Raw genomic sequence first — 115343 nt, 5'->3', positions numbered from 1 at the left:
GTTCATCCGCACCTTCACCATCAGGCTCGGCATTTGCAAAGCGATTTGCCCATAACATGCCTGCCAAAGCGGCAACTGCAGCAACAAAAACACCTACTAAGATAACCAAACCCAAATTTGACTCTAAGCCTAGATTCCCAGCCGCGGCAATAGGACCTGGTGTTGGAGGAACAAAAGTATGAGTAGCATAAAGACCCGTTGCCAACGCCACACTCATGGACACACTGGAAACCTTCATGCGATTTGCCATCGACTGCTTCAATGAGTTCAAGATGACAAAACCAGAATCACAAAATACTGGGATAGAGACGAGATAACCAATCAAAGACATGGTTAAAGTAGGGAAACGCTTACCTAAAAGCTTAATAACGCAATTAGCCATCGTAATGGCAGCACCACTTTTTTCTAAAATAGTACCGATAATGGTACCCAAAACAATCACCAAACCAATATAACCAAGAATACCGCCAAAACCCGACGTGATGGTTTTTGCAATAGTACTACTGGGTAAACCATAGGCAAAAGCAGCGATAAAGGCGGCTAATATCAAGGTTAAAAATGGGTGAAGTTTAAATCTAGATGTAGCTAAGACGATAAAGGTAATAACCCCTATCAGGATAAGTACTAAGTTCATCGAGGAATGTCCTTTTTAATTTTAATTATTGGAGCCAATGACACCAGCGTTCAAGACTTTTCATTATTCAATAAATGGACATCAGAAGCTTTAGCCACTTGGCTGGATATTAGGCTATTAACTCGCTATTTTTTGGTCGTTTGCACAAAAAAACTAATATTAAGGCCATAGAATAGCTATTTTTCTGTCATTGATCGGTTATTAGCTGACCTAGGTACAAACTAAAAAGACCGTCTAAGCTATGAATATCAACTTGAGTAATCGCTTGGATCTTGTCTAAACGATATCGCAATGTATTACGATGGATATGAAGCGCATTTGCACAGTGCTGTAAATCACCAAAGTGGGTGATGTAAGTAGCGAGGGTTTTTCTTAACAAGCCTTTGTTATCGACGGATTGAAGTTGCTGGTAATGACTGGATAAAACATCACCTCGCCAATTATGCTTTAGTCCTGATAGCAAAACCTGCAAGGAATAATCTTCAAAAAGGTACTTTTTGTCTTCGCTTTTCATCTTTTTACCAATTAGCAAGGTTTCTTGTGCTGTTTGATAAGAGTGTGCTATTCCCTCAATGCTTGGAAAATAATGCCCTAAGGAAATTTTTGTGCACTCCTTAAGATGAGTAGGCAAACGATTTAGTAACGAGTCGATCCGTGTACTTTCTAAAATAGGATCCCAGTGTTTACCATCAAGAAAAGCAGGTTTTAAAATAACCAATTGATTTAACGAGGTCATAGCAACCAAGTTATCGCGCTCTGGACTCTGTAAAAGGTGTAATATTTCTTTGAGGTTATTAGCGCCATTGCTGTCATGTTGCGAGCGTGAGCTCAGACCGCTGACTTCAATAATGGCAGCAACTCGCGGGGTATCGAGAGAAATACCTAGCTGCGAGGCCCACTCGATAAGCTGAGATTTATGCGGAAACTCCCCCTTAATGAGCTGTAGTATGAATTCTTCTTTCTGGCGGTTTTCCCATTGTAGATTGTCCTGTAGATTAGCTTGCTCAACAATCATCTCAGCGGTCATCTTGAGCAACTGACCATACGGCGTTATTTCTTTAAATTCGCCAGTAATACCAATCACGCCAATGATTTTTCCTTGGTAATGCAGAGGTAAATTAATACCTGGCTTAACACCAATGAGACCAGAAGCCACTTCAGGAGTAATTTCTACTACTCTATTTTGGGTGATAGCTAATAAAGCCCCTTCATGGACAGCACCAATACGCAAATTATCGCCGGAACCAAGAATCACACCCCGACTGTTCATCACATTAACATTGTGACCCAAAATACTCATGGTACGAGTAACGATTTGCATAGCAATAGCAGGGTCTAATACGTCCATTGGGGCTCCAATCAATAACAAAGGCGGCATCATGTTACTGAAAACTAACTAGGGAAAACAACTTGATAGACATCAATCAGACACAGAGTACAAAAACGCTCTGTGACTGATCAAAGTAAAGAAATGATTTTGCTTAAGACCTTTTCACTACGGCTTTAATAATGAAACAATAACTCGACCACGTACCTTTCCATCAAGCAATTTATAGGCCGTTTCTACTACGTCTTCCAAACCGATTTCTTCACTGATGCTATCAAAGTCTTCTGGTTGCAGCAGTTCACTCAAGCGTTGCCATGCTTCAATACGATCGGCTAAAGGTCGCATAACGCTGTCGATGCCGATTAGCTTGACACCGCGCAAAATGAACGGCGCAACAGAAGCAGGGAAGTCCATACCTTGAGCTAGGCCACAAGCGGTTACCACGCCACCGTATTTTGTACTTGCACAGGCGTTGGCTAAAGTGTGACTACCGACACAATCGATGACGCCAGCCCAACGCTCTTTCTGCAAAGGTTTACCGGGCTCGGAAAGTGACTTTCGGTCAATGATGTCGCTCGCGCCAAGACTTTTCAAATAGTCGCTTTCTTCCATTCGTCCAGTTGAGGCAACCACGTGATAACCAAGACGATTCAGTAGACGAATGGCAAAACTACCAACACCACCATTGGCGCCAGTGACTAGAATTTCACCAGAATCAGGTGTAACACCTTGTTTTTCAAGAGCAAGTACCGACAACATGGCAGTATAACCTCCTGTACCTATTGCCATAGATTGTTTAGCGTCTATACCTTTTGGCAGTGAAATGAGCCAATCGCTTTTGAGTCGAGCTTTTTGTGCAAGCCCACCCCAATGCATTTCACCCACACCAAAACCATTCAGTATGACGAAATCGCCTTCAGAGAAGCGATCAGAGTCGCTTTGTAAAACTTTACCGACTAAATCGATTCCCGGCACCATAGGAAAAGAACGCACAACAGGAGACTTACCAGTGATGGCTAAGCCGTCTTTGTAATTTAAGGTGCTGTAATGCACTTCAATCAACACATCACCTTCTGGCAGCAGATCTTCCTGAAGTTCAACCACAGATGCTGTACTTTTTTTATCTTCTTGGGTGATCAATAAACCTTTAAACATAAATTCTCCACTTTAGACCGTTCGTCTAGTTAAATAGCTAAAAACCCAGGCTTTGCAGCCTGGTTTATTGTTAATGGGTTTTGCTTTGAATCGCTTGGGTAAAAAATGTCATAAACAAGCTTAATGGCTGAGTGCTTTTTACTAATCTAGCTCGATGAACCGCGCCTTCCCAGCCAATCCAAAATGCCTGAGAAGTCTCTTCAATACTGCCTTGTATATCAATTTCACCTTGTTTTTGGCTTTCTAATAAACAGGTCGCAACGCGTGACTGCCAACTTTGGTAGGTCGCTTGTAATTGATCTCGAAATGCTTCTGATAACAAGGTAGATTCTTGCTCCAAGTTGCCGACTAAACAGCCACGCTTAAACTCATGATGGACAATGCCGTCTTGAGCGTCTTGGGCAAAACGCTTTAATCGCTCTAAGGGAGAAAATGCCTCATCGAGCAAAAAACCATCTAACTTAGCTTCGAAATAACGGCGATAGCGCTCTAAAACGGCCAAACCAAAGGCTTCTTTACTGGAAAAGTAATGATAGAAAGACCCTTTTGGCACACCAATCGATTTTAAAATCGGATCAATGCCACTGCGGGTAAAACCAGATTCTGTCAATATCAGCATACCAGCGCGTAACAAAGCTTCTCGAGTATCCAAAGCATCTATTGACGGCTTTTTTGGCCGCCCGCGACGAGGTTTATTGGGCTGATTGACGGCGATATCTGGTTTATCAAGGATAGAAAGCAAATGTTTATACCTAGGCAATAAAATACGATAGGCATTAATTTAGACCACTCGTCTATTAAATTCAATGACGTTAATTCATGTAAGTTAATTTAAGAACGTAAAGTCTTATATTACGGTATCTTCTCTTAGCTTGTCTTTTGTCGGTGGCGCGCCGAAGTAGCGTTTATAGTCTCGACTAAATTGATGCACACTTTTATAGCCAACTTCTAAAGAAATCTGACTGACATTTAGGTTACCTTGGCTTAACAGCATTTGTGCTTTTAAAAGACGCAAACGTTTCAAATACTGTAGAGGAGAAGACCCTGCGATATTTTTAAAATGATGGTGAAAACTGGAAACACTCATGTTGGCATCTTCAGCGAGTTGTTCAACACGAACTTCTTGATCCAACTGCTGATGTAATTGCTTAAGAGAGTTCACTATCAACGAAAAGCGACCTTGGTTTAACACTAAGGTACGTAAAGCATCACCCTGTGGGCTTTGTAAGGCTTCAAAAACGACTTCCCTAACTCGACTTTGTCCCATTATTTTTGCGGTATACGGATCATGTAACGCTTTAATTAAGCGAGAAACAGATTCAATCATGTCATCACTCATTGGGACGGATGACATAGGAAAATGAGATACAGATGGTTTTAATGTCTCTTCAGAAGAAACAGAAACTAATTCAGATAATAAAACAGGGTCTATATCGATAGAGACGCCTAAAAGAGGTTCTTGTTGGCTTGCAAAGGTTTCGCATTCGAAAGGCAGAGGCAGCGTTTGAACCAAGTAATGACCAGAATTGTAGTGAATTTCGCGGTCGCCTAGATAACCTATTTTTTGACCTTGAACAATGATAGTGAGTCCTGGACGATAAATAAGAGGGCTTCTAGGTAATGATTTCGCGCACTTCATTAGGCGAACATTGGCAATTAAGGTATCGCAGAAACCATCTTCGCTCACTAGAGGTTTGATCAAATCTACTAAATTTATATCGCTCATCTTTGATCCATCCATCTATTAAAATCAATGGGGTTATTATCCATACAAGATTGTGTAGGAAAAGTTAAGTTTTACAAATTTAGAGAAATAGGCAAAACAATAGCAAGAATGCACAACACAAAACGAAGAAGTTTACTCTACACTAGGTGTCACGTATTTCATGTTCAAACACTGGAGTAACAATTTATGAGCCAAGCAAAATCCTATGCAGCACTCTCTGCAACGACCCCTTTAGCACCATTTTCATTTGAACGTCGCGCCCTTCGCGAAGACGATGTAAACATTGATATTCTTTATTGTGGTGTATGTCACTCAGACATTCACGTTGCTGAGAGTGATTGGGGACCAAGTAATTACCCAATCGTCCCAGGCCATGAAATTGTCGGTAAAGTCACCGAAATTGGCAGTAAAGTCTCTAAATACAAGGTTGGCGACATTGTTGGTGTTGGCTGTATGGTCGACTCTTGCCAGCACTGTTCACACTGCGCATCAGATTTAGAGCAATACTGCGATAATGGCTTTGTTGGAACTTACGGCTTTAACGATTTAATTGATGGCACTTTAACTTACGGCGGCTATTCTGATCACATCGTTGTGCGTGAAAAATTTGTCCTATCCATTCCAGAAACCTTAGACCTAAGTAAAGCAGCTCCTTTATTGTGTGCAGGCATCACGACGTATTCTCCGCTTCGTCATTACGGTGTGAAAGCTGGCGATAAGGTCGGTGTGTTAGGCATGGGTGGCCTTGGACACATGGGCGTAAAATTCGCCAAAGCTTTTGGTGCCGAAGTGACTATTTTTACACGCTCAGAAAGCAAAATTGCGGAAGCAAAAAAACAAGGCGCGGATCATGTGATTGTTTCAACCGACGACGCACAAATGCAAGCCGCAGCAATGACATTTGACTACTTGTTAGACACCATTCCTGTTCAACATGATTTGAACCCCTATCTAAATTGTTTGAAAGTGGATGGCACACACATTTTAGTTGGTCTTATTGAACCTTTGGAACCAGCCGTTCACACCGCTAATTTGGTGATGAAACGTCGCGTTCTTACTGGTTCTTTGATCGGTGGTATCGCAGAAACACAAGAAATGTTGGAATTCTGTGCGGAACACAATATTGAGTGTGATGCTGAGATGATCAATATTCAAGATATCAACCAAGCTTATCAACGTATGAAAAAAGGCGATGTGAAATACCGCTTCATCATTGATATGAAAAGCTTGAAAGAAGAAGCTTAATCGAGCTTTATAGCTCTTTTGTGTTGTCTTAAAATAAGTTAATAGTTAAAAAGCGCCTTTGATAGGCGCTTTTTTTGCTCTATTTCTATTGCCCTCTATTATTTAGAGAGTGAGAGAGCGATGACGTTATTTTTTTGCTAATAACTTATTCGCTAAACGCAGCGCATGAGCAGAATGCTCTGCCATTAACTGTTTGGTATCAATTCCGACGGCATGACCGTTTTCTACTGTCCACTTACCCGCGATCATTACTCGGTCGGCTTTTTGTGCGCCACACAATAAAAGCGCCGCTAAAGGATCATGACTGCCTGAAAAGCGTAATTCATCCAATTTAAAAAGCGCCAGATCAGCTTGCTTCCCAACAGCGATTTCACCAATGTCTTCACGCCCCAGTACGGCAGCTGAACCTTTAGTCGCCCAACGATAAGCATCGAAGTGAGAAACATTGGCGGAACCATAACGTAATCGTTGGATATATAAGGCTTGGCGAACTTCCATAATCATATTAGAACCGTCATTAGACGCGGATCCATCAACACCTAATCCAACCAAGGCGCCAGCCGCTTCTAGTTCATTATTTCGTGCAATGCCCGAACCCAACATCATGTTTGAGGTTGGACAGTGACAAATTCCCACTTTAGCTTTACCTAGACGACTTATTTCATCCTCATCAAAGTGAATGCCATGGGCTAACCACGTTCTATCATGTAACCAACCGACACTTTCTAAATAGTCGACAGTACGCATACCAAAACGTTTTAGACAAAAATCTTCTTCATCTAAGGTTTCGGCAAGATGAGTGTGTAAACGTATATTTTCAGCTTTTGCTAATTCCGCGCTGCTTTTCATAATATCTGTGGTGACTGAAAAAGGCGAACAGGGTGCTAAGGCGATTTGAATCATCGCGCCTTCACCTCGTTGATGATGAGCTTTAATCAATCGCGCGCTGTCATCAATAATGGTTTTTTCATCCTGAACAGTAGATTGAGGCGGCAAACCGCCATCTTTTTCCCCCAAACTCATGGAACCACGAGTAAACATAGCCCGCATACCAAGAGACTTAGCAACATCAACTTGCACATCAATGGCATTTTCCATACCGGCGGGGAATAAGTAATGATGATCTGCAGCAAGCGTACAACCGGATTCCATTAATTCCACCATGGCAAGCTTAGTAGCGCTGGCAAGCATCTCCGGTTCTAATTCAGCCCAAAGCGGATAAAGAGTCTGTAACCAAGGAAATAACGCTTTATTAAGGGCGTCAGGAAAAGCCCGTGTTAGCGTTTGATAAAAATGGTGATGCGTGTTGATTAAGCCTGGCAAGACAACATGATTAGATGCATCAAAAATAACATCATAGTGGTTAATTGGCATTTTTCCAGCAGCAACCAATTCACAAATTTTCCCATCACGAATCACCACACCACCATCCGCGTTGGATGCCAATATAGCTTTAGGTGATTGAATCCAAGTCGCTCGCTCAATCATAGTAATCCTCATCTTTGTCGTTTGATCTGATAAAGATTACTACAAAAGCAAAATAGTTACTCACAGGTGGATATTTTATGAATTGTCTTTCTTTCTCCACAATGACTCACACAGCAGAAAAAAGCAGGGTCTAGCGTAATTATTCACATTAGTGATGTAGAAAAAATACGCCTAAATGGATTTTTTTAATTTATTTTCTTGTGGATTAAATTTAAAAAAAAAATGGTGAATTTTGTGTTAAAAAAATTATAAATCTTTTTAAAACAACACTTTAACGTATTTAAAACACAAAAAAACGCCTGTTGATAAGTATGGTGATAGGTTGATAAGAAGTTTTGCACAGTTTTTAACAACTTTGGCTTTAAAAATCGACTCTGTATAAGTAGCTATTTTATACACAGGTTCAGGTTATCCACACCACAAGATAACCCGCCCTGTCTTAACAAGATGTTATCTATGTAAATATTTAATAAATATAGTTTTTTTTATTTTATACACAGATATTTGCTTGCTATATAAACATAACAAACATAAAAGAACTTATATACTTACTTAAATATATTAATATTGATGACCGGGATAAGAGGGTTTCGATCTCTTTCTTTTTGGAAATTTGCCTATATACTAAGCGGCCTCAATCGATGGTTGATCGTTTTTTATTCATTTTTCTATTTATTAGTAATACCGAGGTTCCTGTGGATTTCCCAAGTCGCTTTGATGTGATTGTGGTTGGTGGCGGACATGCCGGTACAGAAGCGGCTTTAGCTGCAGCACGTATGGGCGTTAAAACTTTGTTACTTTCTCACAACATTGAAACTTTAGGACAAATGTCCTGTAACCCTGCCATTGGTGGTATTGGGAAGTCCCATCTTGTAAAAGAAATAGATGCTTTAGACGGCGCTATGGCATTAGCAACAGATCAAGCTGGTATTCAATTTCGTACTTTGAATTCCCGCAAAGGTCCTGCTGTTCGAGCAACTCGTGCTCAAGCAGACCGTATATTATATAAAGCAGCTATTCGTCATAAGTTAGAAAACCAAGAAAATCTATGGCTTTTCCAACAATCTGCAGAAGATCTTATTGTTGAAGATGGCGCTGCTCGCGGTGTTATTACTCAAACGGGTATACGTTTTAATAGTAAAACCGTTGTTTTAACAGCCGGTACTTTTTTAGGTGGTGTTATTCACATTGGCTTACAAAACCACTCAGGTGGTCGAGCTGGAGATCCACCATCCATTGGCCTGGCACAAAAACTACGTGCTTTGCCATTTCGTGTTGATCGCTTAAAAACCGGTACACCACCACGAATTGATGCTCGCTCTGTTGACTTCTCACAAATGCAAGCACAACCGGGTGATGATATTGATCCAGTTATGTCTTACATGGGCAATCGCGCAATGCACCCTCGTCAAATTGAGTGCTTTATTACTCATACCAACGAACGCACCCATGATATTATTCGTGCGGGCATGGACAGATCACCTATGTACACAGGTGTGATTGAAGGTGTTGGCCCACGTTATTGTCCTTCTATTGAAGATAAAATTGTACGTTTTGCCGATAAAAACTCACATCAGATTTTTATCGAGCCAGAAGGTTTAACGACGCACGAACTTTATCCAAATGGTATTTCGACCTCCTTGCCATTTGATGTGCAAATTGAGCTCGTTCGCTCGATGAAAGGCATGGAAAATGCTCATATTATTCGTCCAGGCTATGCGATTGAATACGATTATTTTAATCCGCAAGATTTGAAATATTCCTTAGAAACCAAACACATGCCTGGTTTGTTCTTTGCTGGACAAATCAATGGTACAACAGGCTACGAAGAAGCGGGCGCTCAAGGCTTACTTGCTGGTTTAAACGCGGCGTTGCTTGCACAAGACAAAGACGCCTGGACACCTAGACGTGATGAAGCATATCTAGGTGTATTGGTTGATGATCTTATTAGCATGGGTACGAAAGAACCATACCGTATGTTCACTAGTCGTGCGGAATATCGCTTGATTTTGCGTGAAGACAACGCCGATATGCGTTTAACAGAGAAGGGTCGTGAACTTGGCTTGGTTTCTGATGAACGTTGGGCTGCCTTCTGCAAAAAACGCGAAGCCATTGAGTTAGAAACACAGCGGCTTAAATCTAGTTGGATTGTGCCAAATACTCCAGAAGCAGAAAGCATTAATCCAAAACTAGAAACGCCGATTACTCATGAGTACAGCTTGTTAGATTTGCTTAAGCGTCCGAATATAGTTTATTCCGATATTGCGAATTTAAAAAATGCTCTTGATGAACCTGTTGATGAACAGGTTTCTGAACAAGTCCAAATTGCGGTGAAATACGCGGGTTATATCACTCGTCAAGCAGAAGACATTGAGCGTTTACGCCGTCAGGAAAATACTGTATTACCTGATGATTTGGATTATTCCAAGATGGAAGGTTTGTCAAATGAGATCAAGCAAAAGCTGACTCAGTTGCGTCCTGCCACGCTTGCTGCGGCTTCTCGAATCCAAGGTGTGACGCCTGCTGCAGTATCCTTACTATTAATTCACTTGAAAAAACGTGCGATTGCGCGCAAAAGTGCCTAGAATCATCAGCCGATAATCCCTAATTGCTATCTTTATAGAAATGGATCGACTGTGACACACTTTGACACTATTCAAAAAGGCGCCCAACAAATGGGCGCTGCTTTATCTGATGAAACGATTCAGACTCTTGTAAAATACCTAGCCATGCTAGAAAAGTGGAACAAGGCTTACAACCTGACTGCTATTCGAGATGTTGAGCAAATGATCTCTTTGCACTTATTAGACAGTTTGGCGACTTTACCTTTTATAACAGGGGACAATATTATAGATGTTGGTACTGGACCTGGCTTACCTGGTATGGTGCTTGCTATATGTTATCCTGAAAAACGTTTCACCTTACTTGATAGTAACGGCAAAAAAACACGTTTCCTTACGCAAGTTAAGATGGAATTGGGTATTCATAACGCCACGGTAGCAAATGAACGTGTTGAAAAACACCCTCACCAAGGGGAATACGATCATGTCATTTCTCGAGCTTTTGCTTCATTACAAGATATGATTAATTGGACTTTACCTCTCCCCAAAGAGACGGGTAATTTTCTAGCCATGAAAGGGGTTTACCCTAGTGAAGAAATAGCGGCGCTACCGAAAGAGGTTGGTTTAGTATCTGTAGAGCCTCTTAATGTGCCAAATGTTCAGGCGGAGCGTCACATGGTAGTGATGACGCGTAAAGGATAAAGCATGGCAAGAATTATCGCAGTTACCAACCAAAAAGGTGGTGTTGGCAAAACCACTACCTGTGTCAATTTAGCGGCGTCACTGGCGGCAATGAAGCGCCGAGTATTATTAATCGATTTAGATCCGCAAGGTAATGCGACCACTGGAAGTGGCTTTACCAAAGAAGAATTAGACACGAGCGTCTACGACGTATTGATTGGTTCTCATGGCGTAAAAGAAGTCATGAGAAAAAGCATGCCTGGAGACTACTGGGTATTGCCTGCAAACGGTGATTTAACGGGTGCGGAAGTTGTTTTACTTGATTTACCAAGCAAAGAAACTCGTCTGCGCGCAGGTTTGTACGAAGTCGACAATGACTTCGATTACATACTGTTAGACTGCCCGCCTGCATTGAATATGTTGACGGTAAATGCCTTAGCCGCTTCTCAAGGCGTATTGATTCCTGTGCAGTGTGAATACTACGCTTTGGAAGGATTAACGGCGTTATTACAAACGATCAATCGTATTACTCAAGCGTTAAATCCATCTCTAGAGGTCGAAGGTATTTTACGAACCATGTATGATCCTCGTCCCAGCTTAACGCATGATGTATCTAGCCAACTTCATAAACATTTTGGCAGTAAAGTTTATGATACCGTGATCCCTAGAAATATTCGTTTGGCGGAATCTCCAAGTTACGGTTTACCTGTCTTGCATTATGAAAAACAGTCTCGTGGCGCTATCGCTTACCTCGCATTAGCAGGTGAGTTTATTCGAAAATCTGTTGCATAATTACTGTTTTATAAGCGTAGTTTAATACCAATTAGGGTTAATGAAATGACGATGAAAAAAAGAGGTCTAGGTCGTGGCTTAGATGCATTATTGGCACCACAAGCGACGCCAACCAATGAGGCTGAAAGTGGCTCTAATAATGAACAAATAAAAGGCCTGACTTACTTACCTGTGGAATGGCTTTCTAAAGGCAAATTCCAACCTCGTCGTGACATGAATCCTGCGCAATTAGAAGATCTAGCGGCTTCAATTCGTAATCAAGGTATTATGCAGCCTATCGTTGTGCGACCAAGTGGTCATAATCAATACGAAATCATCGCCGGTGAGCGCCGTTGGCGTGCTGCAAAATTGGCAGATTTAACGCAAGTTCCTGTTATCGTTCGTCATGTAGAAGATGCTGATGCTGTGGTTCTTGCTTTGATTGAAAATATTCAACGTGAAGATCTTAACCCAGTCGAAGAAGCACTGGCGTTACAGCGTTTGGTCGAAGATTTTCACCTTACCCAACAAGAAGTTGCGGATACTGTTGGTAAATCTCGTTCGACCGTAGCGAATTTATTGCGCTTGTTAGGTTTGACGCCGGAAGTTCGTCGTTTGTTAGAGCATGGCGATATTGAAATGGGTCATGCGCGAGCTTTATTGCCTTTAGAGCACGACAAACAAATTCAAGCTGCATCACAAGTTGTTACTAAATCCTTATCTGTCCGTGAAACAGAAAGATTAGTGAAAAACTTTCAAGTTGTTGAAACAAATGAAGATAACAAGCCTTCCCTGCCTGATTTAAGTGCAGAAGCAGAACGCATTAGTCAAAAAATTAATGCTGCGGTAAAAATACAGCCTTCAGCCAAAGGAAAGGGCAAGTTGGTTATTGAGTATCGTAACCCTGAACACCTAGAACTCTTGATCAGCGAACTGCTTGCAGGGAAATGAAGCAATTCGTGACAAGTGCTTTTTTCTATCTAGACAAGATGGCTAGAAAGTGATCGTGAGAATCAGTTTAAGTTGAACACAGCAGCTATTACCCATATAATGCCTCGAATTTTGTAAATCATCACATTGATTGCACTTTTATAGTGCGAAAAGAGAGTTGGGTAATGGAGACAAAAAAGCCACTAAGCGCGAGTGCAATTATAAGCGCTAAAAAGAAGGCTATATTTCGTTTCCTTTTATTGCAATTTTTACTCACTTTTTTAGTTTCTTTGGGAATTTTTTACATTGCTGGTGGTCTGTATGGGTACTCGTTTATATTAGGTGCTTTAACCAGCATATTGCCGAGTGTTTATATGGCTTGGCGAATCTTTGGTTACAAAGGGACGCGCCCAGCAAAAGATGTCGTTAGATCATTCTATCGAGGAGAAGCTGGTAAATTAGCTATGACAGTTGTTTTATTGTCGCTGGTTTTTCTTCTGATAAAACCATTAGCTGCAGGGGCTTTCTTTGCAGGTTTTGGCGGTGCCATTTTGAGTCATTGGCTCAGTCCTATCGTACTAAGAAATACCTAGAACGATAGGTAATAGGATTTTAATCATTGAGAGAGCGTGGATATAAGTATGGGTATTGAAAGTCCAACAGCTTCTTCATATATAAAGCATCACCTTCAGAATTTGACCTACGGTCAACATCCTGATGGAACATGGGGTCTTGCCCATGATGCTAAAGAAGCAGCAGATATGGGATTCTGGGCAATTCATGTAGACACTATGGCAGTTTCGATTGCTTTAGGCTTATTGTTTCTATGGTTGTTCCGTAAGGCCGCAAAGAAAATTTCAACAGATACACCTTCAGGGCTACAAAACTTTGTAGAGCTTATGGTTGAATTTGTTGATGGCAGTGTCAAAGAAACCTTTCATGGTAAGAGCAAGGTCATTGCACCTTTAGCACTTACTATTTTTGTTTGGGTTTTCTTGATGAACTTCATGGATTTAATCCCTGTTGATTTCTTGCCTGCTGTCGCTCAAATGATTGGTACTTCAGTGTTTGGCGCTGATCCTAATCATGTCTATTTCAAATTTGTTCCAACAACAGACATTAATGCCACATTGGGTATGTCACTTTCCGTTTTCGCTTTGATTGTTTTCTACAGCATCAAAGTGAAAGGCATAAGTGGTTTTGTTGGTGAACTGACGTTACAGCCATTTGGCAAATGGATGATCCCTTTCAACTTATTACTTGAAGGTGTTGGTCTACTTGCGAAACCTGTTTCATTAGCATTGCGATTGTTCGGTAACTTGTATGCTGGTGAATTGATCTTTATTTTGATTGCTATATTGCCTTGGGGTCTACAATGGGCTCTGTCTGTGCCATGGGCAATCTTCCATATTTTGATCATCGTGCTTCAAGCCTTCATCTTTATGATGTTGACTATCGTCTACTTAAGTATGGCGCACGAAGATCACTAAGTGTGTGTTCTTTAAAGTAATAATTTTTTAAACCTTATCTAAAACTGTGAAAATGTAGGAGTTAAAATGGAAACTGTAGTTGGTCTTACTGCGATCGCTGTAGCCCTTCTAATCGGTCTAGGTGCCCTAGGTACTGCGATTGGTTTTGGTATTTTGGGTGGAAAATTCTTGGAAGGCGCTGCGCGTCAACCAGAAATGGTTCCAATGCTGCAAGTTAAAATGTTCATCGTAGCGGGTCTTCTAGATGCCGTAACTATGATCGGTGTAGGTATCGCATTGTTCTTCACTTTTGCGAATCCTTTTGTTGCTTTGGTCGCTGGTTAATATTCTGCAAAACTTTGCGGGAATGATTTTTAAACGACTAAAAGCGAGGGTATTAGCGTGAACTTAAATCTCACACTTCTAGGCCAAGCTATCTCGTTTGCTATTTTTGTCTGGTTCTGCATGAAATACGTGTGGCCACCAGTAATTGCTGCGCTCGAAGAGCGCAGTAAAAAAATTGCAGACGGTTTGGAAGCAGCGAACCGTGCTTCACGTGACCTTGAGTTGGCACAAGAACAAGCCACTCAAATCCTACGTGAAAGCAAAGAGAACGCGGCCGAGATTATTGAACAAGCCAACAAACGTGCGAACCAAATGGTCGACGAGGCAAAAGAGCAGGTGATTGCCGATGGCAAGCGTCTGCGCGAAGCAGCTCAAGCAGAGATCGAACAAGACGTTATGCGTGCTAAAGAAGCATTGCGTGCTCAAGTTTCCGTTCTTGCATTTGCTGGTGCCGAGAAGATTTTGGGAGCCACCATTGACGAAAAAGCACATAGCGAGATCGTTGAACAGCTCGCCAAAGAGCTTTAAGCGAGGGTCTAATGGCTGAATTAAAAACAGTCGCGCGACCGTACGCTAAAGCGGTTTTCGAAGTTGCTAGAGAGCAAGGTCACATTGTTGAGTGGGCTGATATGTTAAACGTATTAGCTGCTGTAACGGTTGAACCTAAGCTTAAAAAAGCACTTGGGAATCCAGCTTTTAGTGCGGAAGAGAAGGCAAACGCTCTAGCGGACGTTTGTGCAGAAGTAACGACAGAACAAGGTAAAGCATTTTTGCTTGCTCTTGCTGTGAATAAGCGTTTATCGCTTCTTCCTGCTATTTCTGAGTTATTTTTACAGTTCAAACTGAATTTTGAAAAAGCCGTAAATGTTCAATTTACGTCTGCATTTGAATTAACAGCAGAACAAACACAAGCATTAGCCGCTTCACTGGCTAAAAAGTTGGATCGTACGGTCAACTTAACCAGTGAAACAGACGCAAGCCTAATCGGTGGCGTGGTTATTCGTACAGGTGACTTAATCATCGACGGTTCAGTACGCGGTAAATTAGCGAAACTGGCCGAGGCGATAAACTCCTAGTGTTTCGTTAAATCGAAACCAGGGTTGAGGAATTTAGCATGCAGCAACTGAATCCATCTGAGATCAGCGAGATTATCAAGAAGCGCATCGAGAACCTCGATGTATCTTCTGATGCCCAAAATGAGGGCACAATTGTCAGCGTGGCAGACGGTATCGTTCTGATCCACGGCTTGGCAGATGTTATGTACGGGGAAATGATTGAATTCCCTGGTGGTGTTTATGGTATTGCTTTGAACCTAGAGCGTGACTCTGTAGGTGCAGTAGTACTTGGTAAATACCAAGACCTTGTAGAAGGTCAAAAAGTTAAATGTACAGGTCGTATATTGGAAGTTCCAATCGGACCTGAATTGCTTGGTCGTGTTGTTGACGCATTGGGTAACCCAATCGACGGCAAAGGCGCTATCAATGCAAAACTAACTGATAAAGTTGAAAAAGTGGCGCCAGGCGTAATCGAACGTCAGTCAGTTGATCAACCGATTCAAACAGGTTACAAAGCAATTGACGCTATGGTGCCAATTGGTCGTGGACAACGTGAGTTGATCATCGGTGACCGTCAGATTGGTAAGACTGCATTAGCAATCGACACCATTATTGCTCAGAAAGATTCTGGCATTAAGTGTGTGTACGTAGCGATCGGTCAGAAACAATCTACTATTGCTAACGTTGTGCGTAAGCTTGAAGAAGCTGGCGCAATGGAATACACCACAGTAGTAGCCGCTGGCGCATCTGATCCAGCAGCAATGCTTTACATAGCGCCATACACTGGCTGTACTATGGGTGAATATTTCCGTGACCGCGGTGAAGACGCATTGATCATTTATGATGATTTGACCAAGCAAGCTTGGGCTTACCGTCAGATCTCTTTGCTTTTACGTCGTCCGCCAGGTCGTGAAGCCTACCCAGGTGACGTATTCTATCTTCACTCTCGTCTTCTTGAGCGTGCATCACGTGTAAACGTTGATTACGTAGAGAAATTCACCAATGGTGAAGTGAAAGGCAAAACTGGTTCTTTGACCGCATTGCCAATCATCGAGACTCAAGGTGGTGACGTATCTGCATTCGTACCAACCAACGTTATCTCCATCACAGATGGTCAGATATTTTTGGAAACGAGCTCGTTTAACGCCGGTATTCGTCCAGCAATGAACGCAGGTATTTCGGTATCTCGTGTAGGTGGTGCAGCACAAACTAAGATCGTCAAGAAACTTGGCGGTGGTATTCGTCTTGCATTGGCTCAGTACCGTGAATTGGCGGCTTTCGCTCAGTTCGCATCTGACCTAGACGAAGCGACTCGTAAGCAGTTAGAGCACGGTAAACAGGTTACTGAACTGATGAAACAAAAGCAGTTCTCACCTATGTCTGTAGCTGATATGGGCGTAGTTCTTTACGCTGCTAATGATGGCTTCCTTGAAGATGTTGAAACAAGCAAAATTGGTAGTTTTGAAACTGCTTTGTTGAGCTACATGAACAGTGAACACACTGATCTTATGGCTGACATTAACAAAACTGGTAATTTTAACGGCGAGATTGAAGCGACATTTAAAGCGGCAATCGAGAAGTTTAAAGCGACGCAAACTTGGTAATGAGTTTGGTGACAAGCGATTAAAGCTTGTCACCACTTTCTTGCAGTTTGTGAAATAACATTCTCACAAGGGCAGTTCTATTATGGCAGTCGGAAAAGAGATACGTACTCAGATTTCGAGCATTAACAATACGCGTAAAATTACTCGTGCTATGGAAAAAGTAGCGGCAAGTAAAACGCGTAAAGCTCAGGATCGTATGGCCGCTTCTCGTCCGTATGCGGAACGAATTCGCCAAGTAGTTGGTCATTTGGCCAACGCGAATCCTGAGTATAAACACCGTTACCTTACCGAACGTGAGGCGAAGCGTGTTGGTTATATCGTAATCTCTTCTGATCGTGGTTTATGTGGTGGTTTGAACGTTAACGTGTTCAAAAAAGCCATTAGAGATATGAAACAATTTGCTGATACTGGTGTTGAAATCGACATCTGTGCAATCGGCAGCAAAGCCGTTTCATTCTTTCGTAACTACGGCGGAAATGTAACAGCAGCCTTCACCGGTTTAGGTGATGCACCAAAAGCTGACGATTTAGTCGGTAGCGTAAAGGTGATGCTAGACGCATTTGACGAAGGTCGTATCGATCGTCTTTATGTGGTTTCAAATGAGTTCGTGAATACCATGACTCAAAACCCGACGGTTGAACAACTTTTGCCATTAAAAGCGGAAGAGAATACAGAGTTAAAGCACCACTGGGATTACATTTATGAACCAGAAGCCGTTGAAATTTTGAACGAATTATTGGTTCGCTATATTGAATCTCAAGTATATCAGTCAGTGGTTGAGAATATTGCGTGTGAACAAGCAGCTCGTATGCTTGCTATGAAAAACGCAACAGACAACGCCGGCGATATCATTGATGAATTGCAGTTGGTGTACAACAAGGCTCGTCAAGCAGCGATTACTCAGGAAATTTCTGAGATAGTCAGCGGCGCGGCAGCGGTTTAAGGTATTTAGGTATTTAAGAGGATCCGAACATGAGTAGCGGACACATCGTACAGGTTATTGGCGCGGTAATGGACGTGGAATTCCCACGTGATAGCGTGCCAAAAGTATATGATGCCCTGACCATTGAGGGTAAACAGTTGGTGTTGGAAGTTCAACAACAACTAGGCGACGGTATTGTTCGTACCATCGCAATGGGTTCCACTGACGGTATTAAACGTGGCTTGGTTGTAGAAAATACAAACAAACCAGTTTCTGTGCCAGTTGGTACTAAAACACTAGGACGTATTATGGACGTTCTAGGTAATCCGATTGACGAAAAAGGCCCAATCGGCGAAGAAGAGCGTTGGTCAATTCACCGTTCAGCTCCTTCTTATGCTGAGCAGTCTTCTAGCAACGAATTGCTAGAAACGGGTATCAAGGTTATTGACCTTGTTTGTCCTTTCGCGAAAGGTGGTAAAGTTGGTCTGTTTGGTGGTGCCGGTGTAGGTAAAACCGTAAACATGATGGAACTTATCCGTAACATCGCAATCGAGCACAGCGGTTACTCTGTATTCGCTGGTGTTGGTGAGCGTACTCGTGAAGGTAACGACTTCTACCACGAGATGACTGACTCGAACGTAATCGATAAAGTATCTCTAGTATACGGCCAAATGAACGAGCCACCAGGTAACCGTCTACGTGTTGCTTTGACTGGTTTGACAATGGCTGAGAAGTTCCGTGACGAAGGTCGTGACGTACTTTTCTTCGTAGATAACATCTACCGTTACACGCTTGCGGGTACAGAAGTATCTGCATTGCTAGGTCGTATGCCATCTGCGGTAGGTTACCAGCCTACACTTGCTGAAGAGATGGGTGTTCTTCAAGAACGTATCACCTCTACTAAGACTGGTTCTATCACGTCTGTTCAAGCGGTATACGTACCTGCGGATGACTTGACTGACCCGTCTCCAGCAACAACGTTCTCTCACTTGGACGCAACCGTTGTATTGTCTCGTGACATCGCATCTTTGGGTATCTACCCAGCGATCGATCCTCTTGATTCTACTTCACGTCAGCTTGACCCATTAGTTATCGGTCAAGAGCATTACGACGTAGCACGTGGCGTTCAAATGGTATTGCAGCGTTACAAAGAATTGAAAGACATCATCGCAATCTTGGGTATGGACGAGTTATCTGAAGAAGATAAACAAACGGTTAACCGTTCTCGTAAAATCCAGCGTTTCTTGTCTCAGCCTTTCTTCGTAGCAGAAGTATTCACTGGCTCTCCAGGTAAGTATGTTTCTTTGAAAGACACGATTCGTGGCTTTAAAGGCATCTTGGATGGTGAGTTCGATGATCTTCCAGAGCAAGCGTTCTACATGATTGGTAGCATCGACGAAGCTGTCGAGAAAGCTAAGAAACTTTAACCATCACGCGTAGCAAAAGCGTTGTAAAACGCTTTTGCTAAGTATGACTAAGAGAGGCAACTTATGGCTATCACAGTACACTGCGATATCGTAAGCGCTGAACAAGAGATTTTTTCCGGTACGGTACAATCTCTTGTGGCTGCAGGCAGCTATGGCGATTTGGGCATTATGCCTGGTCACGCGCCATTGTTGACTACTCTGCAACCAGGTCCTGTTCGTGTGGTTAAAGAAAATGGTGACGAAGAGATAATCTTCGTGTCCGGTGGCTTCCTAGAAGTTCAACCGCACCGCGTCACCGTCTTGGCTAACACAGCCACTCGTGCAAGAGATCTGGACGAAGAGGCGGCACTAAAAGCTCAGGAACATGCTAAAGAGCTTTTGGCTAACCAAAAACCTGACGTCGACTACACTCGTGCGACAGTGGAACTAGCAGAAGCTATGGCCCGCTTGCGTACTATTCAGCAGTTCCGCGATCACAAATAAGCGGTAATGTTGAGTTTGAAGTCAAAAAAAGCAGCTTTCGAGCTGCTTTTTTATTGTCTGCTATTTAGGGTATGTTATTTAAGGGCCTGTTATTTAATAGAAAAGTCGCCTCTTTAAAGCATCTTCCACAGTGTATCGAAGATGATCTGTTGTGCTTTGGCGATGTCTTTAGATTCCAATACCACGGCAGAAGGGAAGTTGTTACTTGCTAAAGAAATAATCGCACACTTTGGTGGATAGATAGCGATATAGCTAGCGTCGACCGAACCTTCCGTTTTAATCCACTTACGTTCCGACAACTGTGCTTCCTCACCACCATCCCCAAGGGCTATAACTTTTACGTTAATACCAAGCTTTACACGTTGTTTTGTGTAGTTTGGAAAAGGGCGATACAAGAATGGACGAATCGGCTTGGATGAAAACACACAGTATTCTTTGTGGTCTTGTTGCGATACCACGTTTAAAATATCGCGCAAAACCCACTCTATGCCATCATCGCCTTCGTAATAGCGAACATGAGTTTGATGATAATCTGGTTGCTGCTGATGTAAGTTAGGAATGATAGTGTTCTTCAGATTTTCGATGGTTTTGTCTAGGCGGTTGCGTTTTTCTTCCGCTAGGTTTAACAGAATGTCTGGGTTTTCAGCGGTAAATAATCGGCGTTTTCCTTTTGGAAAGTAGCTAACGATGCCTTTGCTTTGTAACTGTTTTAGCGACTCATAGGCCGTACCGCGATTGATGCCGCTGTGTTCGGCAATATCTCGAATGGAAGAAGGTCCTAGCTTTAATAGTGTTTGGTAAAGTTGTGTTTCTCTTGGTGTTAAACCAAGCATTTCAAAAGCTTGCTGAATCATACGGCTCACAGTACATGGTAATTATTTATAGAATGTAATCTGTATTTTCTAAGTTCACAGAATACACTCATTGACATAAAAAGCGCAGGGTAGAACCTTCTGCGAGGAGAGAAAAGTGACAAACGATCAACGATTTGGTGGTATTCGCCGTTTATATGGAGATGCCGCGTATGAGTTTTTTAATCAAGCTCACGTTTGTGTCATCGGTATTGGTGGCGTTGGTTCTTGGGCAGCAGAAGCACTGGCACGTTCAGGTATTGGATACATTACCCTTATTGATATGGACGATGTTTGCATTACTAATACCAACCGCCAGATTCATGCTCTAGATGGCAATATAGGTCAGTCAAAAGTGGATGTGATGGCGGAACGTATTAAGTTGATTAACCCTGATTGCCAAGTAACCTGCATAGAAGACTTTATTACCCCTGAAAACATCTCTGAGCTGCTCTCTACGCCGTTTGATTACATTATTGATTGCATTGATAGCATCAAGCCAAAAGCCGCTCTGATGGCGTGGAGTAAGAGTAACAAGCGTAAAGTCATCACAGTCGGTGGTGCGGGCGGTCAAATGGACCCAACCAAAATACTCATCGGCGATCTCTCTAAAACCGAAAAAGATCCACTTGCTGCCAAACTACGCAACTTCCTGCGACGTTATTACAACTTTACCCGCAATCCGAAACGCCGCTTTGACATTGAATGCGTGTATTCCACCGAGCAATTACGCTACCCGCAAGGCGACGGCACGGTTTCCCATCAGCGCTTAAAAGGCGATACAGAAACCAAAATGAACTGCGATACCGGCTTTGGCGCCAGCACCGCAGTGACCGCTTCCTTCGCGTTTGTCGCGGTGTCGAGAGTGTTGGAAAAACTGGCGCAAAAGGCGAATTAACGCATGACACCAAACATAATGACCTTCTTTGAACGCTTTGAGGCCGATATTCTATCGGGCAAGAAGACCATTACTTTGCGCGATGAAGCGGAAAAACACTATGTTCCCGGTTCGGTTGTAACCGTATCTACCTTTGAAGACGGTCGTGAATTTTGTCGATTAAAAATATTGTCTGTCGAGCCGGTCTTGTTTGACGCTCTAACGGATTATCATGCCGAGCAAGAAAACATGACCTTGGATGAATTGAGGGAAGTGATTCAGGTCATTTACCCAGGGATTCAACATTTGTATTTGATCTCTTATCAGCTGGTTGATGCATGACAGACAAACAGATTCTGCTTATTTATGACAAAGAATGTCCAGCTTGCCATTTTTATTGCCAGATCGTTCGCATACGTCAAAGCGTTGGCGAATTAGTACTGATTGATGCGAGAGAGAATCCTCAAGTGTTACAAGAGATTACCGCGCAGGGCTTGGACATAGATCAAGGCATGGTATTGAAAATGGATGGACAGCTCTATTATGGCGCGGATGCTATCCAGCTTTTAGCCTTGCTTAGCAGCCGATCTGGCGTGTTTAATCGTCTAAATTATTGGCTGTTTAGCTCCAAAAAAGTCGCTGCTATTTTGTACCCAATACTAAGATCTTGCCGTAATGTGTTGTTGAAAATCTTGGGCAAGACGAAGATTAACAACCTAAAGAAAGATGATAACGAACGGTTTTAGTTCGTTGCTACCTTGCTCAAAATCGCCAACACACCATTGGTTCTAGAGCTGGTTAGATAACTTGATAAGTTAAGTTCCGCCAGCTCTGCTTTTAGGTCCATTTGTTGAATATCCGCTAGTGTTTTTCCTTCTACCAAGCTGAGTAGGGCGACAAGTACGCCGCGCATGAGCTTGGCGTCGCTGTCGGCTTTGAAGTGACGTAGTCCATCGTTTTCTTCCATGATGAGCCAAACGGCGCTTTCACAACCTTTTACCTTGTTGTCTTCGGTTTTTTCTTCAACGGACAGTCGCGGTAAGGTTTTGCTTAACGTCACTAAAGCCTTAAAGGTTTCTTCTTTGCTTCGGCAAGCTTGTAGCTGGGCTTTTATGTTTACTGGCTTTTGTTGTCCTAAAGAGTCCGTCATAGTGTTACTCATCGTTTAATAGGTCTATAGCTTCGAGCAGTACATCGCAGAAGCGGTTAGCTTCTTCCATGGTGTTGTAACAAGCAAAAGAAGCGCGCAAGGTACCAGCAACACCAAGTTGTGCCATTAACGGATGGGCACAGTGACTGCCAGCTCGAACCGCGACACCTTGGCTGTCTAGATAAGCATTCAAATCTAAGATATGAATATTGGGTACACTTATGGACACTAACGTGGTGTTTTTCTCGGGCGAATAAATCTCGATTCCACCTTCTTTATGAAGACGAGAATATACGTGCGTGGCGAGGGATTGTTCCCAAGCTAATAATGAAAGACGATCCTGAGAGTTAAGGAAATCACAGGCTGCCGCCAAGCCAATAACGCCTTCGATGTGAGGTGTTCCTGCTTCTAAGCGATAAGGAAGCACATTGAATTCAGTGGCTTGATACGAAACATGGCGCACCATTTCGCCGCCCGTTTGGTACGGCAGCAGAACTTCCAAAGCGTGACTTTTACCATATAACACGCCAATACCTGTTGGAGCATACATCTTGTGGCCAGAGAAGACATAAAAGTCACAGTCTAATACTTGCACATCAATAGGATAATGCGCCACGGCTTGAGCACCATCGACAAGGGTAAAGGCGCCTTGTTGCTTGGCATGATCGAGCATTGTTTGCAAAGGCGTGCTTGCGCCGATGGCATTGGAAATTTGAGTTGCTGCAAAAATACGTGTTCTATCGGTGAAATAGTGGCTGAATTCGGGCTCCCATTCGCCATTGGATGTTAATGGCAGAATACGTAATCGAGCACCAGTACGAAAGGCTAATTGCTGCCAAGGCACCAGATTGGCGTGATGCTCTAAACTGGTGATGAGGATTTCATCGCCTTTTTCGAGCAAATGCTCTAAACCCAAAGCAACCGTATTGATGGCTTCTGTTGCACCTTTTGTCCAAATCACATGACTTTGTTCGGGTGCATTGATAAAGCTTGCCACTGTGTCTCGGGCTTGCTCAAAACGATTGGTTGCTCGATCACTAAGAAAGTGCGCGCCACGATGAACATTAGCGTTGAAGTTTCGGTAATAGTCCTGAATGGTATCTAAAACCGGTAATGGCTTTTGTGTCGTCGCCGCATTATCTAAATAGGTTAACGGATAATCATAGGCTGGCTGCGCCAAAATTGGGAATAGGTGACGAAGCGAGGAAGGGTCAAAAGCCATGGATACTCTACTTTGGGGTTGTCTACTTTGGTTTTGAACAATGGGCGGATTTTAATTGGTGATGCTAGTGGCTTAAAAGTCTGAACCAAAAGTCATGAAATCTGCGCTAAATTGGTGAAATTGTACCTTAACTTCCATCAAAATCGTGAATTATTGGGCTTTTACTTGCGTTTTTTTAAGACAACTATAATGATTGATAACAGATACTAGATGACAAACTAGAAAAGGTACAAAACGGTGGCAGATTTTTTATATAAAGGTGTGGTGGATTGGTTCTTGGATCAGATGTCACAAGAGGCCATTGTGCCTGGTGATAAAATGCCGTCCTTACGAGCTTTATCGAAACAATTGGGCCTAAGCTTAAATACGGTCATACATGGTTATGAGTTGTTAAGCGAAGATGGTTGGATCGAGTCTCGCCCCAAATCTGGCTACTTTGTTTGTCACCGTAGTGAGACAAAACCTGCACTGTTATTGGCTGGCGACGAATTACGTGAACTCGCCAAAGACGGTACTAAACCGGCTTGGGCATGTCTTGCTCATCGAGCGGCCTTGGTTGATCAAAGCGACGCTTTTTTAAGCCCAGCAACACGTCAGGAAGAAGTAAGCCTTCCTGTCTTAGGCAAAGGCCATTTGGCAGCCCGTGAAGCGGTTAGTGAGCATTTAAAAGGGCTGGGTATCAAAGCTCATGCATCACATCTTTGGTTAGGGCGCTCTCCTTTAGCAATCTTCACCCAAACCGTACAAACACTGACTCAACGTGGCGATAGTGTATTGGTGTTAACGCCTTGCGATCCTAGAATTACCACCACCTTGCAGAGCTTAGGGCGACAAGTGATTGCCCTGACGGCTGGCGAGCGTGGTGTTGATTTAGACTTAGCGATTCGTTGTTTACGTGATAAATCCATTCGTCTGGTTGTCTTGCCGGGGCAGTTCTCGTTTCCTGCTGGCCAGTTGGTGAGTAATTTAAGTTTGCGTCGTTGGTTGGCGATTATCGAAGAAACCAAATTGCCAGTGATCGAGTGGGACTTATGCTCGCATTTGGCATATCGAGCGGGATCCATGATGACCTACAAGTCACTGGATTCGTCTGATCAGATTGTTTATATCGGCGGAGTGGAATCAAAAGGCGTAGATCGCTCTGCAAGCTGGTGTTTGCCTGGTAAGCATCAAGCCTTGTTGGAAGGCGCTTTCTTAGGCGCAGATATGGCGTTGAGTGATGCTCAACAAATGGCCTTGAGTGATGCATTACAGCCTAATAGTAAGCGCTCATTAACGAAACGTGCTCGAGAGGTTTGGGCGAATTCGGAGCGTGTTAAAGCGCATCTTGAAACACGTCTTGGTGAGCATGTCAGTTTTGCTGCCAGCAAAGGCGGAATGTCGCTTTGGATGCGTCTGTCCAAGCCATTAGAAGTCGCTAGCATGACCGCCTTGCTAGCCAGCTTTCGCCACGCGATTGTGCCCGGTGCCTTGGTTAGCCATGAAACAGATGCCAATCATTGGTTGGCAGTGAATGTAACCTTGGATGATGTGGAGCCTCTAGCAAAAGCCTTGGCTGAGCATTTGGTTGTTGATGAAGTTAAGCCGATTATTGAGCCGGAAGAACCAAGCATTGAAAAGGCCGATGAGCAAGCTGTAGAGACTCTTGAGCCAGTGGAAGAAAACGAGCAAGCTGAAGAGCTTGTCGAAGCGATAGAAAGTGATTTAGCGCAGCCTGAGAAGGAAGCTAAAAAGTCTCGTAATGCCACTACTGAACCGCTTTATAACCCGATGTTGGATCTCATCAATCACGATTTTGGTTAAAAACTGAAGGGTTTAACTTTTAATTTAAATTAAATAATAAAGGCCAGTTTTGCTGGCCTTTATTATTTGTCAGATCGGTTGTTGTTTGTCAGCGAGGCTATGGTTGGCTCGCGGCCCTGAACATATCTAGGTCTTTATCATAGATCTCGCTGTCCATATCAAAGGCGCCCATGACACTGTGGAAAATATTGGCTTGAGTGCTTTGTTCTCGGGCCTTTAATTTATCGACAGAAATATGTTTCTGCTTAATAAACGATGGCGACATCCACACTAAGAACGGCACTTTTAATTGTTGTTCTGGCGCAATGGAATAGGGCGTTCCGTGTAAATAAATACCACCTTCGCCAAGTGACTCGCCATGGTCAGATACATAAAGATAAGCGCTAGACGTATTATCTAAATCTGCGAGTGTCAGACGTAATTGATCCAGAAAATGGTCGTTGTACAAGATAGTATTGTCATAGGCATTGATCAATTCCTCTTGTGTGCAGTTGCTTAGTTCAACGGAGCGACAGACAGGTTTGAAAACCTCAAACTCTTTTGGATATTTCGTGTAATAAGATGGCCCATGACTGCCTGTTTGATGCAGAACCACAAAGACTTTTTGTTTATCCGATGCCTGAATTTGCTCGGCTAGATGGCTTAGCAACAAACCATCGAAATCACACTCCTCACCTTCACAGTTGTTTTTAAGATCACCACTGCTGAGGTAACTAGACACCTTAATCGGCGGTTCTCCCCAGTTTTTGGTGCGCCAAAAAACGTCAATGCCTTGTCTTTGCAGGTAACTTGGCAAAGGTTCGAAGTTCTCCGAAAACACACCGCTTGGATTGGTATGGGAAAGAATACATTTCACCGATGCTGTGGTGTAGCTGGCACAAGAGGTCGCATTTTTTAAGGTGACGACATTTTCAGATGCGGTTAGCAAAGGATTGGTTGGTTTGTTATAGCCGTATAGGGAAAAATTCTCCGCTCGTGCTGATTCACCAATAACTAAGACAACGACGGTTTTTTCATTTGAACCAAATGTCGCGTCTGGTAAGAGGGTTTGTTCGACGTTTTCTTTTGCTTGCTGGCTTTGAAAGCGTATCGCATTTCCCACATATGACCATGGCATGATAATACCGCCTAGATGTTTGGCGTGTTTATCAATCCAAAGCCAGTTGCTTTGTGACTGCCAAATCCAAGTAGAGGTGGCTATGACAGTGATAATGAGATGCACGAACAACCGCACTCTCGATGTTTTTTGAATCGACGCACGAATGATTAACCAAGCTGGTAGGACACCAAGCAGAATAAAATAGAGAGCCAGCTTCGGGCTTAAAAATTGCTCAGACTCAGAATATTGGGTATTAAAAATATTGCCCATCATGGTTCTGTCTAAGATGACGTTATAAGTCACCACGAAATACACGGCTAATGAGTTTGCCAATGCAAACACCACACACACAGCTTTACCTAAGCGTCTAGATAAAATAAACAATACATAAAGCACAAGAGTGGTGACTAGATAAATAGCGGCAAAAACAGTCAGGAGTGTTTGCAGACTATTCAGCGTAAAGCCATCTAGATTTTTTATCGAAAAAGAAAACAAAGGCCAGTTGTAGAGCGACGCATTCAATAGCGCTAGCCAAATAATAAAGCTTGATGTGCTCGGTTTTGTTTTAAAACCCTGTTTGAAAAAAGTGCCTAGGCGTGTCGTGAATCGAGATAAAACGGTTTGATTACGCTTCATGTGTTCCTGTTGACCTTGTTGTTTCTAGATTAAGAAAAATCTAGATAGAAAAGAGTGTCTAATTATTTACCTATTAACGAGGATTTCATTCTTTTCATCAATCTTTCTTTTGCATTTTGTTTGCGAACTTTACACAAAATCACAAACAAAAACATAACTATTCATTTTTGGTTATATCAAAGATTTCTAATTCACTTATTTTTCACCCACTATGCATAAAATGTGAGCATCGAAGTTATATCTCTTTTTGCCAAAAGGTATGGGGGTTTTATGCGTTGCCACTTAACTAAAATGTCGACTAATTATAAATTGCTGCTAGATCAAGCAAGATCAAGCAAGGCTGTCGTTCCCCAATCTAGTATTCAAATTCTACTTTTGGTTGCCGTTTTATTGGCAAGCACGGCTATGATTGGCGATTTACTTGGTGGTTACCATTTTGGCTTTATGGAAATAAACCGTCTAAGCGTTTATATACCTTCTTTTCTATTAGAAAATATGACGGTATTTGGCGATGGTGTATTTTTATTGGCTTTAGTGTTGTTGTTTTCTTGCCGTAATATCCGTTTTCATTGGACAGTGTTATTCACCACATTACTTGGTGCCATCGTAGTTAACTTACTTAAGGATTATTTTGTGATGCCGCGTCCACCGGCAGTGCTTGATCCTGAAGCCTTTAATCTTTTGGGCAGAGCCTATAAAGCACGTAGCTTTCCTTCTGGCCATAGTTTAACGGCATTCTTATTAGCAAGTGTGTGTTTTTGCTACGTGCAAAATGCTTATGCTAAAGCGACGTTTATCCTGTTGGCGGTATTGGTTGCCTTGAGTCGAGTATTGATCGGTGTGCATTGGCCAATGGATGTTTTAGTTGGTGGCGCATTGGGTGTGATATTAGGTGTTGGTGGTGTGATGATTACCGCAAAATGGAAGTTTGGTTTGTGCGCTTATGTGCACCTATTTACGCTAAGTTTGTTGGTTATAGCCTGCATCATGGTGTTTGTGGATGGTAACGATTATAAGCTCGCTTTACCTTTGCTATATGTGGTTTCAGCCGCGGCTATTATTCGCACAATGAAGAGTTATGTTTTTGTTCGTTGATTCATAGACTTGATGTAACCCACGTAAAAAGGCGCTACGACAGCGCCTTTTTTATCGCATTTAGCATGCTTGAATGATCTTTGTAATCTAGTGGAATTGGCGTAAGTTTATCGCCTAATAGCAAGGCTAAAGAGGGAAAAGAATTCAAGCCAAGATGTCGAGCTTGCTCTATTTCTTCTTCCAATAAACGCTTATTTTTAACGTGTTGCATGGTTTTTTGAAAACCGTCTGCATTCATGCCTATGTGTTCTGCGCATTCAACGAGAGTGTCTAAATCTGATGGGTTTTTAGCATTCAGGTAATACGCCTCTTGGATGGCGTGATACATCTCTTCTTCTAGCCCGATGTCTCTTGCGACATAACAGGCTCTGCATGCTGGGTAAGTTGAACGGCGTGGCAACGCGGTCTTCCAGAAATCGAAGTTAAATTCTGTGCCTAGAGTGCTTTGAATATTTTTCCATGTGGCTTCTAGCTTGCCTTTCATCTCATCTGACATGGCAACATCAGAATCAATAGCAAGACCACCCAACATAGGCTGAATGGTTAATTGATCCGCATCGACCAAGTCTTGTAAGGCTTTTTGTAGCTTGGTCCAAGTAGGGCGGAATCCCCAACACCAGCTGCACATAGGGTCGTAGCAGTAAATCAGTGTGGCGGTCATGGATAGCTCCTGTAAATATAGAAAAAAGCGAGGCCATAAGGTAACAGCCTCTTTAGCTATAAAACAACAAACAAAAACAACCGATATAAAAAAACGGCTTCAATATGAAAATTGAAGCCGTTTTTTTGAATTGTGCTGTAGCGACTAAATGTTAGCTTAGCCCTTTAAAATAGCGGCAATAGCATCACAAAGCGGATCCATATTCTCATGAGTCATACCAGCAACACTAATACGCCCTGAGCCAACAATGTAGATGCCGTACTCTTTGCGCAACTGTGCCACTTGATCTGGTGTCAGGCCAGAAAAAGAGAACATGCCTTGCTGATGTGAAATAAACGAAAAATCTTGGCTGACGCCTTTGATTCGTAGTGTATTCACAAACAAGCTACGCATTTCATGAATGCGAGTACGCATTGCTTTGACTTCACTTTCCCATAGAGCAAATAGCTCAGGATCATTCAGAATTTCGGCAACAACCGCAGAACCATGAGAAGGCGGATTTGAATAATTTGTGCGAATGCAGCGTTTAATCTGCGTGAACGCTGTTTCAGCTTGTTCAGCTGTTTCACACAAAATCGTCAGTGCACCAACTCGTTCGTTGTAGAGACCGAAATTTTTGGAAAACGAGCTGGCAATCAGCATCTCTGGAACGTGCTCTAAGAAAGTACGTAAGCCTTGAGCATCTTCTTGTAAACCTTGGCCAAAGCCTTGGTAAGCAAAGTCAAACAATGGCAAGAAACCTTGTTTACTGCATAGCTTAGCCAATTGATACCACTGCTCTGGCGTTGGATCTATGCCAGTTGGGTTGTGGCAGCAGCCATGAAACAAGACAACATCGCCTTCAGGAACTTGAGACAAGCTTGCCAGCATGGCTTCAAAGTCTAACGATTTATTATCAGCATTGTAGTAAGCATAACTGCCAACTTCTAAGCCAACAGACTGAAAAACCGACTGATGGTTTGCCCATGTTGGGTTACTTACCCAAATAGTCGCTTCTGGTAAGTGTTTTTTAATAAATTCTGCTGCGACGCGCAATGCGCCTGTGCCGCCAGGGGTATGGGCTGTTTGAGCAAGCTGTTTGGCTATAATATTGTGTTCTTTACCAAATAAAAGCGTTTGCACGGCAGATCGATAAGCGGGTGCGCCTTCGATGCTTAGGTAGCTTTTGGTTTTTTCTTGGGCTAACAAACGTTCTTCTGCTTGTTTCACCGATTTTAAAATCGGTGTATTGCCTTGTTCATCTTTGTATACACCAACGCCCAAGTTAATTTTATTGGGATTTGGATCATTTTTGTAAGCGTCATTCAGGCCAAGAATTGGGTCTGCTGGAGCAGCTTGGATATGTTCAAACATGGTAACTCCCCCAAGAGGGTTATTTTCTTTTTTTATTATGGATTAGAAGATATAAAAATCAGACCGTATGGTACTCCAACACGTGAGTAACCGCTATAAGTTGACGGAAAAGGGCAAGAATTAACTGTATAAAAATGTAGCTGCTTACGCCAAATAAAGCCGCTTTTTGAAGCCGATAGGAAAAAAGTAACAACACTTGGGTTGATGGGAAGAGAATTTTTGAGTTAAAAAAATATTCCGACCTAACTAGATAGCTAGGTCGTATTTAGGTTACTTTGAGGATCAGCTAATTAGAAGGAATTAATCGTCCCAACCATTTGAGATATCATGGTTTAAACGTTTTTCTTCTAAATGCTGTTCAATTGCACGTCTGGCTTTTAACATACGTGCCGCGTCTTCCTTTTGATTCCGATCCTTTGTTTCATTATCCAAGCTTATGGAAGCGTGCATTATGTCGGTTTTTACTTCAGTTAGTGTTTCAGCAAAATCACTCATCGTTATACCCTTTTGGACGTTCGACGACATTCAAGTGCATAGATCACTGTCATCGACAGTTAAAAAAAGTCAAAATAGACAGACAACTTATTTCAAGCTAATAAAAAACCCAAATAGATTGAAAATCAACCTATTTTTACGCGTTTTTTGTTACAAATTTATTAATTATTATGGCGGAATGTAATGGACGTTTCTTTTATCCTCGACTCACTGAATGACAAGCAGCGTGAAGCCGTCGCAGCGCCTTTGCAGAATAGCCTTGTTTTGGCTGGCGCTGGGTCAGGAAAAACCCGAGTCCTAGTGCACCGTATCGCATGGTTGATGCACGCTTACGAATTGTCGCCTTACAGCCTGATGGCAGTAACCTTTACCAATAAAGCGGCACGCGAGATGCAAGGCCGTATTGAACAGTTAGTGGGCGTTCCTCCACAAGGCATGTGGGTTGGTACCTTCCACGGTTTAGCGCATAGGCTTTTACGTGCTCATTGGCGTGATGCGGGACTAAAAGAAAACTTCCAGATTCTGGACAGCGATGATCAGCTACGATTAATCAAACGTATTATGCGCGAGCTGAATATTGACGACACTCGCTGGCCGCCAAAACAAGTGTCTTGGTTTATCAACGCGCAAAAAGACGAAGGTCGCCGTGCGGCCCATGTACCAGACAGTCACGATCCTTTCTCCAAAGGCATGCGTGAGCTGTATTACCACTATGAAGAAGCCTGCGAACGCGGAGGTTTACTTGATTTCGGCGAATTGCTATTGCGCGCTCATGAACTGATGCTGAGTACGCCAGCTTTGTTGCGTCATTATCAAGATCGATTCCGCCATGTGCTGGTGGACGAGTTTCAAGATACCAACACTATTCAATATGCTTGGTTACGAATCATGGTGGGCAGCGAAGGCACAATTACCGCTGTCGGTGATGATGATCAATCGATTTACGGTTGGCGTGGCGCGAAAATTGAAAACATCCAAAACTTCACCAAAGATTTTAAAGATGTTGGCACTATTCGTTTGGAGCAAAACTACCGTTCAACCGGTCATATCCTGAATGCGGCCAATGGCTTGATCAAACACAACGATGATCGTTTGGGCAAAGAGCTTTGGACCGACAGCGGCGAAGGCGATCCAATCTCGCTGTATGCAGGCTTTAACGAACAAGACGAAGCGCGTTTTATCATTGGTATTATCAAGCAATGGCGAGACAAGGGAACTTCTCTGACGGACATGGCGATTCTTTATCGCTCTAATGCTCAGTCTCGTGTTATCGAGGAATGCTTAGTTAGGGAACAGATAGCTTATCGAATTTATGGTGGACACAGATTTTACGACCGCCTTGAAATCAAAAATGCCTTGGCTTACGCCCGTTTGGCTCTCGATCCGAATGATGATGGCGCGATGGAGCGAGTTATCAACGTACCGCCTCGTGGTATTGGCGAACGTAGCATCGGAACGCTGCGTGAAATTGCTCGTGATAATGGGTGCTCTATGTGGCAAGCCGCGCAAGAAGTAGTACGACAGTCATTAATGGCAGGTCGCGCGACTAATGCAATCAAGGCGTTTTTGCATCTTATTGAAGGCTTGAGTACCACTGTTCAACAACCTGATTTGAACTTGAACGATATTTTCGAACAGATCATCGAAGAAGCGGGTTTGATCCCTTTCCATGAAAAAGAGAAAGGCGAAAAGGGCGAAGCGCGCATTGAAAACTTAAAAGAGTTGGTGGGAGCGGCTGGTGGATTCAGCTGGAGCGATGAGGACGAAGAGTTTAGCTCTCCGCTGATGGCGTTCTTGGACAAGGCTGTATTAGACGCTGGCGATGCGCAAGCGGATGAATACCAAGACGCGGTGCAATTGATGACATTGCACTCGGCGAAAGGCCTAGAATTCCCATTGGTGTTCTTAACCGGCGTGGAAGAAAACATCTTTCCAAGCAAAATGTCTTTCGAAGAGCCGGGTCGACTCGCTGAAGAGCGTCGCCTTTGCTACGTGGGTATTACTCGAGCAATGGAAAAGCTTTACATCACATACGCTGAATCTCGTCGTTTGTTTGGTAGCGAATCGTTTAACAGTCCATCTCGCTTTATCAAAGAGTTGCCACCGGAATGCTTGGAAGAAGTACGTCTTCGCTCACAAGTAAGCCGTCCTGTGTCTTTGCAGCGCCCTGATTACAACTTTGAAAAGAACAAACTGCAAAACAGCAGTGTGTTGAATAATTACAAAGCGCCAGAAGTCAGCGTGAACATGGGGGATCGAGTGAATCATCCTGTGTTTGGTGAAGGCTTGGTGATCAACTACGAAGGCCAAGGCCCACAAGCACGAGTACAGGTCAACTTCGATGATGAAGGTACCAAGTGGCTGGTGTTGTCATTCGCTAAATTGGAAGTTTTGTAATTTATTGGACTATAACTTATTGATTTTTAAGTGTTGTCATATTGGTGTCACTGTAATGTCGTCACGGATGAGTGTTTGTTTCAGTAGGCTGAATGAAAACAGCAAGTAAGGATTATTAGGATGATCGTAAAAAAACTTAGACTCCAAAAAGGTTGGTCTCAAGAGCAACTTTCTCAACTGAGTGGATTAAGTATCAGAACGATTCAGCGTATTGAGAAAGGTCAACAGCCTGGGTTGGAATCATTGAAATCTTTAGCAGCTGTTTTTGAACTCTCTATTACAGACCTGCAAGGAGACACTGATATGACAACTCATGATATGGAAGAAAAATCGGCTTATGCCGTTAGCTCAGAAGAACAATTAGCTTTTTATCGCGTGCGCAAAATCAGAGGCTTTTACGCTCATCTTATGCAGTATTGTGTAATCATTCCGGTGTTATTCGGTATTAACCTGTTTACTAACCCTTCTTATATTTGGGCATTTTGGCCGATGTTAGGCTGGGGAATAGGCTTGGTTTTTCATGCTTTAAGAGTCTTTAACATCATTAAGCTGTTTGGTCCTGAATGGGAAAAGAAACAAGTGGAAAAACAGCTAGGACGAAAGCTCTAGGTGATAAAAGCTTTTGTTCTTTATTTTATTGTGCCCATCAATGCTTCTGCGTATTGAATGTTGATGGCACTGTGAGTTCAAAAATAAACGATAAAACAACAGTGCTGAATAGCTACAAGGTCCAAGAAGTCATCGCAAACCTGGGTGATTGAGTAAATCATCCGGTGTTTTGTGATCAACTACGAAGGCTAAGGCTCCGAATGGTTGGTGTTGTTGTTTGCTAAACTGGAAGTGCTTTAACTTTTTGGTAAAAGGACGCTGAGTCTTATTCCTTTGCGCCTGCTTCGCAAGCTCAGCGCGTCAGCAGGAATTAGACTCAGCTTACCTTTGTAGTATTGTTTTATGTGTTTTCATTTCTTTCTACGTTCCCCACCTATTTCACCATTATTAAGCGGTCTAACAGCGTAAATGTTTTTAATTGCAGCAAATTTTTTCAATTGGCTGTAAACTGTTTAGAGTTGTAATGATTCAGTTGAAAAGGAGTGGGGCATGGCGATTCGTGTTGGTTTGATTGGTTTTGGTTTGTCTGGGCGGGTGTTTCACGCGCCTTTTGTGATGAATGATCCTGGCATGGAAATGGCGTATGTTTGCAGCTCGAAAGCAGATGAGGTTAGGGCGGTTCTGCCTGATGTGTCGGTGGTGTCGTCTGCTGAATCTGTGTTTGCGGCGCCGGATGTGGATTTGGTGGTGATTACGACGCCGAATGCGTTGCATTTTGATCAGGCAAAGCTGGCGTTGGAAAACGGTAAACATGTGTTGTTGGAAAAACCTTCTGTCACCCGTTTATCTCAGATAGAGGCTTTGTGTGCCTTGGCGAAGCAAAAAGGTTTGGTGTTTTGTGTTTATCAGAATCGTCGTTTTGATGGCGATTTTTTGCGTCTTAAAACATTAATTGAAAGCGGTGAGTTGGGTGAGTTGAAGCATTTGGATTCTCGCTTTGATCGTTTTCGTCCTACCGCGCAAGCCCGTTGGCGCGAAGAGCCGGGTGTTGGTACGGGGATTTTTTGGGATTTAGGGCCACATATTTTAGATCAGGCTCTGAGTATATTTGGGCCTCCTAAGTGGTTGCATGCGAGTATCGATAAGTTACGCGACGGTAGTCAAACCCATGACTGGTTTGAAGTGGAGTTTGGTTACGACGATAAACGCGTGCGTTTAGCATCGACGCCGTTTGAAGCCGGTGAAATGCGCCGCTTTAATGCAAGATTTACTAAAGGTAGCTGGCAGTGTGTGGGTTTAGATCCTCAAGAAGAAGCGTTGCGAGCTGGGCAAATGCCATGGCAGGATGAGTTTCCTTCGAAAGCCGCCCAGCAAAAAATCACTCGTTTTGTCGCGCATTCTCAAGATGATATTGAAAGCATTCAAGAGGCTGCAACACAAGGCGATTATGCGGCGTTTTATGCGCAATTACGCGATGCGATTCTGGGTAAAGGTGAGGCTCCGGTTGCGATGGAGCAGGCTTGTCAGTTGATTTATTTGATCTGTTTGGCGGAACAATCGGCAGAAAGTGGTCAGCGTATGTCTTGGGGATATACGCCAAACTTATCCGTGAAGTGAATTAGTCGTAAGAAATCGTAAAAAAGAGTTGAGCAAGATTCCTACAATTCTTATCATCTTTTGCCCTTTTCATGTTTCTTGCATATTAAGGGCAATTTTCTGTCTGATTTATTATAAAAATACAGAAATTGGCGACATTTAGCGGATGTTTTAATGGTGCCTATTTTCATATCACAGATAGATTCTATTGAGACTCACGGGTTTTGATAGTAATCAAGTAACTGGCTCTCTGAGGGAAAATGATGCGTAATTTAATGGTATTAGGCAAATTGGCGTTTGCCAGTTTGTTTGCTTTGTCTTTGGTCGCTTGTGGCGGATCAGATAAAGCGGAAGAAACGGCAAAAGTAGAAAAGAAAGTAGAAACAATTCACTGGAAAATGGTCACGACTTGGCCAAAAAACTTTCCTGGCTTGGGCACAAGTGCTGAAGAGTTAGCGAAGAATATTACTAAAATGTCTAACGGTCGTTTGGATGTAAAAGTCTACGCCGCTGGCGAGTTGGTTCCTGCACTAGAAGTGTTTGATGCTGTGTCTCGTGGTACGGCAGAAATGGGTCATAGCACGGCCTATTATTGGAAAGGTAAGGCTCCTGCGGTACAGTTTTTCTCATCAGTGCCTTTTGGTATGACGGCACAAGAATTCAATGCTTGGCTTGAATACGGTGGTGGCTTAAAACTGTGGGAAGAAGTCTACGCACCCTTTAATATTATTCCAATGGCCGTGGGTAATACTGGTGCGCAAATGGGCGGTTGGTTTAATAAAGAAATCAATTCTCTAGCGGATTTCCAAGGCCTAAAAATGCGTATGCCTGGTTTAGGTGGTGAGGTACTGAAAAAAGTAGGTGCTGTTACTATTAACCTTCCCGGTAGCGAAATATTTACGGCATTACAAACTGGAACCATTGATGCAACGGAATGGGTAGGTCCTTACAATGACCTAGCGTTTGGTTTGTACAAAGCGGCGAAATACTACTATTACCCAGGTTGGCAAGAGCCAGGCTCTGCTGTTGAAGCGCTGATTAATAAAGATGCGTTTAATAAGCTACCTGAAGATCTACAAGAGATTGTTCGTTCTGCTGCACAACAAGCCAATTTGGGTATGTTAAGTGAGTTCACTGCTCGAAATGACGCGGCGTTAACCACTTTAGTTAACGATCACAATGTCATTTTGAAAAAATTCCCTAAAGATCTTTTGGAAGCCTTGCGTGTTGCGTCTGATGAAACACTAAAAGAAGTGGCTGCTAATGATCCAATGAGCCAAAAAGTCTATGACTCTTTCACTAGCTTCTTGAGCTCTGTTAGTCAGTGGCATGATATTTCTGAGCGTGCGTTTATTAACGCTCGTGCGACAGATTAATACGTCATTTTTTTATGGCATAAAAAACTAGCTATACGAATAAGCCCTGCTGTCGATTGATAACAGGGCTTATTTTATCGTTTTGGCTTCACTCACTATTATTGACAGAGTGTTAGGTAAAGCGATGATTATCAATGCAATTCGTCTCTTAATGGATAAAGTGAATGAACAAAATAAAAATATGGGCAAAAGTGGCTTTTGTCGGTTTAATTACTACGGCTTTAGTAGCCTGTGGTGGGTCTGAAGAAAAAGAAACCACAAAGACTGAGCAAAAAATCGATGTTATTCATTGGAAAATGGTGACAACTTGGCCAAAAAACGCCCCAGGAATGGGAACGGGTGCAGAAGCACTTGCGAATAATATTAAAGAGATGTCCAACGGTCGTTTGGATATTAAAGTCTATGCTGCAGGCGAACTTGTTCCAGCATTAGAAGTATTTGATGCTGTATCTCGTGGTACCGCGCAAATGGGCCATGGCACTGCTTATTACTGGAAAGGAAAAGTGCCAGCAGCGCAGTTTTTCTCTACGGTTCCTTTTGGCTTTACTGCACAAGAATTCAACGCGTGGATTGCCTACGGCGGTGGCTTACAGTTATGGGAAGAGATCTATGCGCCATTTAACTTAATCCCAATGGTAGCTGGTAACGCTGGCGTACAAATGGGCGGTTGGTTCAATAAAGAGATCAATTCATTAGCTGACTTCCAAGGCTTGAAAATGCGCATGCCTGGATTAGGTGGAGAAGTACTGAAAAAAGTCGGTGCATCACCAATTAATTTGCCGGGTAGTGAAGTGTTCAATGCTCTTCAAACAGGCACGATTGATGCGACGGAATGGGTTGGGCCTTATAACGATCTGGCATTTGGTTTATATAAAGCCGCGAAATATTATTATTACCCAGGCTGGCATGAGCCAGGTTCTGCGGTTGAAGTTATCTTTAACAAAGAGGCTTTTGAAGCTCTACCTAAAGACCTACAAGCGATTGCCCGAGCTGCGGTAAAACAAGCCAATTTAGACATGATTAATGAGTTTACCGCGCGTAATAACGCCGCGCTTCACACCTTGGTAAATGAGCATAATGTAATTCTTAAACCTTTCCCTCGCGACTTGTTGGAGGCACTTAAGAAAGCCTCTCACGAGACATTAGACGAAGTGGCTGCGGGTGACCCTGAGAGTAAAAAAGTCTATGAGTCGTTCAAGAACTTTTTAGCTCCAGTAAGTGAATGGCATGATGTTTCTGAACGTGCTTATATTAATGCGCGAGCAGACGATTAATTTTTTAAAAGCCTGTTGTTGATTGCTGGTTAATATCAGTAAAAGCTTCGTTATCTATGATAACGGAGCTTTTTTATTTATAGGACTTACTTATTCGACTGATAAATACTGTCTAAAAATAAAACCAAAAAAACCTTGAGCCTTAATATTACAATTCATACTATTAAAAACACTTAGCAAATAAGCTATGACTATAGAGTTGGTTGGTCGACTCGCCTTTGCTTTGTTCGTAGCATCAAGCAAAGCTTTTATAAAAATAAAGTAATTTAGTCTCTTAGGGATAATTAATGAAAATAATAAAAATGTGGGGAAAACTGGCGTTGGTTGGTTTGACAGCGGCAAGCTTGGTGGCTTGTGGTGGATCAGAAGAAAAAGAAACGGCTAAGGTTGAAAAAACGGCGGATGTTATTCATTGGAAAATGGTCACCACTTGGCCGAAAAATTTCCCCGGTTTAGGCACAGCGGCAGAACATTTAGCGGAAAATATTACCGCAATGTCGAATGGGCGCTTAGTGGTAAAAGTATACGCTGCAGGCGAGCTAGTACCCGCGTTGGAAGTGTTTGATGCAGTATCACGTGGCACTGCTCAAGTGGGTCATGGTGGTGCTTTCTACTGGAAAGGCAAAGCGCCAGCGGCTCAGTTTTTCTCCGCCGTACCGTTTGGCTTTACTGCACAAGAAATGAACTCATGGCTCCACTATGGTGGCGGCCTGAAATTGTGGGAAGAAACCTATGCGCCTTTTAACCTTATCCCGATGGCAGCAGGTAATACCGGGGTACAGATGGGAGGTTGGTTCAACAAAGAGATCAATTCTCTTGCTGACTTCCAAGGCTTGAAAATGCGTCTTCCTGGCTTAGGTGGCGAAGTATTAAAAAAGGTAGGTGGCACACCAGTTAACTTGCCAGGGAGTGAGATCTTCACTGCACTGCAAACCGGCACCATTGATGCGACAGAATGGGTTGGCCCATACAATGACCTAGCGTTTGGTCTGTACAAAGCGGCCAAATTCTACTACTACCCAGGTTGGCATGAGCCAGGTTCAACCATGGAAGCGATCTACAATAAAGAAGCGTTTGAAGCCTTACCAAACGATCTTCAACTGATTGTTCGAGCGGCGACTCGCCAAGTGAATGCCGATATGCTGGATGAGTTTACCGCGCGTAACAACGCCGCGTTAGAAACGCTAGTGAATGAGCATCACGTGGTTTTAAAACCATTTCCAAAAGAAGTGTTAGTGGCATTGAAAAAAGCCTCGGCTGAGACACTAGATGAAGTGGCAGAGGCAGATCCAATGAGCCAAAAAGTCTACAACTCATTCAAAGAGTTCAACAGTAAAGTCAGAGCATGGCACGAAGTGTCTGAGCGGGCTTTTATTAATGCTCGTGAGCTTGAGTAAACTAAACTTTTGTAACTGAGTGGAATAAAACAAAAAAGCCTTCATGGTCAGATTGATCATGAAGGCTTTTTGCTAAGACGAGTTAGTTTATGGCATTTATTTCTTCAGTGCTTTTAGTATTCTCGGAGCTGTCAGTGCCGCCACTGTTGCGAAAGCCAAGACATAAGTCATGGTGCCATTTAGTAAGATAGACCAATCACCGCCACTGATAGACAGTGCTCGACGTAAGTTCTCTTCTAATACTTCCCCTAATACCAAACCTAAAATAACCGGTGCGAGAGAGAAACCTAATTTGCGCAAGATAAAGGCAAAAATACCTAATACAATCATGAAGAATAAGTCGAATGTATCACCGTGAATAGAGTAGATGCCGACGAATGTCAGCATCACAATGATAGGCACGAGGTAAGACTGCTTAATAGACAGCAGTCTAACAAATAAGCCAATCAGCGGTAAGTTCATCACTAACAAGGCAATATTACCAATGAACATAGAAGCAATCAGACCCCAAGCAATATTAGGTTGTTGTTCAAACAATAGCGGCCCAGGTGTGATGTTAAACATTAATAGCGCACCCAATAGGATGGCCGTTGTGCCGCTGCCCGGAATCCCTAAGGTCAACATTGGCACCATAGAACCTGCAGCAGACGCATTGTTGGCGGCTTCTGGTGCAGCAAGGCCGCGAATATCTCCATCGCCAAAATGCTCGTTTTTTCCTTCTGCAAAACGCTTTTCAGTACCGTAGGCAACGGCACTGGCAATCGAAGCCCCTGTTCCTGGTAACACCCCGATCAAGAAACCAGATAGCGTAGAGCGCAAAATCACCCATTTTACAGCCATGATGTCTGAGAAACTAATGAAGCTTTTGCCTACTGGTGTGAGTTTCAAGTCATTTCGAGCCCAGCTTTCTAGCAGGATGAGTACTTCACTGATGGCAAACATTCCGATTACAACAACCAGAAAATCCACGCCGTCGAATAAATTTGGAATGCCCATGGTGAAACGCAAAATACCAGTACCTGAGTCAATACCAACCGTCGCGAATAATAGACCAATTACCACGCCAACGACGGTTTTTATTGGGCGTTTACCCACCATAGTTGCCAAGCAGGTGAAGGCGAAAATCATCAACCAAACGTATTCAGAAGGGCCAAATTGAATTGCTAATTTACTAAGTAATGGCGCAAAAATCACCATTAACAGTAAGGCTCCCATGCTGCCAAAGAAAGAGGATACAGCAGATAAAGCAAGTGCTCGACCGCCTTCGCCACGTTTGGCCATAGGGTAACCATCTAAGGTTGTCATTATTGCGCCAGCGTCACCTGGGACGTTAAGCAAAATACTGGAAATCCGGCCGCCATATTCTGCGCCGTAATAAACACCCGCCAATAGAATCAAGGCAGACTCTGGCGGTAAGCCGACGGAATAAGCTAATGGCAATAAAATAGCCACGCCATTGATTGGACCAATACCAGGCAATGAACCAATTAATGTGCCGATAAAGCATCCAGCTAACACTAAACCTAAATTAAGCGGTGTTAGGGCGACAGAGAAGCCAATCGATAAATAATGTAAAACGTCCATCATAAGTCTCCGAGAAGTAGGCCGGTTGGGACATTAAGCTCCATTAAATCTGCTAATAAGAAATAGCTGATTAAGCTTAGGACGAGGGCATACAAGAAGGCTTTAAGAGGTTTTTCGCCAAATAACCAGCTGAAAATAGCCCCCACTGTGGTTGTTGCAATAATAAAGCCCGCTTCTTCAAATAGGGCGGCATACAACACCATTATCACCAGACCAATGATGATCTTTGTTAGAATCTCTTTGGTCGGATGCCAAGAGTTTTTGTCGGGTTTTACTATCATCCAAATGCAACATGCAGCTAAAACAATAGATAAGATAATAGGGAAGGCTTTTGGCCCTAATGGTTCATACTGAAACGGGACATCGAAATGGAAAGCTGTCCAGGCGATAAGCCCGGACAGTACCAATAATGTGCCCGCAAAAATGCGGTCATATAACATGTTATTGCCTCAATTTACGACTCATTAATGGGCTACTTAATTAAGCCAGCTTCTTGTGCCAAGCCGCGCATAAAGGCAACACGCTCTTTAATGTAGCTGTCTAAAGCCTCGCCAGACATGGTGAATGGCACAAGGTTTTGATCGACAACTACTTTTTCAAAAGCAGGGCTTTTATAGGCTTTTTGAAATTGATCAGCCCAGTAGTTATAGGCTTCGTCTGAAACCTTAGGCCCTAAATAGTAACCGCGAAGAATGGTCCATTCTGCGTCGTAACCTTGTTCAATTGCTGTTGGGTAATTGGAGAATTCGCCTTTCAAACGCTCAGGAGACATGATGCCAAGTACTTTCACTTTGCCAGATTCAACTAGGCCTTTCATTTCGCCCACATCACCTGGGTACACTTTAATGTGTCCACCAAGTAGTGCAGCTAAAGCTTCACCGCCGCCTTCATAGGCAACGTAGCGCATTTTCTTCGGGTCAACGCCAGAAGACTTCATTAGGATTGCTGCTTTCATCCAGTCTTGGCTACCAACACCACCGCCAGCACCTAGTACAAATTTGCTTGGGTCTTTTTTGATATCGTCGACCAATTCACCCAAAGTGTTCCATGGCGCATCAGCTCGAACCATGATCGCACCATAGTCGACACCTGCAGTGCCAACCCAGCGAGCATTGTTTTCGTCTAATCCTTTACCGAATTTGCCCTGAGCTAGGTTCAACAATGAACCAGAGCTAAAAGCGACTAATTTGTTTGGATCGTCTGGTGTCGTGGAATTGATGTAATTATAAGCTACTGCACCAACACCGCCCGGCATAAAGGTAACGGCCATTGGGATCTTAGTGATATCAGCTTTGGCAAAACCAGTTGATAAAATACGGCAGGTTAAATCGAAACCTCCACCTGGTTTAGCAGGGGCGATACAGCTTGGTTTGGAAGGTTCAAAGGCGCTGACGTTTAGCGCAGCAGTAAGACCACCAACAAGTAACAATGAGGCAAGATTGGATTTCATTTTTTATTCTCCAAATTTCTTTTTGTTTTATTTTGCTGTACAAGGTTGCACAGGAGCAGGCAAAGTTACTCCTTTAAACTGACACTAACCTGACAAGAAAAAGATATAGGGTTCCGTCATGCGTATGTTATTGATTGAAGACAATGAGAGTTTGGCCGACTCGATTCGTGTGTATTTTAGGAACTTAGGTCACCCTATTGATTGGATCGGTTCAGTTGAAAAAGCCGAAGCCAGTCTATCTTTTGATGATTTCGATTTATTGATTTTAGATATCAACTTGCCCGGCAAGAGTGGCTTTCAGTTATTGCAGAGTCTACGTAGTCAAGGCAATCGTATTCCTGTTTTGGTGCTAACCGCTCGAACTGAGGTTGATGACAGAGTCAGTTCATTAGACTTTGGTGCCGATGATTATTTAGCAAAGCCCTTTGACTTTCGTGAGTTGGCGGCTCGTTGTCGTGCGCTTTACCGTCGAGAGAGAGGGGGGGCTAGTAATGAAATACAATGTGGTAATTTGGTTTATGATTTGGCTGCTCACTCCGCCAAAGTGAATGGTGTAACCTTAGATTTGCGACCAAGAGAGCTGCAATTATTAGAGCTTTTTCTGAAAAATCTAGATCGTGTACTCACCAAAGATGACATCTCCAATCGTCTCTACAATTACGATGAAGCCTATACTCCCAATGCCATTGAACAAACTCTGACACGCTTAAGAAAGCAGTTAGACGGCTCGACTTTAATCATTAAAACTATTCGTGGTTTAGGGTATTTGGCCCATGTCGATGACTGAGAAAAGCTATTCAATCCGCACGCGAATGTTAGGCCGTTCAGCTTTGTTATTGCTGTCTATTTTTCTTATTTTGAGTCTTGGTGTTTGGCATTATGCTCGCCAGTCAGCCAATTATTCCTATGATCGACTACTCAACAGCGCTAGCTTGTCCATCATGGAAGGCTTACACGTTTACGGTAAACAAGTGGATCTAGATTTACCTTACGCCGCGTTTGAAATGATGCAACTTGCTGATGAGGACAAGGTGTTCTATCAGGCTTTAGGTACCCAAGGTGAGCTGATTACTGGCTATCCTGACATGCCTTTGCCAGCAAAAGTTAATGTAGAGTCAGCTATCAGTTTTTATAATGCACATTATTTATCTGAAGAAGTTAGGGTTGTAATTCGCCACAAAAGGCTATCAGAACCGGCTGTATCAGGTTGGGTAACCGTGGTGTTGGCGCAAACGCTTAGAGCGCGCCATAAGATGATGAATGACATTTTATACCGAAGTTTTGCGGTACTCTTTGGTATTATGGCCTGTGTGATGATTGTCTTGTGGGTAGCGATTAATCGTGCGCTTGAACCTCTGAGCTTGATTTCAAAAAGTCTCGCGTCACATTCATTGGTATCGGCTGAACCAGTTCAAGCAACGCCTATTCAAGAAGTCTCGCCGTTAGTTAGTGCGATCAATGATTACCAAGCGCAATTATTATCTAACCTCGCCGTAATGAAGCGTTTTATCGCCGATGCCAGTCATCAAATTCGTACTGCACAAAGCGCTACTCAAGCTCAATTAGACATTGCCAGCCAAAGCCAAAACCTAGCCGATTTACCTGAGCATTTACGTAAAATTCGCACAGAACATGAGCGTTTGACCCGTTTGACCAACCAGCTGCTCACTCACGCCATGGTTGTTCATCGTGGCGATACTGCGGTCACCGAGCAAATGGATATCGAAGGTGTTATGAAGCAACTATTAACAGAATGCGTGCGAGACAATGCTCATCGCCCGATAGATTTTTCTTACCAATGCGAGCAGGCATTGCCTATGTTTATGGGCGATTCTATTAGTTTACGAGAAGCCGTACGCAACCTTTTGGATAACGCGGTTTATTACGGTCCAGAGCAGAACCAAATTGAGATTTGCCTACAAGCGGATTCCACTGGTATTGATATTATTATTGACGATGCAGGTTCTGGTATTTCTATTGAATTGAGAGAGAAAGCCTTAGAGCGTTTTCAGCGTTTGGAAAATGGACTCAGTGGCTCAGGTCTTGGCTTATCGATTGTGACCAGTGTAGTAGAAGCGCATGGAGGTGATTTTTTCTTAGAAGACAGTCCATTAGGTGGACTTCGAGCAAGGATACATTTGCCAAAAGAGGAGGGATTATGTTGAAGCGAATGAGCTTTTTATCGATCATCGTGATCATGATGACGGGCAGGCTTATTGCTGAAAGTCCCATATTACCAACCGAACTGGAAGCAGACAGATTAACCATATACAGTGCAACAGATTTAGAAGCTATCTCCCCTGTATTAGAGGCTTTTAAAGCACAAAACCCAAATATAAAACTCGAATATCGTGAGTTTAATACTCAAGAATTAGATCGTGCCATCAGGGCCAAATCTCTAGAAGATCAGCCTGATGTGGTGATTAGCTCTGCCATGGATCTACAAGTCCGATTGATCAATGATGGTTATGCGCAGCCAGTATTAGGTGAAGCCATTACAGACTTACCTGGCTGGGCTAATTGGCGTAATGAAGTGATTGGATTTACCTATGAGCCAATCGTCTTTGTTTACAACAAGCTGGCTTTTAAGGATAAAGCGGTTCCTCTTACCCATGAATCATTGGCAAGCACCATGCGTATTGAAGATGGCTTTTTCGTCCATAGAGTTGGCTCTTATGATGCACGTCGTTCTGGCATTGGCTATTTGGTTGCAACGCAAGATGAAGTCACATCAAGCATTAGTGGCCGTTTACAAGAAAGCTTGGGGCGTGCTCGTACTAAGGTTTATGGCCAAACAGCGAGCTTATTAGATGATATTGCCTCTGGCAAGCTGATCTTTGGCTACAACCTTTTAGGGTCGTACTCATTTGCCCGTGAGAAACGAGACAACCGTATTGGTGTAGTGATTCCTCAGGACTATGCTTTAGTAGTGAGTCGTGCTGCGTTTATTTCCAAACAAGCTAAGCATGTTTCCAATGCCCAGCGCTTTGTGAATTTCTTGATATCTAAGGAAGGGCAGGGTGTGATTGCAGAGAAAAGTGAGCTGGTGGCTTTATTTCCAGATATTGATGGTTTGGTGTCCCAGCAAAATGTACAAGATCAGACGATTAATTTTCATCCCATTCCGTTAGGGCCAGCCTTGATGGTGTATCTCGATGATTCAAAGCGCCGACGTTTCATTAAAGCGTGGGAGAGTGCGTTGTTGTCAATTAAAAGCGAATAAAAAAATAGGTAAAGGAATATAAAAAACAGCCCTTTTTTCCAAGAAGGGCTGTTTCGTTTATAGCATATTTATCGAACAAGGATTAGTCGTTCATGCTGCCTAATTCAAGCAGTGTTGCGTTGCCACCGATCGCTGTTGTGTTGTTAGACACAGTGCGTTCAGTGACAAAGCGCAGAACGTAATGCGGCTTTGCAATGACACTTAGGTTTTCTGCATCAGTTTCTTCAACCAATTGGCAGATTAGGCCGCTTTTCGCTGCAAGACGTTGGCTTAGCAGTTGCGCTTGCATAGGGTCGCAAAGTGTTGCAATACCAGCAAGGTGGTTGGCTTCGATCAAAGAATCTTGAGCCGATTCTGCAATGTTCTGCACGACACCTTCAGCCACGAATGGAGAAATCATATCCATGATTTCTTGACCCGTTGGGCCAACAGTAATGACTGGGTTACCCGCAATAAGTGCAGCAAATACTTGACCGACTAAACCTATTTTTGCTTTATCGCCTTCGATAAAAGACATGCAAAGAAACACGCCACGGCCTTGGTTAGATAGCTCGTTACGTTCGCCTGTTGGCCCAGGCATTACACGTGTTTCTGCAATAGATTGCTTGGCGTTATCGATCTGCCAAGCGGCCATTTTTCTTTGTTCGTTAGGAAAAGCGTTAAGGGCTTTCTGCAGTTTTTCTGCACGACCGTTTACGCCAAGCTTGTCCCATGCTTCGAAGACTTTCTGAGCGACCTGAATTTGGATAGGTTGTACGATTGTCATAGTAATGTCTCCCCTTAAAGGTCTTGCTCAATGGCGAAGCGTTGAAGGTAATGTGGACCGCCAGCTTTTGGTCCTGTGCCTGATAAACCTTGTCCGCCGAAAGGCTGAACACCAACTACCGCACCGACTTGGTCGCGGTTAATGTAAAGGTTACCAACACGAGCGCGGCTAGCAATGCGTGCACAGGTGGTTTCGTTGCGGCTGTGAACGCCCATAGTCAAACCAAAGCCTGAGTTATTGATGGTGTCGATGATCTTATCCAAATCACGTGCTTTGTAGCGTACAACGTGAAGGATAGGGCCAAATTTCTCATCTGTTAACTGATCAATACTGGCAATTTCAAACGCCGTTGGCGCAACGAAAGTACCGTTTTTAGCAAAGTCTGGAAGCTCGGTTTGGGCAATCAATTTGCTTTCTGCTTTCATGTATTCGATATGATCTAGCAGCATTTTCTGTGCTTTTTTATCGATAACTGGACCCACATCCGTGCTGTGTAGGTAAGGCAAGCCAACGCTTTGTTCCGCCATGGCACCTTTGATCATCGGAATAACACGATCGGCGATGTCAGCTTGTACGAACAATACGCGTAATGCAGAACAACGCTGTCCAGCAGACGCAAACGCCGAGCGTACGGCATCGCGAACTACTTGCTCAGGCAAAGAGGTTGAATCAACCAACATGGCATTTTGACCACCAGTTTCCGCAATCACTGGTACTGGTGCAACGCCACGAGCCGCTAGAGTACGGTTGATCAATTGTGCTGTTCCAGTGGAACCTGTAAAGGCAAGACCCGCAATGCGTTTGTCGTTAGTAAGTGGGGCACCAACCGTTGCGCCATCGCCTGGTAATAGGTGAAGTACGTCAGTCGGCACGCCTGCTTGATGTAGCATTTCAATGGCACGGAAAGCGATTAAGCTGGTTTGCTCAGCCGGCTTCGCAACCACAGTGTTACCTACTACAAGAGCGGCAACCACTTGGCCTGTAAAGATTGCCAATGGGAAGTTCCATGGACTGATACAAGTGAACACGCCGCGGCCGTTTAGCTTGGCTTGTTTTTCTTGACCTAAGAAATCTGTGTAGCTGGTTGGATTGGCAAAATGGCTACGAGCTTGTTGAGCATAGTAGCGGCAGAAATCCACGGCTTCACGCACTTCGTCGATGCTGTCTTGAATGGTTTTACCGGCTTCACGGTGGCAAAGCGCCATCAATTCCGCGTAGTTTTCTTCCATCAAGTCAGCCATTTTATCTAGGCAATCTGCTCGTTCTGTCGCTGGACGCGCAGACCATGCAGGGAAGGCGGCTTCAGCAAGGTCAATTGCCTTGGTAACGGTCGCTGTGTCTGCCCAGTCAATTTGACCTGCAGTTTGGCTGTGGTCGTAAGGGCTTTCAATAGAATGCGTTTGACCTGTTGCTACTTTCTCGCCACCAACGATAGGAAAGGCGCGCCATTGGGTGTCTTGTCCCATGAAGGCATCGATTTTCGCTTTGAAAGGCGTCCACTCAGAATCAATCTCGATGTTCGGACCGAATGAGTTTTTACGGTCGTCAAATAAACCAGAAGGCAAGCTGATGTGTGGGTTTGCTAGTGTTTTACGACTTTCTAGCGTAGTAACGGGGTGACCAATCAACTCAGAAATCGGGTAGCTAGCGTCGATTAAACGGTGAACGAATGAGCTGTTTGCGCCGTTTTCTAGCAGACGACGAACCAAGTATGGAAGCAAGTCTTTATGGCTACCGACAGGTGCGTAAATACGCACGCAGATGTCGCTGTCTTTGATCAAGCGGTTGTAAAGTGCATCGCCCATACCGTGTAGACGTTGGAATTCAAATTCTTCTGTCGTTGCTCCTAACTGCTTAGCAATGCAGCTAATCGTCGCGATAGTGTGTGCGTTATGGCTCGCAAACTGAGGGAAGATATTCGCACGAGTGTGTTCGCTTAATAGGAAGTTTGCGCAAGCCAAGTAAGAAACGTCGGTAGATTCTTTGCGAGTGTAAACTGGGTAGCCATTGATGCCACGCTGTTGGCACATTTTGATTTCAGAATCCCAGTAAGCGCCTTTCACAAGACGCACAGGAATGCGATCGCCTTGTTCTTTAGATAGTGCTGCCAACCAAACTAAAACCGGTAGAGCGCGTTTTGAGTAAGCCTGAACCACAAGGCCAAATAAGCCCCAGCCTTTGGTGCACTCGTCGCGGAACAATTTTTCAAACAAATGCAAAGACAGTTCTAGACGATCTGCTTCTTCCGCATCAATGGTGATACCGACGTTCAACGAGCGAGCTTTGGTAATCAGACCTTTAACGCTTTCAAAAAGTTCTGTCATTACGCGTTCTTCACAACCCACTTCATAACGCGGGTGTAGCGCAGATAACTTGATAGAAATGGTTGGGCGATGTTTTTGACTGTAGGTGTCTTTGCCGACAGACTCAACCGCTTGCAGGTAAGACTTTAGGTATTTGTCAGCATCGGCAGCCGTTAGTGCCGCTTCACCCAACATGTCGAAAGAGTAAGTGTAACCTTTGTCACGGTAGCCTTTACCACGAGACAAGGCCTCTTCAATGCTGCGGCCTAGAACGAATTGATGTCCCATGATTTTCATGGCTTGGTTCATCGCTTTACGAATCACCGGCTCCGAAACACGGTTTACCATGCGGTTTACCAAGTTAGCTGGCGTTCCGTCTTTTTTCTCGTCCATGGTGACGATTTTACCCGTCAATAATAAGCCCCAAGTAGAAGCGTTAACGAAGAAAGAGTCAGAGTTTTTAGCGTGAGATGCCCAATCGGCAACGCTCAAACGGTCTTTGATGAAGGCGTCGGCAGTTTCTTTATCTGGCACACGCATTAGCGCTTCTGCCAAACACATCAGCAAAATGCCTTCTTTAGTGTCTAGGCTGTATTCCAATAGCAAAGCGTCAATCATTGACATGCTATCGTCGTCTTTGCGGACTTCGGCAATCAAGTTTGCAGCGGCATTGGTTTGGGTTTCTAGCTCACCTTCGGTAGGTTTGGCCAAAGGCAATAACTCATTTAACCACTTCTCTTCATCCATATTATAAAGAGGGGAAATAAGCTGCCACAATTCATTGAGTGGACGCTGAATGAAGTTAGGCTGTAACACCTCAATCGCTTTAAACATGGTTGGATTCTCCCGCGTTAACATAAAAAACCAAATGGTTTTTTATTAAGGCCGCATATTGTTATAGAGCAGTTAACACTATTTTGACTACTTTTCACTCTGCTTAATCAAAAAAATGCATGTCTGGATAATGCTGACACTTTAGTGACAGAAGGGATAAATTGTCTTTCGAAAAAATCGTTTTTTTTTATAAGAAAGTCCGACTTCACAATAATAAATTTGGCGCTGATTTATTATTGTGCAGAAGTTTTGAGGAATAGATTGAAATGCTTACAAATGGGGCAATTTTTGGTGTTTTAGGAACAAATAGAATTAGCGATTACCAAATTGCTTTTGGTATTTAAGCGGTGTAATACCGAGGGTTTGGGAGAAGACGTTGGTCATGGCGCTTTGGCTGGAGAAGCCACACATTTCGGCCACTTGAATAGGCGGGAAACCTTCTGCGAGTAAGCTTTGCGCGCGTTCTAAACGTTTACGCATTAGATATTGATGTGGTGTCATGCCAGTACGATCTTTAAAGCGCTCGTGAAACTGGCTGACACTTAAAAAGCAGAAGTTTGCCAACTGATCGATATGAACACGGCGAGATAAATTCAGTTCGATAAATTGGTCGAGCTTATCGATATCAAGATGGTTGCCACGGGAACGGACATCTTTATTGTTGATCTGATGGCGAATAGCGCTTAACAAGGTGTTGCCGCAAGCACGAGCAAGAATCATATCATTTGGGTATTGTTGTAATTCACCAGATAGAGCCGAAGCCAGTATTTGTAAACGAGGGTTAAGCTGAAAATACGCCGCTTGGTCAAACAAACGCGATACGACTTCGTATTCTTCGTCGGTAATGCCTTTTTGCGGCGGAATGGGCAGGTTGACCACCATGATGCGATTTTCACCCAGACCCGCAAATGCATGGCTATTTTCTGACGGAAGAATACAACCTTCGCCAGTATGCAATTGCTTGCCTTTGCCTTCTATATCGAAATCGGTATTGCCATCTAGCACAACCACCAGTTGATGGTAATCATGGTCGTGGGCGTCCGCTTCGGTAGGTAGGCTGAAAACATCGGAATCAGACTGAGTCAAAATGTGCCTTTTGAATAAACATAAGTGAGAAAGTATAGCGACCTTAAGGCGGCTTTAGTAGCGTATTTTTTTGAAGATATAGGATTTTACGGCATAAATGGGAGCTTGGAGTGCATATAGAGGCAGATTGAAGGGAAAAGAAACATGGTGCTTTACTTTTAAAAGAGCTTCTAAAAAGCTTTTAAAGCACCGTGTTTGAGCTGAATTTTTGATTTCTAGTTTATACGAATAACAAGGTTACCCAGAGCTCCAGATTTTAAGACATCTTCGTGCGCTTGAGCTAATTCGATAAGCGGGTAGCTATGACGAATGACTGGCTTGAGTACGCCTTTTTCAAACAAGGGACGTAAGGCTTTTGCAATCAATGCAAGCTCGTTTGGTTTGGTATTGGCTAATGCTACACCGACTACAGAAGCATCTCGAGCCATTAAGTCACGAGGATTAATTTCTATCGTGCCGCGGTTCCCCACGACTGCAACGCAACCACCAAAGGCTAAGGCTTTTAAGTCTTGATCCAAGTTGTGATTGGCAAGCATCTCGATAACGATATCAAAACCCGTCTCTAACGACTGATAAGGTGCAAGATGGTCTGCTTCATTGTGCATAATGATGTTAGTCACACCTTGCTGGCGTAATAAATCGGCTCCAGCTGCGGTGCCAGAACTGGCAACTACTTCCATTCCTGCTGCTAATGCTAATTGCACCGTGGCAATGCCGACTGCACCCGTTGCACCATGTACCAATACCTTGTCGCCAGCTTTGCCATTAGCTCGGCCAAATAAAGCTCGGTGAGCGGTTGTGTAAGGAATACCAACACAAGCACCTTCTTCGAAGGACAAAGCATCCGCCAGCGGATACGTGTGAGTCGCTGCACAAGCGGCGAACTCAGCAGAAGATCCGCTTAGATTACGACTAAAATAAACCCTTTGACCAATCTCGAAGCCAGTTACATTAGCACCTAGTTCAGCAATAGTCCCAGCGCCATCAGAACCTGGAGTATGAGGGAAATTGGCTGAATAATTATTGGTGCCTGAACGAATGTAAGTGTCCACTGGGTTCACGCCAGCAGCACCTACTTGAACCAAAATCTGGTCTGCAGTAATACTTGGCTTTTGAGCCTCAACCAGCGACAAATCGCTGGCTGGACCGTAGTCTCTCATTTGCATTGCTTTCATATTGAGGTCCTTAGTCTGCATAGACTTGTTCAGGTAGCCAAGTGGCTAGATCTGGCCAGATAGATAACATGATTAACACAGAAACCTGAATAAGAATAAAAGGTATTACGCCTTTATAAATAGACTGAGTTTTCAGTTCTGGAGGCGCTACGCCACGCAGGTAAAACAGCGCGAATCCGAATGGTGGTGTTAGGAATGATGTCTGTAAATTGATTGCCATCATAATGCCCAACCACACAGGATCTAACCCCATTGCTAACAATACAGGCGCAACAATTGGTACAACCACAAAGGTGATTTCAATGAAGTCTAGAATAAAGCCAAGGAAGAACATTAGCAGCATCACGACGATCATTGCGCCAACAACGCCGCCAGGAAGTTGCGAGAAGAAGTCTTGAATCAATTCTTCGCCACCAAAACCACGGAACACCAAAGAAAACAAAGAGGCGCCGATCAGGATCATGAACACCATGCAGGTGACTTTAGTCGTCGAATACACAGCGTCTTTTAAGGTTGGAAGGCTCAACTTACCACTTCCTAGCGCTAGCAGTGCTGCGCCAAGGGCCCCGACACCAGCGGCTTCAGTTGGTGTTGCAACCCCACTAAGAATCGATCCCAATACCGCGAAGATAAGCACTAAAGGCGGAACCAATCCTTTAAAAAGCTGAACGGCTAAGGATTCGTTTGAGCCATTACGTAATTCTTCACGAGGCACAGCTGGTGCTTTGTGCGGCTGTAACCAAGCCACCATGATGACGTAAAGGATATAAAGCCCAACCAAGATTAAGCCAGGAATCAACGCACCAACAAACAAATCTCCCACAGAGATGGTTTTAGGTGAAAAAATTCCCATTTCTAATTGTGCTTTTTGATAAGCATTGGACATCACATCGCCCAATAGAACCAAAGCGATAGAGGGTGGAATGATTTGTCCCAAGGTACCTGTCGCACAAATAGTACCGGCGGCCAATGCGGGATCGTAGCCACGACGCAACATGGTTGGTAACGAAATCATGCCCATGGTCACCACGGTGGCACCAACGATACCGGTACTTGCTGCTAACAACATACCTACCAAAATAACCGAAATGCCTAAACCACCACGCAGGGTGCCAAACAGCATGGCCATGGAGTCGAGTAGCTTTTCAGCCAGCTTGGATTTTTCGAGCAAAACGCCCATTAAGACAAATAGTGGCACCGCGATTAGTGTTTCATTGCCGACAATACCGAATAAACGATTTGGTAAGGCTTCTAAGAAAACACTATCAAAGGTGCCGAACATAGAGCCAACCGCTGCGAAAATCAGCGCGGTGCCGCCCAAAGAAAACGCCACAGGGTAACCAAACAGTAAGCAGACACAAACACCGGCAAACAGCCATAAAGGAATAAATTCAGCCATTAGTTTTGTCCTTTAGCCTGTCTATTAATGAGGGAGCGAGCCGCAGTCACAACGCCAATATTTTTCAAAATATCGGCTGCACCTTGAATGATCAGGCTAATCATCATGATGGGAATAAGCGTTTTTAGCAGATACACAAAAGGCAAGCCGCCAGGTTCAGGAGAGGTTTCTAATACTCGCCACGAAGCGCTCACGTAATCAAAGCTCAAATACGCGGTGTAAAGCGTGAATGGCAAAAGGAAGAAAAGACCGCCAATGATATTCACCCAGGCTTTTTTAGTGACAGAAAAATCACGATAAAAAACATCAACGCGAACATGTTCGTCGTCTTTAAAGGTGTACGCCGCCCCCAACATAAAGACCATGGCATGCATATAAAGCACAGACTCTTGCAGCGCGATTGCACCAATATCAAAGCCATAACGCAACAGCACGATGAGGCAGGTAAGCAGCATCATCGCTAACGTAAGCCAAGCAACGCATCGTCCCATGTAATGGGAAATCGCCTCAGCTGAACTGACCAGTTTGTTTAACATTAAAATACCCACAGTTTTTAATCATTTTTATCGGAAGTTTAGCGAGGCCACAGTGCCTATAAAATCCGGACGGTTAGTCTATTGGATAACATCACTCTTGGGAATATTACAGACGTCGTGAATGGTAAGTTAGAAGACATTTAACGGAAATTAGGTGGTTCTTTGATACAAAATTGATAAGAAATGCAATAAAAAAGAGCGGGTTGTTGTTTTTAATGCTATGTCGTTTTTCTATTCTTTTTGTAAGGACTCATAATTTATTTTTGAAATATTTCATTGTTTAACATTTCTGTCACATAACTCTCCTATAGTACAAAACATCGAACGAGCTATGGGCAGTCGCTCATAAATATTTGACTACAACCACTGAGGTTTATGTGATGAAAAAACTAGTTGCAGGTTTAGCGATGACAGCGGCAGTAGGCGTTTCTGTTAACGCTTTTGCAGATGTTGATTCAAATTTAATGTCTTACAGCAAAGCAAGTGGCGTTTCTGGCAATATTTCAAGTGTTGGCTCTGACACCCTAGCAAACTTGATGACCATGTGGGCAGAAGACTTCAAGCGTCTATACCCAAATGTAAACATTCAAATTCAAGCTGCTGGCTCTTCTACTGCGCCACCAGCACTAACTGAAGGTACATCAAACTTCGGTCCTATGTCTCGTACAATGAAAGACAAAGAAATCGCAGCGTTTGAGAAAAAATACGGCTACAAGCCAACTGCTATTCCAGTGGCTATCGATGCTCTAGCGGTTTTTGTACACAAAGATAACCCAATCAAAGGTTTGTCTCTTCCAGAAGTGGATGCAATCTTCTCTTCTACCCGTAAAGGTGGTCACAGCGAAGACATCACTAACTGGGGTAAAGCAGGCCTAGACGGCGCTTGGGCGAAACGTGACATTCAATTGTTTGGTCGTAACTCAGTATCTGGTACTTACGGCTACTTCAAAGAGCACGCCCTTTTCAAAGGTGACTACAAAAACAGTGTAAACGAGCAACCTGGTTCTGCGTCTGTTGTTCAGTCTGTATCAACTTCTCTTAACGGTATTGGTTACTCTGGCATCGGTTACAAAACGTCTTCTGTACGTGCTGTTCCTTTGACTAAGAAAGAAGGTGGTGAGTTTGTTGATGCAACGATTGAAAACGCAGCGACAGGTAAATACCCACTGTCTCGTTTCCTTTACGTTTACGTAAACAAAGCGCCTAATAAGCCGCTTGAACCACTACAACGTGAATTTGTTAAAATGGTACTTTCTAAAATGGGTCAAGAGGTTGTCGTAAAAGACGGTTATGTTCCTCTTCCAGCGAAAGTAGCGAGCAAGTACTTGAAAGATCTAGGTATTAACTAAGTAGTCTTGTAGCGAGCTACGGACGAGATGCTTAAAGTAGGAGGGCCGAAACGCTCTCCTACTTTTCTCTGTTCCACGGCTGTCACACTACTGTCACATAAAAAATGTCACACAACAAAGATGAATGCGGATGACTAAATTAACTGACCATCAGATGCCTGAACTGGATTTCAATACGCCAGCTTTAAAGCGTCATCGTAAAATTCGCGCCCTGAAAGACCGTATGGCTGGAATGGGTATTGCGGTAGGCGGTAGCAGTGTTATTTTGGCTGTACTGCTTATTTGCTTCTATTTACTTTATGAAGTGGCGCCATTGTTTTCAAGCGCCAGTATTGATCCTAAGGCAAGCTACACCTTGCCTGCACAGGACCAAGGTGAAAGCCTCTACTTAACGACCGAAGAACAAACTGAAATCGGTATGCGAGTAGCGAGTAATGGCAGTATCGTCTTCTTCTCTGTTGCTGATGGCAGTGTGATCGACACCGTTAAAAATCTTCGTACTGAAAAAGTCACTGCCTTTGCTGTTGAATCTGATACCAGTCATTTGATGGCATTTGGTTATGAAGATGGTAAAGCATTAATCGTGAAGCATGATTACAAAACGTCTTACCCTGATGGCAAACGTAAAATCACCCCAGTGGTTGAATACCCTTATGGCGAAGAACCAGTCGATGTGGCAGATTTTGCCATCAAGAAGTTAACCCTTCGTGATGGCAGCGATAGCCTAACCATGGCGGCGATTGGCGATTCAAGCAGCGCCATCACTAAAGTATCGAAAGAAGTGAACTTCATCACCGAAGAAGTGGAATTGAGCGAGCAAAGCGAGCCATTACCTTTCGTCCCTGATGTGGCCAGCATGTTACTTAGTGGTGATCAGCGTTACTTATACGTTGCGACACGCTCTGGTGCTATGAGTGAATTTGATCTACGTGACTTCGATAACATTGCACTCAAAGATGAAATGTCGCTGTTCAAAGACGCCAACACCAAACTTATTTCAATGAGTTACCTATTAGGTAAGTCGTCTATCATGGTGGCAGATTCTTCTGGTCGAGTGAGCCAGTGGTTTAACGTTCGTAACAATGACACAAACGAAGAAAAACTGACCTTCATTCGTGATGTTAAACAACCTGTTGCCTTAGTTGATTTGGCAATGGAGCAACGTCGTAAAGGCTTTGCAACGCTTGATGAGCGCGGTTTGGTTGCTATCTATAACGCAACATCGACTCGCCAAGTGATTAATGAAAAATTGAGCGATAACACGGCTCGTCTGATTAGCTTTGCACCGCGTGCGAATGGTTTGTTGTTGGAAGACAGCAAAGGTTTACATTTCTTCAATGTAGATAATGAACATCCAGAAGTTTCTTGGTCTTCTTTGTGGGGCAAGGTGTGGTACGAAGGTTATCAAGAGCCGACTTACACTTGGCAGTCTTCTGCGGCAAATAATGACTTCGAGCCTAAATACAGCTTGATGCCATTAGCATTCGGTACCTTGAAAGCGGCGTTTTACGCGATGTTGATGGCGGTGCCATTGGCAATTTGTGGTGCGATTTACACGGCTTACTTCATGGCGCCAGCGCTACGTCGTAAGATTAAACCTGTGATCGAGTTGATGGAAGCCTTGCCGACTGTAATTTTGGGCTTCTTAGCGGGTTTGTTCTTTGCGCCTTTCTTAGAAGAAAACCTAGCGGCGACGTTCAGTATTTTCGTCGTCCTGCCGGTTGGCATTCTATTGTTTGCTTATATTTGGTCACGTTTACCTCAGCAAATCCGATGGTTGGTACCTGATGGCTGGCAGCCATTGCTGCTTATTCCTGTCATCGTCTTCTTAGCTTGGTTCTGTTTGGCAATGAGTCCAATTATTGAATTGAACTTCTTTGGTGGCAACATTCGTGGCTGGATTACTCACGACCTTGGTATCACCTTTGACCAACGTAACGCGCTGGTGGTGGGTTTTGCTATGGGCTTTGCGGTTATCCCGACTATCTTCTCGATTACCGAAGATGCCATTTTTAGTGTGCCAAAAGCGTTAACTCAAGGCTCATTGGCATTGGGTGCGACGTACTGGCAAACCATGACTCGTGTTGTCTTACCAACAGCGAGCCCTGGGATTTTCTCGGCGATAATGATTGGTATGGGCCGTGCCGTTGGTGAAACCATGATCGTACTGATGGCTACGGGTAATACTCCGATTATGGACTTCAATATCTTCGAAGGTATGCGGACGCTAGCGGCCAACTTGGCAGTAGAAGTACCTGAATCTGAAGTGGGTAGCTCTCACTATCGCATCTTGTTCTTAGCGGCGTTTGTGCTCTTTATCTTCACCTTTGTGGTGAACACAATCGCTGAAACCGTGCGTCAGCACCTACGCAAAAAATACGGGTCGCTATAATGAGTACTGAAATGAAAATGAAGAAAAAATCCGTATCCGAATGGGTTAAATCTGGTGATCCATGGGTGTGGTTAAATGCGGGCGCTGTGGCTATTTCTGTCATCATGGTTGTGGGTTTGTTATTACTGATTGCCGTTCGTGGTCTAGGGCATTTTTGGCCTGCAGATGTAGTGGAAACGCATTATGCTTTGCCTGGTGACTCTGAATACAACCTTGTTGCAGAACGTGTGGAAAGTGTTGAAGTTCCGGCTGCCCAGCTGCGCGAAGCGGGGATTAATATTCCTGATGAGCATCAGTTGATGCAACGTACTCTGATGAAAACCGGTAACCGTGATGTATATGGTTCGGATTTCCGTTGGGTCATTGATGAATATCTAACAGACTCTAAGCGTCCAGAGATGCTATTCACGGCGGAACGTCGTGAGTGGGGTAACTTATACGGTTATCTGAAAGCGGTGAAAGAAGATGGCAAGATTGTTTCTGAAACCACGGATCTGACGCCCACTGATTCTGCTATGGCGACTTGGAATACTTTCGAAAAAAGTATCGAACGTGCAGCGGTTATTTTCGATGAGATCCATGAAATTGAGAAAAAAGACATTGGTAAGATCAACTACGCACTTGAGCGTATTCGTCTTGAGCAACGTCGTTTAGAGCTAGAAAACAAGCTAACACCTGCGGCAGCGGCAGATCTTGCCGCAGAGCGTGGTCAATACGATGAAGAGTACAAAGGTCTTCAGCAAAGCCTGATTGATCTTTACGCCAAAATCAATCGCGATACCTTTGTTGTGCAAGTGATGGACGGCTCTGAGCATGAAATGCCTGTGGCGAAAATCGTTCATGCTTACCGTGCTAATGCGATGAGTGTGCCTCAGAAGATGGGTTTCTATTTCACTAAATTGTGGGAGTTCTTGTCAGACGAGCCACGTGAAGCCAATACAGAAGGTGGCGTATTCCCAGCCATTTTCGGTACTGTCATGATGGTTCTGCTAATGACGGTTCTGGTAACACCATTTGGTGTGGTTGCGGCGGTTTATCTACGTGAATATGCGTCTCAAGGTTGGGTAACTCGTATTATTCGTATCGCGGTAAACAACTTAGCTGGTGTACCTTCCATCGTTTACGGTGTATTTGGTTTAGGTTTCTTTATTTACTTCCTAGGTTCCGGTATTGACCAAGCGTTCTTCCCTGAAGCCTTGCCATCGCCAACCTTTGGTACGGGCGGTTTGATGTGGGCGTCTATCACACTAGCGCTATTGACTGTGCCTGTGGTGATTGTGGCAACCGAAGAAGGTTTATCGCGTATTCCTCGTAACGTCCGTGAGGGCAGCTTAGCATTAGGCGCAACGAAAGCCGAAACCTTATGGCGAGTGGTATTGCCGATGGCGAGCCCGGCCATCATGACTGGGGTTATTTTGGCGGTCGCTCGTGCGGCAGGTGAAGTGGCACCATTGATGTTGGTTGGTGTGGTGAAACTGGCACCATCATTGCCGTTGGATGGAAATTATCCTTATATCCATTTAGATCAAAAATTCATGCACTTAGGTTTCCATATTTATGACGTTGGTTTCCAAAGTCCAAACGTGGAAGCGGCACGACCACTTGTATACGCAACAGCCTTATTGCTGGTGATAGTTATTGCTTTGTTAAACTTGTCAGCAGTAACTATCCGAAATCATTTACGTGAAAAATACAAATCGCTGGAAATGTAAGCGGCGGAGAAGAGATTATTATGAGCGACGTTAAAACACACTCAATTGATATTTCAGCAATGCAGCGTAGCCAACAGGCATTGCGCATTGAAGATGAAACCGTTTGCCTATCTGTAAACGATTTGCACCTGTATTACGGTGAAAAAGAAGCGCTGAAAGGCGTAAACATGGTCATTCCAGAGAAAAAGGTAACAGCGTTTATCGGGCCTTCTGGTTGTGGTAAATCGACGTTATTGCGTTGTTTCAACCGCATGAATGATTTGGTAGATGGTTGCCGTATTACGGGTGAACTTAACCTACGTGATCAGAACATCTACGCGAAAGGCACAGACGTTGCTGAGCTCCGTCGTCGCGTTGGTATGGTGTTCCAAAAGCCAAACCCGTTTCCAAAAAGCATTTATGAAAACGTCGCCTACGGCCTTCGTATTCAAGGGATTAACAAAAAGCGCTTGCTTGACGAAACCGTTGAATGGGCACTTCGCTCTGCGGCTTTGTGGGACGAAGTAAAAGACCGTCTACACGAAAGCGCTTTGGGAATGTCTGGTGGTCAGCAGCAACGTTTGGTTATTGCTCGTACCGTTGCGGTAAAACCAGAAGTACTATTGCTTGATGAGCCTGCATCGGCGTTGGACCCTATTTCAACCTTGAAGATTGAAGAATTGATCCATGAGTTGAAAAGTGAGTTCACCATCGCGATTGTGACACACAACATGCAGCAAGCAGCGCGCGTATCTGATTACACAGCGTTTATGTACATGGGTGATTTGATTGAGTTTGGCGACACGAACACTTTGTTCACTAACCCAAGCAAACAACAAACAGAAGACTACATCACGGGCCGCTACGGCTAGGCGGAGGACGCATTATGAAAGAATTAACAACGGATCATATTTCTCAGCAGTTTAACAACGAGCTGGAACTGCTTCGCCAACACTTTTTGACCATGGGTGGTGTCGTAGAGAACCAAGTTCAAGACGCGGTACAAGCGTTATTAGACGCGAATGGCTCTTTGGCAGAAGACGTAAAAAATCAAGACGCGACGGTGAATCAGCTAGACGGTTTGATCGACGAAGAATGTCGTCGTATCTTGGCGAAACGCCAACCTGCGGCGTCTGACTTACGCATGATTTTGTCGATCAGCAAAGCGGTCAGTGAGCTTGAGCGTATCGGTGACGAAGCGAAGAAAATTGCCAACCTGACCTTAAACTTGATCAATGAAGGCGAGTCTCCTCGTGGTTACGTAGAGATCAACCGCATCGGTCAAATGGTGTCGCGTATGATTCATGACTCTTTAGACGCCTATGCTCGTTTAGATATTGATGCTGCCATTAAAGTCGCGAAACAAGATCGCGCAGTAGATCAAGAATACAACACAGCGATGCGTTCTTTGGTGACTTACATGATGGAAGATCCACGCAGTATTTCTCGTGTGATTAATGTTATTTGGGTATTACGTTCTTTAGAGCGTATTGGCGATCATGCTCGTCATACCTGTCAGCATTTGATCTTCATGGTAAAAGGCGTTGATGTTCGTCATGTTAATGTGAATGATCTTTCTGTTGAAATGAATAAGAAATAACTCTTGTTGCCGACCTCTTGGTTTGATTCGAAAGCCAAGAGGTCGATATTTTTCATTCACTCTTCGTTATTTCTCCTCTGCAATCATTGTATTTTCACTGTTTATGGGTGGGCTATCGGGCCGACTTTGTTATCATCTGCTTTTCGTTTTAACGGGTGTGAAATACGATGTTTACCATAGAAACCAATCCTACCGCTTCTGTCGAAGAATCTTATCGTGAGTTAAATGCTCAACTAGCTGCATTGCTAAGTGGAGAGCGCGATTTTATCTGTAATGCCGCGCAGTTTTCGGCGTTTGTTATGCAAACGGTGACGGATCTGAATTGGTCGGGTTTCTATTTTTCTCGTGGCGAAGAGTTAGTGCTTGGACCTTATGTTGGCAAGATTGCTTGCACTCGCATTCCGTTCGGTCGCGGTGTATGCGGTAAGGCGGCGATTACTTTACAGACGCAACGTATTGAAGACGTTCACGCCTTTGATGGTCATATTGCTTGTGATGCCGCGTCGGCGAGCGAGGTGGTTATTCCTGTTGTCGTTGGTGGTAAATTAATGGCAGTGTTTGATATGGACAGCCCGAAGGTTGGCCGTTTCTCTGAGATTGATCAAGCTGGATTGGAGTCTTTTGTGGCAACTTTTATTGAAGCCACAGATTTTAGTTGGTCAATCTAACCTTGTTGAGTCTTTTGTTATAAAAAGTGCACTTCAAGTTCGTCTAATGACGCTTGATGAACGGCAGGTAGGCCATCGATGATGGCTTGCATGTCTTGATCACTTTGTTGTGTTGCCGCTTCTTCAATCAACTGGCATTGTTTGGCAAATAGCTGCATTGCCATGTTTAAACTGGCGGACTTGAGTGAATGGCTCACATGCCTTAATTCTTGATAGTCTCTCTTTTCCCAAGCTTGCTTAAGCTGCACCATTTTTTCGGTGCTGTCGTCAACAAACTCCAAGCGTATAGCGTTAATTGTGTCTTTCCCTAGCAGTTGAATTAGAGAGTCTAGATGGGCGTGATCAATCATTTTTATGAGCCTTTGACGATATGTCTTTGTATGTTGTTTTTTTCGGTGAAAAGAGTCCCGCTATAAGTGGCTCTAGTTGGGTCTGCGTGAGCGGAAAATGTAATGGTATGATTGAGTGCTCTGGGTGGCTAATCGCTTGGGGGTTATAGCCAAGAATAGGGCAAGATTTTGCTTTCCATTGCTGCAGTGCATCATTGCCATCTCGTTCAAACCGCGGTGTATTCCCTAGAATCACTAGATCGTAATCTTTGTATTCTTGCAGGCTGCCATCCTTTGAAAAGATAGCATCAATATTGAACGTGGCAAGTTGTAAGCCAATAATTTTGGCTAGATGCGTGTCCGTTTCAATGACCAATGCTTGTGTTTGCTCAGTACAGTGAAAAGCAGACGATGTCGGTAAGTTGGTACTCGGAACGTAATATGGAATATCGACCCAAAACTCACAGCCTTTTTGTGGCGCACAGGAAAAATGCATCTCGCCTTGCATGAGATAAACCAATTTGTGACACAAAGCCAGACTCAAGCCCACTTTACTGGGCAAAGGACCTTCTTGTTGCATTGGCAAAGATGGGTTGATTCTTAAATTTTGTTGTAATTCATTTGGCATACCTAGCCCAGTGTCTCTAAGGGCTATTTGCATCACTCTGATTTCTTTTGTGTCTGGAACAAGTGGTAGTTGAGGTGCGTTTAGCGCTGAAGGCCTAATTTGTAAACTTATGCTACCTGATGAGGTATAGGTAATCGCATTTTGCAGCAGAGCAACGATGATCTCTTTGGTTCGGATAAAGTCTAGACTGATATCTTTAGGTAGAAGAGGATCAATATAAAGGATGCTCTGCAAATTTTTGCGCGTCATCTGCGGCTCAAAAATAGCCAGGTAATCTTCTATGCTCTTTTGTAAGCACTCGGTCGTTGGGTTAAGTGTTAGCTGCTTGGCATCAATGAGCGCTAGGTCAGAAAGCATTTCGATAGTTTGTAGTAACTGATGTCCTGATTCTTCAATATGCTTTGATAGCGCCCCTGTGTCATTTTTTGACTCTGTGCAATTCAGTGTTTTAGCGGTTCCCAAAATGGCATTAATCGGAGAACGTATTTCTTGGCTAATAAAAGACAGCAGATTGGCTTTGTCTTCATGGACAGTTTGAATTCCTAGTTTAAGTTCATCATTGCGCTTAATGACGTTTCTAAGCTCGGTTAATCCTTTTACAGTAAAAAAGCACAAGCATAATAGGCATGCTAGAAGCGCCATTGAGAGTAGTTGAATATCATCTAAATTCTTCTGCAATGTTTTATGCTGGTTGCTGATGAATTCATTGCTGCCTTTGTTCACTAAGGTGACAAACTCATTGATTTGCTCTTCGATGCGCTGAATGCGTTCAATTAAATCTGGTAGGTAGGAAGTATCGCCGCTCTCTATTTTAGATAAATTGAAACTGAGTAGTTCTAATTCACCGTTAATAATATTCAACAGTCTGGTAGTGCGGCCGCTTTCAAAGGTGCGGATCAGAGAGCCTACGTCTCCTTGTCTAAGTAAGTCTACTCGACTCATTAACAGGTCATACTCAAAAAAAGCATTACCGTTAAGGGGGTAATCGGCTTCGTCCAATTCTATCAAGTAATTGAGAAAACGATATGACTGTATTTGTAGCTGTAGGGTATTCCACAAAGAGCTTTCAAATACGCGCCGACTGTTGTTTTTTGAGCTATCACTGGTGTAAGTAATAATGCCAAATACAGCGATGGTGATGGCAATAATGAAAGCAATAAAGCCATACAGAACCCATAGCTTGAATTTGGATAGCCAAGTGTTTCCTTTAAACAAGCGTTCCATGTTTACTCGGTTCCTACAATCGCTTTGATGCGATCAATTTGCCAAATAGAACGGCCATAAAACATTTCAGATTTAAGCTCTTCGTGTTCGTCAAATGGATAAATCATCATGATAGGACCGAGGTTTCTAACACTCATAGGCTTTCCGTCTAGATGAGTTGCCAAAATCGCGCCGTTTTCCGTAAAGTCACTGAGAGGAATCTCCGTCATGTATTCATTAAGAGCTGTGACTTGTAAAAATGTAGCAGTACTACCTAACTGCTTTAGTAGGTCGGCGGCAGAAAAACCTTGGTAAGTGTGAATTCCTTTTGTCCATGGATTATGCGTAGTGATGGTGTATTGAGGCAAGCTGTTTAGCATCGCTAAATCAAACGTTGATTCTGGTTGTAGATTTGCAGTATCGATTGCACCCGATACAGTGAGTAAAACTCTTCCTTTTGGTTTATCTGCCGCGTAGGACGCGATAGACATAACACATAAAAACAGTAATACAAGAGGATTTAGATTTGTATAAGAAGAGTATAAACGCATGAATAAAAGCCTTAATGCTGCCTAATTTAACAGATCTATATGATAGACAAAAATAGCGGGCTTGTGTGATGAATACTCGCTTTGAAATGAAAGAACAGAAGGTTTAGTAACAATTAAGCCGTTTTGGGCTTTCTTAATTGAGAAATCACAAAACGGCTTAATGTTTTTACCTGTATCTACTTCGTACTTAAATAGGATGTCTCAAGCTATGTCTGCAAGTCGCGAGCAAGCGGCTTGGTGCTCATTCGATAACACTTGCAAAGTCGGTTTTTGTTGCGCGCAGCCTTCATTGGCATGAGGGCATCGAGTACGAAAAATACAACCTGACGGTGGGTTGATTGGTGATGGTAAATCGCCAGTCAATAACTGGATCTTTTTACCACGCTCTACTCTTGGATCAGGAACAGGTACCGCTGACAACAAGGCTTTGGTGTATGGGTGCTGAGGGTTTTCGTACAGCGCGCGTTTGCTGGCTAATTCAACCGCATTGCCTAAGTACATAACCAAAACCCGATCTGAAATGTGTTTTACCACACTTAAGTCGTGGGCGATAAACACCAAAGACAAGCCCATTTCCGCTTGTAACTCTTTCAATAAATTAACCACTTGCGCTTGGATAGAAACGTCCAACGCAGAAACTGGCTCGTCACATACAACTAACTTAGGCTTGAGAATCAAAGCGCGAGCAATGCCGATGCGCTGGCATTGGCCACCTGAAAATTCATGAGGATAACGGTTAATCACGTTAGGCAATAACCCCACGCGATCCATGATGGCGCGAACCTCGGCTTTTACCGTTTCTTTTGATAATTCTGGACGAAAGGTTCTAAGTGGTTCTGCAATGATATCGCCCACCGTCATACGCGGATCAAGCGACGCCAAGGGGTCTTGAAAGATCATCTGCAGCTCTTGACGCTTGCTGCGCATTTGTTTTTTGTCTAAGTCCGTTAGATCTTGTCCAAGCCAAACCACATTGCCTTCGGTAATTGGCACAAGGCGAAGTAAAGCGCGGGCAAGCGTAGATTTACCACAGCCAGATTCACCCACCACGCCAAGTGTCTCGCCAGCGTAAATGGTCAAATTAACGCCATCTACGGCTTTTAGTGCTTGGCCTTTTTCCCATGGCCATGCATTGTCTGACTTGATGTTGAAGTGTACTTTTAAGTTGTTCACTTCCATTAATACGTTATTTGAAGTGTTCATTAGGCGACCCATCCATCAACGGATTTATGACAAGCTCGTAGTTGACCCGGTGCAAATTCTTTTAGCTCAGGCATGCTTTCTCCACAGCGTTCTCTGGCAAACTCACAACGGGCTTGGAATGGACAGCCTGATGGCATATGCAGCAAGTTAGGTGGGTTGCCCGGAATGGTGGATAACTTGTCGTCATTGCCATCAAGGCGAGGAATGGCTTTTAATAAACCTTGCGTATACGGATGCGTAGGGCGATAAAACACATCTTCTGCGGTGCCATATTCCATGGTTTGTCCGGCGTACATCACCAACACTTTGTCGCATAAGCCAGCGACCACGCCCAAATCATGAGTGATCATAATGATGGAGGTGTTGAAGTCGTCTTTTAATTCGTTCAGCAAGGTCAGAATTTGAGCCTGTACGGTGACGTCTAGGGCGGTGGTTGGCTCATCGGCGATCAACAGCTTAGGTTGGCATAATAACGCCATAGCGATCATCACACGCTGTCTCATGCCGCCAGAAAATTCATGCGGATACATGTTCATGCGCTTACGCGCTTCTGGCATCTTCACTGCGTCGAGCATTTTGACTGATGCTTCAAACGCTTCGGCTTTGCTCATGCCTTTGTGCAGCATCAAGACTTCCATCAACTGCTTGCCGACCTTCATATAAGGATTCAATGAGGTCATTGGATCTTGGAAGATCATGGCAATTTCTTTGGAGCGGATGCGGTTCATGGCTTTTTCATTCAGGGTCAGAATGTTTTGCTCGTTAAAGCGTGCTTCCCCTTCAATAATGCCATTGCCAGCCAATAAGCCCATGAGAGCAAATGCAGTTTGGCTTTTACCAGAACCAGACTCGCCAACGATGCCTAGGGTTTCACCTTGGGCTAAGGTGAAGTTCAGATCATTCACCGCGGTTACAAAACCATCGGGCGTTCTGAAATTCACTCGTAAGTTATTTACTTCTAATAAATTCTTTTGACTTGATAAGCTCATAAAGCCTCCTTAGCGGTCTTTTGGATCAAGCGCATCGCGTAAGCCATCGCCGAGGAAGTTAAAACAAAACAGAGTCACGACTAGGAAACCAAGCGGCCAAGCCAATTGCCAAATAGCAATTTCCATATTTTGAGCGCCTTCAGAAATCAATGCGCCCCAGCTGGTCATAGGCTCTTGAACGCCGAGTCCCAAGAAGCTGATAAAAGACTCAAGCAAAATCATATTCGGTACCAACAACGTGGCATAAACAACCACGATGCCGAGTACGTTTGGCACAATGTGGCGCAAGATGATTTTTGGTGTCGACACGCCGCAAGCGTAAGCTGCTTCGATGTATTCTTTGTTTTTCAGGCTCAAGGTCTGACCGCGAACTATCCGCGCCATATCGAGCCATGAAATCGCGCCAATGGCGACAAAGATCAAGAAGATATGGCGACCAAATAAGGTCATCAGGATGATCACAAAGAACATGAAAGGGAAAGAGTTCAGAATCTCCAAGAAACGCATCATCACACTGTCAACGCGTCCACCAATGTAACCTGATGCCGCGCCGTAAAGCGTACCAATAACGATAGCCACTACGCTGCCCATGATGCCAACCAATAACGAGATTTGTCCGCCTTGCATGGTACGAACAAAAATATCGCGGCCTAGGGTGTCAGTACCAAAGTAATGACTGTTTTCAATGTTTGGACGACCTAAAGTGGAAATGTCAGACAGTGCTTCCCAGTCGATATCGTCGTAATTCCATTGGCTGAAAAACGGGCCAAGCAAAGCAATGGCGGTAATAAGCAGCAGAATAATTAAGCTAGTCACTGCGGCATGGTTAGAAAAAAATCGACGACGGGCGTCTTGCCATAAACTGCGACCTTCGACTTCCACCACTTTTTCGGCGAACTGTTCGACGGCCTGAATTTTGTCTTTCGTAGTAATCATAATAGCGAGGCCTTAGTAGCGAATTTTCGGATCAATAACAGCGTATAAAATATCGACGATGGCATTGAATAGAATCGTCAATGTACCGACCAAAATGGTGACACCCATGACCATGGAATAGTCGCGATTCAATGCGCCATTGATAAAGTGCTGACCAATACCGCCTGTACCAAAATACACATCGACAATAACAGAACCTGTCACTATGCCGACGAATGCAGGCCCAAGATAGGAAACAACAGGCAGCATGGCGGGGCGCAAAGCATGCTGAAAGATGATGCGATATTTTGGTAAACCTTTCGCTCTCGCAGTACGGATAAAGTTGGAGTGCATGGTTTCAATCATGCTGCCACGAGTAATACGTGCGATCTGAGCAATGTAGCTGGTGGACATAGCAATAACAGGCATTACCAAATAAGGCCAAGCCCCACCATTCCAGCCACCGGGTGGTAGCCAATGATTATAAATAGAGAAAAACAGGATACACAACGGAGCCAAAACAAAATTCGGCAGCACGATCCCAAGGTTTGCAAAGCCCATAACACTGTAATCTAACCACGAGTTCTGGCGCAGTGCCGCGATTATTCCGCAACCCACGCCAATAAGTAGAGCGACAAGAAAAGACCAGATACCAATCTCAGCAGAGACAGGGAAACTCTGTGCAATCAGTTCATTAATAGTGAAATCTTTGTAGCGAAAAGAAGGTCCTAGATCACCTTGAAGCAAGCCACCAAGATAGTAAAAATATTGGTTAATGACTGGCTCATCCAAATGGTATTTAGCGTTAATGTTTGCCAACACCTCGGGTGGTAAAGCGCGTTCGCTGGTAAATGGGCTGCCGGGGGCAGAGTGCATTAAGAAAAAAGAAACCGTAATCAAAATCAACAATGTTGGAATGGCTTCTAAAATGCGTTTTGAAATAAATGTCAGCATAAAAATTACCGGATTAGGCGCTATAAAGGGCGGCTAATACTAGGAACCTGTAGGGAGTTCAAGAGATGCCCAGCGCTTTTGCGCTGGGCATGGTTTACAACGTACTATTCAATATATAAAAACGTACTACTCAATATATAAAACAGTGGCTTAGTGCTTGATGATGTACATGTCACGCACGTAAACGTTGTCTTCTGGGTTAGGCATGTAACCGCCTAAATAGCTTTTTACTAAACGCTTTTCGGTATATTGATAAATAGGCGCAACGGCCATATCTTGTTCAATGGCGATTTCTTCTGCCTTGTTGTAGTTCTCGGCAGGGTGCTGCATGGTACGCGCATCGTGCAATAGCTTGTCGTATTCTGCGTTGCTGTACTTACCGTCGTTATTACCGTGAGTCGTAGTTAGAAGATCTAACATAGTCGAGGCTTCGTTGTAGTCACCAATCCAACCTGCACGCGCTACATCAAATTGTTGATGCTTTTTCGTTTCTAGGTAGGTTTTCCACTCTTGGTTTTCTAGAGTAACGTTAACGCCCAAGGTTTTTTTCCACATTGAAGCGATCGCAATGGCTATTTTCTTATGGTTTTCGTTGGTGTTGTAAAGCAAGCTGAAAGACAGTGGATTGCTTTTCCCATAACCGGCCTCTTCTAATAGGGCTCTGGCTTTATCGTCACGTTCTTTTTGTGACCAAGTTGCGTATTCAGGTGTTGCCGGTGAAAAGTCGTTTACTACTTCTGGTGTGAAAGAATACGCAGGTAGTTCACCTGTGCCCGTCACAAACTGAGTAATCACGTTGCGGTCGATAGCGTAAGACAAGGCCTTACGAACTCGAACATCGTTATATGGCGCTTTGGTTTTATTGAAATCGTAGTAATAGGTACCTAGTTTTGGTGTTACGACAACTTCATCAGGAATGTCTCGCATAAGCTGTTTGAAGTGGTCATTGGGGATTTCATAGCTAAGATCCATTTGACCTGCTTGGAAGCGTTTTAGCTCAGCATTAGGGGATTCAATAGGCAAATAGGTAACCTTATTGATGATTGTTTTTGCATCATTCCAATAGTTTTTATTGCGGGTGAAAACCATTTTTTCGTTAACAACCCATTCGTCCATTTTATATGCGCCGTTAGACACCATGTGTTCTGGTTTAGTCCAATCATCGCCCCATTTTTCGACCACTTTTTTAGGCACTGGGAACATAGTTTGATGAGAGGTCATTTTTACAAAGTAAGGTACTGGACGTTCAAGCGTGACTTGGAATGTATAAGCATCTAGGGCTTTTACACCCAGTGTTGAAGGCTTTGCTTCACCCGCAATGATTTTAGTTGCGTTAACAATAGATGGGATTTCCATGAACCATGCGTATGGCGAAGCGAGTGCAGGATCGACAGCACGTGTGAAAGCGAAAACAAAATCTTCTGCGGTGACAGGATCGCCATTAGACCATTTCGCATCTTTACGAAGGTGGAAGGTGTATTGTGTGTTGTCGTCGTTTACATCGTAGCTTTTGGCGACACCTGGAACTTGGTTGCCATCACCATCTTGGTTATACAAACCTTCGAAGAGATCTTTAGAACGAATGGAAGCGGGTGTGCCTTCCATTTTCTGTGGGTCCATAGTTGCAGGCTCTGAGCCGCCGCCACGGATAAGTTCTTGTTTAGCCGCTAGTTCTACGCCAGCTGGTACGTCTGCCGCCTGAGCTTGCAGAGCGAAGAAAGAAGTTGCCATGATGGCACTGGCGAGTAATGTCATTTTCATCTTTATAGTGTCCCTTGTGAGTTAACTTTTGTGAATGTGCTTTTTATATTCAGACGCGATACCTGCACTGGTTCGTATTCGTCTTACGGTTTCATAGTTCACCAATTCGCTAAAGGTCACAATCGAAATTGCGTATCAGGTCATGCGTCTAATAAATGTAAGCTTTATAAAAGAGCAGTGAAAATTGCATGTTTAGTGTCTACAAGGCTTGAAGCTGTTGTTCATTACGTTTATGAGTCTTCAATTTGAAAGGCTATGTGGAGCCGAGAAAGTCGTCATGATATTCTGTAGCTCTTAGATAAATTTGATCGAAGGGTCTAACTTTAGGAGTAATGCAGCATCGTGATCACTCACCCATTTAAAGCCGCCGGGGCTTTTTTAAAAGCGTTTCCTTTGGTTTTTTCGAAAGATTTAAGGCTGTTTATATTGGCGCCTTTGTTGGCGAACTTTGTTTTGGTGGGCTTATTGTATATGGTCGCCTTTAGCTATTTTCAGACCTTAATGGATTCAGCAATGGGGTATTTACCTGAATGGGTATCCTTTTTGAATTGGCTGTTTTATTTGATATTTGCCGCTATTATTAGCGTGCTTTTGTTCTATAGTTTTTCGGTAGGTGTGAATATTTTAGCCGCACCTTTTATGGCATTTTTAGCGGAAAAAGTAGAAGAAAAGGAAACAGGGAAGGTTTTTGATGAAACCCTAACAACAGGCGTTATTATGGCGATTATCGGCCGTAGCTTGCAGCGAGAATGTCAAAAAATATTGTATTTTTTACCTCGTTTTATTTTGCTATTGTTATTGTCTTTTATTCCTCTGGTTAATGTTATTGCACCAGTATTGTTATTATTATTTTCAGCTTGGATGTTATCTCTTCAATATATGGATTATGCTTTTGATAATAATAAAGTTAAATTTCATGATATGAGAATGGCATTACGCTCCAAACCTTTGTTATGTTGGACATTTGGCGGCATAGTAATGGTAGGTTTGACGATTCCTTTCTTTAACCTATTCGTTATGCCGATTGCTGTTGTGGCAGCCACATTATTGTGGATTTCGGTTTTTAGATCACAGCATGGGGATTTTTCTGCCTTGTTAGATCGCACTAATGGAACTTTGTGATGTCGTTAAAAATTTTGGTAGTAGATGATGCTTCTTTTACACGTGACTTGATTCGACGCTCACTGCGTAAGCAATTTCCGGCGGTTGAAATTGAAGAGGCAGTAAATGGTCGTAAAGCACAACAAATGCTGACAAAAGTACAGTTTGATATGGTGCTGTGCGATTGGGAAATGCCTGAAATGACGGGTGTTGAGCTGCTTAAGTGGTGTCGAGAACAGCCTAAATATAAAAAAGAAGACGTGCCATTTGTGATGATTACCAGCCGTGGCGATAAAAGCCATGTGGTGGAAGCTGTGCAATCGGGTGTTACTGACTACCTTGGTAAGCCGTTTTCTAGCGAGCAGTTAGCCAATAAAGTAATATCCGCAGCAAAAAAGCATGGCCTTGATAAGAAGCTGATGTCACAGAAATCTCGTGAATCTGTCTCTCCTGGTGGCGTAAGCTCTGCATCGTTAGATGTATTAATGGGCGCAGGCAAAAGCACTCCTGTGAAGGCTACCAAGTTCACCAACCCCGATGTGCCAGCGGTATCAGTAAAGGATGTCAAAATCCCGACCATGGTACGTTTTGAAAACAAACAGTTTCGCTGCATGATCGTTCAGTTCAGCAAGACTGAAGCAACGATGTTTATTAAGAGCGACGACGTTGTGCCACAAGTCTTGGGGCAGGCGGTATTGGATTTAGAACATAAGGGCGCGATGAATCGTTTGAATTATTATGTCCAATCCGTTGCTACCACAGAGAAAAAACACGACTCGACCTTTTTGACGGTTATTTTGAGTTTGATCGATCAGGATAGCGAGAAAGAGGCGTTTATTAGCCAGTTGTTTGATAGTTTATAAATCTCGTTACCAACCCCTCCCTAACCCTCCCCTTGAAGATAAGGGAAGGGATTTAATGACTTGGTGAATCTTGGTTATCGTCTGTAGGAATAGGTAGCGCCGGAATCGTATCGTTTCTGGTTCGATTCGCGGGGAAGTGGCAAGAGAAGGTACTGCCGAAACCTGGTTGACTGCGTATTTGCAGTTTGGCGTCGTGATGCAATAACACATGCTTTACGATAGCTAAGCCAAGTCCTGTACCGCCTGTTTTGGAGCCTCTTCCTTTATCGACACGGAAAAAACGTTCTGTGAGGCGAGGGATGTATCTTGGCTCTATGCCTAGTCCTGAATCTTTTACTGAGAAAACACCGTTAAACTCACTGGATTCCCATTTTATCTCAATCTCACCACCATCCGGTGAATATTTTATGGCGTTAAAAATCAGGTTTGAAAACGCACTGTATAGTTCTTTGTAAGAACCGTATAGACGAGCTTCTTCGGGAACTTGTAAAGCAATGGTGTGCTTGTCCGTCAAGATAGGCGTGGTCGTATTGGTGATGGTTTTAACTAGATCTGAGACTTTATGCCACTGGTTCTCTTCGCGCTTATCATTGCTTTCTAGACGAGATAGCAGTAGCAGATCTTCGATGAGTTGTTCCATTCGCTCAGATTGCTCAGACATATTTACAATGCCTTTTTGCATGCTTTTAGGCAGACTGTCCTTGAACATGTCGAGAGTTTCTAAGTAGCCTTTAATAACGGTAAGTGGTGTTTTTAATTCATGGGAAGCGTTGGCGACAAAGTCTTTTCGCATCTGCTCTAGCAAGTGTAAACGCGTGACATCACGAACAAAAATGAGATGATCATTTTTATCGTATAGTGTGGTTTGAATTTCTAAATACACACCGTCTTTGGCTGGAGACTTGATGACCAAAGGTTCACCAAAGCGCTTTTGACTAAAGTAACGGAAAAATTCTGGACTACGAACAATATTGGTGATGATTTGACCACGATCGACAGGTCGCATCAAGCCGAGAAAGTGGGCAGCCGAGTTGTTCCACCATTCCAAGTTACCTTGGTTATCTGCCATGATAACGCCTTCTTTTAAGGCGGTTGTGGAGCTTTCAATTCTTGTTAGGGCTTGGCGCATGCGGCGTTTAGATTTACGTTGCTTCTTATGCAGACGATAAACAGCATCGAACACTTCGCCCCAAATACCGCTGGCTTCCGGGGGGGCTGCACGACCAGAATGACGCAGCCAATTGTGGAATTGGTATAGCTGATAAAGTTGCCAGTACAAAGAACCTAAAACGTACAGTAGCAAAACACCCAACAACTGACCTATGATTAGGCCTATTACAATGCAGGCCGCGAGCCCCGCGAGCCAAGTAATAATGGTGTTTCGCCAAACTGTTTTCATACGGACCTTTTTGCTGAGAAGCGGTAGCCTGTTCCTCGTACGGTTTGTATCAAGAAATCATGAGTGCTACCAATGGCTTTGCGTAAACGACGTATATGAACATCAACGGTACGTTCTTCAACGTAGACATTTCCACCCCATACTTGATCCAACAATTGCGCTCTTGAATAGGCACGCTCTTGATGGGTCATAAGGAATTTTAGTAGACGGTATTCTGTCGGCCCCATGTCTAAAGGACGACTGCCTATAGTAACTCTTTGGCTAATTGGATCAAGGGTCAGGCCTTCGATTTCAATTGGTTCATCAACCCCTTGAGGCGTCGCACGACGTAATACGGCTTTGAGTCGTGCAACTAACTCGCGTGGTGAAAAAGGCTTGGTGATGTAATCATCCGCACCCACTTCTAAACCTTGGATTTTGTTGTCTTCTTCACTTTTCGCAGTCAGCATGATGACCGGAATTTCAGCCGTCGTAGTGTCTTTTTTCAATCTGCGAGTAAGCTCGATGCCACTACCGCCGGGCATCATCCAATCTACAAGAATCAGATCTGGACGGTGGTCCACAATGATTTCATGGGCTTGCTGAATGTTTTCTGCTTCCAAATACTCGTAGCCTGCCATTTCAAGTGCAATGGCGATCATTTCGCGTATGGAAGATTCGTCGTCAATAATTAATACTTTTTTACCGGTCACAGGATTCATCCTCATCTCAGGAACGGTTTCATTAAAACGATCTAATGTGACAATTCGGTTACATTGTCACAACTTTGCCATATATTAGATAAAATAGCTTGCAACTAGACCGATGAAAACACAGTAGCCAACGCGGTTATTGTCTAAAAATGAGCGAAAGCATGCTTGTCGATCACGCTCTTTGGCTTGTTTAAACTGCTGATAAAAGAGCCCAACACAAACGACTAATGACACAAAGTACGGCCAATGCAGTCCTGCTAGTAAGCCAATCCAAGTCAATAAAGATAAGGTTAGTCCTTGCAGGCAAACAATGACGAATAAATCGTATCGGCCAAATAAAATTGCAGTGGATTTGATGCCTATTTTAAGATCGTCTGGACGGTCTGTCATCGCATAATACGTGTCATAAGCAATCGTCCAAAAGCAATTTGCGACAAACAACATCCATAGCTCAGGATCCATTAAATCCCCACCTTGTGCGCTGTAGGCCATAGGGATCGCCCAAGAAAAAGCCAAGCCAAGAAACAGCTGGGGCAGGTGTGTGTACCGCTTCATAAAGGGATACAGCGCAGCAAGACCTAAGCCTGCGAATGACAGTAAAATAGTCTTCAGATCGGTAAACAGCACTAGGATGAAACTTAAAATCGATAAGGCACCAAACAGCATCAGCGCTTCTTTTTCGGATACGCGGCCAGAAGGCAAAGGTCGATTTTTGGTGCGATCAACAAAGCCATCGACTTTTCTATCCGCGTAGTCATTAATGACACAACCCGCTGAACGCATGCTGAAAACGCCTAAGATAAAGATAACCACCAAATGCCATTGAGGCATGCCATCGGCGGCAAGCCATAGTGCCCATAATGTTGGCCACATAAGTAAGAATGAGCCGATAGGGCGGTTGAATCGAGTGAGTTCTGTGTAGTCTTTAAGTTTGTTCATAACAATCCAAACGGCGTTTTTAGTTGGTTAATCTCATCAAAGAAAGCTTCATTGACCAATATTCCAGGGCCAAATTGGTGGAACACAGAGCGCCTTGCCCACAGCGCATTAGGTTGGTTTGGAAACATGCGTTTGGGCAGCTGAGTGACTTCAATACGGCTTCGAGAAAGCCCTTTATGTTGAAATAAGTAGCCGCCCAATGGTTTGTCTTTTAAATGTTTTACTTGTCGCCAATGGCCTTTCAATGACCTAGCCGGAATAATTGAGCGAGCATAAATGACGGCAACACCATCGACTTTTAGCAACACTGTACGAATACGCGCGGCTTCTCGGGGTCGTAACTTTAGGCGTTTTCGCTCCCTTGTTGTTGGGGTTCTCCAAGTATCTTCAAGTACTTCAACCGTCAATGTTCCCATGCTTTTAAGTTTTGCCGTCAAGGACTCTTGAGTGACGAGCCAAGGCCATAGGTTTTTAGGTACTTTTACCTTATTAATTTGATCTACGGGCGACCATCGGTAGTCAAATTGTTGAGCAGCAGAGGAATTCATTAACGTCATAATTAACTAGGTATTCATCTTATTAATTAAATCAACCATCTTATGGAGCTCGGTAGACTTTTGGTAAATCGTATCTCTACAGGTTTCGGCTTCCTCTAGGGTTAAACCAATTTCTAACAATACGGATGGCTCAATGGCTGCGTTATTTCGCAGTTGATAGGAGACATACAGCAGCCTTGCCAAAGTCGCATGTTCGCCATAATAATGCGGCTTTTTGCTATAACGAATGGCAGTCCAAATGTTGTCAGGCAAACTCCAGTAGCGTAACAACCAAGAGCCTAATTGCTCCTTGGTAAAGTGTAGTATTTGCATTTCGACTAATTCAGAAGACAAGTGGGCATTGGCTTCTTGATAGCGGGAAAGAATCGAAAAATGCGGTGGTAAAATAGTGCTAATCGCCAAATAACCAAAATTATGCAGCAATCCAGCAAGGTAAGCATGGCCTAACTTTGGACGGTTAGGAATAGGCATGGCTTTTACTAAGGCTTCCATCAAGACGGCATTTGATACGGAGTCGAGCCAAAAATCTTCATAGTGACGCGGACCGTCTTCAGGTGTTTGAAATGCATTCCCCATAGATAGACCAAGGGCTAAATTCATCACCATATCGAAGCCTAATACGCGAATGATTGCATCCTCTACTGACTCTATAGAGCCAGGTGCGCCGTAATAGGCGGATGATGCCCAGCTGATGACCTGAGCTGCCAGACTCGGGTCTAACGCAATAACCTCGCACAGCTCATCTGTACCCGCAGTTTTGTCTGTCGAAAGACGAATAATACGATGAGAGGAAGCTGGTAAAGGTGGAATCTCTAATGTTTCTTCAATACGCTGTTTGAGCCGAATAGATTGAAAGCGTCCAAGCGCTTTAAGAATTTGCTCTTCATCGTCTTCGTGGTTATCTACAGGGTGTGGTATGAGCTGAGTGTGGATTGAAATACTCTCAAAACGGTTCAATGGACCGGAGAACATCTCAGCTAATTCTGTAGAGCTAATATCGTGATATTGTCCATCCGCCTTAGTTCTAATTGAAAACACCGCATTCTTTAGCATGCTGGCTTCTAATATGGTTGTGATACTGTTTGGCTTAATAAGCGGGTCGCCTGTGCTTTGAAAATTACTGATAGGTTCAAAACGACGCTTAGTAATACGGGAAACCGCAGAAATATCCAGCATGTTGCTTTCAGGGAAAATAACCTGCAAACGACCTGTGTGGTCGGCTAAATGTACCACGCGTAATCTTTGACTTGTTTGAAGGTCTACGGAAGATTCCATACATTTTCCTGTTAAAAAGACGGACATAAAAAAGCCCCGAATACGGGGCTTTGTCAATATAACAGATTTTAAGTTCTAGTTCTGAATACTAAACGATTAGTGATTCAAAATTTGACTTAGGAACATCTGGGTACGGTCGTGTTGAGGGTTGTCGAAGAACTCGTGAGGCTCGTTGGCTTCAACGATTTCGCCGGCATCCATGAAAACAACACGGTCAGCAACAGTTTTAGCGAAGCCCATTTCGTGCGTTACACACACCATGGTCATGCCTTCTTCTGCTAACTGAACCATTACGTCCAATACTTCTTTGATCATTTCAGGGTCAAGCGCTGATGTCGGTTCATCAAACAGCATGATACGAGGCTGCATACATAAACCACGAGCAATCGCTACACGCTGTTGCTGACCACCAGATAGCTGACCTGGATATTTCAATGCTTGGTTAGCGATCTTTACGCGTTCCAAATAATGCATTGCCATTTCTTCCGCTTCTTTCTTAGGTGTTTTACGCACCCAGATTGGCGCCAATGTCAGGTTTTCCAAAATGGTTAAGTGAGGGAACAAGTTAAAGTGTTGAAACACCATGCCCACGTCTTTACGGATCGCTTCGATGTTCTTCAAGTTATTGTTCATCTCAACGCCATCAACCAGAATCGTTCCTTTCTGGTGTTCTTCTAGACGGTTGATACAACGCGTCATCGTTGACTTACCAGAACCAGAAGGGCCACACACAACGATGCGTTCGCCTTTCTTGATACTGAAATTGATGTTTTTTAGTACGTGAAAATCACCGTACCACTTGTTTACATCGTTAAATTCGATGATTGCTTCTTCGCCCTGCGCAAGTTGGGCACGAGCCATATTTGTATCTGTCATGATAAAGACCTCAAATTCCTAACTAATTTCGCTTGTGCCCAGTTTCTAACTTACGCTCTAGAGCCATACTATAACGTGACATACCAAAGCAGATAACCCAATAAATCAAGGCTGCGAAGGCATAACCTTCAACCGTGGTACCTAACCAGTTTGAATCATGGTTAGCGGCTTGAATTCGACCTAAGAAGTCAAACATGCCAACGATGTACACCAAGGTCGTGTCTTTAAACAAAGCAATAAAGGAGTTCACTATGCCCGGAATAACCAGTTTTAGTGCCTGTGGCAAAATAACCAGAATCATCGACTGCCAGTAGGTTAACCCCATTGCATCAGCAGCTTCATATTGGCCTTTAGGAATTGCCTGTAGACCGCCACGAACAACCTCAGCCATATAAGCAGCAGAGAATAAAGTAATACCAATGAGAACACGTAATAACTTGTTGAAGTTTAAACCTTCCGGCAAAAACAATGGAATCATTACGGATGCCATGAACAAGATAGTGATTAATGGTACAGCTCGAATGGTTTCGATGAAGACCACACAAACTGATTTCGCAATTGGCATTTCTGAGCGTCTACCGAGAGCTAGCACGATTCCCAATGGGAAAGATGCCACAATACCGATAACACCCAATAGTACAGTAAGGAAAAGGCCGCCCCACAAAGAGGTTTCCACTACTTCTAGACCAAATACACCACCGGCAAACAAGAAGTAAGCCACAATGGGATAAGCGACGATAATAGCGATAGAAAGATACAGCTTGTTAATCGTCTTAATGGCAAAAGCACCAACCATAACCACTAATAGAATCACGGCTAAATTAATACGCCATGTTTCTGCTTCTGGATACAAACCGTACATGAACTGATCAAAATACACTCCGATAAAAGCCCAGCAAGCACCGCCAGCAGTACAGGCCGCTTTAGAGGAACCTTCCCAAGTAGCGTTAATTAACGCCCACTCAATAACGGGTGGAAGCAGTAAATACAGTATATAAATGCTAAATAATGTTAGAAAAATATTAAGCGGGGACGAAAATAAATTCTGACGTACCCATGCCACAGCACCAACCGATGTAACCGGTGGTGGGAGGCTTGGTGATGGTTTAAAGATAATAGCCATGATCTGCCTCCTAGCGCTCAATTAATGACATTTTATTGTTGTACCAGTTCATGAATACCGAAATCGATAGACTCAATGAACCGTAAACCAACATACAAAGGCCAATGGTTTCAATTGCTTGACCAGTTTGGTTCAGCGTTGTACCCATCACGACAGCTACCAATTCAGGATATGCAATAGCAGCCCCTAAAGAAGAGTTTTTCGCTAAGTTAAGGTATTGGCTGGTGAGTGGCGGAATAATAACGCGCAACGCTTGAGGCAAGACAATTAGACGCTGTGTCATGCTATCACGTAAGCCTAAAGAGCGAGCAGCCTCGGTTTGCCCCCAGTTTACGGACAAAATACCAGCACGAACGATCTCGGCAATAAAAGCGCCAGTGTAAGTGGATAAAGCAACTAATACCGCAACAAATTCAGGTGGAAGTACCATGCCGCCTGTTACGTTAAAGCGACTTTTTTGTGGTAGATCAAACTCTATTGGGAATCCTGCAATAGCAAGGAAAATGAAGGTAATACCAACAATCAGACCCAAAGAAGACCAATAAGCTGGAAACCATAATCCTGTTTTAGTTTGGCGCTTTTTAGCCCACATAATTAAGCCAATAGAAGCGACTATCGACAGAATGAAACCGAATATCACCAACCCAAAACCATCTTGGATCATTGGATTAGGCGAATAGATACCACGTTTGTTTAGTAGGAAGTCAGCAAATTCATAACTATCACGTGGTGCTGGTAGTGCTGCAAGCACGGCAAAATACCAGAAGAACATCTGCAACAATAATGGAATGTTACGCAATGTCTCAATATAGACAGTTGCTAAACGTGCCACTAACCAGTTTTTTGATAAACGGGCTAGGCCCATTATTACACCAATAATGGTGGCTAATATTATACCTAATAGAGAGATTACGAAGGTGTTGATTAAAGCAACAACAAACGCTCGTCCGTAAGTATTAGCTTCGGTGTATTCAATAAGGTGAATAAGAATTGGAAAACCAGCAGGCTCATTAAAAAATGAGAAACCAGTGGAAATCCCTCGGTTATCGAGGTTGGCTTGAAGGTTACTAAATAAGTAATAACCCGCAAAGACCACCATCGCTAGCAGCAAAATTTGAAAAATTAAGGCACGATTACCCGCGTCGTTCAAAAAGCTGTTATTGCTCGGAGTTGTTTTATCGCTCATCTTGGTTCAGGCAATGAAATGCTCGTCAGATGTGTAAGAAAGGGGGGAGAAACCCAGCGACTCTCTAGTCGCTGGGTAAATACCCAAGCAGTTTGTTTGCTTTAGGTATTAACGAACTGGTGGCGCATACATGATGCCGCCAGCTTCAGTCCATAGAGCATTAAGGCCACGTGGTAAATCTACAGGAGTAGATGGACCAACGTTACGCTCAAACACTTCACCGTAGTTACCTACGTTAGCGATGATGTTGTAAGCCCAATCGGCAGGAAGCTCTAGTTGAGCACCCATATCACCTTCAACACCTAGTAGACGTTTGATGCCTGGATCATTGGTTTCGCTTTTGATCTTAGCAACGTTTTTAGATGTGATATCCATTTCTTCAGCGTTAACTTGAACATACATAGCCCAAGTTACGATATCTTTCCATTGGTTGTCGCCGTGGCGAACAACTGGACCTAATGGCTCTTTAGAAATAGTTTCTGGAAGAATAACGTGAGCAGATGGATCTGCTAGTTTAGTACGGTGAGCTGCTAGACCTGATTTATCAGTCGTGTATACGTCACAACGACCAGAGTCATAAGCTGCTAGTGCTTCGTCTGCTTTTTGTACAACAACTGGCACATAAGATAGTTTGTTTTTACGGAAGAAATCCGCCATGTTCAATTCTGTCGTTGTGCCTTGTTCTGTACAAACCGTCGCACCATCAAGGTCCAACGCGGATTTAACGCCTAGGTCTTTACGAACCATGAAACCTTGACCGTCATAGAAGTTAACTGCAGTGAAGTCTAGACCCAAAGACGCATCACGTGTGTAAGTCCAAGTTGTGTTACGAGCAAGAATATCGATTTCACCAGATTGTAGAGCGGTGAAACGTTCTTTAGCAGAAAGTGGGGTGAATTTTACTTTTTGAGCATCACCAAAAATTGCAGAAGAAACAGCACGGCAAGCATCAACGTCTATACCTGACCAGTTACCTTTGTCATCGGCATTAGAGAATCCTGGAACACCTGTACTGACACCACATTGAACGAAGCCTTTTGCTTTAACATCTTCAAGTGTTGACGCAGCAGCACCAGCACTGATTGTAGCGGCGATTGCAGCGGTCGAAAGTAATTTACCAACATTCGATTTCATTATATTGAGCCTCCCAGGCGTTTTTATATATGTTGTTATCTTGCTTGATTCTATATTTCAGATTTTAAAATCTGTGCATTAAAACTTAGCAAGGTTAGTGCCAACATTTAATTATTCTTGTTGTTAGGTATATGTAGACGATTCCTCTAAAAGATCATCACATACCCCTATAGAATTACTCTTTTGAGGAGTAGTCAAGGATAAAATGTCAGGAAAGATGCGTGTAATACTCGTTCTTTGCACTTTTTGGGAGAGAAGAGTGAGATGTTTTAAGTGACTTAGCTGAATATATTTTTCTATTAAAGCTAGAGAAAACAAGGTTCTCCGAGCGAATTCAGTTGATTCTTTTGCACAAATATAGGGCGCAATATGGAAAAAGTGGATCTATTTTGTGCTGGATGAATTTTTTGCATCATTTTGGTGCCTGGTTGTGATTTCTTGTATCTAATTTGAATACCCATACGCAATATATTGAATAAAGCACTTTCCATAATTTGTAATCTGCATGGTAGACTTAAGTATCAATTGAAGCCATGTAAGGAGATCCACATCAGATGGATAACTCAGCAAAACCGCTTGATCGCTTAGACAAAAAAATTCTTCGAGAGCTGCAGATTAATGGCCGTTTATCGAATGTAGAGTTGGCTAGTCGTGTAGGGCTAAGTGCAACTCCTTGTTTAGAGCGAGTGCGCCGTTTGGAACGTAATGGTTACATTACGGGTTATTGCGCTTTGGTTAACCCAAAGAAGGTTGACGCAGGATTGCTTGTGTTTGTCGAGATTCGTCTTAAGACGACGTCTCCAGAAGGCTTTAATGAATTCAAAACCGCAGTATCTGAGATTCCAGAAATATTGGAGTGTCATTTGATTGCAGGTGACTTTGAATACCTTTTGAAAGCACGCGTATCCAACATGGACACTTATCGTCTTTTGCTTGGTGAAACCTTACTGACTCTGCCACATGTTCGAGAATCTCGTACTTATGTAGCGATGGAGGAAGTGAAGAATACGACTGTGGTTAACATCCCATAAAAAATAACCATTACTGAATGGCCTGCTTTTGCAGGCTTATTACCTTGATAATTCTGCGACCATTTTACCTAGCATTACCGGCCCCACTCCTTTTACATTAAGTACGGCTTTTTCTGAGCGAAAAGGGCGTTCTGCCACGAGTTTTTCAAGAACCTTTTTCGGTACGCCTTTCACTTTTAGAAGCTTGTCCACTTTTGATTTATTAATGGCGAGATAACCATCGGCGTAACCAGTGGCGTTTTTTTTTACTTCTTTCGACTTTTTTACGATAGGATTCTCTGTTGCTATTTTCGGCGTAGATGCTGCCTTTTCGCCCTCTAGTTCTTTAATTTTCATCGCCGATGCGGAGTAACCTGCAGACGCTTCAATTTGGTAAGGAGCATCGAAATAGGCTGAGTCACATAAGGTGTAATCCACGCCATTCCATTCATTAAGCTGCAATACGAGTTGCCAATTGCCCGCAGGTGGTTGTCGGAAAAGTAGATCGTAGTGACAATCGGAAAGAAAATGTTGTCCTTTCATTTCACCAATCATGGTTGAAGCGAGTACGATTGCTTCTGCGTTTCCCACGCCTTGCTGAAATGCACATAACTGTAGTTGCAGTGTGCCACTGAGATTGCCTTCGACTCTATCGTTAGCGATACGTTGAATGGTAACGATGACTCTGTCATTTTCGATTCGGTAGCCACAGCCTTGTATTGTTAGATGTGCTTGATTGAAAGCATTCATATCTGTTCCTTCTTGCGAATCGATTGAGTGGAATCACTAGGGGATTTTTGATTAAAATTTGCTCATGTGCAAGCAAATCTCCCTTTATTTAGACGATAAGAGGATTTAGACGTTTAAATATTGATCGTGATTAGGTAACCATCGAGATAAAAGTGGTGAGACACGATCAGGATAACGACTGTGCAATAGAGAAGCGGCTTTTTGCACATCATCGAGCAAGTTTTTATCGCGCTGTAAATCCGCTACTTTGAATTCCCAAAGGCCAGTTTGTCTGGTGCCGAGCAGTTCACCTGGGCCTCGTAATTCAAGGTCTTTCTCTGCAATTTTAAAACCATCGCTGGTTTCTCGCATGGTGGAAAGTCGCTCTTTGCCTTGTTGTCCTAATGGTGCTTTATAAAGCAGCACACAATGGCTGGCAGTTTGCCCCCGACCAACACGACCACGTAACTGGTGAAGCTGAGCAAGGCCAAGACGTTCAGGGTTTTCTATTACCATCAGGCTAGAGTTTGGCACATCTACACCGACTTCGATGACGGTTGTCGCGACCAAGAGCTGAATTTCTCCGGCTTTAAATCTAGCCATGATGTCGGCTTTTTCTTGCGCTTTGAGTCGACCATGCACCAAACCAATGGATAAGTTACCCAATTGCTCTTGTAGTAATATTGCCGTGTCTTCTGCCGCTTGGCATTGTAAGGCCTCGGATTCTTCAATCAAGGTACAGACCCAATAGGCTTGCTTGCCTTCTTCACAGGCGCTTTTCACGCGATCAATCACTTCTTGTCGGCGCTGATCCGATACAACAATGGTATTTACCGGCGTTCGACCAGGCGGTAGCTCGTCGATAATGGAGCAATCCAAATCGGCATAGGCAGACATGGCTAAAGTTCGGGGAATCGGTGTAGCAGTCATTATGAGCTGATGGGGCTGGAAACCGTGCTTCATGCCTTTTTCACGCAACGCCATACGCTGATGCACACCAAAGCGATGTTGTTCGTCGATAATGGCGAGCGCTAAACGATCAAACTCAACAGTGTCCTGAAATAACGCATGAGTACCGACGACAATTTGTGCTGTACCAGAGGCGATATCAGCGAGCTCTTTCTCGCGAGTTTTGCCTTTAAGTTTGCCGATCATCCACGCGACTTTTAAATCAAGCGGCTCGAACCATTGAGTGAAATTAATATAATGCTGTTCGGCTAGAATTTCGGTTGGCGCCATGATGGCAACTTGATAGCCAGCTTGTACGACGGACGCAGCAGCTAAAGCGGCCACCAAGGTTTTTCCTGACCCTACATCGCCCTGAACCAAACGCAGCATAGGATGCCCTGAGCCGAGATCGTTAAGGATTTCTTGAAATACTCGATTTTGTGCATTGGTTGGCGAAAAAGGCAATTGTTGCAACAGTCGTTGGCTTAACTCACCTGCGGTTTGAACCTTAATTGCGGCATCTTGTTTGGCTTTCATGCGTTTACCAATCAGAGAAAGCTGATGGGCCATGAGTTCTTCAAAGGACAAGCGATATTGCGCGGGATGCGTTCCCGCTCTGAGTAATTCGAGGTTCGCTTCTCTCGACGGATGATGCAGAAAATGAATGGCGTCGCTCAGCGGTGGCAAACTGAATTGGGTGCGGATTTCATCCGGTAGCCATTCTTGCAGATTGTAGGGTGTTAAACGTTCTAAAGCTTGCTCGCACAATTGGCGAATCTTGGTTTGCGTTAAACCATCCGTCAGCGGATAAATGGGCGTAAGTTGTGCTGTTTCTTCCTGTGTTTCGTCTTCACCAATGACTTTGTATTCTGGGTGATAGATTTCAAATCCTGTACTGCCACGGCGGATTTCACCAAAACAGCGAACGCGTTTACCGGATTCCAGTTGTTTTTTTTGCGCAGCGGAAAAATGAAAGAAGCGTAAACACAAGGTGCCTGTGTGATCTTTGATACGACACAGTAAACTACGACGTTTACCCATTTTGATTTCAGCACCTGTGACTTGGCCTTCGATAACGGCTTCGTCACCAAAGCGTAGCATGCCGATTGGCACAACGCGCGTCCTGTCTTGATAGCGAATCGGTAAATGAAACAGCAGATCTTGTACTGTATTCAAATGCAGCTTGGCCAGTTTTTCGGCCATCGCATCACCAACGCCTTTTAGCTCACGAACATCCTGAGTGTCTAATCCGTCGATCATGCTGTTCTCTATAAATTCAGATGTTTGCAAGCATCACGGATAGATTGGCTTACCGCCTCAATGGCTTTTGGACGCGGGAAGCTGGCTCGCCACGCTAAGGCAACAGTACGTTTCGGTGCTGGCTCAGTAAAAGGGCGCACTTCCAACATATCGTGATTAATATTGGTGACGGCAGATTTTGGTAACACAGTGACACCTAAACCAGACGCCACCATGTAACGGATGGTTTCTAACGAACTACCATTAACAATAGTGCGACCATCACCAAATTCGCCCTCTGTTACCAAAGGACAAGCTTCTAAAACTTGCTCACTGAAACAATGGCCTTTGCCAAGCAACAACAGATTATCGGTAGAAAGCTGGTCGGTTTCTATGTGTGTGAGTTTTGTCCATGGGTGGTTCTTTGGCATAAGAACCACAAATTCTTCTTCGTAAATTGGCTGTGTCACCACGTCTGGCTCACGGAACGGAAGCGCCACAATGATGGCGTCTAGTTCGCCATTACGTAGTTTAGGGCGTAAGTTCTCGGTGAGATCTTCTTCAATGATCAATGGCATACCAGATGTCGAGCTGTGTAATGCAGGAATCATAAAAGGGAATAAATACGGGGCGATGGTATAGATCGCACCTACTTTGAGTGGGCCTTTTAATTGATTCTTACCTGAGGTCGCCAGCTCTTTAATCATGTTGGCTTGGTCCAGCACCCGCTTGGCCTGAGTGATGATTTGCTCGCCTAATGGTGTGATATAAACTGAACTTTTGCTGCGTTCAAAAATAGCCGTGCCAAGCTCTTCTTCTAGCTTCTTCACGGCGACACTGAGCGTAGGTTGTGAAACGTAGCAGCGGTCTGCTGCACGGCCAAAATGTTTTTCTTCGGCTAGCATTACAATGTATTTCAATTCCGTTAATGTCATGGCACACCTTTCGTTCGGCTGATTCATTGTTAATAACTATGATAATACATAATTTGATAAAGTATACTCGTTCCTTTTTTATTGCTGAGTATTTCTTCTTGGATGAACCTATTAATACTAAAAGCACACATTCGTTTTTAATGTATTTTGGAGAAAACAAATGGCAAATATTTTAATCGCTGGCTGCGGTGATTTAGGCTCAGGATTGTCAACAGAGTTGATCGCTCAAGGCCATGTTGTCACTGGTATTCGTCGCACAAAAAATAAATTCCCGAATGGTGTAATAGGCATAACGGGTGACCTTGTTGAAATGAGCGACGACGCCTTGCCTGATGCGGATGTGGTGTTTCTAATAATGACGCCTAATGGTCGTAATGAAGAGGCGTATCGTGCGGCTTATTTTGATACAGCGCAGGTGCTGATTCGCCGCTACAGAGACATGGCTAAGCAACCGAAGGTGTTTTTTGTATCAAGTACCAGTGTCTACGGGCAAAGCCAAGGTGAGTGGGTTGATGAAACCACACCAGCACAACCGACCTCGGCAACCGCCAAGATTTTACTCGAAACCGAGCAATCTTTATCGGCTGCATTCTCTAGTGTGGCAGTGCGTTGCTCTGGGATTTATGGTTCGGGGCGTTATCGGTTACTAGAAACGGTGTTAAGTGGCAAAGATTGGGAAGCCAACAGCTGGACTAATCGCATTCATCGCGACGACGTTGTTTCTGCTTTGGTATTATTAGCAAACTCCGCATTAACCGATAAAACCATTCCTGCACAGGTTATTGTGACCGACCAAACGCCAGTTTCTATGTGGGAAGTGAAGTTGTGGCTGGCAACTTGCCTTGGCTCTAAAGTTGCTGTGAGCAGCAGTGAAGGTTTTGTTCCGACTTCAGGGAAACGTATTCAAGGCCAATACCTGTTGTCACAAGGTTGGCGTTTGCAATATCCAAGTTATGTGGCGGGTTACCATGAGCTGTTGCGTGAGTTTAATGCTTTGCGATAAATCAGCAGAGCGATAAACGCCAAATAAAAAATAGATATAAAAAAAGAGGCCGCAGCCTCTTTTTTCATTGTGCGCATTAGCGTGAAGAGATTAGTCTTCTAACACCATGATACCTTCGATTTCTACTTGAACGCCTTTTGGTAATGCACGAACACCCATCGCAGCACGAGCTGGGTATGGTTGTTTAACGAACTGTGTCATTACTTCGTTTACCGTAGCAAAGTTGCCTAAGTCCGTCATGAAAATATTGAATTTCACTACGTTCTCTAGAGAACCACCAGCCGCTTCGCAAACAGCTTGTAGGTTTTTGAATACTTGAGTTGTCTGTTCAACGATATCTTCGCTGATCACTTCCATAGTTTCAGGCACCAAAGGGATTTGACCTGACAAATATACCGTGTTGCCAGCGCGTACTGCTTGTGAGTATGGACCAATAGCGGCTGGAGCGTTTTCAGTGTGAATCACTTGCTTTGACATAATAAGTATCCTTTATCTTGGAAGTAGTAAGTAACATAGGTAAGTGAAAATTGATTAGCGCCCAACAATGGTTTCGCGTGAGACTTTCTCTACACAGCGAACCGCTTTTATACGACGCATTACATCAGCTAAACCTACACGACTGGAAATAGTAATGCTTAACCGTAAACGACTGACTCGGCCACGCTCAATAATATCGAGATTCGATACTTGGAAATCGGTATCACTGATCGAACTGGCAATCTTCGCAACGGCGCCACGCTCGTTGATGTAGGTAACGATCAGGCTAATGTGTAACTCTTCTTCGATCTCTTTGCCCCATGCCATATGAATAAAGCGTTCAGGATTGGATAAATGATCTTGAACGTTAGGGCAATTGAGGTGGTGAATAATGATACCTTTATCAACCTGAACATAACCCACAATTGGGTCGCCAGGAATTGGTGCGCAACATTTGGCATAAGAAATAAGCATGCCTTCTGAGCCATTCACCTTAAAGGATTTCGGTGTGACCAAGGTGTCTTCATCAATATTCGGGAAGAGTTCGCGAGCTACCAGATAACCAACATGACGGCCTTTGCCGATGGATTCTAATAAGTCATCCATAGATTCGAGCTGGTGGTTTGCTAATACTTGTGCGATTTGTTCTGCCGTTAGCTCTTCAACATTGGTTTTAAATGCGTTTAAGGAACGAGTTAACAGACGATGGCCGATGGATATCGCATTTTCGCGTTGTTTATCTTTCAAATAATGGCGAATGTTGGTGCGTGCTTTGCCGGTAATCGCAAAACTTAACCAAGCAACATTCGGTTGAGCATTCTTCGCTGTAATGATTTCAACCGTTTGCCCACTTTCTAGCTGTGTACTTAGTGGTGCAAGTCGGCGATTAATTCGGCAAGAGATACATGTATTGCCGATTTCAGTGTGAACGCCATAGGCAAAATCGACTGGCGTCGCGCCGGAAGGTAATTCAATGATCTGGCCATTTGGCGTAAAAACATACACTTCGTCAGGGAACAAATCATTTTTTACGTTATCAACGAATTCGACGGGATTGCGTGCTTTTTGCTGAATTTCCAATAAGCTTTTCACCCATTTGGTCGCACGGTCATGGTTACTTGGCATACTTGATGTGCCGCTGACTTTGTAAGCCCAATGAGCCGCAATACCATTATTGGCAACCAAATCCATTTCTTCTGTGCGTATTTGGACTTCCATTGGGATGCCATTGGTGCCTAATACGGTAGTATGGAGTGATTGGTAACCATTGGATTTTGGAACCGCGATGTAATCTTTGAAACGACCTTCAATGGGTTTGAACAGAGCATGAATAACGCCGAGAATTCGATAACAGCTGTCATGGCGATCAGTAACAATGCGTACGCCCATTACGTCCATGATTTCATCTAAAGAGCGACGCTTTTTGTCCATCTTTTGATAAATGCTGTAAATGTGTTTTTCTCGAACACTGATGGTAGCTTCAATATAATCCGCTGCGAGTTCCGAGCGGATAGTGTCTTCAAGCTTTTGCGTGTCTTTAATGCGCTGCTGACCATATTTTTTATGGATGGCTTTTTGCAGCATGCGAGCACGCATTGGGTAATAAGCTTGAAAAGCGAGAGATTCTAAATCGACTCTAACATTGTACATACCCAGACGATTTGCTATAGGCGCATAAATATCTAATGTTTCGCGGGCAATACGGCGTTTTTTATGGGCTGGCATGGCATCTAATGTGCGCATGTTATGTAGTCTGTCAGCCAACTTAACCAAGATGACGCGAATATCATCAGCCATGGCCATGGCCATTTTTTGGAAGTTATGGGCTTGTTTTTCGATTTGGCTATTGAACTCAAGGTGCGTTAGTTTACTAACACCATCCACAAGTCCGGCAACGCCTTCACCAAATTGTTCGGTGAGTGCCTCACGGCTGATGCCTGTGTCTTCAATAACGTCGTGCAGAAGTGCCGCTGTCAATCCATCACAATCCATTCGAAGTTCCGACAGAATTTCGGCGACAGCGAGAGGATGGGTGACATAGGGCTCGCCACTTTTACGTCGCTGCCCATCGTGGGCTTGCTCGGCGTAATAGTAGGCGCGTTTTACCTTAGCAATTTGTTCGTAAGGTAAATACTGATTCAACGTCAGTGCTAAATCTTCAATGGTATACATCGCTCACCTCACTAAGGCAAAAAGGAAGCGCGACAGCTGTGCTATGAGCGACACCATAGAGATTAAAACTCGTGCAATGGGCGTTTTTGCTGATCAACATTTTTTGCGTTGATCAAGTTTTCCGCAATTTCACGTAGTGCAACTACAGTAACTTTGTCGCCCTCTAAAGGCACTTTTGCGTCTTCACCACCAGTAGCAAGTTGACGGGCGCGTTTTGAAGCGACCATAACTAATTCAAAGCGGTTATCAACGTTTTCTAAACAATCTTCTACGGTAACTCGAGCCATTTTGACCTCTGTGTTCGGTTATCTATTTTTCCAAGGGTAATTCTACTTAACGGCTTCTCACAATGACAAGAGATCATTTATAAGATTGCCATATTTTTCCTGCATAACAGGGGTTTTTGAGCGCATTGCGGTAAAAACCGACGAGATTTGTGAAAGTGCTTCATCAAAATCGTCATTTACAATAACAAAATCATATTCATGATAATGCGACATCTCATTAACCGCCTTTGCCATACGACGCTGAATGACTTCATCTGAGTCTGTGGCGCGTTTTCTTAAACGTTCTTCTAGCGCTTGTAATGACGGCGGTAAAATGAATATGCCAATGGCTTCAGGGTAGAGCTGACGTATTTGGCGAGCGCCTTGCCAGTCTATTTCTAAAATCACATCTAAGCCTTGTTCTAGCATACCAAAAATGGACTCTTTTGATGTGCCGTAATAATTATCAAAAACTTGAGCGTGCTCGAAAAAAGCGTCTTCAGCAATCATGTCTAAGAAGGATTCATCATCGATGAAGTAATATTCTCTACCATGTTCTTCGCCAGTTCGTGGTGCACGAGTAGTATGAGAAATAGAAATTCTCACCTTATCATCTTGCTTAAGAAGCGCTTTATATAAGGTCGATTTACCTGCTCCTGATGGCGCCGATAAGATGAATAAATTGCCTTTATGTTTGTCCATGGGTTGTTTAATCCGCCAGTCTTTGTCTTTTCAACGTCGTACTATATCACAAACAAAATGCCTGTTCTTAACCGGAGATTATTGTCGATATTAGTGGTTTTTAACAGGAGTCTTTGTCTAACGTGTAAGCTAATTTTTCACAGTGTTTTTGTTAAGTATCATTATTTTTTTGGATCGGTAAAAAAACGTTACAAAGTTTTTAACTGTTCTAGATGCTTTTTTGATAAACAAGACTAAGCTTCAAGGATTAAGAACTTAACAGATAAACCATGATTACAAGGAAGGGAAATGCAATGGATTTACCCTGCGACAAAAAAATACTTCAAGCAATGTCCAAACAAAGAAATTACTGCAAAGTACTATCTGTAGAAGATGACCCTGATTACCAAGAAGCACTAATGAATGGTCTGAGTGCGTTAAATTATGATGGCAAAGAGGTGGAGTTCCTGACGGCTTCATCCGCGAGCGATGCTGCGACGGTTATCGCTGCTAACCCTGATATCTCGGTGATTTTTCTTGATGTGGTGATGGAGACGGATGTTGCAGGGTTACGCCTAATTCGTACTATTCGGGAGGTAATTGGCAATGATCTGGTGCGTATTGTCCTGCTGACTGGGCAGCCGGGTATGGCACCCGTTGATGATCTTATTGGTCAATACGATATAGACGACTATTGGTGCAAATCAGACCTCACTCAGGCGCATTTACAAACCATAGTGCTAAGTAATCTACGTACTTGGGAGCACCTTTCTGATATGAAAGAAGCTCGCTATGGTATGCAATTGTTACTTGCTGCGAGTCAGAGGATCGCCTCAAAGAGTGATATAACGGATTACACCCATTCTATTTTGGAAGAAATTGGACTGCTGTTAAAAATGAACAGTGGCGGTATTGTGTGTTTCTTCCACCCTGAAGAAGAGCATTTAGAGAAAGCCTTAATTGTGGCGGCTTGTGGGGAATTTTCGCCTCATATCCACCGGTATTTTTTATCCGCTATTCAAGAGAGCGTTCTAAAAGAAGCGGTAGAGCTAGCCAATAAGCAAAAGGCGCATATTTTTCAGGATGGTTTTTCTGTGTTGTATTTCTCGAATAAGGAGTTGGAAGATCGAGAATACATGGTGGTGGTAAAGCTCGATCGTCACCTTGCCAGTAATGAAATTAACCTGCTGCAAGTTTTTTGTGAAAACATCAGTGCTGGCTTCCGTAATGTTGCTTTACATAACAAATTAACCGAGCTTGCTTATATTGAACCAACATTAGGGATTCATAATAAAAACTGGTTAGTGCGTGAAATACGCAATATGTTTTCTTGGGAGCGAGAGAAAGCCACTTTATTAATGCTTTATGTAGAAGATTTGGCTTATACCGAGTCGGTTTTAGGGTCAAAATACTGCGATAAACTCACCTTGTCTTTGTACGACTATCTGAGTCGCTTCTTTGACAAAGCGGTTGATATCGCCTTACTTGAGCGGGATACATTAGTGTTAATCGTGTATGACGATCAGAATTATAACGAAGCGTCACTCGAAAACATTATTCATACCAGTATCGAGGTAAAAAACTCCTCACATTCTCTCGATTTGACCGTCAGCTCGGTGAAATTCTCTGACTTCCCAGCTTATGAAGCCGAGCAATTAGTCAGTGTTGGCAAGAGCACTTTAGAACGAGCTAAATACGAAGGCGTATCTTATTTGGCATTTTCTGAAACCTTGGCATCCGCTATGTTTGGACGTTATGAGTTGCTACAAGATCTGCGAGAAGCCATATTAAACGATGAAATCAGAGCGTATTTTCAACCTAAGATGAACTTGAAAGACAATAGGTTGATTGGGTTTGAAGCGCTGGCACGATGGACTCATAAAAATGGCAGCAATATTCCACCGGATCAATTTATTGCTTTGGCTGAGAGCAGTGGTCTGATTGATAAATTGGACCAGCAAATGTTGCAGCAGTCCTGCCAAGCCATTAACACGATGAAAAATATCGGTATTAATGTGCCTATTTCGGTGAACGTTGCTGGTAATGAAATCATTCGCCCTAATTATTTTGAGGGTTTTCAAAAACTTCTTGAAGAAGAAGGCGTCCCGAATGAGATGATTGAACTGGAAATTACTGAGTCTCAATTTATTGAAGAAAAAGGCAACATTAACAAGCATTTAACAGCATTAAAAACATTAGGCGTGCGGGTTAATATCGATGATTTTGGAACGGGTTATTCGTCTTTGGCCTACTTGTCTACCTTATCAGTGTCAACTCTCAAAATTGATCATAGTTTTGTCTGGCGTATGGAAGAGTCAGAGAAAGACTGGGAAATTTTAAAGATGATTATTGAATTAGGTAATTCGTTAGGACTGAGTGTTATTGCCGAAGGTATTGAAACAGAGCAACAAAAAGCACATTTACAGGCTTTGGGTTGTGAGGATGGCCAAGGTTATTTATTTGCCAAACCTATGTCATTAGACGAGACAATTAACTGGGTTCAAGCAGGATTATAAAATATGATTTTTGGTAAAGGGATGTCACAAAAATCATTACTTTTCATGTATTTGTCAGGTATTTTGGTTTTCACAATTTTGTTTAGTTGGGGCAGTTATCGATTCTTTTTAGATAATAAAATCAGCCAATTAGCATGGAATGAATCAGAAGTACTGTCCCGTAGCGCCAGTGTTTTTAGCCGTGAAATGGGGCATATTAAGCGTGTTACCTTATTGTTGCGTAATAGTATTAACGCGCGTTTGTCTGCTCAGAATACAGCTTCTCAAACTGTAGCCTCTCAAAACTCTATGTCACAAAATTCGGCATCATCACAGACTGAAGCAATCATCCCTGATGATTGGGAGACTCAGGTAGCGGATGAATTCAACCAATTTGCTCGAACGTCTAAGCTGATCTCACAAGTTCGTTGGATTATGCCAAATGGCCAAGAGCACATTCGAGTCAACTCTCAGGCCGGTGTCAGTACTCGTGTACCTGATGATCAATTACAAAATAAATCGGATCGGCATTATGTAAAAAATGTACCTGATAACAGTAACGATGTGTTTATTTCCTCATTGGATTTGAATATTGAAAATAAAGAAATTGTCCGGCCTTTTCAGCCAACGGTTCGTGGTGTTGTTAGAGTCGATGGTAATCTGCCTGGGATTTTAGTGGTGAATTACGATTTGACTAAATTGTTTGAATTGGTGCGTACCTTTGGCAGTGAAGGCGTGTATTTAGAAATAATCGACACTAATGGCAATTGGGTATTAGCAGCGGATCGAAGTCTTGAATGGGGCGGAATCCTGCACTCTGACGACTTGAGTTTTAATATCAAAACGCACTTTCCAGCTATTTGGCGAGAAATGAATACCGCGGACGGGTTAGAACGAATTTTCGATGATGGTCGCTTATGGAGTCTTTTGAAACTGCATATAGACGAAGAGGGAATCGATGTAAAAGGCTTCCAAACACCGTCTTTATATTTTATTGCACGTTCTAATTCTGAGGTGTTTTCTGCGTGGCGAGTTAAGTTGATTTTAACCATTGTTGGTATTGCGAGCATTTTCTTTACTTTGATAGCTTGGTTGATTTGGCGTCAAACGACAGCGCAATTTGAAACCTATCGACTGCTTAAACTTGTGCAACAAGAAAAAAACCAAGCCGAACAGGTTAACCGGAAATTGAATTTAACGAATAAGCGTTTGGTGGATCTTCAGGATGAGTTGGTAGAAAGTAGCAAATTGTCTTCGCTAGGCTTGATGGTTGCTGGGCTAGCTCATGAAATGCATACGCCTCTTGGCGGCGTCAGAATGGCTTTATCTTCATGTAAAATATGGTTGGATAAGGAGATTAAACAGCATCCCTCAGATGGTCTAGAGAAAATGGATAGCTCTTTGCTTATTGCAGAAAAAAACCTCGTCCGTGCTCTCGATGTGGTTTCCAGCTTTAAACGGATTGTATCGGATAGAACCGCTCAGGATATGCAGGCTTTTTTCTTTCATAATGTCGTCAATGACATTTTATTCACCTATAAGCCAGTCTTGAAAAAACGTGCTGATATTCATATAGAGAGTGAATGTCCAGAAGACATTGATATGCTGGGTTACCCTGGCGTTATCTCTCAGATCATTCAGAATCTTGTCGATAATGCACTGGATCATGCTTTCCAACGCCTGGATAAAGGCGTGATTGCCCTTACTGCTAAAAAAGAGCAAGACCATCTAATTCTGGTCATTAGCGATAATGGCAGAGGACTCTCTCCAGAAATTAAAATGCATATTTTTGAACCCTTTTTCACCACAGGTAGAACTAAGCAACATACAGGATTGGGCTTACATCTGGTGAGTCAGTGGGTTAACAAATTAATGAATGGACGTATAGAAGTTACATCAGAGCTAGGTGTGGGAACAACTTTTACACTAACTATCCCACTTTATGTCGCAGATGTAGAGATGGATGTTTAACCATCATTTATAAAAAGCTCCAATGCTCATAGTCATCGGAGCTTTTCAGCTTCCCTAGAAGGTGAACAGATTATTTATCAGTAAAGCCACGCACTTGTGAATTTAACTGCCAGCGGAGTAACTCAGGCAAGGCTTTTTGACGCTCTTGCTGTTGTTGACTCGGATGTTCGCTGTTGGTTGCTGTACGAAGTTCTGTGCCTTTTTCCCACGGATAAAAAGCCGCTTTACCTACCATTGGATAAGCTCCGTCGTTATCAATCCATAGCGTGACGTTGTAACCAAACGCACGACTTTCGTCATCGATAGGCGCTAGCATATTACGGCCTGCAATCGCTTGATAGGGCGTGTCTGACAGGCTTAGATTGTACAAAGTTGGGAAAATATCTTTGTGTGATCCCACTCGATTTGAATCATACTTCCAGTTCGTATTTTCCAGAATGTCTTTAGGAACATGTAGGTAAAATGGGACGGCACGATCTAACACTTGTTCTTGAGGATAAAACGCATTCAAACGACGCATCTGGTGGTCTCCAGTGGCCGCAATGATGGTCTTATTGCCTGCACTTGAACCTTCAACGGCCGTGATAAACTTCCCGAAAGCATCAGCTGCAAACTGATAGGTTTTTAGCAGTGCTTTTTGAGCTGCTTCATCATCGCTAGAGTGCTTGGCAACCTCGGTTGTCACATCAAAAGGTGCTGCTTTATAACGTGCTGGCGTCATATAAGGCGGGTGATTTGTAATGGTCAAAATAGTGATGAAGGTTGGTTCAGTCGCTTCTTTAAGCACCTGCTCAGCTAAGCGATAGGCATAATCATCAGGAACCCCCCAAGCACCAGCTTCGGCGGCTGACTCAGGATACATCTGCGTCAGAGTATTTTGATCGTAAACAGTGTCTACATCCTGCAAAGGCAAATAGTTTACCAAGTTGCGCCATGACATATTACCAGGCGAGATGAAGACAGTTTTGTAGCCTGCTTTTTTATAAATATTGAAGGGCACGCCTTGCAGTTTCACTTTTTGCTCAGAGCTGTGGCTGATGTTTTCAAATGGGCTATGAAAAAGCAGAGCGGCTAACGATGGCGCAGTACCATTGTCTTCAGACAAAAAACGTTTGAAAACAAAGTCTTCTTTAAAGTGCGGGCGCAGCTCTCCTAAAAGATCATTTGTTTCAGGGTCATCAAACGCCAACATGTTACTACCAAAACTTTCCATGACTGTCATGACAACGTTTGGTTTGTTTGTCTCAAGCCAGGGATTGACTGGTGTTCTTTCATCCAAGCTATTAATGCCAAGTTGTGCTTTTAAGGACTCGCCTTTTTCACGACTAACAGGCGCGAAAGACTCATCCATCTTCTTGTCTTTAACAGCCCAATCTAACGCCATAAAGCCATTTGGAGACAGCTTGTTAAGAATCAATAACTGAGAAACTTGTGCATTACCCCTGCGTAATGGAAACGTTCCGACACTGCCCCGTGCCGCAATAAAGAAAACAATGAATGCGATTAATACATAAACAATAAAAACACTAAGATGCCAAGGTTTACGTTGGGTATCTCGTAGGGTGTATTTGGCTAAGCGATATGAGATAAAACCGAACAATAAGGAGGCTGTTAAGCTTTTGATGACAGGGTAATCTTGCCAGATATTGAGCAATATGCTGCTTGTATCGTCATCTGCTAAAGCAAAAGCGAAAATATCAAAATGGTTATGATACGTTTGGTAATAATAAAAGTTACTGATGGTCACCATAACTACGGTGAACATAATCAAGCCCATTAAAAAGGGGCTAATGGCTTTCAAAAAGCGCCACGATATTTTGTTCGCGCAGAATAATAAGCCGACTAAGAAGAAGGGAACCATGAACATACTGCCGATACGAAAATCGTAGCGAACGCCAATAGACCACATACGTGTAACATCTTCACCATGTTTTGCTAGCTCCGCAGGAGTTGCAAAATACTGCAGCATAAAATAGCGACCAAGCATTAATATCAAGACGATAAAAAATATTTGGATCGCTAACGTGACCACAAGAGGTCGCATTCGACTCTGATACATTATTGTGATTATCCTAAAATACCTAAATTGCTGGTGATTATAGCACTCAATAAATGGCCAATACCGAGATAAAAATCAGTAAGCGGTAGAGAAAATCTTGCTTCTTACTTAATTAGAGAAGAATTGACTAAAAGCTTAACGACTTGGTTTTGGGCTTGCCATCCAGCCTAATCCCATCCAAATTACGCCAATACTCAACATGACATAGAGTGATGCCGTCCATGATTGCTGCCAGTCGTAAAGGGCACCAATCAACACAGGCCCAATCGCAGCGAGCGTGTAACCGATTAACTGCGCCATTCCTGACAACGCGGCTGCCTGTTTTGGGCTGTTGGTCCGTAAGCTGACAAAAGACAAGCCTAAGATAAAGCCCATACTGACACCAAAGCCAAAAGACACCGACCACACCCCAGACCAACTTGGAATGAACAAAAAGCCTGCCAAGCTTAACGTCGTTAATCCAGTGGCAATCAAGCAAAGTCGTCTGTGGCTGCCTAAGCGATTAATAAATGGCGCTAAAATCAGTGAAGGAATTGCACCTGCTAGCTGCAAGTAACCTTGATAAAGTCCAGCCGTCGAATCCGTATAACCATTGTTCATCAAAATAGCTGGCACCCAAGCTACCACGACATAATTCACCAGTGAATTAACGGCTAGAAACCCCGCCACTTGCCATGCGGTTACGGATCGCCAAACGGAAGTAGATATCTCAACGTTACCGGTTTGCGGCGGTTGATGCTGGGTTATTTTGCAGCTAAACCACACCACCAAAGGCAACAGAATCAACACACTTTGGCACGCCAGAGCAAACGACCAACCACTCATCGGTAACTGAAAAGTGGGTTGTTCCGCATAGAGGCTTAATGGCACCGCAAGGCTGGACATCAAAAAGCCGCCAATGCTCATCATCAGCACATAAATTGCCGTGAGCTGAACAACGTAGTTCGGAAACTCGCGTTTCAGCAAACTCGGCAACAACACGTTACCTATGGCAATTCCAGCGCCAATAAATACGGCACCGATATACAAGGTGCTGATCGAACCAAAAGTACGGATGATCATACCAATGGCAATCAAACCTACGCCCGACGCCAAAATGCGCTCAATACGAAAGTGGCGAGTTAACCAAGATGCCACAGGCGCAAAAAAGCCAAACGCCAACAGTGGCAAGCTAGTAAGCAAACCGGATTGCGAGCTGCTTAAATGCAGATCCGTACTGATTCGATCTAACAAGGGTGGCAAACCTGTCACGGGACCACGCAAACTCAGTGCTACCAAAAAGATAAACAAGAGTAAAAAGGCCGCGTCGTGTTGCGCTAATTTAAGTAATCGTTTCATGGCGTCCATTTTGAAAAAGAGGTTTTCGGGAGATATTGTCGATTCGCTATTATATGGGTTACTCTGCTTGCTGAATTAAGCGACTTGGACAATAAATTGCGAAATACAGACAAAAGCATTTTTGAGACACTGACCGGCCTTTGTTTTGCGGATCATTATCCACATCGCGTTCTCGTATTGCGCTCGCAATCGGTACCACATAGTGAGGAAACGCCTTGGCACAAACATCAAAAAGGCCAACTGGTTTTACCGCTAACAGGTGTTGTCACCAGCTTTATCGACGACAAAATGTGGCTTGTACCGCCACGTTGCGCGGTTTGGATTCCCAGCAATGTTATGCATCGCAACCAGATATCACCCAATGCCGATGTGTGTATGTTGTTTGTCGATGGTAGTGATTTACCTTTGCCAGAGGTGGCTTGTACCTTGACGGTTACGCCATTTGTACGTGAACTGATATTGCATCTGCACTCGCAACAACGCTATGAAGAAACCGACCTTGCCACAGATCGGCTGGTTGATGTCTTGATCGACCAGCTTATTGAACTTGAGCGAGAAGAGTTTGATTTTCCCATTCCCGACGAGCCGACACTAAATCGCCTCGCTCTTGAGCTGATTGCCAGACCCAACGAAAAACGCACCCTAGGCGAATGGGCCAGCGACTTTGCCATGAGCGAACGCACACTGGCACGAATGATTAAGCGCCATGTACAACTCACTTTTGGCCAATGGCGAAGCCAGCTTCACATTGTTCTCGCGCTGCAAAAATTGGCGATCAACATGCCCATTCAAACCATCTCCGAAGAGCTAGGTTACGATTCTGTCAGCGCTTTCATCACCTTCTTTAAAAAAGCGCTGGGGAAATCGCCAAGGCAATATCGGATTGAACGTTGGGGCAAGGAATGACAGAGCGCCCGTTACGGTTCGCTTAGATTGTCGTGAGAATATACAGCGCTAAGAAAATTAATGCTAAGCCAGATAAGCGATCAATCCACATGGCTTGGCTGCGCAACTTTTCCAAAAAGCGCGCATGCGATAGCAGGCATGCAATCAAGGTGTACCAAAGACCATCCACCAGCCAAGGCGTTGCTACCATGAGCATTTTTCCACTTACCTGATGAACTTCGGCAACGAAAGGGCTGAATAGCGCGGCAAAAAACAAAGCAATTTTGGGGCTTAAAATGGAGACCAAAAAACCTTCTTTGGCTGACTGAAACACACTAACGGGAGTGCCAGATTCCAGTTTGGCCGCAATGCCACCTTTGGAACGCAGAGCATTCACACCAAGGTAAGCCAAATACGCTGCCCCTGCGTAACTGATGGCATGAAATAGCAAAGGAAACTGATGAAAAATCACCGCTAAGCCAAGCATGGATAGTAGCGCGTACAAGCCAATGCCTGTTGCGTGCGCCCAAGACGTGGCTAAACCGTTTGCTCGACCACCCGCCAAACTGTGTTTAATGACCATCGCGAGACTCGGACCTGGTGAGATAGCACCAAGCAAACAAATGATAAACAGGGAAAACCAAATAGACAGTGACATACGCTTGCTCCTTAATGATCGAAGCAGATTAGCAAGCCCTTAGTATTAAATGAAATCATCTTTTCTCATAATAGCTATGATTTAGTCTCATAGCCAATGGAATAGCTAGCCTTTGACATCACTTGCAAAACGAGATTTCTCATCCACAGATGAGATGGATCATTATCGTATTTTGCATGCCAAATCAGCCAGTACTTATGACGAGGTGTGGGGATGGGAAGCGGTTTATAGGTAAGCGAGAAGTGTTTTTTTAAATTTCGAGCAATGTGTTCTGGAATCACCAAAAGGTGCTGACTTTGACACAGTGATTGCGCTGCCGCATAGAAAAATGGCACCTTCAGCGCAAAGCGGCGTTGCTTTTCTAGTTTGGCTAACGCCTCATCCACGTAACTGTCTTTATCGCCACCGCCGATCACTTTAATATGAGCGTAGGCGAGAAGATCGTCAATGCTCAGAGTGTCTTGTGTTGCCAAAGGGTGAGCATGGCTCATCACGCAAACAGGGGAATCTTCACCTATTTGAACAGAAGACACACCTTCGGGTTGCGTTGGAGACATGCTTGATGCCAACTGAATATCGGAGGTGGCAAGCTGAGGCAATAAATCTGGCTGCCATAAACGATACTGCATTGATACATTGGGCGCCTGAGTTGCCAAGGCCTCGACAATATCAGGCAAAATATACTGCGCCACATAATCGCTGGATGAGAGCACAAATTCGCCATGCCATTTTGCTGGTTCGAATGCCTCTTCTACCAGTAAATCATCCAACTCCAGAAACCAATGAGTCAGCTTCGTTTGCAGCATTAGCGCTTTAGGTGTGGGAATCAGAGTATTGCCTTCGCGAATAAGCAATGGATCCGCAAATAAATGCCTGAGCTGGCTAAGCTGACGGCTAACTGCAGATTGCGTTAGATTCAATTTATTGGCCGCGTGGCTAACATGGCGCTCCTCTAGCAACACCTTTAAGGAACGCAACAAATTTAGGTTAACACGGTGGATCATCTCGATAGGCTCACAGGCTGAAGAGTGGTCAGCTTATTTTTCGGCTTTACTCACCATAACGCAAGGTAAATTGCCCAACTTAATGGGCAAACTTTAACACCACCACGCCAAGGATAATCAGCAGCACGCCCATGTAGCGAAGCAAGGATGTCGGATCGCCATAAAACCAAATACCTAGCAGAAACGTACCAGATGCACCGATTCCTGTCCAAACTGCATAGGCGGTTCCCATCGGAATTTCTTTCTGTGCCAACCAAAGCAAGGTACCACTGACTGCCATAAAACCCACCGCAATGGCAATGCCCAATACTTTTGAACCACCAGATTGCGCCATCTTTAGCCCAACAGGCCAACCGATTTCTGTTAATCCTGCCAGTAGCAAATACAACCAACTCATTTCCATTGCTCCATACTAAAAATATTCGCACTCATGTGGGCGAAGTTGCTTTTTATAGTATCGATATTTATGATGATAAAAAGTTATTAACTATCGAAAAAATTCATATGTTAAGTCTTGAACAAATTAATATGCTGGTGTTGTCCGCTGAATTAGGGTCTTTTTCAGCGTGCGCGAGAAAACTAGGCAAGGTGCAGTCCGCCGTGAGCCACGGCATCAGCAGCTTAGAAATAGACTTGGGGGTTGAACTGTTTGATCGCACCTCTCGCAGTCCAAAGCTAACATCAGAAGGGGAGCGCTTAATTCGCAGTGCGAAAGCGCTTTTAGCCCAGTCCCATGAATTTGAAAAAATTGCCGAATCCATTCATCGGTGCGAAGAAAGTGCGCTCACTATTGCCATTGATGATGCGTTAATCGCCCCTCATGTGTCGTCGATATTTGCGCTATTTGCTCAGCAATTTCCTTATGTCCAGCTAGACATCGTATCCCTTGCTTCTCCCGATATTACCGAAGCCGTGGCGAATGGAAATATTGATATGGGGATTATGTTTTCAGAAGTAGAAGCGAACAAGCAAGTCGATTTCTGCTACGTGGGCGGTGTGGACTTTATTGCTGTTTGCCACTGGGACTTTCCTTTGGCAGAGCTGAGCTTATTGTCGGAATCTGACCTTGCACCCTATCGGCAAATAGCCGTTCGTGGCTTTTTTAAAAAAGAGTCGCAAGCCTTAATCAGCATGACGCCAAACGCATGGTGGTGTACAAGTAACTACGCGGTTTTAGAGTTGATACAACAAAAAATAGGTTGGGCGTATTTGCCCTTATCCTTGGTTCAACCATTCATCGAAACCGGTGATATTCATAAAATCGACGTGACTTTTGACCACAAGCCTTGGTCCGTTCCTGTGGATTTGGTCTCCAAAAAAGGCGCGAATCGCGGCCCCGCTTACCAATGGTTATTTGATGCTTGTAAAAATGCGTTTTCTGCGGACCTTTGTATGTGAAAAAGCCCACTTTTACATAACGTAAAAGTGGGCTTTAAAATACTGTCATGACTTACAAAATCGATTTATTCAGTCGCTTCATGAATCGTTTCTTTCGTGCTGTTGTACGCTTTTGAGGAGTCTTCTTTCACGCCTTCCCAAGTATTTGCGCAGCCAGCTAATGCAAGTGTTACCGCAATGACTAATAATGGAAACTTCATGTTTAAACCTCTCTTTAATATGAGTCATTACAGATTAGCAAAAAGTTTTGTAAAGAATGATCCACTATTTTGATTTAACTTAGAACATATGGTTTTTTACAGACTGTTTTCTATTCCCAGCTTACTGTAAACCTTATAGGAAAAATCCTTAAGCAGGTCCATGTATTGACAGCAAAATAGATTGACCTTATCCAGCTCTGTCATAGAATGACGTCAATTTAACCCTGCTTGGGATAGTTTAGGATTGAGGTGATACATGCCCAGTACATCTGTTGTTCCAACAAATTCAACGCGCCAGCGTTTAAAGGCGTTTATTGAGAACTCGACGATACAGCGTACTCTATTGGCGTTGATTTTAGTCAATGCTGTTATTCTCGGATTAGAAACTTCGTCTGAGGTAATGGCAACAGCTGGCTCGTTTTTAATTGCACTGGACAAGGCTATATTGGCGGTGTTTGTTATTGAGCTCACTATTCGTTTGCTTGTGCATCGCTTGGCTTTTTTCAAAGACGGCTGGAATGTGTTCGACTTCGTCGTCGTAGGGATCGCCCTAGTACCAGCCAGTGGGCCGTTTGCGGTATTGCGTGCGCTCAGAGTATTGCGAGTATTACGTGTACTGACCTTTGTACCATCCATGCGAAAAATTGTCGGCGCGTTAATCAAATCATTGAACGGTATGTTGTCCATCGCCATGGTATTAGGGCTGGTGTATTACGTGGCCGCCGTTATGGTGACCAAATTATTTGGTGACGCTTTTCCTGAATGGTTTGGCAGCCTAGGCGCGTCTTTGTATACGCTGTTCCAAGTGATGACCTTAGAAAGCTGGTCCATGGGCATCGCGCGTCCCGTCATGGAAGCCTTCCCTTACGCTTGGGCGTTCTTCATTCCGTTTATACTCATCGCCACTTTCACCATGCTCAACCTCTTCATCGCTGTCATCGTTAACGCCGTGCAAACCATGCACGACGATGAACACAAAGAAGAGATCGACACAGAAAAAGCCACCCAGCAACAGCTACTGGAGCAAATGCAACAACTACAGCTGGAGTTAAAGGAACTGCGTCGGGAAATGAAAAAAGGGAAGGAGTGAGGGGGGGGAATTAGTTGACCACTACAGCCTCACTAGTTTAACGAATAAAACAGGTCAGATTTTAACTAGGCTAACGCTACTCCATAGCCAGAATCAGAGCGATAAAGAAGAGGTGTTGGTTCTATGCGATAGTGATGATAAGCCTGAGTGACGAATGACAGGCACCAACTTACATCCTGCATTTTTACGCGCAGAAAAATGTAAAGCGTTCTGATCGAGTATAAAATAATCCCTCAATAGTTCCCTACCTTACTTTGCGGATACCCTTGTTGACTAAGTTTTTGCCATTCGAATATGGACTACTGCTACACGAATGTGGCGTACTTATTTTTTATTTAGCAATTGGATGTCTTGCAGTTTTCTTCCCAGCTCGTCATCACTGGCGACTTTGGTTAGGTCGTCTAACAAGCCGAGGACTGCCAAAACATTAACGTAGTGACCAAGCGAAACGGAAGGGTCACCTTTTGATATTTTGCGCAGTGTTGGCTTAGAGATTCCTGTCCTGCTATGCATCATTTCTTGAGTAATGCCGCGCCTCCTCATCGCCAATGTTAAGTTTTCTCCCAAGATGTTTAACATCTTCCTTTGTCTAGGGAATATGACCGCAGTGCGTTTTGTTTTTGGTTCGCTAGTACTCATAGTAAAACTATAATTTCTCTAATATCATATTAATGAAAATATAGTTTCATTTTTACCTTTAAGTTGTAAACCAATAAATTGACAATCTCTCGAAATAAAGTGAGTCAAGATTTGAACCGGTCATGTCGATTTTTTACTGTTTTTTCGACATAAAGACTTGATATGTCGATGGTATCGACATATCAAAGCTCAATCCATATGACTCACCAACACCGGGCTTTGAGTAAGAAGCTTCCAAGTAGTACGCCATCCGTTGGGCTTTTGGAGTAGTATGGGCAAAGCCTAAGCTACTGGAGCAAATGAAACAACTACAGCAAGAGTTGAAGGAACTGCGTCGGGAGATGAAGAAAGGGAAGGAGTGAGAGCTCTGATTGCTCTCCACATGCTTTTGGTAGATGGTTTACGGTTAAACATAGTTTTATGGTCCCATTCGTTTTTAAAAAGTGGGAATATAGTTCACCGTTATAAGAGCGAATACCTCTGAGGCTCGCTTTTAATCACTATGCTGAAATCGTACAAAAGGGAGTTTATGCAACAGTCTGGCATATATGAGCAGCTGATTACTCAGCTAGTAGAAAAGCGTCTCGATCGCGAGCGTTTCTATGTAGGTGAACGCGAATTGACAGCAGCAGAGGCGTCAGTGTGGTTATCTCGCTTTTTGGGCAACATTCTTGATTACGCTATTGGCTCTATTCCTAAGGGGGACCAACAATTACAGCAGCAAATAGAGTTGTCTAATGAATTGCTGCTTTGGTTGAAAGAGCGTTTGCAGGATGATGGCTTAATCGAAGAAAACCTTATTGATAGCCAAGGCAAAATTCTGACTGCCTTATATGAGCTGGAAAACCCTGTCGCAGCCAACCTTAAGCAATATGTGGAAGATGTATTTCCACTGACGGGACTGACGCAAAGCGAGCTATTTTGTGGCAGCAATGCGGGTTTATCCCTTGAATCTGAATTGAAGCGAGAGATCTTGTCTGCGGATAAGATCTATTGGTTGGTATCCTTTATCAAGTGGGCGGGGATTCGAATCTTCCGCAAAGAGCTTGAAGAATTCACCGCCAGCGGTCGAGAGCTAAAGATTATTACAACGTCCTACATGGGCGCGACCGATGCGAAAGCCGTGGAGTACTTGGCGAGTTTACCCAATACCGAAGTAAAACTGAGCTACAACACCGAACGCGAACGTCTCCATGCTAAAAGCTATTTGTTTCTTCGCAATACCGGCTTTCACACGGGCTACATTGGCTCTTCTAACTTATCCCATTCCGCCCTGACCAATGGCTTAGAATGGAATCTAAAGATCACGTCACAAGAAATCCCTCATATCATCGACAAGTCGTTGAGTACATTTGAGACCTATTGGGTTTCCAATGAGTTTGAGTTATTTAATGGCGATACAAGCAGCACAGAAAAGCTCAATCGAGCCTTGCGACAACAGCGTGGTGGCGATGAACAAAGCACTACTCACTTTTTTGATGTCACGCCGTTTGCGCATCAAAGTGAGATTTTGGAACAGTTGACCGTAGAGCGAGAAATTCACCAACGCTTTCGAAATCTTGTTGTGGCCGCAACCGGTACAGGCAAAACGCTGATTTCCGCGTTTGATTTTGCTCGTTTTGTGAAAATGAAGCCGAACGCGAGTTTCTTATTTGTGGCGCATCGAGAAGAAATTTTAAAGCAGGCTCGTGCGGCATACCGTGGTGTATTACGCGATGGTGCCTTTGGTGAGCTTTGGGTTGGCGGCCATTCGCCAGCGCATTATCGTCAGTTATTTGTTTCGATCCAGACGCTCAATAACCAATTGGATCAGCTCAAGCTTACGTCAGACTTTTACGATTACATCGTGATTGATGAAGTGCATCATATTAAAGCGAATAGCTATCGTGCTGTGTTGGACTATTTTCAGCCGAGTTTATTGTTGGGCTTAACAGCGACACCGGAGCGTCATGATGGCGGTGATATTTTGGCCGACTTTGGTGGTGTCATTGCTGCTGAGTTACGTTTACCAGAAGCCATCAACCAGCGTCATTTATCACCGTTCCAGTATTTTGGTGTTGATGACGATACGGATTTACGGTCGATTCCATGGAACCGTGGCCGTTACGATATTGCGCAGCTCACCAATCTTTATACTCACAACCAAGCTCGTTTTGACAAAATACTGCTGAGTTTGCAGGAGATCGTTACCGATATTAGCCAAATGAAGGCATTGGCATTCTGTGTTAGCCGTGAGCATGCAAAGTATATGGCGAGCCAATTTGTGCTTAAAGGTATTAAGGCGGATGTGCTGACCAGTGATAACAGCGATGAGCGTCAACAGAAGCAGCAGGCGATTCGTAGCGGACAAATCAATGTGTTGTGTGTCGTGGATATTTTCAATGAAGGGGTCGATATTCCAGAAGTCGATACCTTGCTGTTTTTACGGCCAACGGAAAGTCTCACCATTTTCTTACAACAGCTTGGCCGTGGTTTGCGCCTAGCTGAAGGAAAGGAATGCTGTACGGTACTAGACTTCGTTGGAAACTCACGACCAGAGTACGATTTTGCCAATAAATTCAGAGCGTTAATCGGTAGAAGTCCAAAAGCGATCATTGATGAAATCAAACAAGGCTTCCCTCATGCGCCGTTAGGGTGCCGAATTGAGCTGACGAAACGCACCCAAGAGCTGGTCTTGAGTAACATTCGTCTAGCAACACTTACTAAAAGTCGTCTGGCGGACATGATTCGCCAATTTCCACAGCATTCCACACAACCTCTGACACTAGCGAACTTTATTGCTCAGCATCCGCACATTGATTTAAATGAGCTGTATAAACGTGGCAGCTGGGCTGAGCTGGTAGCGAAATCCAAAGATGAAATTAACGAGGGCTCGCGGATCGGTGAAGCCTTTAAAATAGTGCGTAAAGCAATTCATAACCGCATTCTGACCTGTGACGATCATGGTTATTTAAACTTTCTTGCATTGCTTTGTCAGACTGACTTCAGCGGCATCAGTGCTGACGATCGTCGTACGGTGATGTGCCATTATGACTTCTGGCAAAAGCCGGGCCCGGATGCTGGCTTTGCGTCATTAGCACAAAGCATTAAACAGCTCAGTCACCTTGGTGTGGCGGAGGAACTTGCCGACGTGATTCGCTGGCAGCTGGCACGTATCAAGCATGAATTGGTAGATATGAACGAGCTGCCAGATGTGCCTCTTAAAGTGCATGCTCGCTATGCCAGAGAACAGATCTTAGCGGCATTTGGTGCGACGACGTTTGAACGTCAACCGCCTGCCCGAGAAGGTGTGTTTGTAATCAAGGAAGAAAATATTGAGCTGCTTTTTGTCACGCTCGATAAAAATGAAAAGCAGTTTTCACCAACTACTATGTACCATGACTATGCCATCAACGAGTCACTGTTTCATTGGCAATCACAAAACAGCGCAAGACCGGATCGAGGGCGTGGCTTGGAATACATCCAGCATCAAAAAATCGGCAAACATCTATTCTTGTTTGTGCGAGAGCAAACCAAAGACGAATACGGCCGCACTATGGGCTTTGTGAACTATGGGGAAGTGGCATACGTGTCTCACACCGGTTCGCAACCTATGAGCATTACATGGAAGCTGCAAACACCCATGCCGCACTTCATGTGGCAACAGGCCGCAAAACTGGCGGTGGGGTAGATTATGTTAAAGGTGATTAGCAACTAAGCTGGCAAACAGGGCTACCCATAATTGAAGAAAGCCACTCTTACTTTCCCAATCCTTAGATATGAAAAAACCGGCCGAAGCCGGTTTTTTCGCCTTAACTGCCAGCGTAACTGAATCGCTGCGTACAAGGCTGAGTCGTGGAATAAATTCTAGCATGAATGCTCTTTGATGCAATGAAAAGAGCTATTTAGGTGCTGGTTTACATTGCTCAATGTTTTGAATTTGAATGTATTTATTTTATTAAGTTTTTGATAAATAGAGATTTAATTTACAATCGCTCACCGATTATGTCACCAATTTGGGGTGAGTGACAGATTTAGCAAAATGTCGATAGTTTCACTTGTCATCCTGACTGAGTTTTGAATTTTAGTGATTACGGTAGCAAAGTTAACTCATTAGAGCCCTGATAAAGCAGAGTCGATGATGCATTAATCTGTATGCCATATGAGATAACTTATTTTTGGACAACTTTAGATTGCGGCGCATAATCGGCAGGTCCACAGTTCAAGTTTGGGAAGGCCTGCCATATAGAATAAGGAGTAGCAGGTTAGTACTTGCGGCTCCTTTTTTATTTTTCAGTTTTGGGTGCTCTAATGGATGAATCAATAAAGCTCATAAGGGAGATGTGATGCTTAGAAGAAGCACGATAATCCCTTCTTATGTTTTAGATAGCTTACTTATGGAAAAAATGAGTCAGTGGATTAGCTTAATTCGAGTTTGAATGATTACTTTCTATATGGCGAAACTTCTAACCTCGTACCAATTTCACTCACCCTTAAATTATGCTACAGGAAAAAAACCATACCGACCAATTTCCTTGTTTTTAGAAAAGTGGTAATAAGTCATTTTTGATTTCAAATTTTCATCTGGCTCTTGGTTCTCAAACACAATTATTTGCTTATCTTTAAATGATTCGCAAAGATCAATGAAGAAAGCAAAAATCATATCTTTTTGTAGTTGAACCTCATCATCATTCTCGTCATTGTCACCCGCTCGATAAGTGGTCAAAGGAGAATCCAGAATTACAAATTTCGGATGGCGCTCAAACTTAGACAAGTATTCCATTATGCCTAGTGAAAAAGCAGCATAAGAAATTGCACGATATCCTTTACCAAAATGAGATCTTGGTTTGCCACCAATTACCAAGTCTCTAGTTTTCATATCAAAAGTAACGTCTTCATGTCCGGGAAATGACCAACGCTGTAAGATTGTACTAATGTTCTTGCATAATACTGTTAACTCAGGACTAAAATCAGGAAATACGTATTTTTCAGTTCGGTCTTCAAGCTGGACACGCAATTCACCTATTTCTTTTAATAAGCTTTCACGCGAATCTACTATGGATCTTTGTTTCAAAAACTCACTCTTTTTACTATTTAATAGCCGAATTGCTATGTTATAGTCGTTAAACTTCGAAGATATACTCCCTTCGATGATTTCTGATAGCTTTTTAACTACAGCTTCTTTTTGAGCTATCTCTTTGGAAAGTATTTGATACTCATGTTTTAGATCCTTAATTGAATCAGTTAACCCCTTAACTCTAAATTTATTTTTGTTGATTTCCGCCTCAGTGCTTTGCACTAATTTCTTTAGATCTTCTACATCCTTTTCTTGTTCAAACTCCTGTCCGCAAGTAGGGCAGTTAGCCATTTCATATAGCTCAACAAAAGAAGCTGCTTCAGCTCCAGCCTCTAATCTTTCCAAATCTGAATTATATTTATCAATTAAAAGACTGAATCTTCCCTGTAATAGAAGGTTTTCTTTTTCTTCTTCACGTAATTTACTTATCTCACCCCTAAATTGATTCCTTTTAGAATCAAGTTCACTATTAGATTTCACCAGAGCAGTTAGTTCGTTTTGAGCCATGGATAGAGATTCCTCTAACTCATTCAGCTCTGAGTCTAACTTTTCTGATGTGGACTTTACTTTTTCATAGTCAGAAAATTTCTTGGAAACGTACTCCTCCAAAGCTTTAACACGCGACTCGACAGCTCCTTCTGTATCTTGTTGTTGTTTAAGCTCTTTAACCACTGAGTCATCTGCGCCAGTGAGTAAAGTCTTAAGTAACGAAGTTTCTTGAGTATACTCTCGCTGGCCTTCTCCCAGAGGTGAAGATTCAGTAATTATACGACCTTCATTGACCAAAAATAACTTACTCAGTACACGCAAAGTCAAAGAAGATGTTTTTAAACTCTGTACACCGTTTACTAATATTTTTTCGTTTAAGCCCAATTTTTCGAGCATATGTGCAGATAGATTTTTTTTTCCTTTGTGATTTGGATTTAAAACAATTGTTTTTGATTCTGTACCATTAGAATCAAGTTCAATTAGAGTAACTTTAGGCTTGGTAGAAGAGATTTCCCTTCGAAGAATAAAGCTTTCTTCTTCGTCAACTTTAATTTCTATTTCTACGGTATTATAGCCTTTAGCCTCGTCAATATTTTTTGGTGGCTCTTCACCGCCAAAGATATATTGAAAACACTTGATGACATATGACTTACCAGTATCTGATGCACCAGCAACAACATTTAGTCCTTTGTCAAAGTAAAGCTCAGCCTTCGGTTTGCCTTTTCCTATTACGGATATTCTTTTAATAATCATGCTGAACTCGATACTCCTTTTCTTAATTCCATTATTGGCATCTTGATAACCCTATTATAATGCTCAGACAGCCAGCTTAATCGTTCCCAAATTTTGATAAAATAACTCGAGCTTAAGCAGCTAGCAAAGCTATTTGTGTTTTCATTAGCACAAAAAAACTTTCCATTTTCATCATAGTGAACATCAATAAGCCCTTTTTTAATAAAAAACAAAAGCGACTTAGGTAGCAGCTCTCTTCGTTGTACAATTTCAGCCAAATGATTTGGGACAGCAGGGTGAAGATTTGATGGCCCATCGAATTCGCTTGAATACAATAGCGCGTAATCTAATAAAACCAATTCATCTATGTCGAATTTCTTACCTTCCATACTAGATAGTATTAGTGCAACTCTAGTTGCCAATTCAACATCACTATTAAATATCTGAGGGGCTTTAATTTTCACTTGTTCCATTTTAAAGATCCTTTATTCACCAATTGGTGGCAAGCACCTTTCTTGTCACGAATACTCATGTATAGATTTAGTGGATGCGATGAAAATGCAACTTGTGTTACGTGATTCGAGATAACTAGATATTTATCCCAGCCATTTTTGTGAACCATTAGAATAAGGCTAGAAATTGCTTCATAACAATCTTCAAGCAAATTTTCATATGTATCTGGAGGCATTGAGTCTCTGGAAAACTTCTCTAAGCTTTCCGCTGAATAGAAGTTTTTGCGCGCACTTTTTAGCTCCATCAAAAACTCAGGAAATGCTTCCAAATCATCAACAGAGCTCACCTGAGACTCGACAGACTCTATTGCTCTTAATAACTCAGCAATATACTTTAACTCATTGTTTTGAATATCATTCGGAGGTGTTTCAGGGACTGGTCGATCAAATTCTAATGCTCCAAATCTTCTTATGTAATATGGAGTATACTTTTTATGTAATTCGATAAGCTTCAACTGTGGAATTTGATCAAAAATTTTAAAATCAACATCATGTTCAATAAAATTAAGAAAATCACCTTCTAAGCTTACACTCTTTTTCTTGGTGATTTTGTCTTTGCACTTTTTATCCCAACCAGAAATGAGTTCTTTTTTCAGCTTATTAGAATCTTTGAGGGCATTAAGGCTAACGCCATTTAAGCCACTCTTAGCAACAAAATAATACTTGGTAGGCATAGAAAAATGCCCTTTATGTGAGTGGTAACAAAGCTTACCAATTTCTAAAAGAACATCTGTCAAATTCAATGGTGAGCTGTAATATTTACACTGAAAATTTTCCCAATTTTTATCTGGGGTGTAAGCAATAACATCACGCCCCATATCACCAGCTCCCCCGACCCGATTGACTCGCAAATATTGTGTTTTCCAATAGGTTGCTAGTTCACAAGTAAATTCTTCCCAATCGTCTTCGTCCATTTGTTGTAAACGCTTTAATGGCGATATAACTTCGCCAGCTAAAGCTGATACTGCCGAAAGAGGAACATTGGTGCTTTTTGGGAGGGTGATCTCGTTTTCTAGTTCCATCTGCATATAAGTCATCCAAAGTTAAAATTATTATCTTCCTATATTTTACGTAAAAGATTTACTGTTAAAGCAAGTAGTAAATCACTCGCCCTCACTTGCTATCAATGGCTAAGTCCAATAGCGCAAGCTGCATTAGGTCGTTTCAAGTTCTAGTCTAGTTAATAAAACGGTCAGAGTTAAATTAAGCGAACGCTACTCTATAGCCAGAATTAAGCGATATAGAAGAGGCGAAGCACACCTCTTCTATGCGTATTACATCATGTTTATCAGAAGCAAGTTTCTGACTAATGGTTGCTTCATAGAAATCTCTAAATGTTCCTATCAAGTTTGGCAGAAGAATGATAAAGCACTAAAGCCTTTACTCAATATTATGGATCTGCTCATTGAGTAGCGGTCTAGACCCTTGCAAACTCAATGAGTTATCGAAAAGAAACCGTTCAAAAATGCCTGTTTGCCCACCAAACTGCCCACCACTTGCCTATGGCTTTTACTAAATCTTAGTGGTGCTTCTTGGCTATGACTACGGAAAAACAGTGCCGTTTTTATGCTGCTGCTAGGGTTTAAAAATAGCAGTTTTGAAAGGCTTTATCGAGTAATTTTTCAACACTTCATTTAATAATGGATACAATAATATCCACTTTTTGTTTTATTTCGCTATAATGGATATAACTGTATCCATTTGGTCTTTGCGGATGAATTTTACTTTACTTGATGATACCGATGTAAGCCAAGCCTATGCGGCTTATTTACGTGAGTTACGAAAGCAGGCAAAGCTGTCACGAGCGGCGCTTGCTGAGCGAAGCTGTGTACCAGCGGCCACCATTAAGAAGTTTGAGTTGACTGGGCAAATTTCATTTCGCCAATTGCTATTGCTCTGGCAGACCCTCGACTCATTGGATAGGCTTTATCAGCTCACACAGCCGAGCAAAGAACGCGCTGCTATACCCACGAGTATTGATGAGGTGCTAAAAGATGAGTTTTAAACCCATTCAGAAGCTCACTGTAACTCGTACGTTAAGCTCAGGTGAACAGATCTCTGTTGGAGTCTTGGCGCAGAATCGGCAAGGCGTTTTTTTTCAGTATGCAGACAGCTATTTGCAGCAGTTTGGCAATTTATCACCGTTTACCTTGCAAGCGAATACGCAAGTTCAAGTTGCACCTAAAGCACTGCATCAAGGTGTACATGGCGTATTTGGAGATTGTTTACCCGATGGCTGGGGCATGCTGTTGCAAGATCGTATTTTCCGGCAAAAGGGCATCCTACCTAATCAATTAACGGCGATGGATAGACTGGCCTTTGTCGGTGATAAAGGCATGGGAGCATTGTCTTTTTCTCCGGTATCTGAGTTTTCAGCCACGACGCATGCGGATATTGATTTAGCAACTTTGGGCTTAGAAGCACAAACGCTGTTCGATTCTTCGATGTCAGATTATATGGACGACAACCACGATGAGTTGGATGGGCATACGCAACAGGTGTTGGCCGCATTAGTCGCCGGAGGTAGTTCGGGTGGGGCAAGACCCAAGGCACAGATTTATATGCCTGCTGGAGAAACTCGGCATTGTCGAACCTTTGCAAAGCCTGGTGATGAAGCGTGGCTGATTAAATTTACTTCTAAAAATCTCGCGCTCGGCCATGAAGAAGGTTTGTGTGAGGCAGTCTATTTACAAATGGCTGAGCAAGCTAAGTGTCAACCACCGCTATGGCAACTCATTGAAGCACCATCCTCAAGCGGTGCGCCTGCGTGGTTAGCGCTTAAGCGTTTTGATTATGTCATTGAACAGGCCGACTTAGGCAGCAATCGTAGTTCAGGTCGATTGCATATGCACAGCGCGTGTGGGCTGCTGGATGCAGACTTTCGAACACCAAGTTTAGATTACATTGATTTAATTAAAGCCAGCCGTCAGTTGTGTAAATCTCCAGCGGCTGGACAACTGCAATTTCGCCGCGCCGTTTTTAACCTGCTGTCGTCTAATCAAGACGACCACAGTAAAAACTGGGCGTTTTTGCAAGCGGACGACGGTCAATGGGATCCTGCACCTTTTTACGATGTTACCTACAGCCCGCATCCATTTAACGAACACGCCACTGCGTTCGGAGGTTATGGCAAAGCGCCACCGCTTAAGGTGATGCAAAAACTTGCTACCAGTGCTGGCTTTTCGAATTGGAATGATGCAAGGCAAGTCATTGAAGAAGTCGCAGAAGCCATCAGTCAATTTACGTATCTGGCACAGCAGCAAGGGATCAGTAAAACAACAGTGTCTGCGATTGCTAAGATATTGGATCAGCGCAAACAGGAAAATGCAGCGCTTTTTCAATGAAAGTAAAACAAACTTTTCAATTCACAATAAATACAAGGTCTACAGGTTGTTACCGATAAAGTCACTTTGTGTAGACCTCTGAATAAAACGGGTCAGAGTTAAATTAAGCTAACGCTATTCCATAACCAGAATCAGAGAGCTAGTGAAGAGGTGAAGTTCACCTCTTCACTGCATTTATAGGCAGCTTATATAGAAGAATGCCTTACTCAATATTCTGGATCTGTTCTCTCATCTGCTCAATCAACACCTTCAATTCCACGGCGCTTTGGGTGGTTTCGACGACGATGGATTTTGACGAAAGGGTGTTGGCTTCGCGGTTGAGTTCGTGCATTAATCCAATGATGAATGGTAGTCATACCCACCTAGTTTGGTTGGTATGACTACACATAATTACTGCTAGGCGATAGCTTGTAATGCAATTCTAGCCGTTTTAAGTAGTCTGGCTATGGTATTTTCAAATACCCACTTTATAAAAGAATAAGTAAGCTTAATTGGAATTCCCGCACCTAGCCCAGCGAATACTATCATATGACCTAAAAGCCCCCTCACTTGCTCTTCATATCCCGCCAAGGCAGCAACCTTCGTAACTGCTTGTGCCATTAGGTCATATACGGTTCCTATAGCT

At 43.4% G+C, this 115343-nt stretch carries 104 protein-coding genes and 1 pseudogene (1 of these 105 running past the window's edge); 46 read left to right on the top strand and 59 right to left on the bottom strand.

The genetic code is table 11. The features are described 5' to 3' along the window. The 5 genes from CYL31_RS00520 to CYL31_RS00500 form a co-directional block, all read right to left on the bottom strand. Window positions 1-634 carry the 5' portion of a GntP family permease gene (locus CYL31_RS00520; RefSeq protein WP_212917062.1) on the bottom strand. The gene continues 725 nt to the left of window position 1, outside the view, so 634 of the gene's 1359 nt are visible here — the first part of the coding sequence; its start codon is at window positions 632-634; its stop codon lies beyond the left edge, outside the window. Window positions 635-821: 187 nt separating this feature from the next. After that, a complete protein-coding gene (locus CYL31_RS00515) occupies window positions 822-1982 on the bottom strand; it encodes a sugar diacid recognition domain-containing protein (RefSeq protein ID WP_212917061.1) in 1161 nt (386 codons plus the stop codon). A 147-nt stretch (window positions 1983-2129) separates the two neighbouring features. Then, a complete protein-coding gene (acuI, locus tag CYL31_RS00510) occupies window positions 2130-3116 on the bottom strand; it encodes an acrylyl-CoA reductase (NADPH) (RefSeq protein WP_212917060.1) in 987 nt (328 codons plus the stop codon). Window positions 3117-3186: 70 nt separating this feature from the next. Further along, window positions 3187-3858 carry an acrylate utilization transcriptional regulator AcuR gene (gene acuR, locus CYL31_RS00505; RefSeq protein ID WP_249411651.1) on the bottom strand — a complete coding sequence of 224 codons (672 nt, stop codon included), beginning with the start codon at window positions 3856-3858 and terminating at the stop codon, window positions 3187-3189. 105 nt (window positions 3859-3963) lie between these two features. Continuing rightward, entirely contained in the window at window positions 3964-4842 is an 879-nt protein-coding gene (locus tag CYL31_RS00500) for an AraC family transcriptional regulator (RefSeq protein WP_249411650.1), read from the bottom strand. A 186-nt stretch (window positions 4843-5028) separates the two neighbouring features. On the opposite strand from CYL31_RS00500, the gene CYL31_RS00495 reads away from it, so the two are divergent. After that, entirely contained in the window at window positions 5029-6087 is a 1059-nt protein-coding gene (locus tag CYL31_RS00495) for an NAD(P)-dependent alcohol dehydrogenase (protein WP_212917058.1), read from the top strand. Window positions 6088-6213: 126 nt separating this feature from the next. Here CYL31_RS00495 and CYL31_RS00490 read toward each other — a convergent pair whose 3' ends face one another. Next, window positions 6214-7575: an 8-oxoguanine deaminase gene (locus tag CYL31_RS00490; protein ID WP_212917057.1), complete on the bottom strand. Its 1362-nt coding sequence runs from the start codon at window positions 7573-7575 to the stop codon at window positions 6214-6216. A gap of 695 nt (window positions 7576-8270) precedes the next feature. On the opposite strand from CYL31_RS00490, the gene mnmG reads away from it, so the two are divergent. The 13 genes from mnmG to CYL31_RS00425 all read left to right on the top strand — a co-directional run bounded on the left by mnmG (window position 8271) and on the right by CYL31_RS00425 (window position 19823). Further along, window positions 8271-10160: a tRNA uridine-5-carboxymethylaminomethyl(34) synthesis enzyme MnmG gene (gene mnmG / locus CYL31_RS00485; protein WP_212918807.1), complete on the top strand. Its 1890-nt coding sequence runs from the start codon at window positions 8271-8273 to the stop codon at window positions 10158-10160. A 51-nt stretch (window positions 10161-10211) separates the two neighbouring features. Continuing rightward, window positions 10212-10838 carry a 16S rRNA (guanine(527)-N(7))-methyltransferase RsmG gene (gene rsmG / locus CYL31_RS00480; protein WP_212917056.1) on the top strand — a complete coding sequence of 209 codons (627 nt, stop codon included), beginning with the start codon at window positions 10212-10214 and terminating at the stop codon, window positions 10836-10838. 3 nt (window positions 10839-10841) lie between these two features. Further along, window positions 10842-11609, top strand: coding sequence for a ParA family protein (locus CYL31_RS00475; protein ID WP_212917055.1), 768 nt, complete (start codon window positions 10842-10844; stop codon window positions 11607-11609). Between the two features lie 45 nt (window positions 11610-11654). Beyond that, window positions 11655-12539 carry a ParB/RepB/Spo0J family partition protein gene (locus CYL31_RS00470; protein ID WP_212917054.1) on the top strand — a complete coding sequence of 295 codons (885 nt, stop codon included), beginning with the start codon at window positions 11655-11657 and terminating at the stop codon, window positions 12537-12539. A gap of 164 nt (window positions 12540-12703) precedes the next feature. Next, on the top strand, window positions 12704-13111 hold the full coding sequence (locus CYL31_RS00465; protein ID WP_198432079.1) for an ATP synthase subunit I: 408 nt from the start codon (window positions 12704-12706) through the stop codon (window positions 13109-13111). Between the two features lie 48 nt (window positions 13112-13159). Beyond that, the gene (gene atpB / locus CYL31_RS00460) at window positions 13160-14008 is read left to right on the top strand and encodes a F0F1 ATP synthase subunit A (protein ID WP_212917053.1); all 849 of its coding nucleotides are present in this window, start codon (window positions 13160-13162) and stop codon (window positions 14006-14008) included. Window positions 14009-14074: 66 nt separating this feature from the next. Next, window positions 14075-14332 (top strand): F0F1 ATP synthase subunit C, encoded by a 258-nt coding sequence (gene atpE / locus CYL31_RS00455; RefSeq protein ID WP_012072127.1) that lies wholly within the window; start codon window positions 14075-14077, stop codon window positions 14330-14332. A gap of 57 nt (window positions 14333-14389) precedes the next feature. Next, the gene (locus CYL31_RS00450; protein WP_212917052.1) at window positions 14390-14860 is read left to right on the top strand and encodes a F0F1 ATP synthase subunit B; all 471 of its coding nucleotides are present in this window, start codon (window positions 14390-14392) and stop codon (window positions 14858-14860) included. 11 nt (window positions 14861-14871) lie between these two features. After that, window positions 14872-15408, top strand: a complete 537-nt coding sequence (locus CYL31_RS00445) for a F0F1 ATP synthase subunit delta (protein ID WP_212917051.1) — start codon at window positions 14872-14874, stop codon at window positions 15406-15408. Between the two features lie 38 nt (window positions 15409-15446). Beyond that, complete coding sequence (gene atpA, locus CYL31_RS00440) at window positions 15447-16991, top strand: F0F1 ATP synthase subunit alpha (RefSeq protein WP_012072124.1); 1545 nt, start codon at window positions 15447-15449, stop codon at window positions 16989-16991. Window positions 16992-17073: 82 nt separating this feature from the next. Then, on the top strand, window positions 17074-17934 hold the full coding sequence (gene atpG / locus CYL31_RS00435; protein ID WP_212917050.1) for a F0F1 ATP synthase subunit gamma: 861 nt from the start codon (window positions 17074-17076) through the stop codon (window positions 17932-17934). Between the two features lie 29 nt (window positions 17935-17963). Beyond that, window positions 17964-19340, top strand: coding sequence for a F0F1 ATP synthase subunit beta (atpD, locus tag CYL31_RS00430; RefSeq protein ID WP_012072122.1), 1377 nt, complete (start codon window positions 17964-17966; stop codon window positions 19338-19340). 63 nt (window positions 19341-19403) lie between these two features. Then, window positions 19404-19823 (top strand): F0F1 ATP synthase subunit epsilon, encoded by a 420-nt coding sequence (locus CYL31_RS00425; RefSeq protein ID WP_072839335.1) that lies wholly within the window; start codon window positions 19404-19406, stop codon window positions 19821-19823. Between the two features lie 113 nt (window positions 19824-19936). Here the strand turns inward: CYL31_RS00425 and CYL31_RS00420 are convergent, their stop codons facing one another. Continuing rightward, on the bottom strand, window positions 19937-20677 hold the full coding sequence (locus CYL31_RS00420; RefSeq protein WP_212917049.1) for a TrmB family transcriptional regulator: 741 nt from the start codon (window positions 20675-20677) through the stop codon (window positions 19937-19939). 115 nt (window positions 20678-20792) lie between these two features. On the opposite strand from CYL31_RS00420, the gene tcdA reads away from it, so the two are divergent. Genes tcdA through CYL31_RS00405 form a run of 3 tightly spaced genes read left to right on the top strand, consistent with a single transcriptional unit; the run spans window position 20793 to window position 22297 of the window. Continuing rightward, a complete protein-coding gene (gene tcdA, locus CYL31_RS00415; RefSeq protein ID WP_212917048.1) occupies window positions 20793-21572 on the top strand; it encodes a tRNA cyclic N6-threonylcarbamoyladenosine(37) synthase TcdA in 780 nt (259 codons plus the stop codon). Between the two features lie 3 nt (window positions 21573-21575). Beyond that, window positions 21576-21893, top strand: coding sequence for a N(4)-acetylcytidine aminohydrolase (gene yqfB / locus CYL31_RS00410; RefSeq protein ID WP_212917047.1), 318 nt, complete (start codon window positions 21576-21578; stop codon window positions 21891-21893). Next, entirely contained in the window at window positions 21890-22297 is a 408-nt protein-coding gene (locus CYL31_RS00405) for a DCC1-like thiol-disulfide oxidoreductase family protein (protein ID WP_212917046.1), read from the top strand. The genes yqfB and CYL31_RS00405 overlap by 4 nt, the downstream gene beginning before the upstream one ends. Here the strand turns inward: CYL31_RS00405 and CYL31_RS00400 are convergent. Together CYL31_RS00400 and CYL31_RS00395 are read right to left on the bottom strand one after the other, a co-directional pair. Next, complete coding sequence (locus tag CYL31_RS00400; protein ID WP_249411649.1) at window positions 22294-22701, bottom strand: SufE family protein; 408 nt, start codon at window positions 22699-22701, stop codon at window positions 22294-22296. The genes CYL31_RS00405 and CYL31_RS00400 overlap by 4 nt on opposite strands. Before the next feature lie 4 nt (window positions 22702-22705). Further along, entirely contained in the window at window positions 22706-23923 is a 1218-nt protein-coding gene (locus CYL31_RS00395; RefSeq protein WP_212917044.1) for an aminotransferase class V-fold PLP-dependent enzyme, read from the bottom strand. 237 nt (window positions 23924-24160) lie between these two features. Between CYL31_RS00395 and CYL31_RS00390 the strand changes: the two genes are divergently transcribed. Beyond that, the gene (locus tag CYL31_RS00390) at window positions 24161-25726 is read left to right on the top strand and encodes a GntR family transcriptional regulator (protein ID WP_212917043.1); all 1566 of its coding nucleotides are present in this window, start codon (window positions 24161-24163) and stop codon (window positions 25724-25726) included. 97 nt (window positions 25727-25823) lie between these two features. Here the strand turns inward: CYL31_RS00390 and eptA are convergent, their stop codons facing one another. Continuing rightward, on the bottom strand, window positions 25824-27461 hold the full coding sequence (gene eptA, locus CYL31_RS00385) for a phosphoethanolamine--lipid A transferase EptA (RefSeq protein ID WP_212917042.1): 1638 nt from the start codon (window positions 27459-27461) through the stop codon (window positions 25824-25826). 270 nt (window positions 27462-27731) lie between these two features. On the opposite strand from eptA, the gene CYL31_RS00380 reads away from it, so the two are divergent. Next, window positions 27732-28556 carry a phosphatase PAP2 family protein gene (locus tag CYL31_RS00380; protein WP_212917041.1) on the top strand — a complete coding sequence of 275 codons (825 nt, stop codon included), beginning with the start codon at window positions 27732-27734 and terminating at the stop codon, window positions 28554-28556. Between the two features lie 34 nt (window positions 28557-28590). Here the strand turns inward: CYL31_RS00380 and CYL31_RS00375 are convergent, their stop codons facing one another. From CYL31_RS00375 to CYL31_RS00365, 3 genes are all read right to left on the bottom strand, one after another. Next, window positions 28591-29217 carry a DsbA family protein gene (locus CYL31_RS00375; protein ID WP_212917040.1) on the bottom strand — a complete coding sequence of 209 codons (627 nt, stop codon included), beginning with the start codon at window positions 29215-29217 and terminating at the stop codon, window positions 28591-28593. Between the two features lie 156 nt (window positions 29218-29373). Then, window positions 29374-30570: an amino acid aminotransferase gene (locus CYL31_RS00370; RefSeq protein ID WP_212917039.1), complete on the bottom strand. Its 1197-nt coding sequence runs from the start codon at window positions 30568-30570 to the stop codon at window positions 29374-29376. A 300-nt stretch (window positions 30571-30870) separates the two neighbouring features. Beyond that, window positions 30871-31065: a PA3496 family putative envelope integrity protein gene (locus tag CYL31_RS00365; protein WP_212917038.1), complete on the bottom strand. Its 195-nt coding sequence runs from the start codon at window positions 31063-31065 to the stop codon at window positions 30871-30873. 183 nt (window positions 31066-31248) lie between these two features. Between CYL31_RS00365 and uvrD the strand changes: the two genes are divergently transcribed. The 6 genes from uvrD to CYL31_RS00335 all read left to right on the top strand — a co-directional run bounded on the left by uvrD (window position 31249) and on the right by CYL31_RS00335 (window position 39654). Then, complete coding sequence (uvrD, locus tag CYL31_RS00360; RefSeq protein ID WP_212917037.1) at window positions 31249-33462, top strand: DNA helicase II; 2214 nt, start codon at window positions 31249-31251, stop codon at window positions 33460-33462. A 120-nt stretch (window positions 33463-33582) separates the two neighbouring features. After that, the gene (locus CYL31_RS00355; protein ID WP_212917036.1) at window positions 33583-34071 is read left to right on the top strand and encodes a 2TM domain-containing protein; all 489 of its coding nucleotides are present in this window, start codon (window positions 33583-33585) and stop codon (window positions 34069-34071) included. A gap of 489 nt (window positions 34072-34560) precedes the next feature. Then, window positions 34561-35628: an oxidoreductase gene (locus CYL31_RS00350; protein ID WP_212917035.1), complete on the top strand. Its 1068-nt coding sequence runs from the start codon at window positions 34561-34563 to the stop codon at window positions 35626-35628. Between the two features lie 242 nt (window positions 35629-35870). After that, window positions 35871-36983: a TRAP transporter substrate-binding protein gene (locus CYL31_RS00345; RefSeq protein WP_212918806.1), complete on the top strand. Its 1113-nt coding sequence runs from the start codon at window positions 35871-35873 to the stop codon at window positions 36981-36983. 164 nt (window positions 36984-37147) lie between these two features. Then, the gene (locus CYL31_RS00340; RefSeq protein ID WP_212917034.1) at window positions 37148-38257 is read left to right on the top strand and encodes a TRAP transporter substrate-binding protein; all 1110 of its coding nucleotides are present in this window, start codon (window positions 37148-37150) and stop codon (window positions 38255-38257) included. Window positions 38258-38544: 287 nt separating this feature from the next. Continuing rightward, a complete protein-coding gene (locus CYL31_RS00335) occupies window positions 38545-39654 on the top strand; it encodes a TRAP transporter substrate-binding protein (protein WP_212917033.1) in 1110 nt (369 codons plus the stop codon). 96 nt (window positions 39655-39750) lie between these two features. On the opposite strand, the gene CYL31_RS00330 is transcribed toward CYL31_RS00335, so the two are convergent. Genes CYL31_RS00330 through CYL31_RS00320 form a run of 3 tightly spaced genes read right to left on the bottom strand, consistent with a single transcriptional unit; the run spans window position 39751 to window position 42688 of the window. Further along, window positions 39751-41238, bottom strand: coding sequence for a tripartite tricarboxylate transporter permease (locus CYL31_RS00330; protein WP_212918805.1), 1488 nt, complete (start codon window positions 41236-41238; stop codon window positions 39751-39753). Next, on the bottom strand, window positions 41238-41678 hold the full coding sequence (locus CYL31_RS00325; RefSeq protein WP_212917032.1) for a tripartite tricarboxylate transporter TctB family protein: 441 nt from the start codon (window positions 41676-41678) through the stop codon (window positions 41238-41240). The genes CYL31_RS00330 and CYL31_RS00325 overlap by 1 nt, the downstream gene beginning before the upstream one ends. Before the next feature lie 32 nt (window positions 41679-41710). Beyond that, complete coding sequence (locus CYL31_RS00320; RefSeq protein ID WP_212917031.1) at window positions 41711-42688, bottom strand: Bug family tripartite tricarboxylate transporter substrate binding protein; 978 nt, start codon at window positions 42686-42688, stop codon at window positions 41711-41713. 118 nt (window positions 42689-42806) lie between these two features. On the opposite strand from CYL31_RS00320, the gene CYL31_RS00315 reads away from it, so the two are divergent. The 3 genes from CYL31_RS00315 to CYL31_RS00305 are packed head-to-tail and all read left to right on the top strand — an operon-like array spanning window position 42807 to window position 45911. Further along, a complete protein-coding gene (locus CYL31_RS00315; RefSeq protein ID WP_100636249.1) occupies window positions 42807-43475 on the top strand; it encodes a response regulator transcription factor in 669 nt (222 codons plus the stop codon). Next, the gene (locus tag CYL31_RS00310; RefSeq protein ID WP_100636250.1) at window positions 43462-44853 is read left to right on the top strand and encodes a sensor histidine kinase; all 1392 of its coding nucleotides are present in this window, start codon (window positions 43462-43464) and stop codon (window positions 44851-44853) included. The genes CYL31_RS00315 and CYL31_RS00310 overlap by 14 nt, the downstream gene beginning before the upstream one ends. Then, window positions 44847-45911 carry an ABC transporter substrate-binding protein gene (locus CYL31_RS00305; RefSeq protein WP_249411648.1) on the top strand — a complete coding sequence of 355 codons (1065 nt, stop codon included), beginning with the start codon at window positions 44847-44849 and terminating at the stop codon, window positions 45909-45911. Before CYL31_RS00310 ends, CYL31_RS00305 begins: the two co-directional genes overlap by 7 nt. 82 nt (window positions 45912-45993) lie before the next feature. On the opposite strand, the gene CYL31_RS00300 is transcribed toward CYL31_RS00305, so the two are convergent. From CYL31_RS00300 to CYL31_RS00275, 6 genes are all read right to left on the bottom strand, one after another. Then, window positions 45994-46677 carry a 1-pyrroline-5-carboxylate dehydrogenase gene (locus CYL31_RS00300; RefSeq protein WP_212917030.1) on the bottom strand — a complete coding sequence of 228 codons (684 nt, stop codon included), beginning with the start codon at window positions 46675-46677 and terminating at the stop codon, window positions 45994-45996. A 14-nt stretch (window positions 46678-46691) separates the two neighbouring features. Continuing rightward, window positions 46692-49814: a bifunctional proline dehydrogenase/L-glutamate gamma-semialdehyde dehydrogenase PutA gene (gene putA, locus CYL31_RS00295; RefSeq protein WP_212917029.1), complete on the bottom strand. Its 3123-nt coding sequence runs from the start codon at window positions 49812-49814 to the stop codon at window positions 46692-46694. A 312-nt stretch (window positions 49815-50126) separates the two neighbouring features. Beyond that, window positions 50127-50900 (bottom strand): helix-turn-helix domain-containing protein, encoded by a 774-nt coding sequence (locus CYL31_RS00290; RefSeq protein ID WP_100187258.1) that lies wholly within the window; start codon window positions 50898-50900, stop codon window positions 50127-50129. Window positions 50901-51115: 215 nt separating this feature from the next. Further along, window positions 51116-52075 (bottom strand): NADPH:quinone reductase, encoded by a 960-nt coding sequence (locus tag CYL31_RS00285; RefSeq protein WP_212917028.1) that lies wholly within the window; start codon window positions 52073-52075, stop codon window positions 51116-51118. A gap of 10 nt (window positions 52076-52085) precedes the next feature. Next, complete coding sequence (locus tag CYL31_RS00280) at window positions 52086-53474, bottom strand: TRAP transporter large permease (protein WP_212917027.1); 1389 nt, start codon at window positions 53472-53474, stop codon at window positions 52086-52088. Then, window positions 53474-54010: a TRAP transporter small permease subunit gene (locus CYL31_RS00275; protein ID WP_212917026.1), complete on the bottom strand. Its 537-nt coding sequence runs from the start codon at window positions 54008-54010 to the stop codon at window positions 53474-53476. Before CYL31_RS00275 ends, CYL31_RS00280 begins: the two co-directional genes overlap by 1 nt. Window positions 54011-54390: 380 nt before the next feature. On the opposite strand from CYL31_RS00275, the gene CYL31_RS00270 reads away from it, so the two are divergent. The 6 genes from CYL31_RS00270 (at window position 54391) to msrC (ending at window position 61710) form a co-directional block, all read left to right on the top strand. Then, window positions 54391-55359: a PstS family phosphate ABC transporter substrate-binding protein gene (locus CYL31_RS00270; protein ID WP_212917025.1), complete on the top strand. Its 969-nt coding sequence runs from the start codon at window positions 54391-54393 to the stop codon at window positions 55357-55359. A gap of 130 nt (window positions 55360-55489) precedes the next feature. Next, entirely contained in the window at window positions 55490-57751 is a 2262-nt protein-coding gene (locus CYL31_RS00265) for an ABC transporter permease subunit (RefSeq protein ID WP_212917024.1), read from the top strand. Next, a complete protein-coding gene (gene pstA, locus CYL31_RS00260; RefSeq protein ID WP_249411647.1) occupies window positions 57751-59463 on the top strand; it encodes a phosphate ABC transporter permease PstA in 1713 nt (570 codons plus the stop codon). The genes CYL31_RS00265 and pstA overlap by 1 nt, the downstream gene beginning before the upstream one ends. Before the next feature lie 20 nt (window positions 59464-59483). After that, window positions 59484-60314 (top strand): phosphate ABC transporter ATP-binding protein PstB, encoded by an 831-nt coding sequence (gene pstB, locus CYL31_RS00255; protein ID WP_212917023.1) that lies wholly within the window; start codon window positions 59484-59486, stop codon window positions 60312-60314. Window positions 60315-60328: 14 nt separating this feature from the next. Next, complete coding sequence (gene phoU, locus CYL31_RS00250; protein ID WP_212917022.1) at window positions 60329-61042, top strand: phosphate signaling complex protein PhoU; 714 nt, start codon at window positions 60329-60331, stop codon at window positions 61040-61042. Window positions 61043-61209: 167 nt separating this feature from the next. Next, on the top strand, window positions 61210-61710 hold the full coding sequence (gene msrC, locus CYL31_RS00245) for a free L-methionine (R)-S-oxide reductase MsrC (protein ID WP_212917021.1): 501 nt from the start codon (window positions 61210-61212) through the stop codon (window positions 61708-61710). A 17-nt stretch (window positions 61711-61727) separates the two neighbouring features. Here msrC and CYL31_RS00240 read toward each other — a convergent pair whose 3' ends face one another. The 8 genes from CYL31_RS00240 to CYL31_RS00205 all read right to left on the bottom strand — a co-directional run bounded on the left by CYL31_RS00240 (window position 61728) and on the right by CYL31_RS00205 (window position 70243). Further along, window positions 61728-62060, bottom strand: coding sequence for an Hpt domain-containing protein (locus CYL31_RS00240; RefSeq protein WP_212917020.1), 333 nt, complete (start codon window positions 62058-62060; stop codon window positions 61728-61730). Next, window positions 62053-63891 carry a sensor histidine kinase gene (locus CYL31_RS00235; RefSeq protein WP_212917019.1) on the bottom strand — a complete coding sequence of 613 codons (1839 nt, stop codon included), beginning with the start codon at window positions 63889-63891 and terminating at the stop codon, window positions 62053-62055. Before CYL31_RS00235 ends, CYL31_RS00240 begins: the two co-directional genes overlap by 8 nt. A gap of 2 nt (window positions 63892-63893) precedes the next feature. Continuing rightward, window positions 63894-64421, bottom strand: coding sequence for a putative pterin-binding protein (locus CYL31_RS00230; protein WP_212917018.1), 528 nt, complete (start codon window positions 64419-64421; stop codon window positions 63894-63896). Window positions 64422-64622: 201 nt separating this feature from the next. Further along, the gene (gene oppF, locus CYL31_RS00225) at window positions 64623-65624 is read right to left on the bottom strand and encodes a murein tripeptide/oligopeptide ABC transporter ATP binding protein OppF (RefSeq protein WP_212917017.1); all 1002 of its coding nucleotides are present in this window, start codon (window positions 65622-65624) and stop codon (window positions 64623-64625) included. After that, window positions 65624-66613, bottom strand: a complete 990-nt coding sequence (locus CYL31_RS00220; protein WP_212917016.1) for an ABC transporter ATP-binding protein — start codon at window positions 66611-66613, stop codon at window positions 65624-65626. The genes oppF and CYL31_RS00220 overlap by 1 nt, the downstream gene beginning before the upstream one ends. Before the next feature lie 9 nt (window positions 66614-66622). After that, on the bottom strand, window positions 66623-67549 hold the full coding sequence (gene oppC, locus CYL31_RS00215; protein WP_212917015.1) for an oligopeptide ABC transporter permease OppC: 927 nt from the start codon (window positions 67547-67549) through the stop codon (window positions 66623-66625). Between the two features lie 12 nt (window positions 67550-67561). Further along, window positions 67562-68482 carry an oligopeptide ABC transporter permease OppB gene (oppB, locus tag CYL31_RS00210; protein WP_212917014.1) on the bottom strand — a complete coding sequence of 307 codons (921 nt, stop codon included), beginning with the start codon at window positions 68480-68482 and terminating at the stop codon, window positions 67562-67564. Between the two features lie 150 nt (window positions 68483-68632). Further along, on the bottom strand, window positions 68633-70243 hold the full coding sequence (locus CYL31_RS00205) for a peptide ABC transporter substrate-binding protein (protein ID WP_212917013.1): 1611 nt from the start codon (window positions 70241-70243) through the stop codon (window positions 68633-68635). Between the two features lie 342 nt (window positions 70244-70585). On the opposite strand from CYL31_RS00205, the gene cysZ reads away from it, so the two are divergent. Both cysZ and CYL31_RS00195 read left to right on the top strand, forming a co-directional pair. Further along, window positions 70586-71365: a sulfate transporter CysZ gene (cysZ, locus tag CYL31_RS00200; protein ID WP_212917012.1), complete on the top strand. Its 780-nt coding sequence runs from the start codon at window positions 70586-70588 to the stop codon at window positions 71363-71365. Then, a complete protein-coding gene (locus CYL31_RS00195; protein ID WP_212917011.1) occupies window positions 71365-72207 on the top strand; it encodes a response regulator in 843 nt (280 codons plus the stop codon). The genes cysZ and CYL31_RS00195 overlap by 1 nt, the downstream gene beginning before the upstream one ends. A 52-nt stretch (window positions 72208-72259) precedes the next feature. Here the strand turns inward: CYL31_RS00195 and phoR are convergent, their stop codons facing one another. From phoR to CYL31_RS00150, 9 genes are all read right to left on the bottom strand, one after another. Continuing rightward, the gene (gene phoR, locus CYL31_RS00190) at window positions 72260-73606 is read right to left on the bottom strand and encodes a phosphate regulon sensor histidine kinase PhoR (RefSeq protein WP_212917010.1); all 1347 of its coding nucleotides are present in this window, start codon (window positions 73604-73606) and stop codon (window positions 72260-72262) included. After that, complete coding sequence (gene phoB / locus CYL31_RS00185; protein ID WP_048814168.1) at window positions 73603-74298, bottom strand: phosphate regulon transcriptional regulator PhoB; 696 nt, start codon at window positions 74296-74298, stop codon at window positions 73603-73605. Before phoB ends, phoR begins: the two co-directional genes overlap by 4 nt. 84 nt (window positions 74299-74382) lie before the next feature. Then, complete coding sequence (gene ubiA / locus CYL31_RS00180) at window positions 74383-75237, bottom strand: 4-hydroxybenzoate octaprenyltransferase (protein WP_212917009.1); 855 nt, start codon at window positions 75235-75237, stop codon at window positions 74383-74385. After that, on the bottom strand, window positions 75234-75794 hold the full coding sequence (locus CYL31_RS00175; protein ID WP_212917008.1) for a chorismate--pyruvate lyase family protein: 561 nt from the start codon (window positions 75792-75794) through the stop codon (window positions 75234-75236). The genes ubiA and CYL31_RS00175 overlap by 4 nt, the downstream gene beginning before the upstream one ends. 6 nt (window positions 75795-75800) lie before the next feature. Next, window positions 75801-77069, bottom strand: a complete 1269-nt coding sequence (locus CYL31_RS00170) for an HDOD domain-containing protein (protein WP_212917007.1) — start codon at window positions 77067-77069, stop codon at window positions 75801-75803. A gap of 96 nt (window positions 77070-77165) precedes the next feature. Next, complete coding sequence (locus tag CYL31_RS00165; protein ID WP_113915354.1) at window positions 77166-77945, bottom strand: amino acid ABC transporter ATP-binding protein; 780 nt, start codon at window positions 77943-77945, stop codon at window positions 77166-77168. Window positions 77946-77967: 22 nt separating this feature from the next. After that, a complete protein-coding gene (locus CYL31_RS00160; RefSeq protein ID WP_212917006.1) occupies window positions 77968-79068 on the bottom strand; it encodes an amino acid ABC transporter permease in 1101 nt (366 codons plus the stop codon). A gap of 10 nt (window positions 79069-79078) precedes the next feature. Then, entirely contained in the window at window positions 79079-80254 is a 1176-nt protein-coding gene (locus CYL31_RS00155) for an amino acid ABC transporter permease (RefSeq protein ID WP_212917005.1), read from the bottom strand. A 108-nt stretch (window positions 80255-80362) separates the two neighbouring features. After that, complete coding sequence (locus CYL31_RS00150; RefSeq protein ID WP_212917004.1) at window positions 80363-81388, bottom strand: amino acid ABC transporter substrate-binding protein; 1026 nt, start codon at window positions 81386-81388, stop codon at window positions 80363-80365. Between the two features lie 554 nt (window positions 81389-81942). Between CYL31_RS00150 and lrp the strand changes: the two genes are divergently transcribed. Further along, on the top strand, window positions 81943-82419 hold the full coding sequence (lrp, locus tag CYL31_RS00145; protein ID WP_212917003.1) for a leucine-responsive transcriptional regulator Lrp: 477 nt from the start codon (window positions 81943-81945) through the stop codon (window positions 82417-82419). Window positions 82420-82458: 39 nt separating this feature from the next. On the opposite strand, the gene CYL31_RS00140 is transcribed toward lrp, so the two are convergent. From CYL31_RS00140 to CYL31_RS00130, 3 genes are all read right to left on the bottom strand, one after another. Then, entirely contained in the window at window positions 82459-83148 is a 690-nt protein-coding gene (locus CYL31_RS00140; RefSeq protein WP_212917002.1) for a helix-hairpin-helix domain-containing protein, read from the bottom strand. A 105-nt stretch (window positions 83149-83253) separates the two neighbouring features. After that, a complete protein-coding gene (recG, locus tag CYL31_RS00135; RefSeq protein ID WP_212917001.1) occupies window positions 83254-85335 on the bottom strand; it encodes an ATP-dependent DNA helicase RecG in 2082 nt (693 codons plus the stop codon). An 8-nt stretch (window positions 85336-85343) separates the two neighbouring features. Then, complete coding sequence (locus CYL31_RS00130) at window positions 85344-86249, bottom strand: hydrogen peroxide-inducible genes activator (RefSeq protein WP_212917000.1); 906 nt, start codon at window positions 86247-86249, stop codon at window positions 85344-85346. A gap of 160 nt (window positions 86250-86409) precedes the next feature. Here CYL31_RS00130 and CYL31_RS00125 point away from each other — a divergent pair, with 160 nt between their 5' ends. Next, a complete protein-coding gene (locus CYL31_RS00125; protein ID WP_212916999.1) occupies window positions 86410-87252 on the top strand; it encodes an NAD-dependent epimerase/dehydratase family protein in 843 nt (280 codons plus the stop codon). Window positions 87253-87342: 90 nt separating this feature from the next. Here the strand turns inward: CYL31_RS00125 and ridA are convergent, their stop codons facing one another. The 4 genes from ridA to gmk form a co-directional block, all read right to left on the bottom strand. Further along, window positions 87343-87729 (bottom strand): deaminase RidA, encoded by a 387-nt coding sequence (gene ridA, locus CYL31_RS00120; RefSeq protein WP_024024215.1) that lies wholly within the window; start codon window positions 87727-87729, stop codon window positions 87343-87345. A 54-nt stretch (window positions 87730-87783) separates the two neighbouring features. Next, window positions 87784-89901 (bottom strand): RelA/SpoT family protein, encoded by a 2118-nt coding sequence (locus CYL31_RS00115; RefSeq protein WP_212916998.1) that lies wholly within the window; start codon window positions 89899-89901, stop codon window positions 87784-87786. A gap of 62 nt (window positions 89902-89963) precedes the next feature. Continuing rightward, window positions 89964-90188 (bottom strand): DNA-directed RNA polymerase subunit omega, encoded by a 225-nt coding sequence (gene rpoZ / locus CYL31_RS00110; RefSeq protein WP_012072045.1) that lies wholly within the window; start codon window positions 90186-90188, stop codon window positions 89964-89966. Window positions 90189-90245: 57 nt separating this feature from the next. Continuing rightward, on the bottom strand, window positions 90246-90869 hold the full coding sequence (gene gmk, locus CYL31_RS00105; protein WP_212916997.1) for a guanylate kinase: 624 nt from the start codon (window positions 90867-90869) through the stop codon (window positions 90246-90248). Between the two features lie 293 nt (window positions 90870-91162). Here gmk and CYL31_RS00100 point away from each other — a divergent pair, with 293 nt between their 5' ends. Further along, on the top strand, window positions 91163-93364 hold the full coding sequence (locus tag CYL31_RS00100; RefSeq protein ID WP_212916996.1) for a bifunctional diguanylate cyclase/phosphodiesterase: 2202 nt from the start codon (window positions 91163-91165) through the stop codon (window positions 93362-93364). A gap of 3 nt (window positions 93365-93367) precedes the next feature. Beyond that, entirely contained in the window at window positions 93368-95314 is a 1947-nt protein-coding gene (locus tag CYL31_RS00095; RefSeq protein WP_212916995.1) for a sensor histidine kinase, read from the top strand. A 70-nt stretch (window positions 95315-95384) separates the two neighbouring features. Here CYL31_RS00095 and CYL31_RS00090 read toward each other — a convergent pair whose 3' ends face one another. Further along, window positions 95385-97373 carry an LTA synthase family protein gene (locus CYL31_RS00090; RefSeq protein WP_212916994.1) on the bottom strand — a complete coding sequence of 663 codons (1989 nt, stop codon included), beginning with the start codon at window positions 97371-97373 and terminating at the stop codon, window positions 95385-95387. Between the two features lie 135 nt (window positions 97374-97508). Further along, on the bottom strand, window positions 97509-98711 hold the full coding sequence (locus CYL31_RS00085; protein WP_249411646.1) for an MFS transporter: 1203 nt from the start codon (window positions 98709-98711) through the stop codon (window positions 97509-97511). Between the two features lie 96 nt (window positions 98712-98807). Here CYL31_RS00085 and CYL31_RS00080 point away from each other — a divergent pair, with 96 nt between their 5' ends. Next, entirely contained in the window at window positions 98808-99617 is an 810-nt protein-coding gene (locus tag CYL31_RS00080) for an AraC family transcriptional regulator (RefSeq protein WP_249411645.1), read from the top strand. A 22-nt stretch (window positions 99618-99639) separates the two neighbouring features. On the opposite strand, the gene CYL31_RS00075 is transcribed toward CYL31_RS00080, so the two are convergent. From CYL31_RS00075 to CYL31_RS00065, 3 genes are all read right to left on the bottom strand, one after another. Continuing rightward, window positions 99640-100254, bottom strand: a complete 615-nt coding sequence (locus tag CYL31_RS00075; protein ID WP_212916991.1) for a LysE family translocator — start codon at window positions 100252-100254, stop codon at window positions 99640-99642. Window positions 100255-100328: 74 nt separating this feature from the next. After that, window positions 100329-101258: a LysR family transcriptional regulator gene (locus CYL31_RS00070; RefSeq protein ID WP_212916990.1), complete on the bottom strand. Its 930-nt coding sequence runs from the start codon at window positions 101256-101258 to the stop codon at window positions 100329-100331. A gap of 79 nt (window positions 101259-101337) precedes the next feature. Then, window positions 101338-101655: a DMT family transporter gene (locus CYL31_RS00065; protein WP_137170626.1), complete on the bottom strand. Its 318-nt coding sequence runs from the start codon at window positions 101653-101655 to the stop codon at window positions 101338-101340. Window positions 101656-101762: 107 nt separating this feature from the next. Between CYL31_RS00065 and CYL31_RS00060 the strand changes: the two genes are divergently transcribed. Further along, window positions 101763-102656 carry a LysR family transcriptional regulator gene (locus CYL31_RS00060; protein ID WP_212916989.1) on the top strand — a complete coding sequence of 298 codons (894 nt, stop codon included), beginning with the start codon at window positions 101763-101765 and terminating at the stop codon, window positions 102654-102656. A 65-nt stretch (window positions 102657-102721) separates the two neighbouring features. On the opposite strand, the gene CYL31_RS20780 is transcribed toward CYL31_RS00060, so the two are convergent. After that, complete coding sequence (locus CYL31_RS20780) at window positions 102722-102856, bottom strand: entericidin EcnAB (protein WP_110577088.1); 135 nt, start codon at window positions 102854-102856, stop codon at window positions 102722-102724. A gap of 256 nt (window positions 102857-103112) precedes the next feature. Between CYL31_RS20780 and CYL31_RS00055 the strand changes: the two genes are divergently transcribed. Continuing rightward, window positions 103113-103946 (top strand): ion transporter, encoded by an 834-nt coding sequence (locus CYL31_RS00055; protein WP_212916988.1) that lies wholly within the window; start codon window positions 103113-103115, stop codon window positions 103944-103946. A 324-nt stretch (window positions 103947-104270) separates the two neighbouring features. Here the strand turns inward: CYL31_RS00055 and CYL31_RS00050 are convergent, their stop codons facing one another. Further along, window positions 104271-104525, bottom strand: coding sequence for a helix-turn-helix domain-containing protein (locus tag CYL31_RS00050; RefSeq protein WP_249411644.1), 255 nt, complete (start codon window positions 104523-104525; stop codon window positions 104271-104273). A 589-nt stretch (window positions 104526-105114) separates the two neighbouring features. On the opposite strand from CYL31_RS00050, the gene CYL31_RS00045 reads away from it, so the two are divergent. Beyond that, window positions 105115-108255 carry a DEAD/DEAH box helicase gene (locus CYL31_RS00045; protein WP_212916986.1) on the top strand — a complete coding sequence of 1047 codons (3141 nt, stop codon included), beginning with the start codon at window positions 105115-105117 and terminating at the stop codon, window positions 108253-108255. A gap of 6 nt (window positions 108256-108261) precedes the next feature. Here the strand turns inward: CYL31_RS00045 and CYL31_RS00040 are convergent, their stop codons facing one another. The 4 genes from CYL31_RS00040 to CYL31_RS00025 form a co-directional block, all read right to left on the bottom strand. Then, complete coding sequence (locus CYL31_RS00040) at window positions 108262-108438, bottom strand: hypothetical protein (protein ID WP_212916985.1); 177 nt, start codon at window positions 108436-108438, stop codon at window positions 108262-108264. A gap of 624 nt (window positions 108439-109062) precedes the next feature. Further along, window positions 109063-110883, bottom strand: coding sequence for an ATP-binding protein (locus CYL31_RS00035; RefSeq protein WP_212916984.1), 1821 nt, complete (start codon window positions 110881-110883; stop codon window positions 109063-109065). Continuing rightward, entirely contained in the window at window positions 110880-111335 is a 456-nt protein-coding gene (locus CYL31_RS00030; protein ID WP_212916983.1) for an ABC-three component system middle component 2, read from the bottom strand. The genes CYL31_RS00035 and CYL31_RS00030 overlap by 4 nt, the downstream gene beginning before the upstream one ends. Continuing rightward, window positions 111323-112402, bottom strand: a complete 1080-nt coding sequence (locus CYL31_RS00025; protein ID WP_212916982.1) for an ABC-three component system protein — start codon at window positions 112400-112402, stop codon at window positions 111323-111325. Before CYL31_RS00025 ends, CYL31_RS00030 begins: the two co-directional genes overlap by 13 nt. A 653-nt stretch (window positions 112403-113055) precedes the next feature. Between CYL31_RS00025 and CYL31_RS00020 the strand changes: the two genes are divergently transcribed. Beyond that, complete coding sequence (locus CYL31_RS00020; RefSeq protein ID WP_428838684.1) at window positions 113056-113379, top strand: helix-turn-helix domain-containing protein; 324 nt, start codon at window positions 113056-113058, stop codon at window positions 113377-113379. Beyond that, window positions 113369-114718 carry a type II toxin-antitoxin system HipA family toxin gene (locus tag CYL31_RS00015; RefSeq protein ID WP_212916981.1) on the top strand — a complete coding sequence of 450 codons (1350 nt, stop codon included), beginning with the start codon at window positions 113369-113371 and terminating at the stop codon, window positions 114716-114718. Before CYL31_RS00020 ends, CYL31_RS00015 begins: the two co-directional genes overlap by 11 nt. A 202-nt stretch (window positions 114719-114920) precedes the next feature. Here CYL31_RS00015 and CYL31_RS00010 read toward each other — a convergent pair. Both CYL31_RS00010 and CYL31_RS00005 read right to left on the bottom strand, forming a co-directional pair. After that, window positions 114921-115052, bottom strand: a pseudogene (locus CYL31_RS00010) (endoribonuclease YicC domain-containing protein); the annotation flags it as partial. 62 nt (window positions 115053-115114) lie between these two features. Then, on the bottom strand, window positions 115115-115343 hold a 229-nt coding region (locus tag CYL31_RS00005), incomplete at its 5' end, for a hypothetical protein (protein ID WP_212916980.1).

Origin of the sequence: Marinomonas sp. A3A (genome assembly GCF_018336955.1) — a bacterium.
Taxonomy (GTDB): domain Bacteria; phylum Pseudomonadota; class Gammaproteobacteria; order Pseudomonadales; family Marinomonadaceae; genus Marinomonas; species Marinomonas lutimaris.
The sequence above is the reverse complement of the archived record's forward strand: the minus strand, read 5'-3'. Positions and strand labels throughout refer to the sequence as shown.

What these genes read in the sequence shown, in the direction of transcription:
- CYL31_RS00515 (WP_212917061.1), bottom strand. Translation starts at nt 1,982, where the DNA reads ATGGACGTATTAGACCCTGCTATTGCTATGCAAATCGTTACTCGTACC.
- acuI (WP_212917060.1), bottom strand. Translation starts at nt 3,116, where the DNA reads ATGTTTAAAGGTTTATTGATCACCCAAGAAGATAAAAAAAGTACAGCA.
- CYL31_RS00500 (WP_249411650.1), bottom strand. Translation starts at nt 4,842, where the DNA reads ATGAGCGATATAAATTTAGTAGATTTGATCAAACCTCTAGTGAGCGAA.
- CYL31_RS00495 (WP_212917058.1), top strand. Translation starts at nt 5,029, where the DNA reads ATGAGCCAAGCAAAATCCTATGCAGCACTCTCTGCAACGACCCCTTTA.
- CYL31_RS00490 (WP_212917057.1), bottom strand. Translation starts at nt 7,575, where the DNA reads ATGATTGAGCGAGCGACTTGGATTCAATCACCTAAAGCTATATTGGCA.
- CYL31_RS00475 (WP_212917055.1), top strand. Translation starts at nt 10,842, where the DNA reads ATGGCAAGAATTATCGCAGTTACCAACCAAAAAGGTGGTGTTGGCAAA.
- CYL31_RS00470 (WP_212917054.1), top strand. Translation starts at nt 11,655, where the DNA reads ATGACGATGAAAAAAAGAGGTCTAGGTCGTGGCTTAGATGCATTATTG.
- CYL31_RS00465 (WP_198432079.1), top strand. Translation starts at nt 12,704, where the DNA reads ATGGAGACAAAAAAGCCACTAAGCGCGAGTGCAATTATAAGCGCTAAA.
- atpB (WP_212917053.1), top strand. Translation starts at nt 13,160, where the DNA reads ATGGGTATTGAAAGTCCAACAGCTTCTTCATATATAAAGCATCACCTT.
- atpE (WP_012072127.1), top strand. Translation starts at nt 14,075, where the DNA reads ATGGAAACTGTAGTTGGTCTTACTGCGATCGCTGTAGCCCTTCTAATC.
- CYL31_RS00445 (WP_212917051.1), top strand. Translation starts at nt 14,872, where the DNA reads ATGGCTGAATTAAAAACAGTCGCGCGACCGTACGCTAAAGCGGTTTTC.
- atpA (WP_012072124.1), top strand. Translation starts at nt 15,447, where the DNA reads ATGCAGCAACTGAATCCATCTGAGATCAGCGAGATTATCAAGAAGCGC.
- atpG (WP_212917050.1), top strand. Translation starts at nt 17,074, where the DNA reads ATGGCAGTCGGAAAAGAGATACGTACTCAGATTTCGAGCATTAACAAT.
- atpD (WP_012072122.1), top strand. Translation starts at nt 17,964, where the DNA reads ATGAGTAGCGGACACATCGTACAGGTTATTGGCGCGGTAATGGACGTG.
- CYL31_RS00425 (WP_072839335.1), top strand. Translation starts at nt 19,404, where the DNA reads ATGGCTATCACAGTACACTGCGATATCGTAAGCGCTGAACAAGAGATT.
- CYL31_RS00420 (WP_212917049.1), bottom strand. Translation starts at nt 20,677, where the DNA reads ATGATTCAGCAAGCTTTTGAAATGCTTGGTTTAACACCAAGAGAAACA.
- yqfB (WP_212917047.1), top strand. Translation starts at nt 21,576, where the DNA reads ATGACACCAAACATAATGACCTTCTTTGAACGCTTTGAGGCCGATATT.
- CYL31_RS00405 (WP_212917046.1), top strand. Translation starts at nt 21,890, where the DNA reads ATGACAGACAAACAGATTCTGCTTATTTATGACAAAGAATGTCCAGCT.
- CYL31_RS00400 (WP_249411649.1), bottom strand. Translation starts at nt 22,701, where the DNA reads ATGACGGACTCTTTAGGACAACAAAAGCCAGTAAACATAAAAGCCCAG.
- CYL31_RS00395 (WP_212917044.1), bottom strand. Translation starts at nt 23,923, where the DNA reads ATGGCTTTTGACCCTTCCTCGCTTCGTCACCTATTCCCAATTTTGGCG.
- eptA (WP_212917042.1), bottom strand. Translation starts at nt 27,461, where the DNA reads ATGAAGCGTAATCAAACCGTTTTATCTCGATTCACGACACGCCTAGGC.
- CYL31_RS00380 (WP_212917041.1), top strand. Translation starts at nt 27,732, where the DNA reads ATGCGTTGCCACTTAACTAAAATGTCGACTAATTATAAATTGCTGCTA.
- CYL31_RS00375 (WP_212917040.1), bottom strand. Translation starts at nt 29,217, where the DNA reads ATGACCGCCACACTGATTTACTGCTACGACCCTATGTGCAGCTGGTGT.
- CYL31_RS00370 (WP_212917039.1), bottom strand. Translation starts at nt 30,570, where the DNA reads ATGTTTGAACATATCCAAGCTGCTCCAGCAGACCCAATTCTTGGCCTG.
- CYL31_RS00365 (WP_212917038.1), bottom strand. Translation starts at nt 31,065, where the DNA reads ATGAGTGATTTTGCTGAAACACTAACTGAAGTAAAAACCGACATAATG.
- uvrD (WP_212917037.1), top strand. Translation starts at nt 31,249, where the DNA reads ATGGACGTTTCTTTTATCCTCGACTCACTGAATGACAAGCAGCGTGAA.
- CYL31_RS00355 (WP_212917036.1), top strand. Translation starts at nt 33,583, where the DNA reads ATGATCGTAAAAAAACTTAGACTCCAAAAAGGTTGGTCTCAAGAGCAA.
- CYL31_RS00350 (WP_212917035.1), top strand. Translation starts at nt 34,561, where the DNA reads ATGGCGATTCGTGTTGGTTTGATTGGTTTTGGTTTGTCTGGGCGGGTG.
- CYL31_RS00345 (WP_212918806.1), top strand. Translation starts at nt 35,871, where the DNA reads ATGCGTAATTTAATGGTATTAGGCAAATTGGCGTTTGCCAGTTTGTTT.
- CYL31_RS00340 (WP_212917034.1), top strand. Translation starts at nt 37,148, where the DNA reads ATGAACAAAATAAAAATATGGGCAAAAGTGGCTTTTGTCGGTTTAATT.
- CYL31_RS00335 (WP_212917033.1), top strand. Translation starts at nt 38,545, where the DNA reads ATGAAAATAATAAAAATGTGGGGAAAACTGGCGTTGGTTGGTTTGACA.
- CYL31_RS00330 (WP_212918805.1), bottom strand. Translation starts at nt 41,238, where the DNA reads ATGGACGTTTTACATTATTTATCGATTGGCTTCTCTGTCGCCCTAACA.
- CYL31_RS00325 (WP_212917032.1), bottom strand. Translation starts at nt 41,678, where the DNA reads ATGTTATATGACCGCATTTTTGCGGGCACATTATTGGTACTGTCCGGG.
- CYL31_RS00320 (WP_212917031.1), bottom strand. Translation starts at nt 42,688, where the DNA reads ATGAAATCCAATCTTGCCTCATTGTTACTTGTTGGTGGTCTTACTGCT.
- CYL31_RS00315 (WP_100636249.1), top strand. Translation starts at nt 42,807, where the DNA reads ATGCGTATGTTATTGATTGAAGACAATGAGAGTTTGGCCGACTCGATT.
- CYL31_RS00310 (WP_100636250.1), top strand. Translation starts at nt 43,462, where the DNA reads ATGTCGATGACTGAGAAAAGCTATTCAATCCGCACGCGAATGTTAGGC.
- CYL31_RS00305 (WP_249411648.1), top strand. Translation starts at nt 44,847, where the DNA reads ATGTTGAAGCGAATGAGCTTTTTATCGATCATCGTGATCATGATGACG.
- CYL31_RS00300 (WP_212917030.1), bottom strand. Translation starts at nt 46,677, where the DNA reads ATGACAATCGTACAACCTATCCAAATTCAGGTCGCTCAGAAAGTCTTC.
- putA (WP_212917029.1), bottom strand. Translation starts at nt 49,814, where the DNA reads ATGTTTAAAGCGATTGAGGTGTTACAGCCTAACTTCATTCAGCGTCCA.
- CYL31_RS00285 (WP_212917028.1), bottom strand. Translation starts at nt 52,075, where the DNA reads ATGAAAGCAATGCAAATGAGAGACTACGGTCCAGCCAGCGATTTGTCG.
- CYL31_RS00280 (WP_212917027.1), bottom strand. Translation starts at nt 53,474, where the DNA reads ATGGCTGAATTTATTCCTTTATGGCTGTTTGCCGGTGTTTGTGTCTGC.
- CYL31_RS00275 (WP_212917026.1), bottom strand. Translation starts at nt 54,010, where the DNA reads ATGTTAAACAAACTGGTCAGTTCAGCTGAGGCGATTTCCCATTACATG.
- CYL31_RS00270 (WP_212917025.1), top strand. Translation starts at nt 54,391, where the DNA reads ATGAAAAAACTAGTTGCAGGTTTAGCGATGACAGCGGCAGTAGGCGTT.
- CYL31_RS00265 (WP_212917024.1), top strand. Translation starts at nt 55,490, where the DNA reads ATGACTAAATTAACTGACCATCAGATGCCTGAACTGGATTTCAATACG.
- pstA (WP_249411647.1), top strand. Translation starts at nt 57,751, where the DNA reads ATGAGTACTGAAATGAAAATGAAGAAAAAATCCGTATCCGAATGGGTT.
- pstB (WP_212917023.1), top strand. Translation starts at nt 59,484, where the DNA reads ATGAGCGACGTTAAAACACACTCAATTGATATTTCAGCAATGCAGCGT.
- phoU (WP_212917022.1), top strand. Translation starts at nt 60,329, where the DNA reads ATGAAAGAATTAACAACGGATCATATTTCTCAGCAGTTTAACAACGAG.
- msrC (WP_212917021.1), top strand. Translation starts at nt 61,210, where the DNA reads ATGTTTACCATAGAAACCAATCCTACCGCTTCTGTCGAAGAATCTTAT.
- CYL31_RS00240 (WP_212917020.1), bottom strand. Translation starts at nt 62,060, where the DNA reads ATGATTGATCACGCCCATCTAGACTCTCTAATTCAACTGCTAGGGAAA.
- CYL31_RS00235 (WP_212917019.1), bottom strand. Translation starts at nt 63,891, where the DNA reads ATGGAACGCTTGTTTAAAGGAAACACTTGGCTATCCAAATTCAAGCTA.
- CYL31_RS00230 (WP_212917018.1), bottom strand. Translation starts at nt 64,421, where the DNA reads ATGCGTTTATACTCTTCTTATACAAATCTAAATCCTCTTGTATTACTG.
- oppF (WP_212917017.1), bottom strand. Translation starts at nt 65,624, where the DNA reads ATGAACACTTCAAATAACGTATTAATGGAAGTGAACAACTTAAAAGTA.
- CYL31_RS00220 (WP_212917016.1), bottom strand. Translation starts at nt 66,613, where the DNA reads ATGAGCTTATCAAGTCAAAAGAATTTATTAGAAGTAAATAACTTACGA.
- oppC (WP_212917015.1), bottom strand. Translation starts at nt 67,549, where the DNA reads ATGATTACTACGAAAGACAAAATTCAGGCCGTCGAACAGTTCGCCGAA.
- oppB (WP_212917014.1), bottom strand. Translation starts at nt 68,482, where the DNA reads ATGCTGACATTTATTTCAAAACGCATTTTAGAAGCCATTCCAACATTG.
- CYL31_RS00205 (WP_212917013.1), bottom strand. Translation starts at nt 70,243, where the DNA reads ATGAAAATGACATTACTCGCCAGTGCCATCATGGCAACTTCTTTCTTC.
- CYL31_RS00195 (WP_212917011.1), top strand. Translation starts at nt 71,365, where the DNA reads ATGTCGTTAAAAATTTTGGTAGTAGATGATGCTTCTTTTACACGTGAC.
- phoR (WP_212917010.1), bottom strand. Translation starts at nt 73,606, where the DNA reads ATGAAAACAGTTTGGCGAAACACCATTATTACTTGGCTCGCGGGGCTC.
- ubiA (WP_212917009.1), bottom strand. Translation starts at nt 75,237, where the DNA reads ATGAACAAACTTAAAGACTACACAGAACTCACTCGATTCAACCGCCCT.
- CYL31_RS00175 (WP_212917008.1), bottom strand. Translation starts at nt 75,794, where the DNA reads ATGACGTTAATGAATTCCTCTGCTGCTCAACAATTTGACTACCGATGG.
- CYL31_RS00170 (WP_212917007.1), bottom strand. Translation starts at nt 77,069, where the DNA reads ATGGAATCTTCCGTAGACCTTCAAACAAGTCAAAGATTACGCGTGGTA.
- CYL31_RS00165 (WP_113915354.1), bottom strand. Translation starts at nt 77,945, where the DNA reads ATGACAGATACAAATATGGCTCGTGCCCAACTTGCGCAGGGCGAAGAA.
- CYL31_RS00160 (WP_212917006.1), bottom strand. Translation starts at nt 79,068, where the DNA reads ATGGCTATTATCTTTAAACCATCACCAAGCCTCCCACCACCGGTTACA.
- CYL31_RS00155 (WP_212917005.1), bottom strand. Translation starts at nt 80,254, where the DNA reads ATGAGCGATAAAACAACTCCGAGCAATAACAGCTTTTTGAACGACGCG.
- CYL31_RS00150 (WP_212917004.1), bottom strand. Translation starts at nt 81,388, where the DNA reads ATGAAATCGAATGTTGGTAAATTACTTTCGACCGCTGCAATCGCCGCT.
- lrp (WP_212917003.1), top strand. Translation starts at nt 81,943, where the DNA reads ATGGATAACTCAGCAAAACCGCTTGATCGCTTAGACAAAAAAATTCTT.
- CYL31_RS00140 (WP_212917002.1), bottom strand. Translation starts at nt 83,148, where the DNA reads ATGAATGCTTTCAATCAAGCACATCTAACAATACAAGGCTGTGGCTAC.
- recG (WP_212917001.1), bottom strand. Translation starts at nt 85,335, where the DNA reads ATGATCGACGGATTAGACACTCAGGATGTTCGTGAGCTAAAAGGCGTT.
- CYL31_RS00130 (WP_212917000.1), bottom strand. Translation starts at nt 86,249, where the DNA reads ATGACATTAACGGAATTGAAATACATTGTAATGCTAGCCGAAGAAAAA.
- CYL31_RS00125 (WP_212916999.1), top strand. Translation starts at nt 86,410, where the DNA reads ATGGCAAATATTTTAATCGCTGGCTGCGGTGATTTAGGCTCAGGATTG.
- ridA (WP_024024215.1), bottom strand. Translation starts at nt 87,729, where the DNA reads ATGTCAAAGCAAGTGATTCACACTGAAAACGCTCCAGCCGCTATTGGT.
- CYL31_RS00115 (WP_212916998.1), bottom strand. Translation starts at nt 89,901, where the DNA reads ATGTATACCATTGAAGATTTAGCACTGACGTTGAATCAGTATTTACCT.
- rpoZ (WP_012072045.1), bottom strand. Translation starts at nt 90,188, where the DNA reads ATGGCTCGAGTTACCGTAGAAGATTGTTTAGAAAACGTTGATAACCGC.
- gmk (WP_212916997.1), bottom strand. Translation starts at nt 90,869, where the DNA reads ATGGACAAACATAAAGGCAATTTATTCATCTTATCGGCGCCATCAGGA.
- CYL31_RS00100 (WP_212916996.1), top strand. Translation starts at nt 91,163, where the DNA reads ATGGATTTACCCTGCGACAAAAAAATACTTCAAGCAATGTCCAAACAA.
- CYL31_RS00095 (WP_212916995.1), top strand. Translation starts at nt 93,368, where the DNA reads ATGATTTTTGGTAAAGGGATGTCACAAAAATCATTACTTTTCATGTAT.
- CYL31_RS00090 (WP_212916994.1), bottom strand. Translation starts at nt 97,373, where the DNA reads ATGTATCAGAGTCGAATGCGACCTCTTGTGGTCACGTTAGCGATCCAA.
- CYL31_RS00085 (WP_249411646.1), bottom strand. Translation starts at nt 98,711, where the DNA reads ATGAAACGATTACTTAAATTAGCGCAACACGACGCGGCCTTTTTACTC.
- CYL31_RS00075 (WP_212916991.1), bottom strand. Translation starts at nt 100,254, where the DNA reads ATGTCACTGTCTATTTGGTTTTCCCTGTTTATCATTTGTTTGCTTGGT.
- CYL31_RS00070 (WP_212916990.1), bottom strand. Translation starts at nt 101,258, where the DNA reads ATGATCCACCGTGTTAACCTAAATTTGTTGCGTTCCTTAAAGGTGTTG.
- CYL31_RS00065 (WP_137170626.1), bottom strand. Translation starts at nt 101,655, where the DNA reads ATGAGTTGGTTGTATTTGCTACTGGCAGGATTAACAGAAATCGGTTGG.
- CYL31_RS00060 (WP_212916989.1), top strand. Translation starts at nt 101,763, where the DNA reads ATGTTAAGTCTTGAACAAATTAATATGCTGGTGTTGTCCGCTGAATTA.
- CYL31_RS20780 (WP_110577088.1), bottom strand. Translation starts at nt 102,856, where the DNA reads ATGAAGTTTCCATTATTAGTCATTGCGGTAACACTTGCATTAGCTGGC.
- CYL31_RS00055 (WP_212916988.1), top strand. Translation starts at nt 103,113, where the DNA reads ATGCCCAGTACATCTGTTGTTCCAACAAATTCAACGCGCCAGCGTTTA.
- CYL31_RS00050 (WP_249411644.1), bottom strand. Translation starts at nt 104,525, where the DNA reads ATGTTAAACATCTTGGGAGAAAACTTAACATTGGCGATGAGGAGGCGC.
- CYL31_RS00045 (WP_212916986.1), top strand. Translation starts at nt 105,115, where the DNA reads ATGCAACAGTCTGGCATATATGAGCAGCTGATTACTCAGCTAGTAGAA.
- CYL31_RS00040 (WP_212916985.1), bottom strand. Translation starts at nt 108,438, where the DNA reads ATGCTAGAATTTATTCCACGACTCAGCCTTGTACGCAGCGATTCAGTT.
- CYL31_RS00035 (WP_212916984.1), bottom strand. Translation starts at nt 110,883, where the DNA reads ATGATTATTAAAAGAATATCCGTAATAGGAAAAGGCAAACCGAAGGCT.
- CYL31_RS00030 (WP_212916983.1), bottom strand. Translation starts at nt 111,335, where the DNA reads ATGGAACAAGTGAAAATTAAAGCCCCTCAGATATTTAATAGTGATGTT.
- CYL31_RS00025 (WP_212916982.1), bottom strand. Translation starts at nt 112,402, where the DNA reads ATGCAGATGGAACTAGAAAACGAGATCACCCTCCCAAAAAGCACCAAT.
- CYL31_RS00020 (WP_428838684.1), top strand. Translation starts at nt 113,056, where the DNA reads ATGGATATAACTGTATCCATTTGGTCTTTGCGGATGAATTTTACTTTA.
- CYL31_RS00015 (WP_212916981.1), top strand. Translation starts at nt 113,369, where the DNA reads ATGAGTTTTAAACCCATTCAGAAGCTCACTGTAACTCGTACGTTAAGC.